Origin of the sequence: Gordonia sp. PDNC005 (genome assembly GCF_016919385.1) — a bacterium.
Classification (GTDB): domain Bacteria; phylum Actinomycetota; class Actinomycetes; order Mycobacteriales; family Mycobacteriaceae; genus Gordonia.
The window spans coordinates 4,179,234-4,260,791 of record NZ_CP070351.1; the positions used below are offsets into that span (position 1 = coordinate 4,179,234).

An 81,558-nucleotide genomic window follows, 5' to 3' on the forward strand; every position below is an offset into this window, starting at 1 on the left:
ACAGCGAGAAGAAGCCGTCCTGGCGCGACCTCAAACGTCCGTCGGGCGGCATCTACCCGGTGGTCTGGATCGGTCTCCTCCTGTCGGTCTTTCAGCAGGCGGTCGGAATCAACGTGGTGTTCTACTACTCGAATGTGCTGTGGGAGGCCGCGGGCTTCGACGAGAGTCAAGCGTTCCTCACGTCCACGATCACCTCCGTCATCAACATCGCGACGACGCTCGTCGCGATCGCCCTCGTCGATCGGGTGGGGCGTCGCCCGCTCCTTCTCGTCGGCTCGGTCGGCATGACGGTGACGCTCGCCGCCGTCGCGGTGTGCTTCGGTCAGCTCACCGACAAAATCGAGAACGGGCAAGTGGTGATGAAGGATGGCGAGGCGGTGCAGACTCTGCCGGGCGCGTGGGGTGTCGTCGCGCTCATCGCCGCGAACGGCTTCGTCGTCTTTTTCGGGATGAGTTGGGGACCGATGGTGTGGGTTCTGCTCGGTGAGATGTTCCCGAACCGGTTCCGCGCCGCGGCGTTGTCGGTCGCCGCTGCAGGCCAATGGGCTGCGAACTGGGTGATCACGATGACGTTCCCGGCGATCAAGGACTTCAGTCTGACCTTCGGCTACTTCATGTACGCGGCGTTCGCATTCTTGTCGTTCCTCTTCGTCGCCAAGTTCGTACCGGAGACGAAAGGCCGGTCTCTGGAGGACATGGACCGTCTCGCCGGAGTGACCGACGACGCATAGTGACAATGGTTGGTGATAGGTTCGGCAACTGTGAGCCGCGCAACGTCAGTCCGCCTGTCCCTGCAAGCACGCGCCCAGCGCCCGGCGATGAAGGCTCTCGGCCTGCTTCCGCGTGGTGTGCTCGCCGCGCTCGCCCGGGCCACACGAACCAATTCCGACGGCGAGAGCCTCGCTCCCGAGATGTCCGTCATCGCGGCAGCCTCACGGCACCTTCCGGGTGCGGCGCTGCTGAACGGTGACGTCGCGCAGTCGCGAACGATTCTCGACCAGACGTCGGCGTCGATGGCGCAGACGTTCCCGCCTTTCGCGATCGAAGAGGATCTGATCATTCCGTCCGCGGACGGTCCGATTCCCGCGACGCGATACCGCGTCAGTGAGTCCGGTGCCCGCGGTCTGATCGTCTTCCTTCATGGCGGAGGGTTCGTCGTGGGCAGCCGGGCCAGTCACGACTCGCTTGTCCGGGCGTTGGCAGTCGCGTCGGGCGCCGACGTCTTGTCCGTCGATTATCGCCTCGCGCCGGAGCATCAATTCCCCGCAGCTGTGGACGACTCGGTCGCGGCCTTCCGCTACGCCGTCGAACAGGCGCCGACGTGGGGGCTCGACCCTCGCCGCATCGTTGTCGCGGGCGACTCGGCAGGCGGCAACCTGAGTGCTGTCGTCGCGCAGCAGGTGCGCGACGACGCGGTGCAGCCCTGCCTCCAACTCCTCATATACCCCGTGACCGACGTGTCGACCAAGCGCGGGTCCATCAAGGAGTTCTCCGAAGGCCTGTTCCTCACCGAGGCAGACATGGAGTTCTTCATCAACACGTACCTTCCGTCGCGAGACGACGTGGAAGATCCGCGGGCCTCGCCGCTGAAGGGCGAGCTGGCAGGACTCCCACCGGCGTACGTTGTGGTCGCGGGCTTCGATCCGCTGCGCGACGAAGGCCTCGATTACGCTGCGGCACTTGAGAGGGCGGGCGTCGACGTGACGGTGAACCGCGCAGGCGGAATGATCCACGGGTTTGCGAACATGGGCCTCATCAGCCCGACCGCCCGCGACGTGGTCGCTGCGATGGCCGCCGCTGCCGCGGCGGCGATGGACGCGGCGGCCTGACCGCCTAGGATCGCCCGTCTCATCGGTCTACGAGGGCGATATGCCCTCGTAGACCGATGAGACAGGCGATCTTTGTAGTGCTCAGATGGTGATCTTCACTTTCGGCATGGCTTGCGCGATCACGGCGCCGAAGGCGACGAGGCCGATCATGATCCACATCGCGATGCGGTAGGCGTCGTCGAAACCGGACGACTCCGACACCGTGCTGTACACGGTGCCGATCACTGCGGCGCCCATCGCCACCGTCAATGCCTGGACGGTGTTGAACACGCCGGAGGCGGCGCCCGCCTGCTCGACGGGGACATCGTTGAGGACGAGCAGCCCTGCCGCACCGACGATCAGTCCGAAGCCGAGACCTGCGACGGTCAGAGCAACCGCGAACCAGATTCCGGGGTGGGCGGAGCCGTTGGCGACGATCATCGAAGTCATGCCGGTGATCAGTACGGCCGCGCCGGCCTGGAGGACGTGTTTGCCGAACTTGGCGGCGAGCACGGTGGCCGAGAGGCCTGCGGCGATCGGGACGGCGAACGAGAACGGGATCCACATGAGGCCGGTGTGCAGCACGGACCAGCCCTGAGACAACTGGACGTGCAGGGACTGCACCAGGAAGTAGCCGCCGGTCGGGATCGACAGCGCTGCGAATGCGGCGAGCCCGGAGCGGAACGAGACCGTGCCGAACACCGACGGCGGGACCATGGGCACGGAGCCCGCACGTTCAGCGGCGACCTGACGAGCGCCGAACAGGGCCAGTCCCACCGCGCCGAGCGCGATCAGGATGAATCCCCATGCGGGCCAGTCGTTCTCAGGTCCGAGGGTGATCGGAGCCATGATCGCGGCGAGCGAGCCTCCGAGCAGTGCGACAGAGCCGAGGGTGATCGGCGCCGGACGGTCGGCGTGAGTCTCCGGGATGAAGATTCGAGCAGCGATCACCGCGATGACGGCGATCGGAACGTTGATCAGGAATGCGGGACGCCATGAGAGGTCGAACCAGTCGCTGTTGGTGATCACTGCGCCCAATACCGGTCCGGTGACTGCGGCGACACCGATGACCGACGTGAACAGCCCCATGGCGCGGCCGCGTTCGGCCGGCGGGTAGAGGACCTGGATGTTGGTCAGGACCTGCGGAACCATCAACGCGGCAGCGGCGCCCTGGATGAGGCGGAACGTGACGAGCTGGGTCGGGTCCGCGGCGAGGCCACAGGCGAGGGACGCCGCGCCGAAAGCGACGAGCCCGAGTATGAACAGGCGACGCCTGCCGTAGCGGTCACCCAGCCGTGCACCGAGAATCAGTCCGATCGCATAGGCGAGCGGATAGCCTGCGACGATCCACTGCAGAGCGGCGGGGGAGGCCCCGAGGTCTTCCTGCAGAGTGTGGAGCGCGACGTTCACGATGGTCGCGTCCATGAGCTCCATGAACGACGCGGCGAGCAGGCAGACGAGGGCGATCGTGCGCGCTCGCCCACCGATGCTCGGGCCGGAATCAAGGGTCGACGCGCTGGGCGCCGGGGTGTCTAGGGTGGTGCTCACGAGGTGCTCCTGCCGGTGAGTGGTCTTTCGGTCACCGACGACGTTACGAAGCAATGTGGACAGGAACTGTCCGGTAAGATCGAGAATAATTCCGGTCATTTTCTGTCCGCTATCGGAGTGAGGATCACTGTATGGCCGACACGACGACGCGAACTCTGAAGCTGCTTGCGCTTCTGCAAGCACATCGGCTGTGGGCGGCAGCGGAACTCGCCGATCGACTCGACACCACCGAGCGGACTGTTCGTCGCGACGTCGAACGCCTCCGTGAACTCGGTTACCCGGTCGAGTCGGTACGCGGCGCAGGTGGTGGCTATCAGCTTGCGCCGGGTGGCTCGCTGCCGCCGTTGGTGGTGGACGAGGGGGAGGCCGTCGCGATCGTTGCGGCGCTGCGTAGTGCGGCATCAGGCCCTGCAGCAGGATTGGCGGAGGCGTCGGTCCGCGCGTTGGCGAAAGTCATGCAGGTGCTGCCACCCAAACTTCGACGGCGTGCCGATGCCGTCCGCGCGATGAGCGTGACATTGCCCGGCGAAGCGGAAGCCCCGGTACTCGATGCGGAGGCTCTGACCACGGTGGCCCTCGCATGCCGTGACTCGACGGAACTCACGTTCGACTACGCGCCTGCGGCTCGCGACGGGCGGGTGCCCGGACGTCGCCGTGTAGAGCCGCTACGTCTGGTCCCGGTGGGACGACGCTGGTACCTGCTCGCGTACGACCTCGACCGTCTCGACTGGCGCACCTTCCGGCTGGACAGACTCGCCGACGCCAAACCGGAGAAGCGTCGTTTCGGTCCGAGGACCGTCCCCGGCGGGGATGCGGCGGCGTACGTGCGGAACAGCTTGCGAGCGGGGCGCGATCAGCACGTCGTCCGACTCCTGGTGCACACAGACGCCGATCTCGTCCGGTCGCGGATCGGCCGTCACGCCGAGGTCGCCGCCCATGCCGACGGTGCGTTGGTCACGATGCAGGTGGACGATGCGAGGTGGATCGCCGTCGCCATGGGCGGCCTCGACGCAGACTATGAGTTCATCGAGATCCCGCCCGCCGTCTTGCACGAGTTGAGGGGCCGCAACGCCCGTGAAGCCAGGGCCCTCTATCTCGCCGAGCGCTGATCTTCCTTGCTCAAGGAGCACGGGAGAGCGGAGTCGTCCCGGCTCATCGAGCGGAGTCGAGATGTGCCAGATACGCCGCGCCACGCGGTGAGAGTTCGTATCCGACGTCGTGGCTGATGGTGAGCCCGAGCGCCTTGAGCTTGCGGATGTCGACTTTCATCGGAAGCAACTCGACCTGACGCAGCGCTGCGAGCTCCTTGGACACCACTCGCGGGTTGTCGCGGATCCATTCGAGGATCTCCCGGGTCCACGGGCCGGTCTCGCGCTTGTCGAGCCGTGCGAGACGGGCGGTGATGTCGTCGAGTTCGACATCGGATGGGATCTGCTCGCGGAGAGCGAGCCGGGGATCCTCGCCGGCCCATTCGAGCGTCACCCGGTAGATCGTGTCGCCGCCTTTTGATCCACGCGGAGACGGTTTGCGGTTGGGCTTCGGGGCAAGCGCCTTCCGCAGGGCGGCGGCGTCCTTCATCCCGGCGGCGCGCGCAGACCGGTCTGAGATGCGCTCGACGTCGCTCACCCGGGCCACTCGGGTGAAGCGGACCAATCCCGCCGACGTGACCTGCGTGGATCCGACCTTCACCCGCGGTTCGTCCCACCTGCGGAACTGGCAGGTGATCCTGCCTTCGCGAATACCGTCGGCGATCGGCTTGGAGATCATCACGTCTCAACTGTGCCGTACGCGCTGTCCCGAAAACGACGTTCGCCATCGATTCGTGGACACGAATCGATGGCGGAGTCGCGGTTCTGTGCCGTACCAGGAGATCTGCTGGGCGTGATTTGTGATCGGTGTCATACATGTAGGAATCGATCTCTCTGCGAACTGAACGAAGGACCTCCATGAGACTGACAACCAGTCGTGCCGTCGCCCTGGTGGGCGGCGCGGCGTTGCTCGCGGGCACGTTGGGCGCGGTGCCCGCGTCTGCGGCCACGAGCACCGCATCGTTTAAGAACTCCTGTATTGCAGGCTCGGTGATCGGCGACCAGAAGCGCATCACGAATACAACGATGACTATCGACGCCCCGGAGTCCGTGACTCCGGGAGAGACGTTCTCGTACACGATTCAGCCGAGCGCTTCGTCGTACCCGGACAAGGATTCTGGTGCAACCACAACGAACCTGTCACGAATCAAGTTCGACTATGAGATTCCGGACAACGCGACTTACGTCAGTTCCGAAGTAGTAGCGGGCACCGGTGTCGGTCTGTCGGGCGTGGCGCCGAACGTCCTGCGCGTGAACACGAGCGGAAACGTCGACGCCGGTGGCACCGTCATCCGCCTGTCCGGCGACAACCAGGTGATCGGCAATGGTCCGTCGGCGAGCACGAACTCTGAGGGCGGCATCCTCGTAGCGAAGACGAAGAAGAACCTCGACGGTTCGACCAACAGCGGCGGCGAGACCTGGTTCCGTCTGCCCGCGATCAAGGTGACGTTGAAGGCGGGCCAGTCCGGGAGCATCCAGCCCAAGATCCGTACTTCCGGCAACGCCGGAAATCAGGGGGATCACGCGAACTACAACACCCAGCTGGCCAAGGCTTCATTCCTGGGAACGCAGTGGGCGCCGACTCGCTGTTCTCCTCGGGACACCGACGGTGGTGCCTTGAACTCGGGTGCGGGTCCGCTCGCGACCATCAACATCGAATCGGCAGCACCGGTCGACGAGGACACGACGACCACGGTGTCGGCTCCGGGAACCGCGACCAAGGGCGACGAGGTGACGCTCTCGGCGACTGTCGCGCCCAACCCCGGCGGCGGAACTGTCCAGTTCAAGGTCGACGGCAATGACGTGGGGGCGCCGGTGTCGGCGTCGAACGGAACGGCCTCGATCCAGCACACCTTCAACACCACCGGCAGCCGCCAGGTCACGGCGGTGTTCTCGGGTGCATCGGGTTTCAACGGCTCGACATCGTCGGCTAAGACGGTGACAGTCTCCGATCCGACACCGATCGACATCGACACGACAACGACCGTGACGGCACCGGGGACGGCGACCGCGGGTGACGCGGTGACGCTCTCGGCGTCGGTGTCTCCGGCTCCGCTCGGCGGCACGGTGCAGTTCAAGGTCGACGGCGATGCCGTCGGCACTCCGAAGACGGTCACTGCGGGTAGCGCGTCGATCCAGCACACGTTCGCATCGGCCGGCGCTCATCAGGTGACCGCGGTGTTCTCGGGGTCGACCGGTTTCGGCGCGTCCACCTCGACGGCCAAGACGGTCACGGTCAGTGATCCGACGCCGATCGACGAGGACACCACCACAACGGTGTCGGCTCCGTCGTCTGCGACCAAGGGGGACGCGGTGACGCTGTCGGCGACGGTCGCTCCGAATCCGGGTGGCGGCACGGTGCAGTTCAAGGTCGACGGGACCGACGTCGGTTCGCCCGCGGCGGTGACCGGCGGCACTGCGTCCATCCAGCACACCTTCACCGCCAACGGCAGCCGCGAGGTGACCGCAGTGTTCTCGGGAGCGGCAGGCTTCAACGGCTCCACATCGGCGGCCAAGGCGGTCACGGTCAACGATCCGGCCCCGACCGATGAGGACACGACGACGACTGTCACCTCACCGGGTGCGGCGATCACCGGCGACGCGGTGACGTTGTCGGCGTCGGTGTCCCCGACTCCGAACGGCGGCACCGTGCAGTTCAAGGTCGACGGCACCGACGTCGGTTCACCCGCAGCGGTGACCGGTGGCAACGCGTCCATCCAGCACACCTTCACCACAGTGGGCAGCCGCCAGGTGACCGCCGTCTACTCCGGTGCAGCCGGGTACAACGGCTCCACATCGGCGGCAAAGACGATCGTCGTCTCCGCACCGGATCCGGGGGACGAGTCGACGACCCTCACGGTGTCGGCGCCGTCGACCGCTCAGAAGGGCGTCGCGGTGGAGCTCAAGGCCGCTCTGACGCCGTCGAGCGTGAACGGCGGAACTGTGCGCTTCCAGGTCGACGGCACTGACGTCGGCGGTCCGGTGACCGTCGTGAACGGTGAGGCGACTCTGCAGCACACGTTCGCCGCCGGCGGGAATCACACCGTCACGGCGACGTACAGCGGCACAGACGGATACTCGGGCTCCATCTCGGGGCCGAAGATCGTGAAGGTCGACGGTGACGGAGGTACCGACGGCGGCAACGGTTCGCTCGACTTCGGCAGCCTCAGCATGGGCGCGGCCGACGTGATCCGCTCGATCTTCTGATCGACCAACGCATGCACCCCCGCTCGACGAGCGGGGGTGCATGCGTTTCCTGCGCTTTGCGCCGCTCTGAAGCGGGGGCCGCGCGGTAGATCGCGATTCGGGCTACGGAGCCCAGGTGCGGGCGCCCTCGGCGGCTTCCTCTGCGGGAGCCGCGGAGCGGTGTGCGCGGTTCACCGCAGACACGACTGCGCGGAGGCTCGCGGTGGTGATAGACGGCGCGATGCCGACGCCCCACACGATCTCGCCGTCGACCTCGGCTTCCACGTAGCAGACGGCGTTGGCGTCGTCGCCCGCCGTCAGCGCGTGCTCGGAGTAGTCGAGCACGCGGACGTCGTACCCGACTGTCGAGATCGCGTGGACGAACGCGGCGAGCGGGCCGTTGCCTGCGCCGACGATCTCCTTCTCCACGCCGTCGACCTTGACGATCGCCGAGATCTGGTCTTCGCCGCCGTCCTCCTCTGCGGCGTCGACGCGCTGCCGGATGCGCTCGAGCGGAGTGACCGGCTCCAGGTACTCCTGCGAGAACACGTCCCACATGGCCTTGGCGTTGACCTCGCCGCCTTCGCCGTCGGTGATCTTCTGGATCTCTCGGCTGAACTCGATCTGCAGGCGACGAGGCATGTCCATACCGTGGTCGGCCTTCATGATGTAGGCGACGCCGCCCTTGCCGGACTGGCTGTTCACACGGATGACCGCTTCGTAATTCCGGCCGACGTCCTTGGGGTCGATCGGCAGGTAGGGGACCTGCCACAGGATGTCGTCGATGTCCTTGTCCTGCGCGTCGGCGTCGATCTTCATCTGATCGAGGCCCTTGTTGATGGCGTCCTGGTGGCTGCCGGAGAACGCCGTGTAGACGAGGTCGCCGCCGTACGGGTGACGCTCGGGGACGTTCAACTGGTTGCAGTACTCGACGGTGCGACGGATCTCGTCGATGTCGGCGAAGTTGATCTGCGGGTCGACACCGCGGCTGAACATGTTCATGCCCAGCGTCACCAGGCACACGTTGCCGGTGCGCTCACCGTTGCCGAACAGGCACCCCTCGATGCGGTCGGCGCCTGCCGCGTATCCCAGCTCGGCGGCGGCGACACCTTCACCGCGGTCGTTGTGGGGATGCAGACTCAGGATGATCGAGTCGCGACGCTCCAGGTTGCGGCTCATCCACTCGATGGAGTCGGCGTACACGTTCGGCGTCGCCATCTCGACGGTCGCAGGCAGGTTGATGATCAGCGGCTTGGTCGGGGTGGGCTTGATGACGGCGGAAACGGCGTCGCACACTTCCTTGGCGTAGCTCAACTCGGTGCCGGTGTAGCTCTCCGGGGAGTACTCGTACCGCCAGTTGGTGTCCGGGTACTTCTTCTCCTCCTCCAGGCAGAGGGTCGCGGCGTCGGTGGCGATCTTGGTGATCGCCTCCTTGTCGGCGCGGAACACCACACGACGCTGCAGCACCGACGTGGAGTTGTAGAAGTGAACGATCACGTTCTGCGCACCGGCGCAGGCCTCGTAGGTGCGGGTGATCAGTTCGCCGCGCGCCTGGGTCAGCACCTGGATGGTGACGTCATCGGGGATCGCGCCGTCTTCGATGATCTCGCGGACGAAGTCGAAGTCCGTCTGGCTGGCCGACGGGAAACCTACCTCGATCTCCTTGTAGCCCATCCGGACCAGGAGATCGAACATGCGGCGCTTTCGTGCCGGGCTCATCGGATCGATCAGCGCCTGGTTGCCATCGCGCAGGTCGACGGCACACCACATCGGGGCGCGGTCGATCACCTTGTCGGGCCAGGTGCGGTCGGGCAGTGAGATCTGCTCCACCTCGTCGGCGAAACTGCGGTAGCGGTGGACGGGCATCGCGGAATTGCGCTGCGGATTCCAGCTCGGCTGGCCGTCTGGGATGGGGCCGGACGGCTCGACGATACGGCTCGGTCCGGAAGTGAAGGCGTCAGCTGGTGCCATTTTCGGTCAATCTCCTACTGAAATAAGGATGGGGTTGACCGGCGCGTGAAGAGGCCCCGCGACGGAGGGCCGGTCGGATCAGACCCCGCCGCGGCAACCGAGAAGGAGTGCACGCTGCATGTCGCCAGGATAGCACTCGGGAATCGGCCGCCCGCGTCGGTCAGTGGACGCCGTGCTGAATGCGGATGGATCCGCGCATGACCACCATGACGACCACTGAGAGTGCGGCGAGCAGTAATCCACCGGCGATTGCGGCAACGTGCAGGCCGTCGACGAACGCGGCTCGCGCCGCATCGGCCGCGGGACCTGTTGTTCCGTGGATGTGAAGCGTCTCGCCGAGGGAGTCGGAGAACCCGTGTCCGTCGTCTTTCGACAGGAATACCGCGGTCGCGAGGGAACCGAGCAGAGCCAGTCCCAGTGCAGTTCCGAGCTCGAAACTGGTCTCGGAGAGCCCGGACGCCGCGCCGGATTTCTCCGGCGGGGCCGAACCGACGACCACATCGGTGACAAGCGAGAACTGGATGCCGAATCCGACGCCGGCGAGAGCCGTGAGGACCAGGAAGATCCACAGGTCGCTCGTCTCGGTGAGTGCGACCAGTCCGATGGTGGCGACGGCTGCGATCAGGACCGACCCGGCGAGTGCGATGCGAACCCCGACCTTTCTGGTCAGCCGGTCCGCGTACACCGAGAAGAACGCCACGGTGATGGCCATCGGGATGCCCGCCAGGGCGGCCTCCAGGACGTCGAAGCCGAGGACGGACTGCAGGTAGAGGTTGGTCAGGTAGGCCAGTCCGCCTTGCGTCATCATGCCGACGAGTGCGATGGCGAGGGACGCGCTGATCGTCGTGTTCTTGAAGAGGCTGAGGGTGAGCAGCGGGGACGGGGCCCGGTTCTCGTGGACGAGGAAGGCGACGAGCATCACGATGCCGAACACTCCCGCCCCGATCGTCGGCGCGGAGACGCCCTCGGCGGCGAGCGCCTTGACCGCGTAGACGGCGGGAAGGATGCCGAGCAGGGACAGCGCGACGCCGATGAAGTCGAACGGTTCGGTGTGATCGGCGCGGAACTCGGGCAGCAGAGATGGCGCCGCCACGAACAGCACTGCCAGCACCGGGACATTGATGAGGAACACCACTCCCCACCAGTAGTGGTGCAGGAGCACACCGCCGATCACGGGGCCGATCGCGGCGCCGCCCGCAAACGCCGCGGTCCACACGCCGATCGCACGTGCGCGTTGCCCAGCGAGCGGGAACATGTTGGCGATCAGGGAGAGGCTGGCCGGCATGAGGGTGGCTCCGCCGATGCCCATGAGGGCGCGGGCCGCGATGAGGAATCCGGCGCTGGGGGCGAACGCGGCCATCACCGAGGCGATGCCGAACACTGCGGCGCCTGCGAGAAGGATGCGTCGTCGGCCGATGCGGTCGCCGATGTTGCCCATCGTGATCAGCAAGCCGGCGATCATGAATCCGTAGATGTCGAGGATCCAGAGTTGTTGTGTCGCAGACGGTCCCACCGAGTCGATGATCGTCGGCATGGCGAGGTAGAGGACTGAGAAGTCCATCGAGACGAGCAGTACGGGTAGCTGCAGAACGATGAGGCCGAACCACGTACGACGGGTGGCGGCCTGACCGGCGGCGGGCGCAGACATGCGAGTTCTCTTCCGGGTCGCGGGAGACGGTTAGGCGGCAAGACTCCGGGTTGCGGAAGAACGCCAGGTCCAAGGGTACGTGCCCGCCTTCCGAAATCCATCTCTCAACTTGCTCACAGAAAAGTCTTTCAATAAAGCCTCTAGTGTTATATGTTTTCTCGCATGATTCAGATCACATCAACCCATCGAATGTGATCCACGAGCGACATGAGGGAGTGGGCGATGAACGACGAGAAGCCGGAGACGAAGGTGGCAGTCCGCCTACGTCAGGTCTGCAAGAAGTTCGGCGACATGACCGCCGTCGACGACCTCGACCTCGACATCCGTGACGGGGAGTTCTTCTCGATGCTCGGACCGTCGGGCTCGGGCAAGACAACAGTGCTGCGACTCATCGGCGGATTCGAACTGCCGACGTCGGGGACCATCGAGCTCCACGGCGAGGACGTGACCGACAAAGCCCCGTTCGAGCGGAACGTCAACACGGTGTTCCAGGACTACGCGCTCTTCCCCCACATGAACGTGCTGGACAACGTCGCCTACGGGCTACGGGTGCGGAAGGTCGGCCGCGCGGAACGACGCGAACGCGCCCGCGCGGCCCTCGACCGCGTGCAGCTGGGCAAGCTCGCCGACCGTAAGCCCGAACAGCTGTCCGGCGGTCAGCGGCAGCGCGTCGCCATCGCACGAGCGCTTGTCGTCGAACCACGAGTGCTCCTCCTCGACGAACCGCTCGGAGCGCTCGACCTCAAACTCCGGCGCGAGATGCAGGTGGAGCTCAAGGAACTGCAGCGCTCCGTCGGAATCACCTTCATCTTCGTGACCCACGACCAGGAAGAGGCGCTCACGATGAGCGACCGCGTCGGCGTGTTCAACAACGGCGCGCTGCAGCAGGTCGACACTCCGCGTGGGCTGTACACGCGCCCGAACAGTCGATTCGTCGCCGACTTCGTCGGGACGTCGAACCTGTTCACCGCGCAAGCCGCGACGAGGCGGTACGGCCGGGACACGGAGTTCACGCTGCGTCCAGAACAGATCGCCTTCGGTGAGCTGCCCGGTGCTGACCGAAGCTCGGGCTCCGGCGAGGTGACGTCGGTGGCGTATCTCGGCGCCACCACCCACGTCACCGTACGACTCGATGACGGCACGGAGATCGTGGCGCTGCATCCGGGCGGCGGAGACGGCATCGAACCAGGTCAGGCCGTGACGGTGTCGTGGTCCGACGCCGATGTCGTCTGGCTGCCCCAGACCGCGGCGTGATCGCGACCGCACCGAATTTCTCCAAATCGAAAGGAACATCATGAAGTTCAGCAAGAAGGCACTCGCGGTGGCGAGCGCTGCCGCTGCGCTGGCCGTGACGGTCGCCGCGTGTGGAGCCGATGGCGGCTCCGGCCGGTCGACCGACAAGATGACGGCGCTCGGTGACGGTGAAGGGAAGGTCTCGATTCTCGCGTGGCCCGGCTACGTCGAGGACGGCAGCAACGATCCGAACGCCAACTGGGTCAAGCCGTTCGAAGAGCAGACCGGCTGCATGGTCGAGTTCAAGCCCTTCGGAACATCCGACGAGGCGCTCACGCTGATGCGGTCGGGACAGTACGACGTGGTCTCGGCCTCCGGTGACGCGTCCCTGCGTCTCATCGAGGGCGGCGACGTGGACCCGATCAACACAGACCTCCTGACGAATTACAAGGACGTGTTCCCGTTCCTCAAGAACAAGCCCTGGAACACCGTCGACGGCGTGAACTACGGTGTTCCGCACGGTTGGGGCGCCAATCTGCTGATGTACCGGACCGACATCGTCCAGCCCGCGCCCACATCGTGGAAGGCGGTGTTCGAGGACGCTCCGAAGCACAAGGGCAAGGTGACCGCGTACGACTCGCCCATCTACATCGCCGATGCCGCGATGTACTTGATGGCGCACAAGCCCGAACTCGGCATCAAGAACCCGTACGCACTCGATCAGACCCAGTTCGACGCGGCCGTCGCGCTCCTCAAAGAGCAGCGCCCCAACGTCGGCGAGTACTGGAGTGACATCACCAAGTCGGTCCAGGCATTCGGCAACGGCTCCAGCGTTGTCGGCACCACCTGGCAGGTCGGTGCGAACATCGCCAAGGGCAACAACACTCCGGTCGAGACTGTGTTGCCGTCCGAAGGTGCCACAGGTTGGTCGGACACCTGGATGGTCAGTTCGAAGTCGGAGCGGAAGAACTGCGCCTACAAGTGGCTCGACTACATCGTGTCTCCGAAGGCCAACGCACAGGTCGCCGAGTACTTCGGCGAATCGCCCGCCAACCCCAAGGCGTGTGAGCTGACGACCGACAAGAAGCACTGCGACACCTACCACTCCGGTGACGCCGACTACGCGTCGAAGATCTGGTACTGGACCACGCCTGTCGCCAAGTGCCTCGACGGACGCACCGATGTGAAGTGCATCGACTACTCCGAGTGGACGAAGGCCTGGCTCGAAATCAAGGGCTGACTCGACCGGTGACCGCGCAGTCCTCGCGCTGCGCGGTCACCGTCTCCACGGCGCTTCATCGCCACCACTGACTTTCAACTGAGGACTTCTCGATGACTACCACCTCACACACGGAGGCACCGGTGCGGTCACGACCGCTGTCGGCGCTGCTGAACCGCATGCCGCGGCTGCGTCTGGCCGGGCTCCTGATCCTGCCGACCGGCTGGCTCGCACTGATCTACGTGCTCGCGCTGATCCTGCTGCTGGTGACGTCGCTGTGGACGGTCGACACGTTCACCGGAGCGATCTCGCAGGAGTGGACGTTCGACAACATCAAAGCGGTCCTCACCGAGTCGATCTATCAGAAGGTCGCGCTGCGCACGGTGTTCGTCGCCCTCGCAGTGACGGTCATCGATGTGATCCTGGCTCTCCCGATCGCGTTCTTCATCGCGAAGGTCGCACCGCAGCGATGGCAGAAACTGCTGGTCGCCGCCGTGCTGATGCCGCTGTGGGCGAGTTATCTCGTGAAGGTGTACGCCTGGCGCAACATCCTCGCCGACGGCGGGCTGTTCTCCTGGCTCGCGAAGCCGCTCGGAATCGACAGCCCCGGCTACAGCCTGACCGCCGTTGTCATCACGCTGTCGTACGTGTGGCTTCCGTACATGATCCTGCCGATCCACGCCGGATTCGAACGCATCCCCGGTTCGCTTCTCGAAGCGTCCGGCGACCTCGGGGCCAAGCCGGGGTCGACGATCCGCTGGGTGATCCTGCCGCTGCTCAAGCCGGCGATCATCGCAGGCACCATCTTCACCTTCTCCCTGTCGCTCGGCGACTACATCACCGTCCAGATCGTCGGCGGCACCACTCAGATGTTGGGCAACGTCGTGTACGCCAACGTCGGCGGCGCCAACAACCTCCCACTCGCGGCCGCAGTGTCGCTCGTGCCGATCGTCATCGTCTTCGCCTATCTGCTGCTGGTCCGTCGCACCGGCGCACTGAAGAACGTCTAGCAGGAGCTGATCGATATGAGACTGTCCACGTCTGCCCGCTGGGTACTCGGTGTCCTCACCTCACTCGTCCTCGCGTTCATCTACGTCCCGCTCGGGCTCGTCCTGATCAACTCGTTCAACGCCGACAAGGCGTTCGGCTGGCCGCCCACCGGCTTCACTCTCGAATGGTGGAAGCGCGCCGCACAGAACCAGGCCGTGCTCGACGCCGTGGTGGTGTCGGTGAAGGTGGCGCTGGTCTCGACGGCGATCGCACTCGTTCTCGGAACCCTGCTCGCCATGGCACTGCAGCGGTACTCGTTCTTCGGCAAGAGCTCGGTGAATCTGCTGGCGATCCTGCCGATCGCTCTTCCCGGCATCGTCACCGGCATCGCGTTGAACAACCTGTTCACCACGGTCCTCGGCGTGCCGCTGTCGATGTGGACGGTCATCGTCGCCCACGCCACGTTCTGCATGGTCACTGTGTTGAACAACGCGCAGGCCCGTCTTCAGCAGATGAGTTCGCGGTTGGAGGAGGCCTCGGCCGACCTCGGTGCGGGCGTCTTTCAGACGTTCTGGAACGTGACCCTGCCGCAATTGCGTTCCGCGCTTCTCGCCGGTGGTCTGCTCTCGTTCGCGCTGAGCTTCGACGAGATCATCGTCACCACGTTCACGCTCGGCTCCGGCGAACAGACGTTGCCCGTGTGGATTCTGCAGAATCTCTTCCGCCCGATCCAGGCGCCGATCGTCAATGTGGTCGCAGTGGTCCTGATCGTCGTCTCGGTGATCCCGATCTGGTTGGCGCAGCGGCTCTCCGGTCAGCAGGCGACCGCCCGCTGAGCTGCCCCAAGAATTCACTCGCGCCCGGTGACCACCCCTCCCGGGCGCGAGTGATCCATTTCTGGGGTGACAGTCAGACGACCACCGCGAGTCCGTGACTCAGCGGCCACGTCGTGCGGTCGGTGTTGACGAAATCACCCGGGAGTTCGGATGGTGACGCGGTGACGATCGCGCGTCCTTCGGCGTTGATCAGTGCGGCGTCCGGACCGAGAGCGGCGAGTTCGCGGTAGAGGATCTTCTCCAGGTCGGCGACGGTCACGTCGATGCCCGCGACGGAAGTGGTCGTCGGCGCTCCGGGCCAGGTGACGGGGCAGGTGTAGGTGAGCGCGAACTCGTCGGTGCACAGCATGTCGATGTACGGACCGGTGACGGTGAGTCGTCCGGTGGTGACCGGGCCCTGGTACCAGTCGGCGTCCAGGTAACGGTTCGCGGCGGTCATCGACAGGTTCGCCAGCGCGTCGACACGATCGACGGACTCGCCCTGCCACCAGGCCATGAAGCTGCCGCCCGACGGAAGAAGCCCCGAGGCGGCCACGAACCCGCCTCCCGCGATGTTCGCCTCCGGATCGGCGAGCATCAATTCCACATCGGGTTTGACGATGCGATCCACGGCGGTGGCCGACAGCGAGCCTTGATGGGAGGCGAGCTTTCGGCCCAACTGCACGGACCATTCCTGGACGCGTTCGGCGAACGTGTCCATGGTCGCGGTGATGGCCTCGACTTCTTTCGGTCGGTCCGCCGATCGGCTCATTCCGACCTCCCCCTTCACATCAGTTCAGCGCGCCTCGTGAGGAGCCACGTGGTGTTGGCGGCGATGAGCCCACGCATCGTCGACGTTGCGGCGGACTCGTCACGTGCCTCGAGATGATCGGTCAGATCGTTTCGCAACCGGGCCACCTCGTGCCGGTAGTCCGAGTCCTCGTTGGGTAGGAGTGTGAGGACGCCGTACTCCGACTGCACGGACATCAGAGCACGGGAGAGGCGTGCGATGCGTGCGATCGTCGCGACTTCGACGATGAACTCCGTCTCGACCTGACGCCACGCGACCGACAAGTCGGAAACATCGGGATCGATGGCCGTGATGGCGCGAAGTGCCACGATGTCGGCGGCGCCCGCGCGGCGAGCTGCGGCTCGCGCGCACCCGACGGCGAGAGCCTCGAAATGGGCGGCCATCTCTGCGATCTCGAGCCGCGTCAGGTCACGGAGTCGGTCCTCTGCGCGGGCCGTCGACGGAGCCAGCGCCGGAGAGATGAAGCTGCCGCCGGTACGTCCTCTAGTGGTCACGACGACCTTCTCCGAACGCAGACGCGACAGCGCTTCGCGGATCGTCAACGCGGAGACTCCGAGTGCCGCCGCGAACTCGGCTTCATTGGGCAGACGCTGACCCGGCTGCAGGAGCCCGGACTCCGCGGCGTCGAGGATTCGGTCGGTGATCTGGTCGACCAGAGAACCGGAACGAAGGGGACGGAACACTGCCGACGCACTGCGGATCGGCGCAGTGCTCATCGGAGTCTCCTCGGTTCGGTGTGTGTCCCGAGTGTACCGATGGTCGGATCAGGCCGGATGCGGTTGTGTGCGTCTCTACCCTTAGTCTCGTTTCACTCGCACGGGTCGGCTTTCCGCTCGACGGGGTGAGGAGATGTCTCGACTCCGCTCGAGGGGATGGCGATCAGATCGCGTACTCGAAGACCGTGAGCATGTAGGCGCCGAACCAGGCGGACGCAAGTGCCGCGCCGATCGCGGACGAGACGAATGCGGTCCGCGATGCGCCGGCCAGTCGGACCGCCACCGGCAGGAGAATCACGAATGCGGGCAGCAACAGCCGGGCGCGGGACTGCATCAGGCCGCTCGACAGCAGAACTGACGACATCACGAGCACCGCGTAGACGAGCACCGGCCACGGCAGACGGTCGGCGAACGACCACGCCAGCAGTACCAACGACACGATGATCAGCAGGCAGGTCGCGATCGAGACGAAGTCGGCCGCACCGGTCAGGTTGTCGTAGAGGAAGGTCCCGGTGGCGCGACCGCCGTCGAACCGGGTGTCCCAGCCGGACGTCTGGATGGTGAACCAGCCGGTGGGGGAGCCGGTCTTGGCCCACACGACGCACAGATAACCGACGTACCCCAGAGGCGCGAGAACACCTGCGATCCAGGCGCGGGTCCCGTCGTGGCGAGCGAGCACAGCTGCGAGCATCACCACGAACACGACGGCGATGCCCGTCGGTCGCACCAGTCCGACCGCGAGAGCGCTGAAGCCTGCGAGCAGCCACCTCTCCTCGAGGACCCCGACGAGCGCCCACGCAGTGAGCGCACAGAACAGTGCCTCGGTGTAGGTCATCGACAGCACGATCCCCATCGGGGCCGCCGCGAACAAGATCACCAACATGAGTCCGGCGCGACGGGCCACGGCTTCCGAGGCCTGCGGCCGCATGCGGCGCGCGCACACGGTCCCGAGACGGCTGATGCCGACTGCGGCCGCCACGCCGATCAGCACGTTGACGACGAGGCCGGCCGCGAACGGCGACACGAAAGGCACCTGCGAAATCAGACCGACCAGGCCCGGATACCCGGGAAAGAAGGCGTAGGCAGTTGTCGCCGTGTGTATTCCGTTGGCGTCAGTGCCCGTCGCCGGAACGCCGTCGTACCCGAACTCCGCGATGTCGAGCATCCACGTGCCGTCCCACTTGGTCAGCAGGCCCCGCAGCGCCATGTCGCGGATCCCGCCGAACCAGGCCAGCACCAGCACTCCGATCACCCGGATCGCCAGGTAGACGGTGACGGCGGTCCACGCCGGGGTCCAGCGGAACGTCGGGAGTCGAGAGTGGAGGGCGGAAGTCATCGCGGTCGATCCTACGGACAGGTAGCGGAGGTCACACAGGCGTGCGTAGCCTGCGCGGGGGTCACACCAGGCCGGTAGGGTGGACCACTGACCGATTGAACAGATCCGAGTTCAGCTCGAGAGAAACCTGAGGAAGGTGCACACGTGGCACTGGTCGTCCAGAAGTACGGTGGCTCGTCCGTGTCGGATGCCGAACGCATTCGTCGCGTCGCGGAGCGGATCGTGGAGACCAAGCGCGCGGGCAACGACGTCGTCGTGGTCGCTTCGGCGATGGGAGACACCACCGACGAACTGCTCGACCTGGCGGAACAGGTCAATCCGAACCCGCCGCAGCGCGAGATGGACATGCTGTTGACGTCCGGTGAGCGAATCTCCAACGCGCTTCTGGCGATGGCGATCGAAGCGCTCGGTGAAGAGGCCCGGTCGTTCACCGGTTCACAGGCCGGTGTCATCACGACGTCCAGCCACGGCAAGGCCAAGATCATCGACGTGACTCCCGGTCGTGTCCGGAGCGCGCTCGACGAGGGCACCATCGTGCTCGTCGCCGGCTTCCAGGGTGTCTCGCAGGACACCAAGGACGTCACGACCCTGGGTCGCGGCGGCTCTGACACCACCGCCGTCGCCTTGGCCGCGGCCCTTGAAGCCGACGTCTGCGAGATCTACACCGACGTCGACGGCATCTACACGTCGGACCCGCGCATCGTGCCGAATGCACGCCGCCTCGACAAGATCTCTTTCGAGGAGATGCTCGAGATGGCGGCCTGCGGTGCGAAGGTTCTGATGCTTCGGTGCGTGGAATACGCGCGCCGCTACAACGTTCCGGTACATGTGCGCTCGTCGTACTCGACCAACACGGGCACCATCGTGTCCGGCTCGATGGAGGACATTCCTGTGGAAGAAGCCATTCTCACCGGTGTTGCGCACGATCGCAGCGAAGCTCAGGTCACCGTGGTCGGCATCGAAGACAAGCCGGGCTACGCGGCCAAGGTGTTCCGCGCCGTCGCGGACGCCGAGATCAACATCGACATGGTCCTGCAGGGAGTGTCGAAGATCGACACCGGCAAGACCGACATCACCTTCACACTCCCGAAGGAACTCGGCGCTCTGGCCGTCGAGGAACTGGGCAAGCTCCGTGACGAGCTCGGCTTCGCCGAGGTGAACCTCGACGACCACATCGGCAAGGTGTCGCTCGTCGGCGCCGGCATGAAGAGCCACCCCGGCGTCACTGCGACGTTCTGCGAATCGTTGAGTGACGCGGGCATCAACATCGAGCTGATCTCCACCTCGGAGATCCGCATCTCGGTCCTCGTCCGCGACGACGACCTCGACAACGCAGTCCGCGTGCTGCACGAAGCATTTGAGCTCGGCACCGACGAGGAAGCCGTCGTCTACGCGGGAACGGGTCGCTGACATGGGCCTGAAAGTAGGAGTCGTCGGCGCGACCGGTCAGGTCGGCGCCGTGATGCGCGAGATCCTCGCGGAGCGCAACTTCCCGATCGACGAGATCCGGTTCTTCGCGTCCGCGCGCTCAGCGGGGACCACGCTGCCGTGGGGCGACGGCGAGATCGTCGTCGAGGACGCCGCGACCGCCGACCCCACCGGGCTCGACGTCGCACTGTTCTCGGCGGGCGCCACCATGTCACGGGTTCAGGCGCCGCGGTTCGCCGCCGCAGGTGTCACCGTCATCGACAACTCGTCGGCATGGCGCAAGGACGAGGACGTGCCGCTGGTCGTCTCCGAGGTCAACGGCGAACTCGCGCAGAATCCGCCCAAGGGCATCATCGCGAACCCCAACTGCACCACCATGGCCGCGATGCCCGTCCTCAAGCCGTTGCACGACGCGAAGGGGCTGCGTCGCCTGGTCATCTCCAGCTACCAGGCGGTGTCCGGGAGTGGCCTCGCCGGCGTCGCCGAACTCGCGGGCCAGGTCCGCAAGGGCATCGACGACGCGGAGAAGCTCGTCCACGACGGCAAGGCAGTCGACCTCGGTGAGCCGGACAAGTACGTCGCGCCGATCGCCTTCAACGTGATCGCGCTCGCCGGGTCGATCGTCGACGACGGCTCGGGCGAGACCGACGAGGACCAGAAGCTCCGCAACGAGTCGCGCAAGATCCTCGGCCTGCCCGACCTGCTCGTCAGCGGCACCTGTGTGCGCGTGCCGGTCTTCACCGGCCACTCGCTGTCGATCAATGCCGAGTTCGACGAGGCGATCACGCCCGATGAGGCCCGCGCCATCTTGGCCGACGCCGCCGGCGTGCAGCTGGCCGACGTGCCCACCCCGCTCGACGCGGCAGGTGGCGACGTGTCGTTGGTCGGTCGCATCCGCCAGGATCCGGGAGCCCCGGACGGCAAGGGTCTCGCCCTCTTCGTCTCGGGCGACAACCTGCGTAAGGGCGCCGCACTCAACACGGTGCAGATCGCCGAACTGCTGGTCTGATCTCACCTTCTTCGATGCCCGCGTCACCGCATGGTGACGCGGGCTTCGTTGTTCCTCGCAACGTGGCGTGGGCCTCCATATCGCATGACTGGTACTCCCCGTTACATGTTTCGGTCAGTTGTGCACTAGATTGCTCCTCATGAGAAATTCTCGGGGAAACGTCTCAGTGAAGACGGGTCGCTTCGGCGGCCGACGGGTTCGTTCATTCACCGCTGCCGCAGCGACTGTCATGGTGGCCGCCGGCCTCCTGTCGGTCGCACCGCAGGCAGCCGACGCGGCACGGAACTTCTACGTTCCGCCGTCCACGTTCGACAAGACGCCGGGCTCGTTGATCCGGACGCAGCCGAGCTCGCTGCTCCTGCAGATCCCCGGAATCAAGAACCAGTGGCCCGGCACCGCGACGCGGATCATGTACACCTCGACCCTGCAGAACGGTAAGCCGACCGCGGTCACCGGCACCGTCGTCGAGCCGACCGCTCGTTGGCAGGGCAAGGGTGTCCGCCCGACAGTCGTCATCGGACCCGGCACCGTCGGCCAAGGCGACCAGTGTGCGGGATCGAAGCTGATGAGCTTCCCGCTCGCGATCGACCCGACCAAGCCGAGTCTCGCGGTCAACTACACCGCGCTCGAGATGAATCTGATGCTGCTCAACGGTGTTCGGGTTGTCATCACCGACTACGTCGGCCTCGGCACGCCTGGCATCCACACGTACGTCAACCGCCTCGAATCCGGACGCGCGATGCTCGACGCCGCACGCGCCGGACTCAAGGTCGCGAACGCTCCGAAGGACGCGCCCGTCGGCTTCACCGGCTACTCACAGGGTGGCGGGGCTGCGGCGTCGGCCGCGGAGCTCGCATCGACCTACGGCTCGGGACTCAACGTCAAGGGCACCTACGCGGGCGCTCCGCCTGCCGATCTGTCGAAGGTGATCACCAAGATCGACGGCACCTTCATCGCCGGCGCCATCGGCTACGCGATTAACGGCCTCGAGGCTCGCTACCCGGCGCTCGCGCCCGTCCTGAAGAAGGAGACCAACGCACAGGGCAAGCGAGTCCTGCACGACGTCGCGACACAGTGCATCCCCGACACCGGCCTCTCCTTCGGGTTCCAGCGCACCAACGGCTGGACCCGCAGCGGCGAGTCGCTGGCGTCGGTCATCAGCCGCTACCCCGAGGTCAAGGCCATGCTCGACGACCAGCGTATCGGCCGCCTCAAGCCGAACGCGCCCGTCCTGATCTCGACAGGCATCAACGACGACGTGATCCCGACCGGCCAAGTGGTGCAGCTGTACCGCGACTGGAAGGCGCAGGGCGCAAATGTGCACCTCGAACGCGACTACACCCCGCCGATCTTCCCGGGGTTGGTCGTCAACCACGCTCTGCCGATGGTGTTCAAGCTCCTCCCCGCGACCAGCTTCCTCCTGTCGTCGTTCAACGACTGAGTACGTCCGAAGATCGGTCTGATCACTGAGGTCCGGCGGCATTGTGCCGTCGGACCTCAGTCGTTGGACCGATCGTCGGCGTAGTGACGACCGTGCCGACTTCTCCTCACGTTGACGAGAAGTCGTGACTCGGGAACTCGGGACATGATCAACTGATCGAATGAAGGGTTTCACGCGTATCGCGGCGCTCGCCTCAGCCGTCGCACTGTGTCTCGGAGCAGTCGGCGCCACTGCCACGGCCGCGCCCGACGGAGGGCGTCCGCCCGGAGTCGCCACCGACTGGACGTCGCTGATGCACGGCGACGCGGCGTCGACCGACAGCACCGCGCTTCGCGGCCCGGGCCGCAACGCACAACTGCTGGCGTCGAGTTCTCCGGGCGGCGTGTGCGCGGCCACCTTCGTCGGAACCGACGGGTACCCGGTGTCCCTCTGCACCGCGTACATCGCGGGCAGCCCGCCGCAGGTGGCGACACCCGTCGTCACCCTCTTCGATCCGAAGACCGCGGCGGTACTCGCGAAACTGCCGCTCACCAAGGGCGGACTGCTCGGCGGTGTGTACGGATACCTCGACGAGAAGAACCGGGTGGTCGTGGCGGACGGCAGCGGAGCCGTTCTGCACGTAGGTCATCATCGGACCTCGCGCGGATGGAAGTTGACCGTCGACAAGCGTGTCGACATCAAACGGCACCTGCGTGGCGACGGCGTGACCGGACTCGCCCCCGACTTCCAGGGTCGGACGTGGTTCGCCACCACGCACGGTGTGGTCGGCACGATCGACGCGAACGGACGCGTCGGTTCGACGCACCTCCCCAAGGGCGAGGACTTGGGCAACGGTCTCAGCATCAGGCGGACTGGAGCGTCAATTCTCACGACGCATGCGCTCTACGAGATGCGAGCAGGCGCCGACGGCGTCCCGAAGACTGTGTGGCGGCGGGCCTACGACAGAGGGCAAGCTCGCAGGCCGGGGCAGCTGACATGGGGTTCGGGCACCACACCCACGTACTTCGGTCCGAACGGCGACGGCTGGGTCGCCATCGTCGACAACGCCGCGATCCCGAAGCTCTGGATTCTCAACAGTGACACCGGTGCACCCGTCTGCTCGGTGCGTGCGTTCACGACCAGCCCGCAGGGGACCGAGAACTCACCGATGGCGTGGGGCAACAGCGTCGTCGTCCCGAGCACGTATGGATTCGCGTATCCGCCGATGGCGGTCACCGGACCCAGTAGGCCGGGAGCCGCGCCGTTCCGCGGCGGCATGACCCGAATCGACGTCGTCGACGGAAGGTGCAAGCGGGTGTGGGAGACCCGCACCGACCGCATGGCGACGCTGCCCCGGCTGTCGCGCGCCGACGGACTCATCTACGGTCTGGCGTACGGCCCCTACCGTGGTGGTCCGCAACAGCTCGGCCCCGTCGACTACGTCGGCATCAGCTTCGCGACCGGCAAGCGGATCGTCACACGCAAGGTGGGCGACGCGCCGCTCGACGAGCCGATGCAGTTGACCGGCATGATCGGCCCGGGCCGAGTGCTCTGGCAGGGCACTGTCACACGGATGCTGAAGATCGGTTCCTGACGTCTGTGGAACGATCGACCCATGACAGTGCCCAACGGCGACCCCGAGCACCCCTCGAAGAGGCCTGACTCGGATCGCATTCCGACGCAGGCCGAACTCGACGCCGAAGACATGGCGGAGATCGCTCGCAAGTCGAAGGACAGTGAGCACCGCGATCGGTACCCGGCCCGGCCGACCGACCCCGGCGTCCCGCCGCTCGCTCTCACGCGTGACGCGCGGGTCGCTTGGCTGATCGCGGGTGCGGCGTGTCTGGTGTGGGTGGTCTACGGGTTCGCGCACGTCTCGGACATCACGGATCTGCTCGCCGACAGGCTGCGTCCGGGACTGGAGAAGGTGCCCGACGTCGATCCTGCGGAGAAGGCGAAGTCGATGGCGGCGTTCTGGCCGCCCGCCTTCCTCATCGGCATACCGGTGCTGATGGCGCTGACGTGGCCGATGCTCGTGGCGATCGCCACCAAGCACAGTCGCAACCTGCGAAACGTGTACATGTCGACGCTCGTCGTCCTGCTGTTGTTCGTGCCCGTGTGTGCGGATCTGCTCTTCAACTACCCGGGGTCGCCGCGGTGGGTCTGGGCGATGGCGTGGGTGCAGTTCGGCTTCCTGATCCTGTCGATTCTGATGACGCTCCGGAGCAGCGTGGGGCAGTGGCTTCCACCGTCGATGCGCGTGCGGCCCATGCGCGTCGCACGTGGCGGGTAGGTTGGATTCCGGTCCCGCGCACATCGGCGTGCGACGACACCGAGAGCTAGGAGAGACAGATGACTGTGACGCCCGTGTACCGAGTTTCGTCGACTTCCCGCGGCGGCGGTCGTGACGGCGAGGTGGTGTCCGACTCCGGTCGCATCGACCTGACTCTCGCACCGCCGGTCGAGATGGGCGGCAACGGTGACGGTAGCAACCCCGAGGAACTGTTCTCGGCGGGATGGGCCGCCTGCTTCATGGGTGCTCTTCGTCTGGTCTCGAAGAACGCGGGCGTCGCGGTGCCGGAGGGCACCGAGGTCCGCGTGACCGTCGGCATCGGCAAAGACGACGCCGACGACGGTTTCGGATTGACCGGCGACATCGACGTCTACCTGCCTGGACTCGACACCGCTCAGGCCAACGAACTCGCCCTCGCCGCGCACGGCTTCTGCCCGTACTCGAAGGCCACCCGCGGCAACATCGTGAGCACCGTCACGTCACGCGTGTGACGTGCGTCCGCGGGTGTGACGCGCGTCGCGCCCGCGGACCGGTAGCGTGATCGAGTGTGAACACGTGGGCATGCGCAACAGGTATCGGACTCTTGGCGACGACGTTCGCCACCATCGCTTTTGTCGTCTACCGGCAGCGAGAGTCGGCGGTCCTCAAGCGCGACGCGGAGCTCGCCCTGACGCTGCGTGACCTCGCGGCAGGTGATCCGGTCCGCCTCGCCGCGGTCGACGAGTTCGAGACTGCCGTTTACAAGCGACTCTTCTACACGGCCGAGGTCGGACCGAAGGTCCGCAGTGCCGCATGGGGGCTGCTCGGCGCGGTGCTGTCCGGTGCCGGGGCCCTCGCTCTCGATTCGCTCGACGGCGTGGTCCCGATGATCATGTGGGGCGTCCTTCTCGCGGTGACAGTCGTGTTCGTGTTCGGCGCCTTGGCTTTCGCCGCTCTGGCGCTTTACGCAGCGGCCACCACGCCGCGAGTCACCTTCGTCGACGCGGACGCGTCGGACGAGGAATGACTTCGCAGCGGGGAGCGCTCAGATCCCGCCCGTTTGTCGCGGGCGGAGTTCTCCTCGCCGTCGCGGCGCTCGTCGCGTCCTCTGTCACGATCGACCCGACGTCGCCCGGCATTCTGTCGTCAGCCGACCTTCCCGCACTGACTGTCATTGACGACGCATCAGTTCCTCCGTCCGTCCTTGTCAGTCGGACATTGGTCGAGTCGTCCTCGACTGCAGTGGTTCTGTCCCCGAACGCCAACGACTCCGAGCGTCGCAAAGCGGTTGACGTGGCGTCGTCGAACAAGATCCCGCTGTTTCAGATCGATGACGCCGGGCCCGCGCCGGTCGCTGCCGAGTTGTCCAGACTCGACGTCGACCAGGTGATCGGAATCGGCTCCGGCCTGCCCGATGTCGGTGTTGCCGTCGCCGACACGGCGTCGGCCACGCAGGCGATTCCCTCCGCCGCGGCGAGCGGCGACCGCCTGGTCCTGGTAGCGGGCGGGGACGATGCACTCGCGACCGCAGAAGCCGCGGGCGTCGCGGCTGTTGGTGTCCCGGTCGCGGATCCACGTTCATCCGGCGCGGCCGTCGCCGCATTGAAGGCCGACCCGGACCGGCCGATCCTGGCGATCGGCGCCTTCGGGAACGAAAAGACCATCCGTGACAGGATCACGGCGGCGCGCACCGTTCCGGAACTGCCCGGTGGAGGGCAGATCGTCTTCCCCGGACGTCGGATGGTGGCGTTGTACGGCTCGCCCGGCGGGGCTGATCTCGGTCCACTGGGTGCTCAAGGGATCGACGCGTCGATCCGGCGGATACGTCGGGTCGCCGAGCCGTACCGGCGGTTGTCGGATGAGACGGTCGTGCCTGCATTCGAGATCATCGTGACCGTCGCGTCGGCCGATCCCGGGTATCAGGGCAAATACACGAACATCATCGATCCAGAGGTGATCCGACCGTGGATCGACGCGGCAGGCAGGGCGGGTGTTTATGTGACGCTCGACCTCCAGCCGGGGCGCATGGACTTTCTGACGCAGGCCAAGATGTACCGCGACCTGTTGAAGGAACCCCACGTGGGACTCGCTCTCGACCCCGAGTGGCGCCTCAAGCCCACGCAGGTCCACCTGACGCAGATCGGGGCCGTCGACCCGGCGGAGGTCAACAAGACTGCGGACTGGCTCGCCGATCTTGTGCGCACGGAGAATCTCCCGCAAAAGGTGTTCGTGCTCCACCAGTTCGACGCCGACATGCTCGGCGATCGAAGCCTGCTCGACACGTCGCGGCCCGAACTCGCGACGGTCATCCACGCGGACGGCCACGGCACCCCGACGGTGAAGCGTGCGACCTACGATCGGATCGTCGACGGTCTGCCGCCGAACGTGTGGCTGGGGTGGAAGAACTTCTACAAGGAGGACAAGCCGATGTTCTCGCCGAGACAGACTCTCCGTGTGCTGCCGGAGCCCTGGTTTATCTCGTACCAGTGAGGCTCTGCGTCTCCGGTGGTCACCCGGGTTCCCTCAGTGGCGTCGAGGACGCTGCTGATCTATTGACTATCGATAGCCTTCGATCGATAATCGATACATGGAACGACTCACGACTCTTGTCTACTGGCCGTCGAAGGCGGCCCTGGCTCTCCTGTTCGTCGGGGTCACCGTGTTGCAGACCCTGTCTTTTCCGGGGAAATTCCGGTACATGCAGAGCATCGGGGAGATGACCGTGGGCGAGCGGTGGACCGCCACCGTGCTCGTCGCCTACGAGTTCCTCTGCCTGCAGGTCGTGCTCGTCGCGATCTGGGTGCTGCTCGGCCGGATCCGCCGCGACCGCATCTTCGACGAGTCGTCGTTCCGCTGGGTGGACGCCATCGTCTGGGCGATCGTCGGAGCGGCGCTGCTCCCCGCGGGTCTGCTCGTCGCGCTGGGGCTGTTCGGTGCGCTGGACGACCCCGGTCTGCCGTTTCTGCTGACGATGGTCACTCTCGGCGGCCTTGTCCTGGCCCTGCTCATGCTCGTGATGCGGTCGCTGCTGCGACAGGCCACAACGCTGCGCTCGGACATGGACGAGGTGATCTGACGTGCCGATCGTCGTCCGCCTCGACGTGGAGCTTGCACGACGGAAGATGAGCGTCGCCGAGTTCGCCGAGGCCGTCGGGCTCACGCCGGCCAACGTCGCCGTGCTCAAGAACGGGCGGGCGAAGGCGGTGCGGTTCTCCACCCTGGAAGCGATCTGTCGGGTACTCGAATGCCAGCCGGGGGACATTCTCCAGTGGGTCGACGACTAGTGGCCTGCCCACTCTCGAAAACTGACCCTGGCCAGGCGATTTAATAGTTCGAGCTTGCTCGTTGTAGGCTGTATCAGGTTGCACACGGGGTGTGGCGCAGCTTGGTAGCGCGCTTCGTTCGGGACGAAGAGGTCGTGGGTTCGAATCCCGCCACCCCGACGCTAGGTTGAGATAGCAGTTTGAGGCCCTGGCCGGAGAAATCCGGTCAGGGCCTCACTCATATCGTCGACAGTGAACGTTGGAGGCGATTCCCGGTCTCTCACCGGAAATCGCCGCCAACGTTGGCATTCAATCAGGACGTGGAGACGGCGTCGTCCACTGGGAGACCCGCGTAGACCGCGACGGGGACGCCCTCGATGCTATGAACCCGCACGGTCGTGCCGAAGATGCCCGACAGAAGTTCGGAGTCCATGATCTCGTCGGGAGTCCCGGAGGCGACGATTGTTCCCTTCTCAAGGACAACGATCCGATCGGCGTACGCGGCGGCGAAGTTGAGGTCGTGGACGACGACGATGATCGTCTTGCCGAGTGCGTCGGCGGTGCGGCGGAGTTGGTCCATCATTCGCACCTGGTGCCGCATGTCGAGATTGTTGAGCGGCTCGTCGAGCAGGATCACGTCGGTGTCCTGGGCGAGGGTCATCGCGACATACGCGCGCTGGCGTTGTCCGCCGGACAGTTCGTCAAGGAAACGATCGGCCAGCTCGTCGAGATTGAGGAAAGAGATGGCGTCGGCGATCTTGGCCTCGTCCTCCGATGTCAAACGGCCTCTGCTGTGCGGAAATCGACCGAAGGCGACCAGGTCACGGACGGAGAGCCGCGCGTTCACCGAGTTCTCCTGCCGGAGGATGGCGAGCCTGCGTGCGAGCTCAGTGGTCTTGTACTTGCTGATCGGCACACCGTCGAGCGTCGCCTCGCCGGACGTCGAGTCGAGGAGTCTGCCGAGGATGGTCAGCAGCGTCGACTTGCCCGCACCGTTGGGCCCGACGAGAGCCGTCACGCCGCCACGGGGGAACTCGCCGGACACGGGCCCGAGGACGGTGCTTTCCGCGTACTTCTTGGTGAGGTCGGAGAACTCGATCACGATGACTTCCTCAGTAGTAGGACGGCGAGGAACACGATGCCGCCGACGAACTCGATCAGGACGGTCAGCTGACCGCTCGCGTAGAAGATGTTGTGCAGCACGAACTGCCCGGCTGCGAGCATCGTGACGCCGATGAGAAACGCCATCGGCAGTGTCGCGCGGTGCCGCCAGTCGCCTGCGAACTCGTAGGCGAGCGTCGCGACGATGAACCCGAAGAACGTCAGAGGTCCGACGAGTGCTGTCGACACCGACACGAGCAGTGCGATCAGGACCAATGCGAGGGTCAGTTCGCGTTTGTGGTCGACGCCGAGGCCCGTCGCCGATTCGCGCCCCAGAAGGACGACGTCGTACACGTGTCTGCGGCGCCAGACGATCACTCCGACCACGAGGCAGATCACGGCGGCGATGGGCAAGAGTTCGACGTTGACCGATCCGAGACGCCCGAAGAGTTTGATCGATAACGCGTCGAAGTCGGTCGGTGACAGCAGTCGCTGCAGGAACTCGGACACGGCGCGGAACGCGAGGCCGATCACGACTCCGGCGAGGAGCAGCAGGAACAGGCTGGAGAAGCGTCCCGAGAACAACCAGCGGTAGAGCACGGCGGCGAACAGCACCATCGTCAGCGTCTGGAACAGGAACTGCGGCACCGAGTCGGAGTTGTCGACGAACTTGGCGCCGACGACAGCGACGCCGACCGTCTGGATCAACACGTACAACGAGTCGAGCCCGATGATCGACGGAGTGAGGATCCGATTGTGGGTCACCGTGTGGAACAGCACGGTGGCGATCGCCTGGCAGTACGCGGCCAGCAGGATCGCCGCGACGGTCCGGAGACGCCGCTGGAACGAACTGTTCCCGAACCGGAAGTCCCAGCGCAGGACGTCGTCGGCGCCAGTGCGCAGCATCAAGTAGAGGCAGACGGCGGCGACGGCGAGGACACCGGCGACGGCGAGACGTGACTTCCAACCGAATCGACTCGCCGCGGTCGTCACAGCGGGTGCGGCGGTGGCGTCAGAGAGCGACACTGGTCCTCCTCGAGAAGATCAGGGCGAGGAAGACGACCGCGCCGACGACGCCCATCACGACGGAGGTCGGTATCTCCATCGGCCGGACGACAACACGCCCGATGAGGTCGCAGCCGATGATGAGAACCGTGGAGAGCAGCGCGATCGCAGGCAGGTTCGACCGCAGGTCGTCTCCGCGGACCGCACTGACCATGTTCGGGACGATCAGTCCGAGGAAAGGAATGAACCCGACGACCACACTGGTGACACCCGAGGCGAGTGCCACCATGCCGACGCCGAGGCCGACGGTCGCGCCGTAGTTCAATCCGAGGCTCGTGGCGACGTCTTTGCCGAGCCCGGCGATCGTGAAGTAGTTCGCCAGTGCGTATGACGCGACGGCGATCACCAGGACCGCCCACAGCGGCTCGTAGAAGCCGCGGACGATGTGGGAGAAGCCGCCGGACCGCCACGAGACGACAGCCTGAAGCAGGTTGTTCTGGATCGCCAGAAGGGTGGACGCCGAGGCGACGACGGCGCCGAGCATGAGGCCGACGAGCGGGACGATGGCCGATCGTCGTGCCCGGATGCGGTTGATGATGCCGAGGAAGATCAGGGTGCCGACGAGTGCCGTCGCGGAGGCTACGAGCATGCGGACCAGCGGCGGGGCGCCCGGAATCCAGAGGAGGCAGGCCAGGACGCCGAGGCCCGCCCATTCGGCGGTCCCGGCAGTGGTCGGTTCCACAAACCTGTTCTGTGTGAGGCGCTGCATGATGACGCCGGAGAAGCTCATGGCGATGCCTGCGAGGATCAGTGCGAGGGTTCGGGGGACACGCGAGATGAAGAACATCCGCCACATCTCACTGTCTCCGGTGAGCAGCCCGCCGAGAGTGATGTGGTACTCGCCGATCATCAGCGAGCCCACAACGAGGGCCGCGGTCGTCGTGATCAGCGCGGGCATGGCGAAACGCCTCACCGGCGACACCCGAATCGATGTCGCCGGTGAGGCGGTGTCAGACGTGGTGACCACGGGTCTACTTCTGGCCGCCCATGGTCTTGGCGATCGTGTTGTAGTTCTCGCCGTAGCACTGGATGCCTTCACGCAGGTAGAAGCCCGGGTCGAGGTAGACGATCTGGTTCTTCGTCGTGAACTCGGTGTTCTTGAACGCGTCCTGCGCGGCGAACACCGCGGAAGCGGGCTGCGGCTTGGAGCCGTCCTCCGGCTCGACGGCGGCGTCGCGGTCCATCACGATGACCCACTGAGGGTTGGCCTGAGCGATCGCCTCGGGAGTGAGACCCGAGTTCTGGTGGTGGTCGCCACCCTGGCCGGCGAAGACGTCCTTGACGTCGAGTGGCTCGGTGAGCGGGCTCATGCGCTTCGCACCGTTGTCGATCTTGCCGCCGTTGACGATCGACAGGAACACGGTCTGACCGTTGGTGGCCTTCTTCGCCGCGTCGAGCTTGGTGTTGAAGTCGGCGATGATCTGCTGGGCCTGATCCTCCTTGCCGAAGATCTTGCCGAGCGTCTCGGTCTGGGCGATCATCGCGGCGACGCGGCCGTTCGGTGCGTCATCGCTTGCGGCGATGTCGATGAAGGCGCCGTTGGACTCGTCGGCGATCTTCTTGAGCTCGGCGTCGTGCTTCGAGAAGCGGTAGCCGCCGATGATCAGATCTGGCTGGACGTCGGCGATGACGTCGAACTTCGGCTCCGAGTGGACGCCGACGTCCTTGATGTCGCTGTTGTCGATCCACTCGCTGAGGTGCTGCTTCGAATACAACTGCTTGGGGATCGCGACGGGCGTGACGCCGAACGCCTTCAGCGTTTCGGCACTCGTGTTGTCGAGTGCAACAACGCGGGTCGGGTTGACGGGGACGTCGACGTCGCCCTTGTTTGTGCTGACGGTGATGGTTTCGCCGGACGAGGACGATTCGTCGGCGGTGGTCGAGCACGCGCTGAGTGCGAGGCTGCCTGCGAGTACAACTGCTGCGGCGGTCGCAGCAGTGCGCATTCTCGTGAACTTCATGGATTGCCCTCCGGGAGTTAAAGGTAACGCAAACCTAACATAGCGTAGGTTTACCAATGCGCCCGGTCGGGAATCAGCTGGTCACGACCTCCAGGCTCGGCAGCGTGAGGTCGATGTCGACGTCGCCCCCTCCGTTCGGAACTGCGGTGAGGGTGAGGAGAGTGGCCTCCGGGCGGCAGCTGAACCGAGCCGGAGCGTACGGCGACGTGCCGAGGCCTGCGCTGACATGCAGCGCCATCGACGCGCCCCAGCGCGACAGGCCCTTCACCCGTGAGCGGTCGATGTGGCAGTTGGTCACCAGTGCGCCGTAGCCGGGCACACACAGCTGGCCGCCGTGCGTGTGGCCTGCGAGCACGAGGTCGTAGCCGTCGTCGGCGAACGCGTCGAGCACTCGCGGCTCGGGGGAGTGGGTGAGTCCAAGACGCAACTGGGCGAGCGGGTTCGGGCGACCCGCGATCGTCTCGTACCGGTCGCGCTCGATGTGCGGATCGTCCACGCCCGCGGACGCGACGCGCACGCCGGCCACTTCCAGTTCGCGGACCGCATGGGTCGCGTCCAGCCATCCGCGTTCGGTGAACGCCGCACGCAGGTCCTGCCACGGCAGCGGCTCACCGTGCGTGCGCTTGTGATCCTTCTTGAAGTACTTGAACGGGTTCTTCGGCTTGGGGCCGAAGTAATCATTCGACCCGAACACGAACAGGCCAGGTCGCGACAGGAGTCCGCCGAGCGACTGCACAACCGCGGGCACGGCATTCGGATGCGCGAGATTGTCGCCGGTGTTGACGACGAGATCGGGCTCGAGCGAGTCCAACTCGGAGATCCACGCCTGCTTGAGATGCTGATTCGGCATCATGTGGATGTCACTGATGTGCAGCACCCGCAACGGGGACGACCCCGGTTCGAGAATCGGCGCGGTCACATGACGCAGAGCGAACGCGTTGCGCTCGATCACCGTCGAATAGACGAGGCCCGCGGCGGCAGCGCCTGCCGCGCCCGCGGCTAGACGGACCACGCGGGACGAGGGATCGGAACCGGAGGGCATGCCGTCCACGATACGCGCGCCCTCTGCCCAGGCGTGCCTCCTAAGCCCTAGCTCACTCGTCGGGGACCTCAATCACGACCGGCCCGACGCCGGGGACCTCGACGGTCTTCTCGATCATCTTCTCGCCGTTGCGTCCGCTCGGGCCGGTCGACGTCCCGCGACCGTTGCTCACGTAGACGGCGACCGTGCTGCCGGGCATCGCGCTGTCGGACGGCGCGGTGAACACCACGGTGCCCTTCGGGCGCCCGCTGTCGACTTCGAGTTCGTTCACCTTGAACCCGGCTTCCTGGAGGCGTGCGGTCGCCTGGCTCACCGGCAGTCCGCTCACCTGTGGAATCCGGCCGCGGTCGGAGCCCGCCACGAACTGCGGGTCGACCGGTGGCATGGCGACCGGACCGAACTTCTGGGCGACCGGAAGAATCGCGTTCATCCACGTGCGGGCCGGTTCGTAACCGCCGTACACGTCGCCGTCGTAGCACTGGCGCAGCGGCGCGGTGCAGATGCCGGCGGGGGTCGGGCCGTCGTTGTAGACGTACGACGCCGCGGCCATCTGGTTGGTGAAACCGAGGAACGCCGCCGAACGGTGCGCCTCAGTCGTCCCCGTCTTGCCCGACAGCGGAAGGTTCCATCCGGTCGAACGTGCGGCCTGTGCGGACGTGCCGATGCCGCGGTCGTCCTCGCCCATCGCGTTGGCCAAGGTGTTCGCCAGCCCGGCTTCCACCACCTGTTCGCACTTGGGAGCGGTGAACGGGACCGCAGTCAGCGCGGGTTTGCCCTTCTCGTCCATCACCCGGTTGCCGTACTGGTCGCGCTTGGCCTGCTGGATGGAGACGATCGGATTCGGCGGGCACCATGTGCCGCCGGACGCCAGCGTCGCCGCCACATTCGACAGTTCGAGCGCGTTCACTGCGAACGGGCCGAGGGTGAACGAACCGAAGTTCCCCTTCTTGATGTAGTCGGCCAGTGACTGGTCGCCGTTGCCCGAAGTTCCGGGAGAGTTGTACGACCGCATGCCGAGTCGCACGGCCATGTCGACCGCGGGCTTCACGCCGACCTGCTGAAGGAGCTGGACGAACGTGGTGTTCGGTGATGTCGCGAGCGCCTGCGTCACCGACGCCTGGGGGGCGTACGCGCCCGCGTTCTTGACGCAGTAGGCGTTCGCGGGGCAACCGTTGGCGCCGTTGCTGTTGCCCATTCCGAAGACGGCGACGCTGGACGGGACGGGAAGGACGGCGCTGGTGCCCAGGCCCTTCTCCATCGCGGCCGCGGTGGTGAACAGTTTGAAGACCGAACCCGCGCCGTCGCCGACCATGGAGAACGGCTGCGGCTGCACTGTCTGATCCTTCTTCGCGTCCAGTCCGTAGTTTCGGCTCGACACCATCGACACGACGTCGTGCGACTGCTTGCCGGGACGGACGATGCTCATCACGTTTGCGATGCCCTCGGTGTGCGGGTCGGCCTGTGCCTGTGCCGCGCGCAGGGCCGACGCCTGGACTGTGGGATCGAGCGTGGTGCGGATCAGGTACCCGCCGCGCATCACCTGCTGGCGCGAGATGCCGTTGTCCGCGAGGTACTGCAGGACGTAGTCGCAGAAGAACCCCGCGTTGTCGGCGGCGATGCATCCCTGGGTGGGAGTGCGCGGTTCGGGGAGGACGCCCAGCGGCTTCTCTTTGGCCGCCGTCAGCTCTGCCTTGCGCTCAGGGAAGTTGTCGATCATGGTGTCCAGCACCAGATTCCGTCGGGCGGTTGTCGCCTTCGGGTCGGAGTAGGGATTAAGCCCCGAGCTCGACTGGACCATGCCCGCGAGCATCGCCGCCTGTTCGACGGTCAGTTCCTTTGCGGAGTGGCCGAAGTAGGTCTGGGCGGCCGCCTCGATGCCATAGGCGTTGTTGCCGAACGGAACGACGTTGAGGTAGCGAGTGATGATCTGCTTCTTGGCGTCCTGCTTGGCGGCGGCATCGTCCAGCCCGCGGTCGCGTTTGGCCTGATCGATGAGCGTCTGCTCGAGTGTCAATGCCATGCGGACTTCGCGGAGCTTGCGGGCAGGGGTGGTCTCGATCGCTGCTTGCCGTTCGGCCTCGGTGCGGGCGAGGACGAGTAGCTGATAGTTCTTGATGTACTGCTGGTCGAGAGTGGACGCGCCCTGCTGCACGTCGCCCGACGCCGAGTTCTTCAGCGCTGCGCGGATGGTGCCGCGCCAGTCGACGCCGTCGTGTTCGAGGAAGCGTCGATCCTCGATGGAGATGATCGCTCGGATCATGTCCTGCGAGATGTCGTTGTATCCGACCTGGTAGCGGTACTGGTCGAAGAGCTGCGCGATCGGCTTGCCGGTGGAGTCGGTCACGGTGGTGACTTCCGGCAGTGTGCCGTTCAGCAGTTCCGAGGAACTGTTCTCCATCGTCGCCGCGGCTCGGTTGGTCAGGACGCCGATTCCGCCGACGACTGGAAACAGGAGGCCCGCCAGCAGGACGCCCGCCATGACGCAGGCGACCGCGAGGCCGGCCAGGTTCGTTGTCTTCCGCACGGTCGCCAGGATACGTGTGCTGTCGAGTACACCCGGGTAGCGACCTGCGGGATCCGCTCCTTACCCCGGGCATTGCCCTCTCGACTTGATTTGCGATGGGCGTCTCAATAGGGTGATGGACGTGAGCTACCCCACAATGCGCACAAATGCAGGGTGACGCTCAGCTTTAGATCTTATGCGCGGATCGAGCGTCGGTCCGTGTCGATGGGTTTGTGAAAGGTGGGATCGCGCAATGACTTTGGCGCCGTTGTCCTCCGGAGATTCGGAAACACGCCTTACCTGGGTATCGCAGGCGCGCTGTCGCGGCGGTAATCCGGACGACCTCTTCGTTCGAGGGGCCGCCCAGCGTAAAGCCGCAACCATCTGTCGGCACTGCCCGGTCCAGATGGAATGCGGTGCGGACGCCCTCGACAACCGCGTCGAGTTCGGCGTCTGGGGGGGAATGACCGAGCGGCAGCGTCGCGCTCTCCTCCGCCAGCATCCCGAGGTCACCTCGTGGGCGGAGTTCTTCGACGCTCAGCGCCGCCGCCAGCGGATCGGCGCGGTCCCCGACAAGATGTGATGTGACGAGCCCGGCGATCAGATCGCCGGGCTCGCGTGCATCTGTCGCCTGTTCGTTGTCAGTGACGCGCGAACAGTTCGATCAGCTGAACCTGGATCTCGCCGACCAGTCCGCCGAGTATCGCTCCGATCGCGATCATGAGCGGCTCGTCGTCCTTGAAGACTGGGCGCATGATCGACTCGTACTCGACCTCGGTGAGTTCACTCATCTTCTCGACGATGGTGTTCTCCAGATCGATCGTCGTGAGTGTGTAGTCGTTGGCGTGGGCGAGAGTGTCGGGTACGTGTGCGAGCACGTCCGCGACCACCTTGTCTTTGAGGTCCCGATACTTCTGTGTGCCGACCGTGAGGCTCACTAGAGGTTTCGCCACTGAGACCTGCGAGTCGATCGCGGATTCCAACTCGCGCGCGACGAGTGCGAACAGCTTGTCTGAGCCCGGGCCCTCGAGGATTCCCTGAATGAGGTTCTCCGGTGAGAACAGGTCCTCGGCGAGGATCTTCGCGTAGTCGCGTGTGATCTTGTCGCGGTGTGCGTGGAGCAGGCCCTGGAAGCGGATGAAGCCGAGGTACTTCTTCGGGAGCTGTGGCCGGAACAGCATGTTCAACGCGATGTAGTCGCTGATGAAGCCGACGCTGAAACCGAAGATCGGCATGATCCACGGGTTCTGGAACAGGGCCCACGCGACCATCTGCACCAGGCCGATGCCGAAGCCGAAGTAGATCCCGGACCGTCGGACGAAGCTCATCGCGTCCGACGTGACCGTCTTGAGGAGCGTGTTGAGCTTCTCCTTGTTACGGACGAGAGTCGTGACCGCGAGGTACTGAAGATCCAGGTACCGCGGGATGTCGGCTCGCATCTCGTCGAGCAGCTTCTCGACGACGACAGGTGCCTGCTGCTGGATCCTCGAGTGGACGGCGCGCCGAGCGGCGGACGGCAGGCTGTCCCACAGGCCCGGTCGGACCTGTTCGGCGATGTCGCGGGTGATCTCGTCAATGGCCGACGTCAGCGGTTCCCTGATCGCCTCGACCGCTTCCTGAGCGTCGAAACGTTCCAGCAGTTCCTCGGGCCGCAACAGATTCGACGTCAGCAGTTCGATGGTGGTCGCGCCGACTTTGCCCGCCCGACGCGGCACGATGCCCTGCCAGCCGATGGGGCCGATGCCGCGGAATTCGATCGGTTTGAAGATCATCTCGAGTGCCACGAGTTTGGTGCTCCAGCCGACGAAGGCCGCGATGATCGGCATCGACAGGTAGATCAGCCAGTTCAAGCCGAAGTCGTGGGTGATCTCGCTCCACGTCTGAATGGCCACGACGTGTGTTGTCATCTCAGTCGCCGGCTGCCATCGCGGTGGCCCACAAGTCCATGCCGAGCGACGACAACCGCAGGGTCCGCCGTTCGATGCGCGGTCCGACCGGGCCCACGGACGACGACTTGATCGCCTTGAGCACCATGGTCTCGGCCGCCAGGACCTCGTAGTCGACCTTCAGATCCGGATCCTCCGGCCCCACTTCGAGTAGTCCGAGGTTGAGCAGGTTCGTGACGTACGCGGGGACCATCTCGGGTAGTGCGAGGTTCGCAGTACGGCCGATCAGCGCGGCATTCTCCAGCACCGGCGACCGTGAGGACGTCCGGCTGATCACGTTGATCAGCGGCGACACCGCGCCGTCGGACAGCGCGCCGACGATCCGCGCCTCGTCGGCGACGAGTTGATCGAGGATGCGGGTGAACAGCTCGAGTCTGCTGGCCGCCGTGCCCTGATTGAGGGCCTGGTCGAGCAGGCCGTTCATCCGCTCGTTGAGTCGCTGCGCAGGGGCCGGTTCGAGGGCGGCGCGCTGCGCTTCAGCCTTGACGGCCCGCTCTGCGGGGCCGTCGTCGGCGGCGGGCGAATCGGGGTCGATCGCGTCGAGCCCGGCTCTGGCGAGCGCCAGGAACTGCTCCTCGGTCCACTCGGCACAACTGAGCGCGGTCCGGGTGATGGACACAGCGGAGCCGAGCAGGGCTCGTGGGTCGAACAGGCTGCTCATGGATCCCCTTTCGTACCGGTGACAGCTGTGCGCGGTCGCATCAGCGTACTAGTACGGGAGCGGGATACTGGTCAGTTCTCAGCGTCGAAGAGAGTTATATAACAATATTCATTGGTACGGATTAGCCTCGACTGACGATCTGCTCGGCAACGGCCCGCAGTGCGTCGGAGTCGGCGACTTCGAACGGAAGAGCAGGCACGCCGACGATCGGCACGCTGGGATGCGACGACGTGAAGCGTTGCAGCAGATGCAGTTCGCGTTTTGCGGTCGCCGCACGGTCGACATGCACCTGGAGCACTCCCCGGGTCAGCTCGTCGTCGACCGTCTCGAGTGCGGCAGCCGTCGCCGGGGTCGACAACGACGTCAGGTTCGGGTGCGTGCGGTTGGCGATGAGACCGGCTAGCGGCATCGTGTCCTTCGAGAGGCGGTCTACGAAGAACGACGCCTCACGCAGCGCGTCCGGCTCGGGCGCGGCGACCACCACGAACTGGGTGCCCGGCCGCTTCAACAGCTCGTACGTGCGGGCGGCGCGTTCGGAGAATCCGCCGAACATCGAATCGAGGGACTGCACGAACATCGCGACGTCGCGCAGGATGTCGCCGCCGACGATCGTCGAGATGCCGCGCATCGCCATGCTCATCGCACCGGTCACGACACGTCCGACGCCGCGCCCGCCGCCGACGAGCATCTTCATCAGGCGCCCGGAGAGGAACGAGCTCAACCGCTGCGGCGCGTCGAGGAAGTCCAGAGCGTTCCGCGACGGGGGAGTGTCGACGACGATGAGGTCCCATCGGTTCTCGTCCAGCAGTCGACCGAGCTTCTCCATCGCCATGTACTCCTGCGTCCCGGAGAACGACGACGCCACCGTCTGGTAGAACGCGTTGTTCATGATCGCTTCGGCACGGTCTGGGGTCGAGTGCTCTACCACCATGTCGTCGAAGGTGCGGCGCATGTCGAGCATCATCGCGTCCAACGTGCCCTTCGAGTCCGGCGACACCGGCACCGGCTGTGGTTCGTTGGTCAGTTCGCTCACGCCCAACGACTGCGCGAGTCGCCGCGCTGGGTCGATCGTGAGGACCGCGACTGTGCGGCCCTGCTCGGCGGCGTGCAGCGCCATCGCCGCAGCCGTCGTCGTCTTGCCGACGCCGCCCGATCCACAGCAGATCACAACACGGGTGGCCGGGTCGGCGAGGACCGCGCCCATCTTCAGGTCGGGCATCAGACTCCCGCTTTCTTCAGGACGTCGGCCAGTTCGTAGAGGCCGCCGAGGTCGATGCCTTCTTCCACGGTCGGCAGTTCGATCTGGGGGACGTCGACGTCGTCGAGCTCGGACCGCGCGATGTGCTGTGCCTGCAGACGCGACGCGTACTGAATGGTCTCGGTGAGGAGCCCGGCGAGGTCTGCGTCGGCGAGGGTCACGCCCGCGCCGGTGATCGACTCACGGATGCGGTCGGCGTCGACGGTGCCCTCGGCGATCTCGTCGAGCATCTCTTCGGGCAGATGTGCCGGCTCCACGCGGTTCACCAGGACCGACCCGACCGGGAGGCCCTTGCCGCGGAGTTCATCGATCGCCTCGACAGTCTCCTGGATCGGCATGGCTTCGAGGAGTGTGCAGAGGTGGACGGCGGTGTCGGCCGAGTGAAGCAGTCGCACGACGCCGTCGCTCTGATTGCGAATCGGACCGGTCTTCGCGAGATCGGCCATCGCCGACGTCACGTCGAGGAAGTTGCCGATACGGCCGGTCGGAGGGGAGTCGACCACGATCGAGTCGTAGAGGCGATGGCCCTTCTTGTCGACGGCGATCACCCGTTCCTTGATCTTTCCGGTGATCACGACGTCCCGCAGGCCGGGCGCCACGGTGGTCACGAAGTCGATTGCTCCGACCCGCTTGATCGCACGCCCCGCGAAGCCGAGGTTGTAGAACATGTCGAGGTACTCCAGCAGCGCGTACTCGATCTCCAGCGCGAGCCCCCACACCGAGCCGCCGCCCTCCAGCGACGCGACTTGGGTGTCGACGGGGGGCAGGGGAGCACTGTCGAAGAGTTGGGCGATGCCCTGACGTTCCTCGCACTCCACGAGCAGCACGCGCTGCCCCTTGGCGGCCAATGCCAACGCCAATGCCGCGGCGACAGTCGTCTTGCCGGTTCCACCCTTGCCGGACACGAAATGCAGCCTGGCGTCGCGTGCCGCGGGCGGCCACGCCGTTCCGGCGTCCGTCATCTGATTCTCGACCACGAGGTTCACCTTATCGACCGCGGCAACAGAGGCGTTCGCTAACCGATAAGGTGAGCGTCATGAGCGCACCTACCGCCTGGGAATACGTCACCGTTCCGCTGCTGACACACGCGACGAAGCAGATCCTCGATCAGTGGGGAGCAGACGGATGGGAACTGGTCAGCGTCCTGCCCGGCCCCACCGGTGAACAGCACGTCGCCTACTTGAAGCGTCCGAAGGGCTGAGTGTCATGGGACAGTGGTCGGATCGTCTCGCCGAACTCGGCATCACCCTGCCCGCCGTGGTCGCGCCGGTCGGCAGCTACACCCCGGCACTGCGTGTCGGCGACTTCGTCTACACGTCGGGTCAGCTGCCCGTCGTCGACGGCAAGCTCGACGTCGTCGGCAAGGTGTCCGAAGGCGCCGAGGGAGTGGTTCGTCCGAACCAGGCCAACGCCGCAGCGCGTCAGTGCGCCCTCAACGCTCTGGCCGCCGTCGATTCGGTGGCAGGTCTCGACAACATCGTCCGCGTGGTGAAACTGGTCGGCTTCGTCGCCTCGGCGAACGGCTTCACCGGTCAGCCCGGCGTGATCAACGGCGCATCCGACCTGATCGGTGAGATCTTCGGCGATGCAGGTGTCCACGCCCGCTCGGCCGTCGGCGTCGCGGAACTTCCGCTCGGCGCTCCGGTCGAGGTGGAACTGATCGTCCAGGTGCGCTGATCTCCATGACCGACGTGAACACTCCGGTGCACCCCGCCTACGAGACGGTCCGTGAAGTGACGCCGTTCGCGTCGGTCGTGCTGTGCCACAACCCCGGGCTGATGGAGCTCGACGGCACGAACACCTGGGTTCTGCGTGCACCCGGATCGTCGACGGCAGTCGTCGTCGATCCGGGCCCGAAGAAGCACCGCAAGCACCTCGAGACGGTGCTCGGCGTCGCCGGTGAGGTGGAGCTGACGCTGTTCACGCATCGTCATCATGATCATGTGGGTGCGTTGAAGCGTTTCCGCACCATGTCCGGAGCGCCGAGCCGGGCGTACTCGGACGAGTTCTCGAAGGGCGCCTCGCGTCTCAAAGACCGCGAGGTGATCGAGGCCGCGGGTCTTCGGATCACTGTGATCCACACTCCCGGGCACACCGCGGATTCGACGAGCTTCCTGATCGAGCACAACGGCCAGAAGGCGATCGTCACTGGCGACACCGTCCTCGGCAGTGGCACCACGGTCCTCGACCCGCGGGACGGCACCCTCGCGGACTACTTCAACTCGCTCAATCGCCTGATCGTCGAGGCGTCCGATGCCGTGATGCTGCCCGGCCACGGCCCCGACCACGCCGAACTGGGGCCGGTCGCCAGGTTCTACAAACAGCACCGTGAAGAACGTCTCGACCAGATCCGCGGTGCCCTCGACGCTCTCGATGTCTCCGCGCACGACGCGAAGCCGATGAAGATCGTCAAGAAGGTTTACGCCGACGTCGACAAGAAACTGTGGCCCGCCGCTCGCATGTCGGTGAAGACCCAGCTGGAGTACCTCCGCACGCTCTGACTTTCGGAGCGAGTCGAAAGGTCTATCGAACACTACGAAGCCCGGCACCCCGCACGGATGACGTGGGGGAGCCGGGCTTCAGGCCTTTCGACTCGCTCCGCTCGCTCAAGGAGCAGTAGGGGAGCGGCCGGGCGTCGTTCGACTAGCGTGCGCGGCGTGCGAGGCGCTCGGAGTCGGCGATGAGCACGCTCTTGCCTTCGAGGCGGAGCCAACCGCGCTGCGCGAAGTCGGCGAGAGCCTTGTTCACAGTCTCGCGAGATGCGCCGACGAGCTGAGCGATCTCCTCCTGCGTCAGGTCGTGCGTCACGCGAAGGGCGCCGCCCTCCTGGGTGCCGAAACGCTGAGCGAGCTGCAGGAGCTGCTTCGCGACACGACCGGGGACGTCGGTGAAGATGAGGTCCGCGAGGTTGTTGTTGGTACGACGCAGGCGGCGTGCCAGGACGCGGAGCAGCTGCTCCGCGATCTCCGGGCGGTCCTTGATCCACTTGCGGAGCGCGTCGCGGTCCATGGAGACGGCGCGGACCTCGGTGACGGTGGTCGCCGACGACGTGCGGGGACCGGGGTCGAAGATCGACAGCTCGCCGAACATGTCCGACGGCCCCATGATCGTCAGCAGGTTCTCGCGGCCGTCAGGCGATCGACGTCCGAGCTTCACCTTTCCGCTGAGGATGATGTACAGCCGATCTCCCGGTTCCCCCTCGTGGAAGATCACATGGCCGCGAGGGAACTCGACCGGCTGCAACTCCTTGGAGAGTGCAGCAACGGCTGTGGGCTCGACCCCCTGGAAAATACCTGCCCTGGCGAGTATCTCTTCCACCTAAGAACCTCTCTTGTTCCGAACGTGCGCTCGAATTTCAACACTACGGTGAAAATCATAGTTGTTGAATTGATCACGCGTGTACGAGGCATTCACACGAGGGTGAAATGTCCGAAAACCGCGCGCTTTTGTGGTCAGCTGGCGCGCGTTCGTGCGTCAGATTCGGCCGGGAGTACCGGTTCTCCGCCCAGATCGTTGCTGCGACGCTGCCGCAGTTCGTCGAGTGCGGCGGGCAGTCCGTCCTTCGCAAGGTTGCCGACGTCGGTCTCGTCCGCGGTCTCCAGAAACTCCTCGACGTGGGCGCGTCCGACGGAAAGTCGGTCGAGTCCGGTCTGAACTCGCTCCATCGCCAGTGCGAAGAACATCAGCACCGGAGGGAACAGGAGAGCTGCCAAACCTTGCATGCAGGCCAGTCAACACGAACCTGCGGCGCGCTGGGAAACCAGAACGGCGGTCGTCACCGAGTTGTTACCGCATCGTCGCATCAGCGGTGCGGCCGCTAACCTGGGTTGTTGTGAGCAGACGTAAGCCGGAGACCCCGCTGGGCCTGGTCCGACGAGCACGTCGGATGAACAGGACTCTGCAGGAGGCGTTTCCGCACGTGTACTGCGAACTCGACTTCACCACTCCGCTGGAGCTGTCCGTGGCGACGATCCTGTCGGCGCAGTGCACAGACGTCCGCGTCAATCAGGTGACGCCCGCACTCTTCCGTCGATATCCGGATGCGTTCTCGTATGCGAGCGCCGACCGGACGGAGTTGGAGGAGATGATCCGCTCGACAGGCTTCTACCGGAACAAGGCCAACTCGATCATCGGCCTCGGTCAGGCGCTCGTCGACAGGTTCGACGGTGAGGTGCCGGGCACTCTGAAAGAACTCGTCACACTCCCCGGATTCGGACGGAAGACGGCGAACGTGGTGCTCGGCAACGCGTTCGGCGTACCCGGCATCACCGTCGACACTCACTTCGGTCGTCTCGTCCGGCGGTGGGACTGGACTCAGGAGACCGATCCGGTGAAGGTCGAGAAGGTCGTCGGAGAGCTGATCCCGCGCAAGGAGTGGACTGACCTGTCGCACCGCATCATCTTCCACGGTCGGCGCGTCTGCCACGCCAGGACTCCGGCGTGCGGCGTCTGTCTGCTCGCGAAGGACTGCCCGTCGTACGGTGAGGGACAGGTCGATCCGGTCAAGGCCGCGGCCCTCGTGAAGGGCCCGGAGACCGACCATCTCCTTGCATTGGCGGGAATCACCGAATGAGCACGATGGACACCCTGAAGAAGACGTTCGCGCTGCCCGGAATGCGGGCGATGATCGCGTTCGTCATCGTGACGATCGCACTGGTCGTCGCCCTGTGGCCGCGGGGTGCCGACGAACCGGCGACGCCCGCCGCGCCGAGCAGCCCGCCGTCCGGCATCACCGACCAGACGGTGGCGCAGAGCGAGATCGACACCGCTCGCCGGGACGCGGCGCTGAACCCGTGCCCGGCAGGCAGCGGCGCCGCCTCGACCGGCCCACTGGCAGGCGTGACTGCGCCGTGCATGGGAGACGGCTCGACGATTGATGTCGGCGCCGCGACGGCCGGAAAGCCGTTGGTCATCAACATGTGGGCGGTGTGGTGCCTGCCCTGCCGACGAGAGCTTCCCCTGTTCGACCGACTGTCGGCGACCTCGGATGACAAGCTGAACGTGCTCGCAGTGCACGCACGCGAGGGCGGAGACAAGCCGTACTTCGTTCTCAAGTTCCTTCAAGAGGTCGGAGTCCACTTGCCGGTCGTCACTGATCCTCAAGGTTCGATCGCGCAGGCTGTGAAGGCGCCACGCGTTTTCCCGTCGACGGTGTTCATTCGTGCGGACGGATCTGTGGCGGCGGTGTTGCCGCGTGTGTTCGAGACTTACGAGGACCTGACCGGGGCCGTCCGCGAGCAGTTGGGCGTCGACCTGGGGGCTGCTTCGTGAGCCGCCGAGGACCCGATTACACACCCGGCCCTCTGGTCGACCGCGCCGCGGTTCCCGAGTGGATGCGCGCAGTCACCGACGATGTGAGTGCCGTCAATGAGTCGGTCCTCAACCGTGGCGGCGACCGCTCGAAGTGGGTGGCCGCGCTCCGCAGTTCGCGCGCGGCATCGGTGCTCGTGCTGTTCGGGGGTGCGTTCGAGGCCGCCGCAGACCATCCCGGCGGTGTGCCCGCCGACGCCGACGTCCTGCTGACCGAACGGGCGGCGACGCTGCGCACCCACAGCGGTCAGATCGCGTTCCCCGGCGGCAGCCGTGACCCCGGGGACGATTTCCCGGTCGGCACGGCACTGCGCGAAGCCTACGAGGAGACCGGACTGATCCCTCAGGGGGTCGACGTTCTCGCGTCGTTGCCGACGTTTCCCGTGCCGTCCGGGTTCGAAGTGACGCCGGTGCTCGCGCACTGGTCGTCGCCGACGGCGGTCCGCGTGGTGGACGAGGGTGAGACGGCGCGCGTCACGCGGGTCAACCTCCGTGAACTGCTCAAGCCGGAGAACCGTTTCCAGGTGAGTCGGTCGTTCATGGGCGGCAACGTGTACCGCGGCCCCGCCTTTCTGCTCGACGGCATGCTCGTGTGGGGCTTCACCGGTGGGATCATCGCAGCGATCGCCGAAGCCGCGGGCTGGGAAGTGCCCTGGGACAAGAACGATGTGCGGCCGCTCGAGAAGATGATCGCCGCGACGGGCAACCGCCAGGAGTCGGGATTCGCCACCGCCGACGTCCCGGAGTCGCCGCAGTGACCGGGTCCGTCTGGGTGGACCTCATCATCGTCGCGATTGCGCTCCTGGCAGCGTTCAGCGGATACCGCCAGGGAGCGGCGGCGTCGGCCCTCGCGTTCGCAGGCGTCCTGATCGGCGCGGTCGCCGGTGTGCTCCTCGCGCCGCTGGTGATCAAACAGTTCGACGACGGTCGGCTGCGTCTCGCGGTCGGGGTCCTGTTGATCATCGGGCTCATCGTGGTGGGCGAGCTGTCGGGGATGGTGCTCGGCCGGGCCGCCCGCAGCAGCATCCACTCACCGACACTCCGGCGCGTAGACAGCGGCGTCGGGTCGGTGCTGCAGGTTGTCGCGATCCTGGTGGCCGCGTGGCTGCTGTCGTTCCCGTTGCGGGGCGCCGATCAGCCGCGTATCTCGCAGGCGGTCGACGACTCACGCATCGTGCAAGCCGTCGACGACGTCGCGCCGCAGTGGATGCGGAACGTTCCAGACGAACTGACCGAGCTGATCGACTCCTCCGGCATCAAGGAGGTCATCGGTCCCTTCGGCGCGACGAAGGTCTCCAACGTCGACGAGCCGGACCGGCAACTCGCCGAACTCCCGATCGTCCGGCAGGTGCGGCCGAGCGTCATCAAGATCACCGGCGTCGCGCGGAGCTGCGGACAGTCGTTGGAGGGCAGTGGGTTCGTCGTCGGACCGAACCGGATCATGACCAATGCGCACGTCGTCGCCGGCACCGACGAAGTATCCGTCGAGACGGCCCGCGGTCGGCATCTCGACGCGACCGTCGTCTGGTTCAACTACCGGACCGACGTCGCGATCCTGGACGTCCCGAACCTGCGTGCCCCGTCGCTCGATTTCGCGGCGGATCAGGCGTCGACGTCCGACGACGCGATCGTGCTCGGCTTCCCCGAGAACGGTCCGTACACGATCACCCCGGTCCGCATCCGGAACGTGGTGAACCTCAACGGCCCGGACATCTATCAGAGCCCCAAGCCGGTACAGCGTGAGGTGTACACGATGCGTGGCCTCATCCGCTCCGGAAACTCGGGCGGCCCGATGATCACCGAGGACGGCAAGGTGCTCGGCCTCGTGTTCGGCGCCTCGCAGGACCCCGCGGACGACACGGGATTCGCCCTCACCGCATCTCAGGTGCAGCAAGATCTCGCGGCTGCGAGCGGCCGGACCTCCGCCGTCAGCACTCAGAAGTGCGTGACCGCGAAGTAGCTTTCTGCGAGTGGCTTCAGCGGTCGAGGTGCTCCAGGATCGCGACGTTCACCGCGCTCGGTGCTTCTTGGTGAAGGAAGTGCCCGGCACCACTGACGACGCGGTAGTCGAAGTCGCGTGACCATTCGCGGCTCTGCGCCATGAGGGAGTCGAGGATGTAATCGTCCTCGCGGCCGCGGAGGGCCAGGAACGGGTGATCGAGGCGCTTGTTCATCAGTTCCATGAACCGCCAGCCGTCGGGCCGGAACTGCGAGCGGAACGCCCAGCGGCGGTACTCCAGACTGCAATGGGCGACGCCCGGGATCTGGATCGCGAGCCGGTTGCGTGTGATCGCTTCGGCGAAGTCGGGCGTCTCTCGCCATGCTCGCCCGGACCGCTCGGTGAAGTACTCCTCCACAAACGCGCCGTCGCCTCGCGTGAGGCGACGTTCACCGATGCGCGGGAGCTGGTTGTGCAGGAACGGTGCGAGGAACGCTGTGCGCTCCTCCGAGTTGAACAGGGCGCCCTGCCGGAGTGCACGGGGATGCGGTGAGGACAGGACCACTACGCGGTCGACCGCCCGCGGATGGAGCGTGGCCGTCGCCCAGCAGACGAGTCCGCCGTCGGCGTGCCCGACGAGAGACGCCGACGAGTGCCCGAGCGCTCGGATGAGAGCGTGCGTGTCGCCTGCCAGTGTCCACCCGTCGTAGCCGCGCGGCGGCTTGTCGGTGTCGCCGTAGCCACGCAGGTCGACTGCGACCGCGCGGTACCCGGCGGCGGTGAGTGCGGGGAGTTGATGTCGCCACGTCCACCAGAACTCGCCGAAGCCGTGCAGCAGCAGGACGAGAGGGCGATCGGCGACTGACTGCTCACTCTCCACGGCGTGGAAGCGCAGACCGCCTGCACGCACGTCGAAATGCTGCCACGGCCCGTCGAAGCGGACCTCCGTCGGATCCGGGGGAGGTGACGTCACGCTGATGTGTTGGTCGGTGGTCAGCGAGCCATCGGGTCGCGAGCCGGCGGGATCTGCGGGTGCGCGACACCACCGGTCGACGCCGGGCGACCCGGGATCACCTCGGTGATCGAGTTCAGCGACTCGATCGTCTTCTCCGGAGCCTTCAGTTTCTTGAACAGGATGTATCCCACGCCGATCGCGGCGATCGACACGACCAGGAGCAGCAGGAACACGATGCCGAACGCCGCCCATGTCGGGAGCCACACGTCGAGCAGGAAGCCGAGGAAGACGAAGAAGAACAGGCTCGCGTACAGCAGCAGGACTGCGGCGCCGATGATCAGGCCGCTGCCTGCTCCGGCCTTCTTGGCCTCGGTGACGAGTTCCGACTTCGCGAGCGCGAGCTCGGCGCGGAACAGCGTCGACGCGCTGGCCGTCGCATCCTTGACGAGGTTGCCGATGGTCGGTTCACCGTCCGGACCCAGATTGGCGTCCGACAACGGGATCGACGGCACACGCGGGGCGTCTGCGGGCTGCGGAGGCCAGGTGTCCTGATTGCCGCTCACGAATTCTCCCTCAAGCTGTACGTTGGTCGGACTTCATGTTGCCATGCCTGCCGGTCGATGCCGACTACTGACCGCCGCAGCGTTTCCCTCAGACGTCCCGGTGAATGAGAACGGCGACCGATTCGAGGGTCCGCTCGCGCATACGGTGCGTCGGGTGAGCACCATTGACGTCTACATAGTCGACCGAGTCGAGATCGCCGCCGGTCGCGCTCGCGAGTTCGTCGACGAGTACCAGAGCACGTACATGCCAGGCGCCCGCGATCGTGGGATGAGGCTCGACCGGATGACTTTGTCGCCTCCACTGTTCCTCGCCGACGATTCGAACGTTCTCACTGTGACGTGGGTCGTCGACGGAGCAGGCGGATGGTGGTCGAGCGCGCTAGCTGCCCGCCACGACGACGCTCCCGCCCGGTGGTGGGACTCGGTGGCCGACCTCGTCGTCCACCGGACACGGACGATGGAGGCCTCAGTCTGCGACGTGGCGGAGCTGTGCGATGTCTGAGATGGTCCGCCTGATCCACCTCCATCGGTCCGAGGACGTGGCAGCCGTCGTCCGGCGACTGCGCGGTGTTGTCGGCTCAGATCCCGCTGCAGTGGTTCAGCCGACACACCGATCGTCGTTGCGGGCGGGTGACGTGCTTCTTCGATGCACTGCCGACTCGGCGGTCCGCACCGCGATCGACACGGTGCTCGCCGACGACGGCGCCGTGCTGCGCGTCGACGGAGCAGACTTCGACGGTGGAGTCCAGGGTTCGCGGGTGACCGATCCGACTGCGGGCGTCTACCGTGCGCTGCTTCTTCGGGTGGAGCCCGGCACCGCACCGGACGTCGTCGCGCGTTTCGAGCGGGAGACCCTCGACATGCCGACACATATCTCGTCGATACTCGCGTGGCGCCTGAGCCGGGTCGAGGACGGTTCGAGCTGGACTCACGTGTGGGAGCAGTGGTTCACCGACACCGGCGCCGTTGTCGGTCAGTACATGCTGCACCCCGTCCACTGGGCGCGCATCGACCGCTGGTTCGATCCGGAATGCCCCGACGTGATCGTGCGAGCCCCAGTCATTCACGCCGTCGCAGGCTGAGCCGGCCACACGAGGCACTCAACGACAAACGAGGCACGCATGCGTGCCTCGTTTGTCGTCGAATGCCTCGTTGAGAGACTGTCAGGCGCGCTTGGCGCGAATCGCCTCGAACACCGACGGGTCGACGAGCGTCGAGGTGTCGCCGAGCTCGCGGCCTTCCGCGACGTCTTTGAGAAGCCGCCGCATGATCTTGCCGGAACGGGTCTTCGGAAGCTCGGGGACGATGTTGATCTCGCGAGGCTTGGCGATCGGCGAGATGTCCACGGCCACCTGCTGCCGCATCTCGGCGATCAGTGCGTCGCCGGTGTTCTCGATGCCGCCCATCAGGATGACAAACGCGACGATGCCCTGACCGGTCGTCTCATCGGCTGCGCCGATCACGGCGGCCTCCGCGACGGCGGGATGCGCGACGAGTGCGGATTCGACCTCGGACGTCGAGATCCGGTGCCCCGACACGTTCATGACGTCGTCGACGCGGCCAAGCACCCAGAGTGCTCCGTCCTCGTCGTACCGCGCGCCGTCGCCCGCGAAGTACCAGCCCTGGTCTTCGAACCGCGACCAGTAGGTCTCCTTGAAACGCTCCGGGTCGCCCCAGATGCCGCGCAGCATGCCCGGCCACGGACGATCGAGGACCAGATAGCCCTGCTCGCCCGCGCCGACGGGGTTGGCGTTGTCGTCGACGATGTTCGCGCTGATGCCCGGCAGCGGCCGCATCGCCGAACCCGGCTTGGTGGCGGTGACGCCGGGCAGCGGGGAGATCATGATGCCGCCGGTCTCGGTCTGCCACCAGGTGTCGACGATCGGGCAGCGTCCGCCGCCGATCACGTCGTTGTACCAGCGCCATGCCTCCGGGTTGATCGGCTCGCCGACGCTGCCGAGCAGGCGGAGCGACGAGAGGTCATGGGCGTCGGGGATCTCGCGGCCCCACTTCATGAACGTGCGGATCAGAGTCGGCGCGATGTAGTAGGTGGTGACGCCGTACTTCTCGATGATCTGGAAGTGGCGGTGCTCGTTCGGCGAGTTCGGGGTGCCCTCGTAGATCACTTCGGTGGCGCCGTTGGAGAGCGGGCCGTACACGAGGTAGCTGTGGCCGGTCACCCAGCCGATGTCCGCGCCGCACCAGAAGACGTCGCGGCCCTCCTTGTGGTCGAACACGTTGTGGAAGGTGTACGACGCCTGCGTCAGGTAGCCGCCCGACGAGTGGACGATGCCCTTCGGCTTACCCGTGGTGCCCGACGTGTAGAGCAGGAACAAGGGATGCTCGGCGTCGAACGACTCCGGCTCGTGGTTCGGCGACGCCTCGCCGACGGTGTCTTCCCACCAGACGTCGCGACCCTCCACCCAGTTGAGATCCGGATCGTGGTTGGTGCGACGGACGACGATGACCTTCTCGATGGACGGCGCGGCGTCGGCTCCGGTGCCGAGGGCCTCGTCGACGGCCTCCTTCAGCGGTGCGGGCTGACCACGACGGAACTGTCCGTCGGTGGTGATGACGACCTTCGCCTCGGCATCGTCGACGCGGGAGCGGAGTGCCGCCGCCGAGAAGCCTGCGAACACCACTGAGTGGGTGAGGCCGAGGCGCGCACACGCGAGCATCGAGATGATCGCCTCCGGGACCATCGGCATGTAAATCGCGACGCGGTCGCCCGCCTGCAAGCCGATCGACGACAGGTAGTTCGCTGCGCGCGAGACCTCGTCCTTGAGCTGGCTGTAGGTGATGTCGCGGGTGTCGTCGATCGGTTCGCCGATCCAGTGGATGGCGACTCGGTCGCCCTTGCCTGCCGCCACGTGGCGGTCGACGCAGTTCACCGAGACGTTCAGCTCGCCTCCGACGAACCACTTCGCGAAAGGCGCGTTCGACCAGTCCAGGACCTGCTCGAACGGCTTCGCCCAGTCGAGGCGACGCGCCTGCTCCGCCCAGAACTCGTCGGGGTCCGCATCCGCCCTGGTGTACATCTCGGCGGTCGCGTTGGCGTTCGCGGCGAAGTCGTCTGAGGGCGGGTACACCTTGCTGGCTTCAGTCATCGTCGTTGCCTTTCCAATCTCGAATGTCGGCGATTCGCACACGCCGGATCAGCTCACACTGTGAGGGTAGTCACCTGACGTTGCATGCGAGTAGCGGTACGTCTCACGGCCCGGTCCACGCGATGAACGGTCGCTGTGACGCGACAGGTGGACCCGCGACTATCGTGGCCGGGGTGAGTGCTGATCCCCTGGCCCCGCTCCTCGAGCTGCCCGACGTCCGCGACGCCGCGGAGTCGGCGCGTGACGCGCTGAGCGCCGTTCACCGTCACCGATACAACCTGCGTGGCTGGGACAAGACCTCGCGCGAGGCGTCGTGGCGGGCAGGCCGGTCGTCGGCGGCCATCGAGGGCGGAAGCGTGGAACTCCAGCGTGATGCGCAGTTCGACGACCCGATCACCGACGGCGCGATACGCGTTGCGCAGGCGTTGGACGCCGACGGCATCGACCAACTAGGTGCGGTGTTCCGTCGGGCGCCGGCTCAGGCGTTGGCGCGCCTCCACACTCTTGCCGCCGCCGGTCTGGTCGACGACGCTGCACTCCTCGGGCGGCCGCGGACAGAGCCGCACATCGCGCAGCGTCTGGACTTCCTCGGTCAGCTGATCACCGGACAGTCCACTGTGCCGGCGCCCGTTCTGGCTGCTGTCGTGCACGGTGAACTGCTGTCATTGGCGCCGTTCACCGAGGGCAACGGTGTTGTCGCGCGCGGCGCGTCACGTCTCGTATCGGCGGCGACCGGCCTGGATCCGCACCTGCTCGGTGTTCCCGAGGTGACGTGGCTGCGCCGGATCGGCGACTACCGGGAGCTGTCGGCGCTCTTCGGGACCGGTGATGCAGGCGCCATCGGCGCCTGGATCGTCCTGTGCTGTGAAGCGATGGAGGCCGGTGCAGCCGAAGCCAAGTCGATCGCCGACGCCGCCGCGGGCTGAGCGGACTTTCTGTCGCCGGTTGAGCGCAGTCGAAACCACATAAATGCGGGCGACATCCCTCCCGGTGAAGATCCGGATGAAGGGGTGTCGCCCGCAAGCACGGACGCAAGTTACCAAGCGTGCTGGGTGGGTTGTGGGGTCGCCTCGGCGGGTGGCCGCTGGAATCTCGACGTGGTTCCCAGGCTGAGTACTTCTCTGGCGGGATGGTCACGAATGATGCCGGCGGTGTCGCAGGCGCACAACGCTTGTGCCAATGCGGCGTGCTCCGCGTGGGTGCTAGCCGTCCGTGCTGGGAGCCGCTTCCGGGGGATCAGGCCTTCTCTGCTGGCCTGAGCTTTGCCGTCTGCGATTCCGTACCCCTTTTCTACGCTGTGATGCGGATCACTGCAAGCGATTCGTGAAAGAACTTTCAGGCGGCTCGATCAGCCGAATGACGGGAGTGATGCCGCTGGTAGAGCACCGCGGCAGCGGCGATTGCGCCGATTCCCGTGGCGCACAGGGCGGTTCGTCCGACGGTCGACGGACTCGGCCGGTGTGCGGCCGCGGAGGGGGTGTCGAAGTCGAGAATCTCCCAGGCATTGGCCTCGGCGTGTTGCCGCAACGGTCTGTCGGGATTGACTACCGCGGGGTGTCCGACGGCCTCGAGCATGGGGAGATCGGTGATCGAGTCGGAGTAGGAGTACGACTTCGTGAGGTCGTATCCCTTCTCTGTTGCGAGGTCCGCTACGGCGACGGCCTTCTCGTCGCCGTAGCAGTAGAAGTCGAGGTCGCCGGAGTAGTGACCGTCGACGATCCGCATGCGGCTGGCGCGAACGATGTCGACACCCAGCAGCTCGCCGATCGGCTCCACCATCTCGATGCCCGACGCGGAGATCAGCACGACGTCGTGCCCGGCGGCTTTGTGCTGCGCGATCAGTTCGAGGGCCTCAGGGAAGACGACGGGGCGCACCACGTCGTCGAGTGTCTCGGCGACGATGGCCTTGACCTGCGCGGCATTCCAGCCGGTGCACATGTCGGTCACGTGCTTGCGCAGCTTGTCGACCTGGCTCTCGTCGGCGTTCGCCAGGAGGAACTGGAGCTGGGCGACCGCGGATCGGAGCATCGCCCGTCTGGTCAGCAGCCCACCGTCGTAGAACGGGCGGGTGAAGGCGAGTGCGCTCGACCGTGCGATCACTGTTTTGTCGAGGTCGAAGAACGCGGCTATCCGGTTCGGCTGTGCCGTGGTCACGGTCGCATCGTACGGGGGCGAGGTGAATGTCGCGGTGTGATCCACGGAACAGAAATGAAAGATAGTTGGTGTTGCAATCTTCGCGCGGGCGCGTGTAAATTCAAATGTGTCCGGCATTGCCGGAGGCTTTCAGCCCGACCCCCCGGGGCTGAAACGCTGATGACCCCGACCTCCTCCCCCCTGGTCGGGGTCGTCTTCTATCTACGGCCTTTTTCGCCGTCCGTTCATCCCCTTCCCCTTGCTGTGGGACCCGTGTACCTTCGCTCTAACCAAGCAATCGCTAGGTCGTCTACGTGCGGCCTTGGGGGAAGGTCTCGAGATGAGATTCGCAGGACGTCTAGCGGTCGCCGTGTGCGCCGCACTGTTGTGTGTGACCGCGCTGGTCGCGCCCGGTGCCGCCGAGGCGAAGAAAATGCCGGAGAACTTCAACTTCTTCGGCGGCATCCCGCAAGAACTGCAGCACCCAGGATCGTCGCTGCCGGGATCGAACGACTTCTCCTGCAAACCGACCGCAGCACACCCGCGGCCTGTCGTCCTGGTGCACGGCACCGGCGGCGCCAAGACCACCAACTGGGGCGCGTACGTCCCGATGCTGAAGAACCGCGGCTACTGCGTCTTCGCACTCACCTACGGTGCGCTCAAAGGCTGGCCGTGGCCGTTCACGGCGGTCGGAGGAATGGACTTCCAGCAGGTCAGCGCCGCGCAGCTGGCGAAGTTCGTCAACCGCGTGTTGAAGGCGACCGGCGCGAAGACCGTCGACCTCATCGGGCACTCGCAGGGCACGTACATGCCGACGTACTACCTGAAGTACTACGGCGGGGCGTCGAAGGTCACGAAGTACGTTTCGCTGGCGCCACTGTGGCGCGGCACCGGGTCGCTGAACCCGGTGATGACCAAACTGGGGGAGGCGATCGGCGCGGTCCCGATGCCGATGTGCATCGGCTGCGGAGCGATGCTGCCCGGGTCGCCGTTCAACAAGAAGATCTGGAAGGGCGGCAGCCCGTACGTCAAGGGTGTGTCGTACACCAACATCATGACCAGGTTCGACGAGCTGGTGGTTCCGTTCACTGCGGGCTACGTGCGGCCGCGTGCAGGCGAGAGCGTGAAGAACATCGTCGTCCAGGACACCTGCTCGAAGGATTTCAGTGATCACCTTGCGATCGCAGGGTCCCGGCGAGCCGCCTACTTCGCGTTGAACGCACTCGATCCGGAGCATCCGGTGAAGGTGCCTTGTGTGTTCGTGCCGCCGTTCACCGGGCAGTCCTGACGTGGCGGGCATGCGTCCCGACCTGTCGGGCGTCGACGAGCTGACGGTCAATCTGACTCACCGCGTATGCATCGGTGACCTCCCCACACGCGCCGCGCGCCAGTTCGGTGATCGCCCAGCGGTCGTCGACGGGGACGTGACGGTGAGCTTCCGAGAGCTGGAGGCCCGGTCGAACGCGCTGGCGCGTGGACTCCTCGCGCGCGGACTGGTGCGGGGCGATGCTGTGGCACTTCAGCTGCAGAACCGCTGGCAGTTCCCCGTGGCGCTGTTCGCGCTCGCCAAGATCGGTGTCACCGCGATGCCGTTGAACTTGGCCATCTCGCCATCCGACGTGGCGTATCAACTCGCCGACAGCGGCGTCCGGGGCGTCATCAGCGAGGCGGCGTTCGTACCGGTCCTGACCGGTGCCTTCGCCGACGGTCCGGCCGAGGTGACCGAGGTGATCATGGTCGGCGACGCGCCGTCGGACATCGCGGGTGTCCCGACCGTCGCGTGGGACGCAGTGGTCTCCGCCGACGCCTCCGTCGTCGAGACCCTTGTGGACGACCGCGACATCGTCCACTGCCTGTACACGTCGGGCACCACATCTCGCCCGAAAGGCGTGCTGACCAGCCACGTCGCGGTGCACATCGGGGCGTTGTCGTCGGCGCTCGGTCTGGGGCTGCGGCCCGATGTGGCGCATCCTGTTCAGCCGATCGTGCTGCCGTTGTTCCACGTGACAGCGCTCGACGCGCTGATGCTCCCGACGCTGCTCGTCGGCGGCACCGCGGTACTGCTGCGCGGATTCGATCCGGCCGCGCTTGCGCAGACCTTCGTCGACCATCGGGTGACCCATGTGACTCTCCTTCCGATGATGTGGGCGGCGCTTGTCGCGCAGCCCGCGCTGACGGACGAGAACACGTCGTCGCTGATCACCGGCCTGTACGCGATGGCGCCGATGGCGCAGCAGGTGCTGGCCGGTGTACGTGCTCGGTTCCCGGGCGCCGCGATCATCCTCGGCTCGGGCCAGACAGAGACCACCCCGGCGTCGGAGCTCCAGTGGAACGGACATCAGGGCGTCAAAGACGAGTCCTGGGGCCCGGCGACAGTGTCGACCGACGTCGCGATCATGGGCGCGGACGGCGGACTGCTGGCTGCCGGCGAGACCGGCGAGATCGTGTACCGCAGCCCTCAGTTGATGGAGGGGTACTGGAACAACACCGACGCGAACACCGAAGCGTTCGCGCATGGTTGGTTCCACGGCGGCGACATCGGGCACCTCGACGACGAGGCCGTCGTCTGGTTCACCGACCGCTCGAAGGACATCATCAAATCCGGTGGTGAGAACGTCAGTTCCGTCGAGGTGGAGCGAGTGCTGCTGGGGCATCCCGCGGTTGCCGAGGCGGCCGTCGTCGGACGTCCGCACGAGCGATGGGGCGAAGCCGTGACGGCGGTGATCGTCACCGTCCCCGACGCCGTCGTCGACGCGGGCGAGCTCATCGAATGGGCCAAGGAACGTCTTGCGGGATTCAAGACGCCCAAGGCCATCGAGATCGTCGACGCCCTGCCGAAGACCGCGACCGGCAAGGTCCAGAAGCACGTCGTGCGCACAGCTGCTCATTGAGCTCTCGCCGAGGCGGGGTGTCGAAATGGCGCAAGCCTGTGGATAACGCACTTCCACTTTTCTGACATCGGGTCGACGATGTCGGCCATGAGTGATGTGCTGCTGGTTCTGACCGATCCCGATCTGCACCCGGACGTCGCCCGGTGCGCAGCCGCGACCGGGTACGCGGTGGTGATCGGCGAACCGTCATCGTGCCGACACGACTGGCTCAGGGCGACGGCCGTCGCCGCGGACGCCGATGCGCTGGAGGTGCTGACCACGCTGCGTCCACCTCGCCGACCCGGGCTGGTCGTGGTCGGCGCCGGAGACGATCAGCGTGGCTGGCAGTCGGGGATGGCATTGGGTGCGCAGGGTGGATTTGTGCTGCCGGCCGAGGAGTCGGCCCTGGTGAGCGCGCTGTCGGAGTTTCGCCGCCCAGTTCGTAGACCGGCCGGTGCCGTCGCGGTGATCGGAGGGCACGGCGGAGCCGGAGCGTCCACGTTGGCCGCCGCGGTCGCCTTGACGGCAGGCGCGACAGACGATGTGCTGCTCATCGATGCCGATCAGGCGGGTGCAGGTGTCGATCTCCTTCTCGGCGTGGAGGAGAAGTCGGGGCTCCGGTGGGCGGACGTGACCGGTGAGACCGGCGTGATCAGCGGTCCGGCGCTGCGGGCAGCCCTTCCGCGAGTGGGCCGAGTGAGCGTGATCGGGCCCGCCCGCGACGACGTGTCGCCCCTGCGGCCGGACACCGTTCTCGCCGTCGTCGACGCGGGCCGAACCGCAGGTGACGTGGTTGTCGCCGACGTCGGACGTGCACCGGGCCCAGCGGCGTCGGGGCTGATCGACACGGCCGACTTCGTCGTCGTCGTGACGACGGCGTCGGTGCACGCGGTGGCGGCGACACGTCGGACGGCTGCCCGGATGGTCGGCGATCGTGACGCGGTGCTTGTGGTCCGAGGGCCGTCGCCGGGAGGGCTGCGTGCACGTGACGTCGCCGATGCGGTGGGGATTCCGCTTCTCGGCGGCTACCGGCCGGAACGGTCGCTCGCAGCGCGGTGTGAAGCGTCGGGGCTGCGGTTGCGTCGGCGAGGACCGCTGACGACAGCGGCTCGCGACGTGTGCGCCCGCCTGACGGTCGGTGCCCGGCGATGACGGCCGCACGTGCCGCTCTGCTTGATCGGGTGAGGGAACGGCTCGCCGGGCAGACGTCGGACCTCGATCCGTCGGTGATCGCCGACGCCATCCGCGCCGAGTCGGGTGGCCTGCTCGGCGACACCGATCTGCTCGACGTGCTGCGGTACCTGCAGACCGAGATGGTCGGCGCCGGTCGCCTCGAGGGACTGCTCGCCGAGCCTGCCGTGACCGACGTCCTGGTCGTCGGACCGTCTGCAGTGTGGGCGGATCGTGGTGACGGGCTTGAGCTCACCGGCGTTCGCTTCGACGACGAGGCCTCGGTCCGTCGCCTCGCAGGCCGACTCGCGCTCGGTGCGGGCCGTCGGCTCGACGACGCACAGCCGTGGGTGGACGGTCAGTTGTCCGGTGTCGGTCGGCGAGGGATCGCTGTTCGCCTGCACGCGGTGATCCCACCCCTCGCGATCGATGGGACGTGCATCTCGCTGCGGGTTCTGCGCAGCGCGACTCAGACATTTGACGCACTTGCCGCGGCCGCTGCGATCGCCCCGCAGATCGTTGACCTGCTCAGGCGGATCGTGGTCGGACGCCTCGCATTTCTGATCGTCGGTGGCACGGGGACCGGCAAGACGACACTGCTCAACGCGCTGCTCGGCGAGTGCGGTCCAGACGAACGGATCATCACTGTGGAAGACGCATCGGAGCTCGAACCGCAGCATCCACACGTCGTTCGGCTGGTGGCGCGAACGGCGAATGTGGAAGGGGTGGGCGATGTTCCGGTGCGAACACTCGTCCGTCAAGCGCTCCGGATGCGGCCCGATCGGATCGTCGTCGGTGAGGTCCGCGGGGCCGAGGTGATCGACTTGCTCGTCGCGTTGAACACGGGCCACGACGGCTGCGGAGGCACGCTGCACGCGAACTCGACGTCGGAGGTGCCCGCTCGGATGGAAGCTCTCGCGGCTCTCGGCGGAATGGGTCGGGTCGCGCTGCACAGCCAATTGGCCGCGGCGATCCAGGTGGTGCTGGGACTGGGTCGTGACGCGAGCGGGCGACGTGGGATCGCGGAGATCGGCGTGCTCGATCGGGGAGACGACGGCTTCGCATCGATCGTCACCGTGTGGTCGCGGGACTCCGGTTTCACCGATGCCCGCGGCAGGTTGGACGCGATGCTCGATCGGCGGCGTGTCCGATGATCGTCGGGCCGCTGCTCGCGGCGACGGGGACGGCGGTGCTGTTGTGGCCGCGACCTGCCGTTTTCCGGCGGTTGCCGAGGCGGCAGAGTCTCGCAGGGAGACTAAGCGGGGTCGATCCGATCTGGGCGGTGGCGGGCTCTCCTCTCCTCGTCGGTGCGGTTGCCGGTGCGGCGCCTGCGGTCGCCTCCGTGTTGGTCGCCGCCACCGTGATCGGCGTGCGTCGTCGGTCGGTCCGCTCAGCCGCACAGGAGCTCCGCGATGCGCAGGTGCGGCGTGCGCTGTCGGTGATGATCGCCGAGATGTCCGTCGGGGCGCCGATCGTGCACGCTTGTCGATCGGCGTCGGACGAGCTCTCGAGAGACGGGCCGTCCGACGTCGCGAGCGAGCTGGCGAGGATGGCCGCCCGAGCCGAACTCGGCGGTGACCCGGTCGACGGTGCCGCAGGATTGGAACGTCTCGCGGCAGCGTGGGCGGCGTCTGCCGGCAGGGGTCTGCCGATGATCGACCTGATGCAGTCGCTGCGCGCCGATCTCGCAGCTCGCGCCGAACACGCGTCACGCACGCGTGCGGGGCTGGCCGGGCCGCGGGCGACAGCGGCCGTGTTGGCGATGCTTCCGCTGCTCGGTGTCGCGCTGGGGCAGGCGATGGGCGCTGAGCCGTTGGCAGTTCTCCTGCGGCCGGGTGTCGGTGGAATCCTGCTGGTCATCGGTACTGCGCTGGCCGTTGCAGGCGTCTGGTGGACGGCCGCGATCACCGAGAAGGTGATGCGATGATTCTGCCGATCGCACTGTGCACCTGCGTCGCCCTGTGGATCTGGCCGGGAGCGGACTGGGCCCTGGCGAGAGTCGTCGAGCGACCACGACCGGTCCGCGAACCTCGATGGCTGGGACGAGGACGGTTGCGGCCCGATCCGTTCGACACGGCGGCCGCCTACGACATGTTCGCGGTCTGCCTTCGGAGTGGACTGCCGGTGTCGTCCGCAGCCGAGATCGCGGCCGACGGTGCTCCCGCAGCCGTCGCGGCGCCGATGCTGCGGGCCGCGGAACTCCTAGCGCTGGGAGCGGATCCGGAGTCGGCGTGGGCATTCGAGCGTGGAACGGACGACCCGTCGTTCGCCGACCTCGCCTCGTTGGCGCGGCGTGCATCGCGAGCGGGAGCGTCCTTGGCCGATGGAGTCGCCGACCTTGCCGATCAGATGCGGCGCGTGGAAGCCGACCGGGCGTTGGAGGCGGCGGAGAAGGCCGGCGTGAAGGTCAGCGGCCCACTCGGATTGTGCTTCCTGCCCGCGTTCGTGTGCCTCGGCATCGTGCCGGTGGTGATCGGTCTGGCGTCGGGGATGCTGGGCTCGGTCTGAGCACAACATGGCGGGAAAGTAACGCCGGGGTGCGTTTCATACGCCACCCCTCTGTGACTTTTGTGGAACAACGCCCACGAACGTCGGCAGACGTCGCCGTCGCCACCGGGAATCAATCATCTAGTGGTTGAGCGGTCGCCGTGCCTCGATGAGATGGCGGGTCGAATGTGCGATGAACGGACCGTCACGCGCGATCAGCTCGTGAATGTCGTGTAGACGGTCGCGGTACTTCTCGACGGTGAACCCCGGTACCCACCAGACCACCTTGCGCAGCAGATACACCACGGCCGCGACGTCGTTGATCGCGATGCGCAGGCTGGCGGTGCGCAGATCGACAACCTCCAGTCCGGCTGATCTCGCCGCGTCCGCTTCGTCGTCGGGGTGACGTCCGCGTCGCGCTTGAGGTTGGGGGCCGAGAAAGAACTCGATGAGGTCGAACGCGCTCGCCGGCCCCACATGCTGGGCGAAGTACGTGCCGCCTGGTTGAAGTACCCGGGCGATCTCGTCCCACCACACGGTGGCGGGGTGTCGGCTGGTGACGAGGTCGAATGCTTCGCTTGCAAAAGGCAGTGGTGGCTCGTCCGCGTCGGCGACGACGGCCACCCCGCGAGGATGCAGCAGTCGGGTGGCTTTTTCGATGTTCGGCGGCCACGACTCGGTCGCCACCGCCGTGGGAGGGAAGGTCGAGGCTTCGGCGAGAACCTCACCGCCGCCGGTCTGGATGTCCAACGAGGCCGATGCCCTGCTGAGCCGATCGGCGAGTTGGACGGCGTACCGCCATTCGGGGCGTTCCTCGGTGGCGCGGCCCGCGAGCCAGGAGAAGTCCCAACCCGAGAGGTCAGGTTCGTTCCCGATTTCGATCAGGGTGTCGAATGAGTCAGCCACGCACCTGATGGTCTCACGGCTGCTCACTGTGGAAATCGATGGAACCGGATCCAGGCTTCGTGCGTCTTCACCTATGAAGGGCTCGACCAGCGGGTCTGACGATCGCAGGGGGAGACATGGGAACACGTCGAGGTACGAGATGGATGACAGAGGCGAAGGTGCTCGGGGTCCGGTTGATCGCCGACGAAGAGGGGATGTCGACTGCCGAATACGCCATCGGCACCATCGCGGCGGCGGCATTCGGGGCGATCCTGTACACGGTGGTGACGGGCGACAACGTGGTCACCGCGCTGACGGGGATCATCTCGAAAGCGCTCAGTACGTCGGTCGGTTGACATGCTGAGTCGCCTGTTCGTCGACGAGCGCGGAATGGTGACTGTCGAGGCCGCCTTCGCGTTGGCGGCGATAGCCGCGTTCCTTCTCGTGGGGATTGGTGCCGTCGCGGGGGTGGCGACGCAGATCCGGTGCACGGATGCCGCGCGTGAAGTCGCCAGACTCACCGCGGCAGGCGACGCGACGGCTGAATCAGTCGGGCGTCGAGTCGCTCCCGGAGGTGCGTCGATCGGGGTGGTGACGTCGGGGGAGACCGTCACCGTCACCGTGTCAGCAGATGTCCCACTGGTGCCGATGCTGACGGTGTCGGCGCGGGCTGTCGCAGCGGTCGAGCCTGCGGGTGCTGCCGATGCGCCGGCGGAATGACGAGGGGTTCTCCACCATCACCGGTGCTGCGGTGATCGCGGCTCTCGCGAGCGTGCTTGTCGGGGTGCTCTACGTGGGAGCTGCGGTGGTCGCCCGTCACCGGGCGCAGAGCGCGGCCGATCTCGGAGCACTCGCTGCCGCGTCTGCGCACGTTCTCGGCGACGACGGGTGCGTCGCCGCGACAGAGTTGCTCGCCTCGGCGGACGGCCGCCCGCGGATCACCTCGTGCACGGTGGACGGTCAGGATGTCGTCGTTCGAGTTGTGGTCGAGGTTCGGCTCGGCGGCCTCGGGATTCGAGACGCGGTCGCTGCGGCCCGAGCGGGGCCGGTGGAGGAGTGAGAGCTGCTGTCACTCCGACGACGCGGCAGTTCGGTCAGTTCCCCGGGATGGTCGTGCCTGACGACTTCGATGCTCCGCTGTCCGACGGTGAACTGAAGGCGTGGGAGGGCGGCGCGTGACATCGGTCCTGCTCGACACGAATGCGTTGCTGTGGCTGTTGAGCGAGCCGGGCAGGCTGAACAGCGCGGCGCTGTCGGTGATCAGCGACCCGGCGACGGAGGTCTGCGTGTAGTCGGGGTCTGCCTGGGAAGTGGCGACGAAGCCCCGGCTGGGAAGGCCGGACGCCGGCCCCCTGCTCGCGACATGGCCGGAGACGCTCGCTTCGATGTCAGCTGTCGATAGGCCGGTCGACGCCGTGCATACCCGCACATTGGATACGCGCAGCTGACCGTCAACTCCCGTACAACCGCCCGACAAGGCGGAGGAGTTTGATGGCGTGTTCTTTGTCGAGCGGCTCGTTGCCGTTGCCGCACTTCGGCGATTGCACACACGACGGGCACCCGAAGTCGCATGTGCAGGAGGAGACTGCGACGTCGGTGGCGGCAATCCAGTCCGCGAACGCGTGGTAGCCGCGCTCGGCGAACCCTGCGCCGCCCGGGAACCCGTCGTAGACGAACACCGTCGGGAGCGCGGTCTGCGGATGCACATCGGTCGACAGTCCGCCGATGTCCCAGCGGTCGCAGGTCGCGACCAGCCCGAGCATGCCGATGGCGGCGTGTTCGGCGGCGTGAAGCGCGCCGGGGAACTTGTCGGGCGCGATTCCGGCGTCCACCATGGTGTCCGGTTCCATGGTGTACATGACGGCTCTCGTGGGAAGGCTCTCCTCCGGTAGATCGAGTGCCACCTGGTCGAGGATCTCGCCCGGCAGGGCCTTCCGCAGGAAGCCGACAACCTGGCTCGTCACAGTCACCTCGACGAAGGCGACCGTCAACGGTCCGAATGAACGCTGCTCGACGATCCGGTCGATCACCACGTCACTCACCTCGCGCGGAGACGTGGTCCAGTCCGGCTCCTCGGGGTGAGCGAGGGCGAGGCCGTCGTCGAGGTCGAGCTCGTCGACCACGAAGCTCTCGCCTTGATGCAGATACACGGCACCGGGGAAGACGGACGTCTTCGCACGTGAGGAGTCCACGGTCCCCAGCAGACGGGAAGTCGTCGCGTCGACGATCAGCACCTGGCCGCCGATGCCGCCGCGGATGTCGACGTCGCTGTGCGGATCCAGGCCGGGCGCCGGATACCACCCGGCCTTTCGTCGTTTGAGCTGACCGCCGGCGACGAGTTCGTCGATCACCTCGACTGCGTGCCATGCCTCCGCCTCGTCGGCGGTGATAGGGAACTCGGTGGCGGCGCACAGCAGGTGCGGGCCGAGGACGTACGGGTTGGTCGGGTCGGTGACCGTCGCCTCCACGGGCCGCTCCAGCAGCGCTTCGGGATGGTGGACGAGGTACGTGTCGAGCGGGTCGTCGCGCGCGATCATCACCACGAGCGAACCTTCGCCGCGTCGACCGGCGCGCCCGGCTTGCTGCCAGAACGATGCGACGGTTCCCGGATATCCGGCGACGACGACTGCGTCGAGCCCGCTGATGTCGACACCGAGTTCAAGAGCATTGGTGGTGGCGACGCCGAGCAGTTCGCCGTCGGAGAGGGCGCGTTCGAGCTTGCGACGATCGTCGGCGAGGTAGCCGGCGCGATAGGCGGCTACACGATCGACGAGTTCGGGCGCCGACTCCGCGAGCAACTGCTTGGCCTTGACCGCCGTGACCTCGACACCGCGGCGAGACCGCACGAAGCACAGGGTGCGGGCGCCTTCGATGACGAAGTCGGCGAGCAGACGTGCCGCCTCAGCGCCCGCGGCGCGCCGGACTGGTGCGCCGTTCTCGCCGGTCGTCGGATCCGCTCCGCCGGAACCTTCGAGGAATCCGGGCTCCCACATGGCGACGGTGCGCTCGCCGTGCGGCGAGGTGTCGTCCGTGACGGCGACGACGTCCTCGCCGATGAGCCGCGACAATGCCTGCGCGGGATTGGACACTGTCGCCGACGCTCCGATGACCACGGGGTGCGCGCCGTAGCGCCGGGCGATGCGAAGCGTGCGTTGCAGCACGAGCGCGGTGTGGGAGCCGAACACACCGCGATAGTGATGGCACTCGTCGACGACGATGTACTTGAGCTTGCTGAAGAACTGCCGCCACTTGGGGTGCGAGGAGCAGATGCCGACGTGGAGCATGTCGGGGTTTGTGAAGATCCACCGCGAATGCTGCCGCGCCCACTGGCGCAGTTCGGAGTCGGTGTCGCCGTCGTACGCGCACGGCTGCAGGTGCGCGAAGGCCGACCGTCCGGTGATCAACTGGGCCGTGGCCCGCAGCTGATCGCTGCCGAGCGCCTTCGTGGGGGAGAGGTAGAGCGCGGTGGCGTTGGGATCTTCGGCGAACGTGGTGAGGATCGGCAACTGGTAGGCGAGTGACTTGCCCGACGCAGTGCCGGTGCAGACGCACACGTGGCGACCCTCGCGCGCATGATTCGCCGCGGCGATCTGATGACGCCACGGCGTCCGGACGCCGCGCTCTACGAAGGCCTCCCGGACCTGGGGATGCACCCACTCCGGCCACTCGTCGAATTGTGCTGTCCGCGTGGGGATCACGGCCATGTGCGTGAGTGGCGATTCCTCGTCGGACGGTGTTCCGGCGAGGGTGCGACCGAGCAGTTCGCTGCCGTACGTCGCGTGTTGCATCGTCCTCGCCCCAGGTTCTTCTCGATCGTCGTGCGCTAAAAGTATCGCGCCGCCCCGAAACATGATTAGCTAGTCCTGGTCGCACACTTCGCTTCGATGGCGAAGGGAGTTGCGAGCGTGGTACTTGCAGTCGGTTCCATCGCCATTGGCGGGGCTCGTTGAGGTATGGCGGTCGGAACAGGCCCCCGTCGGGACGTTCCGTGGCGGGAAGCAAAAGTTAGGAATGCAGTAGATGGCACAGGGCACTGTGAAGTGGTTCAACGCGGAGAAGGGCTTCGGCTTCATCGCGCCTGATGAGGGCAATGACGACGTGTTCGTTCATTACTCGGAGATCCAGGGCAACGGCTTCAAAACCCTCGAAGAGAACCAGCGCGTGGAGTTCGAGGTCGGCCAGGGCACCAAGGGCCCGCAGGCCACCGGCGTTCGCGCAGTCTGATTTGACTCGTCCCTAGGGACGACACCAGACACTTAGACGCAACTCCCGGTCCCGCTTCGGCGGGGCCGGGAGTTGTGCGTTCTGCACTATAAGATCAACTGTGTGAGCCAGATGTCGTTGTTCTCCGCAGACACGGAAGATCCCGTGATTGATGACCTCGCGGGTCTCCTTGCGGCACAAGGGCAGTCAGTCCACACGTCGCTCGGCGCGCGCGTATCCGTCGTCGTCGGTGAGCAGTGGCGGGCAGACGAGATCGCCGCCGACATCATGGCGACCGGGCTCGACGCCGAGACCCTCACATCGGAGGAAGGGTCGCCGATCGCCCGCACCGAGGCGAATCCTCGGATCACCGCACTGCACCGCCGCTGGTCCTCCGGCGCGGTGAAGGCGGTTCCGGAAGGATGGACGCCGAGCCCTCGCGCATTGCGCCTCTGGGTGCTCGCGGCAGGACGCTTCGACGGCGTCCACTACGTCCTCGGGCTCGATCCCAGCGCGCCCGACACACATGCCCCGCTCGCGACGTCGCTCATGCGAGTCGGCATCGCACCGACTCTCGTCGGCGTCCGCGGAAGCAACCCTGCACTACGGGTATCGGGGCACAAGCGTCTCGCTCGCCTCGCTGAGACCGTCGGCGGGGTGCCCTTCGATGCTCCCGAGGGTACGTGGCCGCGGGGCTGACCGGCTCTGGGGAACAACACGCCGGACCCAGCCGTTAGGCGGGGTGGAGTGCAGAACACCCCTTATATAAGGTACAACGGCATTCGAACAAACTTTTCCAAGCGAAGGGCACGGTGTGGCCACCACAGGCAGTGCGTCCCCCGCCACTCGGCGACTCGTGATCGTGGAGTCCCCGACCAAGGCGCGCAAGATCCAGGGATACCTCGGGTCGAACTACGTCGTCGAGTCGTCACGTGGACACATCCGCGACCTCCCTCGTGGCGCGGCCGACGTGCCGGCCAAGTACAAGGGGCAGCCGTGGGCCCGCCTCGGCGTCAACGTCGACGACCGCTTCGAGCCGCTGTACGTCGTCTCCGCAGACAAGAAGTCGACCGTGTCGGAGCTGCGTGCGCTGATGCGCGACGTCGACGAGCTCTACCTCGCAACGGACGGTGACCGCGAGGGGGAGGCCATCGCGTGGCACCTGCTCGAGACCCTGAAGCCGAAGATCCCCGTCAAGCGGATGGTGTTCCACGAGATCACCGAATCGGCGATCCTCGCCGCCGCAGAGAACCCGCGCGAACTCGACATGCCCATGGTCGACGCACAGGAGACCCGCCGCATCCTCGATCGCCTGTACGGCTACGAGGTGTCGCCGGTCCTGTGGAAGAAGGTCATGCCGAAGCTGTCGGCGGGCCGCGTGCAGTCGGTCGCGACACGCATTATCGTCGAGCGCGAACGTGAGCGCATGGCGTTCGTGTCGGCCGACTACTGGGACATCGCCGCCACGATGGACGCAGGCGAGAACGCCGCGCCTCGCACCTTCAGCTCGCGGCTGGTCAACATCAACGACGACCGTGTGGCCACCGGCCGCGACTTCGGATCCGACGGCAAACTGAAGAAGTCCTCGGGCGTCACCGTGCTCGACGGCGCCCGCGCCAACGCGCTGTCCGCCGCCCTCGACGGCGCCGCGCTCGCGGTCACGTCGGTGGAGGAGAAGCCGTACACCCGTCGGCCGTACGCGCCGTTCATGACGTCGACCCTCCAGCAGGAGGCCGGTCGCAAACTCCGCTTCACGTCCGACCGCACCATGCGCATCGCGCAGCGGCTGTACGAGAACGGCTACATCACGTACATGCGTACCGACTCGACCACGTTGTCGGAGTCGGCGATCAACGCTGCCCGTTCACAGGCGCGAGACCTGTACGGCGACAAGTTCGTTCACGCCACCCCTCGCCAGTACACCCGTAAGGTGAAGAACGCGCAGGAGGCGCACGAGGCGATCCGCCCGGCAGGCGAGACCTTCCGCACGCCCGGTCAGGTGGCGTCCGCGCTCGACACCGACGAGTTCCGCCTCTACGAACTGATCTGGCAGCGGACCGTCGCATCGCAGATGGCGGACGCCAAGGGCACCACCATGAGCCTGAAGATCGGTGGACGCGCTTCGACCGGTGAGCAGGTCACGTTCGCGTCGTCCGGCCGCACCATCACGTTCCCCGGCTTCCTGTCGGCGTACGTCGAGACTGTCGACGACCTTGCGGGCGGCCAGGCCGACGACGCCGAGAGTCGACTCCCGAATCTCGTCGAAGGACAGTCGCTCACGGCGGCATCGCTGGTCGCGGACGGTCATTCGACCAACCCGCCCGCCCGCTACACCGAGGCGTCGCTGATCAAGGTCCTCGAAGAACTCGGCATCGGTCGGCCGTCGACCTACACGTCGATCATCGGCACCATCCAGGACCGCGGCTACGTGCTGAAGAAGGGCAACGCCCTCGTTCCGTCGTGGGTGGCGTTCGCGGTCATCGGACTGCTCGAGAGCTACTTCAACAGCCTCGTCGACTACGAGTTCACCGCCTCGCTCGAAGACGACCTCGACCAGATCGCATCAGGTCAGGAAGACCGGACCCGGTGGCTCACCGAGTTCTACTTCGGTGACGAAGAGGGCGCGTCGAAGGACGAGGACGCCGCAGGCGCCATCGCCCGTCTCGGCGGTCTCAAGAAGCTCGTCGGTGTGAACCTCGAGGGCATCGACGCCCGCGAAGTGAACTCGATCAAGCTGTTCGACGACTCCGAAGGCCGTCCGGTGTTCGTGCGCGTCGGCCGATACGGGCCGTACTTGGAGCGAAACGTCGCAGGTCCGGATGCTGCTCCGGAGCTGCAGCGCGCGAACCTCCCGTCGGAGATGACACCGGACGAGTTGACGCTAGCGGTGGCGGAGAAGCTTTTCGAGACACCGCAGGAGGGCCGGGAACTCGGCGTCGATCCCGTCTCGGGCAATCGCATCGTCGCCAAGGAAGGCCGCTTCGGTCCGTACGTCACGGAGATCCTCCCCGACGACGAAGAGCCCGACGACGGCGCTCCGGTTCCGACCATCCCAGCCGGTCCCACCCCGCGCGACGGAGGTGACCTCCCGACCGGCGACGCCGTCGTCGCTCTCGACGAAGTTCCGTCCGGCAGCGTCGCGACCGTGACGTCGACGGCGAAGAAGGTGGCCAAGAAGACAGCGAAGAAGGCCGCCAAGAAGGCTGCTCCCAAGCCGCGCACCGGTTCGCTGTTCAAGACGATGGACATCGCGACAGTCACGCTCGACGACGCACTGAAGTTGTTGTCGCTCCCGCGTGTGGTCGGCGTCGATCCGGCGACGAACGAGGAGATCACCGCGCAGAACGGCCGCTACGGCCCGTACCTGAAGAAGGGCACGGACTCACGGTCGCTGACCAGCGAGGACCAACTCTTCGACGTGACGCTCGACGAGGCGATCAAGATTTACTCCGAGCCCAAGCGTCGCGGCCGGGCGGCTGCAGCGCCTCCTCTTCGTGAACTCGGCAAGAACGATGACGTCAGCGGCGCCCCCATGGTCATCAAGGACGGCCGCTTCGGCCCGTACGTGACCGACGGCGAGACGAACGCCAGCCTTCGCAAGGGCGACGAAGTCGCCACCATCACCCCGGAACGGGCGATGGAGTTGCTCGCCGACCGCCGCGCTAGGGGCCCGGCGAAGAAGGCTGCCAAGAAGACCGCGAAGAAGACGACGGCGAAGAAGACTGTCGCAAAGAAGACCACCGCAGCCAAGAAGACCACCGCGGCCAAGAAGACGACTGCCGCCAAGAAATCAACCGCGGCTGCCAAGAAGACTTCGGCAGCCAAGAAGGCTCCCGCAAAGAAGGCGGCTCCGGAGGCTTAGGCATCCTGCCGCAGCTTTTGGCCAAAGACGCTGGGGACGACACAGCGGGTGGCCCCACCCGCTCCCTTCGTCGAGATCCGCTCCTCTCGGCTACATCCGCTCCCTTCCCGGAGGGAGCGGATGTCGTTGGAGAGAGCGGATTGCTTCTTATGGGAGCAGATGTCGCTGGAAGCAGCGTTTGGAGCGCTCAGCGTCTTTGATGTGAACCGGACCCCCGGTAGGCGGCTCAGACGTCGGGAACGGTCGGCGTCGTGACGTCGATGTCGGGGCGAGCGAGGAGGGTCTCGATGCCTCGACCGCGGAGTTCGACGCCTTCGCCGATGGCCCAGTGAGCAGCCTCGTCGTCGCCCGCGAGGAAGACTGCGCGCGCCGATCCGAGGACGCGCGTCTGCTCGTCCTTGGCGAGTTCGGTGAGGCGGGCGGCTTCGTTCACCGGGTCGCCGATCACCGTGTACTCGAGGCGTTGCTCGGCACCGATGTGGCCTGCCACGGCCTTGCCCGCGGAGACGCCGATGCCCATGTCTACATCGCCGAGACGCTGGTCGAGCTGGACCCGCAGGTCACGGGCGGCGGCCAGAGCCGCTCCGGCGAAGTCGTCCTGATCGAGGGGCGCGCCGAAGATCGCGAGAGCGGCGTCGCCCTGGAACTTGTTGACGAACCCGCCATGTCGTCCGACCACCTCGACGACGATCTGGAAGAACTCGTTGAGGAGCATCACCACCTCGCGCGGCGGGCGGTTCACGGCCAGGCGCGTCGAACCGACGATGTCCACGAACAGCACACCGACGTAGCGCTCCTCGCCGCCTAGCTCCGTGCCCGTCTCGATGGCACGGCGGGCGACGTCCTCGCCGACATAGCGGCCGAACAGGTTCCGCAGTTGCTGACGCTCCCGAAGGTCGGACACCATCTCGTTGAAGCCCGACTGCAGAGCGCCGAGATCGTTGCCGTCGTACACCTTCACGGCGACGTTCAAGTTGCCCGCACGGACCTGCGCCAACGCCACCCGGAGCTGCTTGATGGGATCGGTGATCGACCCGACGAGGCGGGAGATCGCGAGCAGCCCGAACACGATCGACGCTCCGGCGAGCCACAGGATCGGCCGCAGCAGACCGCTCGGATCAGTGTCGATGAAGTGGTAGTGCTGCAGAACGATGAGAGCGCCGATCACCAGCATCGGGACGCCGACGGTCACCGCCCAGAACACCGAGATGCGGGCTGTGATGCCAGGTGCGTTGGTGGAGTCCGGGTCGTTCGCCATCGCGGTCACCGTGATGGGACGCAGAACGCGCTCGGACTGCATGAACGACAGCACACCGGTCACCAGTGCGCCGACAAGGCTCGCCAACGCGACCAGAATCGCATCCTTGGCCGAGGTGGTGCGCCAGTTGATGATTGAGAGGAAGATGCCGCCGACCGCCCACAGGCCGAGTGTGGTCAGGGTCAGCAGGCTCGGTAGTTGGAGCGCCCGTTTGCGCGCGGCGGCGTCGTCGAGTCGTGACCTGCGACGATGCCAGATCAGAACCGGCATGCTGAGCGCCACCGTGGCGTACATGCCGACCAGGACGGCGATCACCAGGTAGATGGCGAATGCGATCTGGTTGTAGGCGTCCGCATCGCCGATGGAGAACGCGTCCGCTGGTGGCATGCCGAACCGGAGGAAAGCGAATGTGAAGAGCGCGCCGACAAGATTGGCGCGAAGCAGGTCGAGGGCAAGCACAGGCCAGGGCGTGTGTGCCAGCCAGCGCAGGGTCTGCGCCGGCTTGGCGAGGCCGAACCGTCTTGCTACCACGAGTCCACGGTACCGGGGTGCTTGCAATTGTTAAACGGGTTGCGGGTCATCGGTCGTCTGAGCTGGGGATTAGGCTTGCAGATGTGACAAATGTCTTTGATCGATTGATCGGGCAGGACACCCTCGCCGCCGAACTCCGAGCCGCGGCAACGTCTGCGCGCCTGGTCGCGGCACGTCTGGACGAGGCCGCAGACGGCGCAGTCTCGATGTTCGAGGGCGACCCGGTCGACGATCTGCCGGTGGGCGTCCGCGAGTCGATGACCCACTCCTGGCTGTTCACCGGACCTGCCGGCAGTGGCCGGTCGATCGCGGCGACCGCGTTCGCCGCCGCCCTGCAGTGCCAGTCGGACGTGGTGGGCTGCGGGGAGTGTCGGGCGTGCACGACGGTCATGTCTGGATCGCACGGCGACGTCCGCCACATCGTTCCCGACGGTCTGACGATCTCGGTCAAGCAGATCCGTGAGATCGTCTCGATGGCTGCTAGGCGTCCGACTACCGGTCGATGGCAGATCGTGGTTGTCGAGGACGCTGATCGTCTCACCGAGCAGGGGGCCAACGCGCTGCTCAAGGCGGTGGAAGAGCCGCCAGACCGCACGATCTTCCTGTTGTGCGCGCCGTCTGTATCTCCGGACGACATCGCGATCACCCTTCGATCCAGATGTAGGCACGTTGCACTGACCGCACCGACGAGCAGCGAGATCGCACGCGTCCTGATGGAGCGGGACGACATCGACGCCGAACCCGCGCAGTGGGCGGCGTCGGTGTCGGGCGGACACGTCGGACGGGCGAAGCGACTCGCGACGGATCCGATCGCACGTGCGCAACGAGATCAGGCATTGAGCCTCGCCCGCGCGGCGACCCGGGATTCGACGGCGTACTCCGCGGCCGACAAGCTGGTGAAGACAGCGGCCGAAGCGGCAGCGGCGATCAGCGACGAGATCGACGCGGCCGAAACCGAAGAACTCATGACGGCACTCGGAGCGGGCGGAACCGGTAAGGGCACGGCCCGACCGCCGCGAGGAACCGCAGGAGCGGTCAAGGAACTGGAGAAACAGCAGAAGTCGCGACGGACCCGCATGATGCGTGACGTCCTGGACCGGGCGCTCGTCGACCTGGCGGCTCTGTTCCGAGATGCGCTCGCCGTCTCCCTTGGGGCACGCGTCACGCTGATGCATCCGGACAAGGAGCACGACGTGGTAGCGCCCATGGCCGACTACGCGACACCCGACAAGCTTCTACGCTGCATCGAAGCAGTGCTGGAATGCCGCGAAGTGCTCGAGATGAACGTGAAGCCGAAGTTCGCGGTCGGCGCGATGGTCGTCAAACTCGGCGACCAACTCGCCACGCGACGCTAGCTCTCTGCAGGCTTGTCGTCGTGTTCGGCCAAGATGTCGTCGCCGCCAGCGCCCTCGAGGACGGTGAGTTCGTTGTCGACCGCTGCCGAGATCTCTTCCACCTTGTGCTTGATCTTGTCGATGAACTCAGACATGGCGGGCTCCTCGGTCCGGTGTGGTCGATGTCTTGTCAACTATAGGTCGGATCGCCCGTAGGCTGGCTGAGTGACCGAGCAGCGCAGCCGACCGGGTGCAGCCGACATCATGTCGGTGTTCGCGGGAGGCGTGCTCGGAACAGCTGCGCGGTGGGCCGCCGAGGAACAGTGGCCCGCGCACCCGGGACAGTGGCCGGTGGGGACGTTTCTGGTCAACATCGTCGGCGCGTTTGTGCTCGGTGCGCTCCTGGAAGGGCTCGTGCGGCGTGGTCGAGACGTCGGACGCCGCCGCCGGATCAGGCTGATCTTCGGCACCGGATTCTGCGGAGCGTTCACCACGTACAGCGCGTTCTCGCTGGAGATCAGCCTGTTGGGCAGGGACGGGCATCCAGCGACCGCAGTGGCCTACGCCCTCGTCAGCGTGATCGTCGGAGTTCTGTCCGCCGCGGCCGGTGTGTGGGCGGCCCGCCGCAGTGTTGGGCCGGCCGGTGATCACGCATGATCCCTATCCTGACGTTTCTCGCCGGTGCAGTCGGTGCCGTTCTGAGGTTCCTCGTCGACGACGCCTGCCGCCGCCGGTGGCCGGGAGCCTTCCCCGGCCCCACCTTCGCGATCAACGTGACGGGCTCGCTGGTCATGGGTCTCGTCGCGGGCGCGGTGATGTTCCACGGCGCTGATCACAACTGGCAGATGGTGATCGGCACGGGACTGCTCGGCGGGTACACCACGTTCTCGACGTCGGTCCTGGAGACCGTCCGTACCGGTGGCCGACGCGGGCTGGTGTACGCAGTGCTGACACTCGTCGGTTCGGTCGGAGCGTGTGCGGTGGGGCTTGCCGCGGCGTGGGCCGTCTGACGGACGACTCTCAGTCGTTCAGCGGCGTGGGGGAGCGGAGCGCCGGCGTCACGAAGCGCTCGATCATCGTCCTCTCGTCGTCGGCCGAGGAGGGGACGATGAGGAGCGAGACGATCACGCGAACGATCCAGCCCGCAGCCGTCGCGTCACGAGTGAACGCTGTTGTGATCGCTCCGACGGAGTCGGACGACAATGCGAGTTCGCTGGTCAGACCGGCGCCGGCCGAGGTGAACCAGGCGGTCAGCGCAGGATCGGCACGGACCTCGGCGAGGGCGATCAGCACTCCCTCGGTGACTCGTTCAGGGCCGTCGTCGATTCCTGCCAGACGGGCCTCGATCGTTGAGGAGATCTCTCCCGCGACCTGTGCGATGTACGCCAGTTGCAGCGCAGTCCGGCTGTCGAAATGCCGGTACAGCGTCGCGCGTGAACATCCAGCCGCTGCTGCGAGGTCCGACATCGACACGTCGCCCCCGTGCTCGGCGAACTGCTCGGCAGCCACCTGCAGGATGCGGTCACGCGCGGCGGAGCGTCGTGCGCCGGTCCACTCGGAGGTCATGCGGTGAAGGGTACTGACAACGGGCGACGCACGTAGTTGCCCGGCGCCCAGACGATTCCGTCCACATCCACCTCGAAGTCTGGGCATCGGCTAACGAGTTCAGTGAGGGCGACGGTGGCCTGCATGCGAGCGGCGGCCGCGCCGAGGCAATGATGCGAGCCGTGACTGAAGGTGAGCAGGCCGGGCGGATCTCGCCGGACGTCGAGTTGGTCGGCGTCCGGACCGTGGAGACGCTCGTCGCGATTGGCGGAGGCGTAACAGAGCAGGACCTTTCGGCCGGCGGGGATCGTCGCCGTGGGGTAGTCGATGTCGCGGGTCGTGGTCCGCGCGAGGCCCTGAACTGGGGAGGTCAGTCGCAGCAACTCGGTGACTGCAGTCCCGATGAGTTCCGGTTCGTCGATCAGGATCTGACGTTGGTCGCGATGCTCGGTGAGCAGGGCTGCCGAACCGCCGAGCATGCCGGTCGTCGTGTCGTTGCCGCCTGCGACCATCGTGAATGCGAACGCGAGCACCGACAGCAGCCCTGCCGAGTCGGTGGCGATTCCCGCGTCTACGAGGTGGGACACGGTGTCGTCGCCGGGGTGCTTGCGGCGGTGTTCGATGAGTTCGGCGAAGTATGCGGTGAGTTCGAGGACGGCGTCGGCGGCTGACGTCATCGCTGCACCGAGGTCCGCTCCGGGGTTGGCGGCGACGATCGCGTCCGTCCACGCATCGAACCGCGCGCGGTCTTCCTCCGGCACGCCGAGGTAGTGGGCGACAACCATGCTCGGCAGAGGCTTGAACAGTTCCGCGGCGATGTCTCCGGAGCCTTCGGCGCGGAGGCGTTCGATGCGCTCGACCACGAAGTCGCGCACGAGCGGTTCGAGCGTCACAACTTGGCGCGGAGTGAACCCGCGCGAGACGAGCTTGCGGAAGTCCGTGTGCACCGGCGGGTCCTGCATCACCATCGGAGGGTTGTCGGCGAGCCCGATCTTGTGCAGTTCGCCGTACGTCACGGTCAGTCCCTGCGCGGACGAGAACGTCTGCCAGTCTTTCGCCGCCGCCATCACGTCGGCGTGACGGGTCAGCACCCAGAAGTCGTCGGACGGCCGATCGGCGGGAACCACATTGTGGACGGGGTCGTCTGCCCGCAGGCGGGAGTACATCGTGAACGGGTCTCGCCACGTGTCGTCGGAGCGGAGTGAATAGCCGTGCGACGAATCAATGATCATGCGTCGATAATGAGACAGGTTGGGAAAAGTGTCAACCTTTGAGTCTTGGGGCTACTCGCACGCGACTCCGTCACCGTCGCGGTCGAGCTTGCTGCGATATCCGGGTTGACCTTGGAGAAGTGGCGCCGCGCCCGCTGCTCGAGCTTCACTGCAGTTGGCGTACGAAGCGTCCGGCTCGGTTGTCGGGGCCGGTCGTGTTGTTCGGGTTCGACGAGGGACTGCCGCGCGTACGCGGGGTGCCTCCTCCGTTGTCGTCCGTGGTTTCCGTGGCTGTCGTTTGGTCGTCCGCTTCACTTGCTGTTCAGACGTTGTCGGGGACGCCGTGACAGTTGTCGTCTCCGTGAGAACCTCGGTTTGTGTGATCGTCGTAGGAGGACTCGCCATCGGGGCGGGGCTGCTCACCGCTGCGCCGATGCCGCACGACCCGAGGAGTGCGATCAGGCCGCCGACGCCGATCACTGCTGATTGTTTCGGATTTCGGAGGACCGTCTCGCGCACACTCATGCCTTCGACGGTCCGCTACTCGTCCTGGTTGTGGTCCGTACTCGCCAGAAATCGTCCGACCGGCCGACTGTCGTCGAGTGAGGCCCCGGTGTCAGCAGCTGTCGTTCGACCACTGTCCGTCGACGAATGCCCAGGTCTTCGGGGCCTTCGAGCCCTTGCCGTCGGATGCCTGCGTCACGACTGACGCGGAGTCGCCGTCCACGGTGATGACATACGTGGGCTCGCCCGAGAAGTCGCGGCCGGACTCGGGACCGTACTCGGTCTTCAGTGCTGCTTCGACGTCGGTGCGGTTGTGCTTCGTCTGACAGCGGGGAGACAGGTAGTCGTATCCCTTGGCCCATTGCCCGCCCTGGATGACGATGCGATAGACGTCGTCGAGCCGCGCTCGCAATGCGGTCTCGGTGTCGGAGACGCCTGCTTGCGACGTGGTGGGCGAGGCCGGCGCGGCCTCCTGCTCGGTGCCGCAAGCGGAGAGTGCAACCACGAGGGCTGCACCGACGGCGGTGATCGCGTGAAGTGGCCTCATGGCTCCGCTTTCTCGGGCGATGTCGTCGCGGGCCAGGATCGCTTGTCAGGCAGTCGGCTGTTCGCGCGCGGACATCGGTGGGTGTGATCGGCGGTGACTATACCTCCCGATCTGCCGCGCCATTCGTCGAATGCCGCGAACGCTTGATCTGCCCGACTTGTGGTGTCCGTGATCAGCACACCGCGCATAAGGAGATCACTCGGAACGGGTCAGAGTGATCTCCTTTTGTCTTGGGTGCTCAGCTACAGGTTCTGGGTGCCTCCGGTATCCCCGCCCCAGAGTGACGGATCGGCGATGTTGCTGCGGTCCTCGCTGATGCCTGCATCGAGGTAGTCGGCGAACGTCTCGTGACGCTCCACGAAGCCTGATGTGATCACGAAGATCGGGCCGGAAGGGCGCGTGGGTTCATCATTTGGCGTACAGAGCATGTAGATGTCGCCGCCAAGCCCGTCGGTGCCGCCGACGGGCATCACTTCTTCCCAATCGGTGATCTCCGGTGGATACGTAAGGCCGATCATTCCGATGCCCCACGAGTGTTCGCGCAACGCTATGGCCTCCGCCCACGGCATGCGGAACATAGGTTGCGTCGGATCGGGTGCCTCGATAAGGATCTCGTCGCCGAGCTCGGCAGCCGAGTACAGATTCCAGACGTTCTGTTGTTGACGCCACCCACTGGCGACCGCCAGAAACTCCCGGTAACCAGCATCGATTCGAAAACCGATGCGATCCTCTGCTGCACGAATTGCGTCCTCACTCGCAAGGCCGCCTACAACGGCCGCGTGCGTATACAGACCAAGTTTCATCAACTGATTCTGCAGAGCAACCTGTGTATCGATTCTCTCTTGCCAAGAGTCCATATGATCTAACCTCCGTTCGGGGTGGAGGATGGCATGAAGCCTAGGTTCGTCCAGCTGCCGGGCACGAACACCCTGTTCCGGTAGCCAGGAGGGTACGTGAGCGCTTGAGCTCCGATAGACCTGTTGACTGAGACAGGAAGTGGCCCGAATTCGTACACCGCAGCATCCGCCCAGACTGTGTCTGGAGAGTGTGAGGCGTCAATGCTTCGATCAGGGTTCGGAGGGGGGCGCTTTTCCTGTGTTGCGCAACGCCCGACGATGCGCCGGAATTGGTCAAACCGCAACTGTGCCCGGCGCCCTCCAGATAGGGCTCCGGGCATAGTCTCGATGGTGTCGGTCAGCTCACCGGAACAGTCGAGATTTCCGTCGTCGACGGCGCAACCGTCACCGTCGCAGTCTCAGTCACCGTGCCCGTCGACGTGGGTGGCCGTTGCGTCACTTGTTGGGCGATCAGGCGAACGTCGATCGCGGACGCGGACGTGAGCCATCGATCGGTACTCAGTGCAATGTCGACGACCTAGGACTACTACTTGACCGCAATTGTCAACACTTCGCCCGAGCATGGATTCTTGTCCAGAAGGATTCTCGACCAGCCATCTACGCTCTCCCTGCTGCCAGGGGATGAGGGATCGGCGAGGATCGCCTTCTCGCTATCCGAAAGCAGTGCTCGCGGGTAGGTTGAGAAGAAGATCTGATCAGAACTGGTTGTCCTGGGAAATCCATCGAATGCACGTTTGGCATCCAAAGTCTGGCATGCGCCAGTAACAATCAGTTCCCCATCAGGGTAGGGCGCAGGGTCCACATTGCCGATTGCGGGATTGCCGACAAGCTTCGGAAGATGAGGATAAATGTTCCGCCTATCATCATATCCAAGCATTCGAATAGCTTCCGGAACACTACGGCCAACAAGGTCACCGTAAGTCAGAACAGCTGACGGAACGAACCCCTTGGCGGTGTTCGGAATAGATTCCGCCACGGTAGCGGAACCAGTATCAGACTCATCTGTCGCACCAAATATGGGGCGCAAAACAAGTGCAATAGCGGCGAGTGTGGCAATTGAAACGAGCGCGATAAGAAAGGCCTTCTTACGCGACTTCCTATTTGAAGTGGCAATCATGCAAGTTCCCATCTTACGCTCTGTGGCCAGAGGGTCGTCCTATTGTTAGGAATAGTCTCGACGACTGTTCCTGACATGGTGTGAACTTTATCGAGATCAAACTCGTATATTTCATACACTTGGCGAGCAACCATTTCCCGGCCGACGACACCGGCGGCCCCACCAGCAGCGCCGCCGATACTTCCGGCGACGGTGACCCAATCGGTCGTGAATCTCCTCCTTGCTCTGAATGTGGAGATTCGAGCGTAGGAGACGCCGGTCGACGGGCGGGCGGGGATGCTCGCCCGTCGGCTGAACGGCCGACGGTGGCGGTCTCGAAGTGAGAACCGCCAGTCTCCCCGCGGCACCTGACCAGTTCCTCACCGTCGACGACGTCGCGCACCTCCTGCAGACCACGCCCGCAGCAATCCACCGCATGCGGCACCGCGGCTACCTCCCGCCGGCATTCAAGGTCGGCCGGATCCTCCGCTGGGATCCCGCCGACATCACTGCCTGGCTCATGCTCGGCAACGTCCATCACGCTGTCGAGGTACCAGGGCAACTCGTCATCGGCGAAGGCGCAGCCCGCGTCATCCTCACGACGTCAGGCGACGGCGGCGACGTCGTCCTGCATGTCCGGTCAGCGACCGGAGACCCCGTACGCATCGAACCCGAAGGAGCCTGACCATGGACCCGATCACGATCACGATCACCCTCGACGAAGACAAGTCGGCACGAGCCGCAGAGATCGCGTGCACGTTCCTCGGCCACTACCCGGCGACGTGCCCGACCCTGGCCGACCATGTCCGCGACTATGCCGCGATCCAGGTCGCGAAGCACGTCGAGGCGACGGAGCGTCAGCTCGCGGCCGACGCCGCGCGTGCCGAGGTGCCGCCGTTCGGTGACCGGCCGCCGGTCGAATGGCCTGGCGCACCGCAGTGACTTACGCCCCCGACCTCGCTTCGAGGTCGGGGACGCTTCATCGTTGAGGTCACAGCCATCAACTAGGATTTGTCAGACAGTACGAACGCTACTCTACGGAGACATCGGTGGCAGGCGGCTGTCCATTGCAAATAGAGGACTTCATTTCCTTGGCCTTCCAGGATTCAAAGCTTGGCGACGTGATCTTATCGTTCGTCTTTGTGCCGTCCACTGCATAAACGAATGCCTGATCTGGCTCGCAGAATAATACCGCCGCCACAATATAGGAGCTCCTGACAGGTTCATCGCCTATCTCGGAGGATTTCCCGAGAACGATGTCTGTTACAGAATTTGTGGAGAACGATTTCACTTTCACGTTCCGGTTGTCTCCCCAGAGGTCGCGTTCTAGATCGCCAACCTGCTTGCCTTCTAGTGATGAGGCATTGAAGGTTTTCTGCGTCGATGGAGTCGGTGTGTCCGTGGATGCTCGCTCTGTGTCAGAACATCCGCTGACTAGCGTAGCGCTGATAGCTAGTGCTGCGGATAGCGATAGAATCTTTCTCACTTGGAAACTCCGTTTGATTGGCACAGAACCTGACCGGTAGGCTCTTTTGATACGACAGTCGTTACTCCATCCCATTCTCCAGGCTGTCTCTTGTCTTTGGCGTCCCATACCAGCCAGGTCCGCTTACGCACCATCGGGTATACGTCGTGCTGAGTTCCGGGGGGCGCTCCGGGCTGAAAAGTACACGAGCTAGTGACCATTCGGGACTCCTGGATCGTGTAGGAGAGAGATGCTTGGACGATCTTAGTGAATCCGACACCGCCTGTCCATGATGTAGTCACAGTTTCACTAAATCCTGCCGTACATCCTTGGCTGGGGGAGGTGACTTGGCAGCCGCCTTTTAGGCCGTCCCTGTCGGGGACAACTTGATCGCTAATATCCAGTACGCAGTACCCCTTGCGGTTAAATGAGAATGCGCTCTCGTATTCGCCCATGACTAGCCTTGCGCCGCCTGAAGAGTCGTTGCAGTTCTGTTCGTAGGCACCTGATGCGTAGTGCTCGTTGTTAGAAACTGCGTCTTTGAGCGGATCGCTCTTCTCGGCTCGTGAGCTTGAAGTGCCAGGTTCCGCCGTAGTGCTGGATAGGTCAGTATCAGAGGGGCTTCCAATTGGCTTCTGCCCCGAATTTGGGTGTTCGAGTTCGCGTCGTTCGGTTGGGGCGTTCATGTTTGGGCCATCGGAGCCTGATTCAGGAGCCGACGTCGTGGGTTTGACGGTTTGCTCAGGTGTCTCGTCGGGGGCGTCCGGTGAGAGCGTGGGTGGTGGTCCGTCGTTGTTGCCGCCGCATTTGTAGGGCACCGGCGGCTTAGGCGCGTCACTCGGTTTCTTGCCTGGGTGTGATGCGGCCCAGGAGTTCTTCCAGGCGTTGTTGTAGGCGGTGGTTTCGCGTTTGCAGCGCTCGGCCGGGGTTTCGGCGGAGGCCGGTGCGAGTGAGATCGCGAGCAGGACTGCTGCGGCTAGTGCAGTGAGCGCGATCAGTCCCGCCAGGAGCGTTCCCCGGTCGTGCCGCTCGCGGCCGCGGGAATGGTTCGTTGTCATGGTGTCGTGCTGGGTCAGATGCGGCTGGTGGGGCCGTGGTCGTAGTAGACGTAGACGCCGGTGTCGGTGGTGACGCTGATCTTGGCGTAGGGGCGGACGCTGATGGGTCCGAGGGCGTTGGTGATGTTGAGTTCGATGCCGGACAGGACGATGTCGGCAGTCGGCTGAGTTAGGGCGATCTCGGCGAGGGTGACGGTGGTGATCTTGCCCGCGCCGACCTCGAACTCGAGATCCGCGGACGGGATGACGGTCGCTTCAGCACCGAGCTCGGCGCCGATCTCGCCGATCTTGCCGCCACCACCGGAACCCGAGATGGTGACCTCGGGTGCGATCTTGGCGTTCACTCCGCCGGTCAGCTTCAACTCGGGAGTATGCGCGGTGACCTTCACGCCGTTGGGCGCGACGGAGACGGGGTAGCCGATCTGGTAACCGACCTCCACTGTCGCCCGCACAGTCTTGCCGTCGATGTTGCGAACGGCGGCGTGCACGTCCGAGGACAGCAGTGCTTCGCCGGAGAACGGTGAGGAGTCCAGTGCGGGGATCTTCTTCGCACGGAGCTTGGATGCGGTGAGGGTGATGTCGACGCCTTCACGTGTGTGATGGGTCCGGGCATCGGCAGGTCCGGCGAGCAAACTTGAGGCCAACGCGAACGCGGCGATGACGGCAAGGACGAGTGGTGTCGCGATACGGCGCAACATAGGTGACCCCCAAAGTCAGAAAAGGCCAATCGGCCTGTGTAACAACCGCTCCCAGATCGGCGATACTCATTGCGGATCTGGTGTGCGGTGGAAGCGTTGTGCTTCCGCATGTGATTCCACCCCTGGGGCAACGGGTCGGCAAACTCTGGCCGGAAATGCTCGGCAAACGGCCAGTTCAGGCTGTGTTTCCATTTGTCCGGTCCGGACACGGACCGGGGTCCGGTTCGCTCGTGACGGTCTATTTCCGACATTCAGACGGTGAGTGTGAAGTCGCAGTACTTCTCGCCACCATGATCGATGTCGAGCTCCACGGCGGACGCCAGCACAACGTCGCGCTCGACGCCGTCCTCACGGCGCCGACGGTGATCCGCCGTGACGATGACGAGATGCCCGATGTGCTGATGGCGCCGTAACGGAGGCCCGCCCATCACGCCGCAGAGTCGCGGCTGCCCCTGTTCAAGTACGACAAAGAGTAGGCCCCCTCCCTTCGATGAAAGGTCGGGGCTTATTTGGGTCTGGGGAGGCTAGTTCTCGCAGTCGTGCTTCCTGCCGGCGAAGCCGAACGACATGCGGCGGTGGCGTACGTTCGAGACGCCCAAATAGAAACGACGCAGGCCAGAAACGGTGTCTGGCCTGCGTCGCAGAGAGCCGCCTAGGAGAATCGAACTCCTG

The 81,558-nt window shown here is 65.7% G+C and carries 83 protein-coding genes and 1 tRNA gene (1 of these 84 cut by a window edge); 49 read left to right on the forward strand and 35 right to left on the reverse strand.

The features are described from left to right. Positions 1-731, forward strand: partial view of a sugar porter family MFS transporter gene (locus tag JVX90_RS20095; RefSeq protein ID WP_205330403.1) — the final stretch only. It extends 772 nt beyond the left edge of the window; 731 of the gene's 1,503 nt are visible here — the last part of the coding sequence; its start codon lies beyond the left edge, outside the window; it ends in the stop codon at positions 729-731. 30 nt (positions 732-761) lie between these two features. After that, positions 762-1,829 (forward strand): alpha/beta hydrolase, encoded by a 1,068-nt coding sequence (locus JVX90_RS20100; RefSeq protein ID WP_205330404.1) that lies wholly within the window; start codon positions 762-764, stop codon positions 1,827-1,829. Positions 1,830-1,910: 81 nt separating this feature from the next. On the opposite strand, the gene JVX90_RS20105 is transcribed toward JVX90_RS20100, so the two are convergent. Next, entirely contained in the window at positions 1,911-3,455 is a 1,545-nt protein-coding gene (locus JVX90_RS20105) for an MFS transporter (protein ID WP_240193975.1), read from the reverse strand. A gap of 32 nt (positions 3,456-3,487) precedes the next feature. Here JVX90_RS20105 and JVX90_RS20110 point away from each other — a divergent pair, with 32 nt between their 5' ends. Continuing rightward, positions 3,488-4,465, forward strand: coding sequence for a YafY family protein (locus JVX90_RS20110; protein WP_205330406.1), 978 nt, complete (start codon positions 3,488-3,490; stop codon positions 4,463-4,465). A gap of 43 nt (positions 4,466-4,508) precedes the next feature. Here JVX90_RS20110 and JVX90_RS20115 read toward each other — a convergent pair whose 3' ends face one another. Continuing rightward, positions 4,509-5,123 (reverse strand): ASCH domain-containing protein, encoded by a 615-nt coding sequence (locus JVX90_RS20115; RefSeq protein ID WP_205332520.1) that lies wholly within the window; start codon positions 5,121-5,123, stop codon positions 4,509-4,511. 179 nt (positions 5,124-5,302) lie between these two features. Here JVX90_RS20115 and JVX90_RS20655 point away from each other — a divergent pair, with 179 nt between their 5' ends. After that, positions 5,303-7,651, forward strand: coding sequence for an Ig-like domain-containing protein (locus tag JVX90_RS20655; RefSeq protein WP_240193976.1), 2,349 nt, complete (start codon positions 5,303-5,305; stop codon positions 7,649-7,651). Positions 7,652-7,753: 102 nt separating this feature from the next. On the opposite strand, the gene leuA is transcribed toward JVX90_RS20655, so the two are convergent. Both leuA and JVX90_RS20130 read right to left on the reverse strand, forming a co-directional pair. Then, a complete protein-coding gene (gene leuA, locus JVX90_RS20125; RefSeq protein ID WP_205330407.1) occupies positions 7,754-9,601 on the reverse strand; it encodes a 2-isopropylmalate synthase in 1,848 nt (615 codons plus the stop codon). A gap of 160 nt (positions 9,602-9,761) precedes the next feature. Then, positions 9,762-11,249: an MFS transporter gene (locus JVX90_RS20130; protein WP_205330408.1), complete on the reverse strand. Its 1,488-nt coding sequence runs from the start codon at positions 11,247-11,249 to the stop codon at positions 9,762-9,764. 222 nt (positions 11,250-11,471) lie between these two features. Between JVX90_RS20130 and JVX90_RS20135 the strand changes: the two genes are divergently transcribed. The 4 genes from JVX90_RS20135 to JVX90_RS20150 all read left to right on the forward strand — a co-directional run bounded on the left by JVX90_RS20135 (position 11,472) and on the right by JVX90_RS20150 (position 15,527). Next, positions 11,472-12,503 carry an ABC transporter ATP-binding protein gene (locus JVX90_RS20135; protein WP_205330409.1) on the forward strand — a complete coding sequence of 344 codons (1,032 nt, stop codon included), beginning with the start codon at positions 11,472-11,474 and terminating at the stop codon, positions 12,501-12,503. A 40-nt stretch (positions 12,504-12,543) separates the two neighbouring features. Then, positions 12,544-13,722 carry an ABC transporter substrate-binding protein gene (locus tag JVX90_RS20140; protein WP_205330410.1) on the forward strand — a complete coding sequence of 393 codons (1,179 nt, stop codon included), beginning with the start codon at positions 12,544-12,546 and terminating at the stop codon, positions 13,720-13,722. Between the two features lie 92 nt (positions 13,723-13,814). Beyond that, complete coding sequence (locus JVX90_RS20145; RefSeq protein ID WP_205330411.1) at positions 13,815-14,711, forward strand: ABC transporter permease; 897 nt, start codon at positions 13,815-13,817, stop codon at positions 14,709-14,711. Positions 14,712-14,726: 15 nt separating this feature from the next. Beyond that, positions 14,727-15,527 carry an ABC transporter permease gene (locus JVX90_RS20150; protein ID WP_205330412.1) on the forward strand — a complete coding sequence of 267 codons (801 nt, stop codon included), beginning with the start codon at positions 14,727-14,729 and terminating at the stop codon, positions 15,525-15,527. Positions 15,528-15,600: 73 nt separating this feature from the next. Here the strand turns inward: JVX90_RS20150 and JVX90_RS20155 are convergent, their stop codons facing one another. The 3 genes from JVX90_RS20155 to JVX90_RS20165 form a co-directional block, all read right to left on the reverse strand. Then, entirely contained in the window at positions 15,601-16,278 is a 678-nt protein-coding gene (locus JVX90_RS20155; protein ID WP_205330413.1) for a cache domain-containing protein, read from the reverse strand. Positions 16,279-16,292: 14 nt separating this feature from the next. Then, positions 16,293-17,033: a GntR family transcriptional regulator gene (locus JVX90_RS20160; RefSeq protein WP_205330414.1), complete on the reverse strand. Its 741-nt coding sequence runs from the start codon at positions 17,031-17,033 to the stop codon at positions 16,293-16,295. 163 nt (positions 17,034-17,196) lie between these two features. Then, complete coding sequence (locus tag JVX90_RS20165) at positions 17,197-18,369, reverse strand: hypothetical protein (protein WP_205330415.1); 1,173 nt, start codon at positions 18,367-18,369, stop codon at positions 17,197-17,199. A gap of 144 nt (positions 18,370-18,513) precedes the next feature. Between JVX90_RS20165 and JVX90_RS20170 the strand changes: the two genes are divergently transcribed. The 11 genes from JVX90_RS20170 to JVX90_RS20220 all read left to right on the forward strand — a co-directional run bounded on the left by JVX90_RS20170 (position 18,514) and on the right by JVX90_RS20220 (position 27,941). Further along, a complete protein-coding gene (locus JVX90_RS20170; RefSeq protein ID WP_008377274.1) occupies positions 18,514-19,779 on the forward strand; it encodes an aspartate kinase in 1,266 nt (421 codons plus the stop codon). Between the two features lies 1 nt (position 19,780). Then, on the forward strand, positions 19,781-20,806 hold the full coding sequence (locus JVX90_RS20175) for an aspartate-semialdehyde dehydrogenase (RefSeq protein ID WP_008377275.1): 1,026 nt from the start codon (positions 19,781-19,783) through the stop codon (positions 20,804-20,806). A 229-nt stretch (positions 20,807-21,035) separates the two neighbouring features. Beyond that, the gene (locus JVX90_RS20180) at positions 21,036-22,247 is read left to right on the forward strand and encodes a lipase family protein (protein WP_240194192.1); all 1,212 of its coding nucleotides are present in this window, start codon (positions 21,036-21,038) and stop codon (positions 22,245-22,247) included. 160 nt (positions 22,248-22,407) lie between these two features. Next, the gene (locus JVX90_RS20185) at positions 22,408-23,820 is read left to right on the forward strand and encodes a hypothetical protein (RefSeq protein ID WP_205330417.1); all 1,413 of its coding nucleotides are present in this window, start codon (positions 22,408-22,410) and stop codon (positions 23,818-23,820) included. Between the two features lie 21 nt (positions 23,821-23,841). After that, positions 23,842-24,519 carry a hypothetical protein gene (locus JVX90_RS20190; RefSeq protein ID WP_205330418.1) on the forward strand — a complete coding sequence of 226 codons (678 nt, stop codon included), beginning with the start codon at positions 23,842-23,844 and terminating at the stop codon, positions 24,517-24,519. Positions 24,520-24,578: 59 nt separating this feature from the next. After that, positions 24,579-25,010, forward strand: a complete 432-nt coding sequence (locus tag JVX90_RS20195; protein ID WP_008377282.1) for an organic hydroperoxide resistance protein — start codon at positions 24,579-24,581, stop codon at positions 25,008-25,010. 56 nt (positions 25,011-25,066) lie between these two features. After that, positions 25,067-25,525 carry a hypothetical protein gene (locus tag JVX90_RS20200; RefSeq protein ID WP_240193977.1) on the forward strand — a complete coding sequence of 153 codons (459 nt, stop codon included), beginning with the start codon at positions 25,067-25,069 and terminating at the stop codon, positions 25,523-25,525. Next, the gene (locus tag JVX90_RS20205; RefSeq protein WP_205330419.1) at positions 25,522-26,988 is read left to right on the forward strand and encodes a hypothetical protein; all 1,467 of its coding nucleotides are present in this window, start codon (positions 25,522-25,524) and stop codon (positions 26,986-26,988) included. Before JVX90_RS20200 ends, JVX90_RS20205 begins: the two co-directional genes overlap by 4 nt. 97 nt (positions 26,989-27,085) lie before the next feature. Further along, positions 27,086-27,574, forward strand: coding sequence for a DUF2975 domain-containing protein (locus tag JVX90_RS20210; protein ID WP_205330420.1), 489 nt, complete (start codon positions 27,086-27,088; stop codon positions 27,572-27,574). 1 nt (position 27,575) lies between these two features. Beyond that, positions 27,576-27,782, forward strand: coding sequence for a helix-turn-helix transcriptional regulator (locus tag JVX90_RS20215; RefSeq protein WP_205330421.1), 207 nt, complete (start codon positions 27,576-27,578; stop codon positions 27,780-27,782). A gap of 85 nt (positions 27,783-27,867) precedes the next feature. Then, positions 27,868-27,941 (forward strand) — tRNA-Pro (locus tag JVX90_RS20220). Between the two features lie 133 nt (positions 27,942-28,074). Here JVX90_RS20220 and JVX90_RS20225 read toward each other — a convergent pair. The 6 genes from JVX90_RS20225 to JVX90_RS20250 form a co-directional block, all read right to left on the reverse strand. Continuing rightward, complete coding sequence (locus JVX90_RS20225) at positions 28,075-28,863, reverse strand: ATP-binding cassette domain-containing protein (protein ID WP_205330422.1); 789 nt, start codon at positions 28,861-28,863, stop codon at positions 28,075-28,077. Next, positions 28,860-29,888: an iron chelate uptake ABC transporter family permease subunit gene (locus JVX90_RS20230; protein WP_205330423.1), complete on the reverse strand. Its 1,029-nt coding sequence runs from the start codon at positions 29,886-29,888 to the stop codon at positions 28,860-28,862. The genes JVX90_RS20225 and JVX90_RS20230 overlap by 4 nt, the downstream gene beginning before the upstream one ends. Next, positions 29,875-30,825 (reverse strand): iron chelate uptake ABC transporter family permease subunit, encoded by a 951-nt coding sequence (locus tag JVX90_RS20235; protein ID WP_205332522.1) that lies wholly within the window; start codon positions 30,823-30,825, stop codon positions 29,875-29,877. Before JVX90_RS20235 ends, JVX90_RS20230 begins: the two co-directional genes overlap by 14 nt. Before the next feature lie 73 nt (positions 30,826-30,898). Next, complete coding sequence (locus JVX90_RS20240; protein WP_205330424.1) at positions 30,899-31,888, reverse strand: ABC transporter substrate-binding protein; 990 nt, start codon at positions 31,886-31,888, stop codon at positions 30,899-30,901. A gap of 73 nt (positions 31,889-31,961) precedes the next feature. Then, on the reverse strand, positions 31,962-32,930 hold the full coding sequence (locus tag JVX90_RS20245) for a metallophosphoesterase (RefSeq protein WP_205330425.1): 969 nt from the start codon (positions 32,928-32,930) through the stop codon (positions 31,962-31,964). A 52-nt stretch (positions 32,931-32,982) separates the two neighbouring features. Next, positions 32,983-35,409, reverse strand: a complete 2,427-nt coding sequence (locus JVX90_RS20250; protein WP_240194193.1) for a penicillin-binding protein — start codon at positions 35,407-35,409, stop codon at positions 32,983-32,985. Positions 35,410-35,686: 277 nt separating this feature from the next. On the opposite strand from JVX90_RS20250, the gene JVX90_RS20255 reads away from it, so the two are divergent. Beyond that, entirely contained in the window at positions 35,687-36,016 is a 330-nt protein-coding gene (locus JVX90_RS20255; RefSeq protein WP_008377303.1) for a WhiB family transcriptional regulator, read from the forward strand. Positions 36,017-36,074: 58 nt separating this feature from the next. Here JVX90_RS20255 and JVX90_RS20260 read toward each other — a convergent pair whose 3' ends face one another. The 4 genes from JVX90_RS20260 to JVX90_RS20275 all read right to left on the reverse strand — a co-directional run bounded on the left by JVX90_RS20260 (position 36,075) and on the right by JVX90_RS20275 (position 40,260). Continuing rightward, complete coding sequence (locus tag JVX90_RS20260) at positions 36,075-37,340, reverse strand: DUF445 domain-containing protein (protein ID WP_205330427.1); 1,266 nt, start codon at positions 37,338-37,340, stop codon at positions 36,075-36,077. Between the two features lies 1 nt (position 37,341). Continuing rightward, positions 37,342-38,040 carry an Abi-alpha family protein gene (locus JVX90_RS20265; protein ID WP_205330428.1) on the reverse strand — a complete coding sequence of 233 codons (699 nt, stop codon included), beginning with the start codon at positions 38,038-38,040 and terminating at the stop codon, positions 37,342-37,344. A gap of 121 nt (positions 38,041-38,161) precedes the next feature. Next, positions 38,162-39,259, reverse strand: coding sequence for an ArsA family ATPase (locus tag JVX90_RS20270; RefSeq protein WP_205330429.1), 1,098 nt, complete (start codon positions 39,257-39,259; stop codon positions 38,162-38,164). Then, positions 39,259-40,260, reverse strand: a complete 1,002-nt coding sequence (locus JVX90_RS20275; RefSeq protein ID WP_205332523.1) for an ArsA-related P-loop ATPase — start codon at positions 40,258-40,260, stop codon at positions 39,259-39,261. The genes JVX90_RS20270 and JVX90_RS20275 overlap by 1 nt, the downstream gene beginning before the upstream one ends. 74 nt (positions 40,261-40,334) lie before the next feature. Between JVX90_RS20275 and JVX90_RS20280 the strand changes: the two genes are divergently transcribed. The 3 genes from JVX90_RS20280 to JVX90_RS20290 are packed head-to-tail and all read left to right on the forward strand — an operon-like array spanning position 40,335 to position 41,799. Continuing rightward, positions 40,335-40,499, forward strand: a complete 165-nt coding sequence (locus JVX90_RS20280) for a DUF4177 domain-containing protein (RefSeq protein ID WP_008377309.1) — start codon at positions 40,335-40,337, stop codon at positions 40,497-40,499. A gap of 5 nt (positions 40,500-40,504) precedes the next feature. Beyond that, entirely contained in the window at positions 40,505-40,975 is a 471-nt protein-coding gene (locus tag JVX90_RS20285) for a RidA family protein (RefSeq protein WP_008377310.1), read from the forward strand. A 5-nt stretch (positions 40,976-40,980) separates the two neighbouring features. Beyond that, positions 40,981-41,799 carry an MBL fold metallo-hydrolase gene (locus JVX90_RS20290; RefSeq protein WP_205330430.1) on the forward strand — a complete coding sequence of 273 codons (819 nt, stop codon included), beginning with the start codon at positions 40,981-40,983 and terminating at the stop codon, positions 41,797-41,799. Between the two features lie 142 nt (positions 41,800-41,941). Here the strand turns inward: JVX90_RS20290 and JVX90_RS20295 are convergent, their stop codons facing one another. Both JVX90_RS20295 and JVX90_RS20300 read right to left on the reverse strand, forming a co-directional pair. Then, positions 41,942-42,616 carry a Crp/Fnr family transcriptional regulator gene (locus JVX90_RS20295; protein ID WP_008380206.1) on the reverse strand — a complete coding sequence of 225 codons (675 nt, stop codon included), beginning with the start codon at positions 42,614-42,616 and terminating at the stop codon, positions 41,942-41,944. A 134-nt stretch (positions 42,617-42,750) separates the two neighbouring features. Beyond that, on the reverse strand, positions 42,751-43,020 hold the full coding sequence (locus tag JVX90_RS20300) for a hypothetical protein (RefSeq protein ID WP_205330431.1): 270 nt from the start codon (positions 43,018-43,020) through the stop codon (positions 42,751-42,753). A 164-nt stretch (positions 43,021-43,184) separates the two neighbouring features. Between JVX90_RS20300 and nth the strand changes: the two genes are divergently transcribed. The 4 genes from nth to JVX90_RS20320 all read left to right on the forward strand — a co-directional run bounded on the left by nth (position 43,185) and on the right by JVX90_RS20320 (position 46,568). Further along, on the forward strand, positions 43,185-43,871 hold the full coding sequence (gene nth / locus JVX90_RS20305) for an endonuclease III (protein WP_205332524.1): 687 nt from the start codon (positions 43,185-43,187) through the stop codon (positions 43,869-43,871). Continuing rightward, a complete protein-coding gene (locus tag JVX90_RS20310; protein ID WP_240193978.1) occupies positions 43,868-44,569 on the forward strand; it encodes a TlpA disulfide reductase family protein in 702 nt (233 codons plus the stop codon). Before nth ends, JVX90_RS20310 begins: the two co-directional genes overlap by 4 nt. 62 nt (positions 44,570-44,631) lie before the next feature. Continuing rightward, complete coding sequence (locus tag JVX90_RS20315; protein WP_205332526.1) at positions 44,632-45,366, forward strand: CoA pyrophosphatase; 735 nt, start codon at positions 44,632-44,634, stop codon at positions 45,364-45,366. Continuing rightward, positions 45,363-46,568: a MarP family serine protease gene (locus JVX90_RS20320; protein WP_205330432.1), complete on the forward strand. Its 1,206-nt coding sequence runs from the start codon at positions 45,363-45,365 to the stop codon at positions 46,566-46,568. The genes JVX90_RS20315 and JVX90_RS20320 overlap by 4 nt, the downstream gene beginning before the upstream one ends. A gap of 16 nt (positions 46,569-46,584) precedes the next feature. On the opposite strand, the gene JVX90_RS20325 is transcribed toward JVX90_RS20320, so the two are convergent. Together JVX90_RS20325 and JVX90_RS20330 are read right to left on the reverse strand one after the other, a co-directional pair. Next, complete coding sequence (locus JVX90_RS20325; protein ID WP_205330433.1) at positions 46,585-47,520, reverse strand: alpha/beta hydrolase; 936 nt, start codon at positions 47,518-47,520, stop codon at positions 46,585-46,587. 20 nt (positions 47,521-47,540) lie between these two features. Then, positions 47,541-48,065, reverse strand: a complete 525-nt coding sequence (locus JVX90_RS20330; protein WP_205330434.1) for a phage holin family protein — start codon at positions 48,063-48,065, stop codon at positions 47,541-47,543. A gap of 154 nt (positions 48,066-48,219) precedes the next feature. Between JVX90_RS20330 and JVX90_RS20335 the strand changes: the two genes are divergently transcribed. Next, positions 48,220-48,567 carry a hypothetical protein gene (locus JVX90_RS20335; protein WP_240193979.1) on the forward strand — a complete coding sequence of 116 codons (348 nt, stop codon included), beginning with the start codon at positions 48,220-48,222 and terminating at the stop codon, positions 48,565-48,567. Next, on the forward strand, positions 48,560-49,147 hold the full coding sequence (locus tag JVX90_RS20340; protein ID WP_205330436.1) for a Dabb family protein: 588 nt from the start codon (positions 48,560-48,562) through the stop codon (positions 49,145-49,147). Before JVX90_RS20335 ends, JVX90_RS20340 begins: the two co-directional genes overlap by 8 nt. Before the next feature lie 81 nt (positions 49,148-49,228). Here JVX90_RS20340 and acs read toward each other — a convergent pair whose 3' ends face one another. Beyond that, a complete protein-coding gene (gene acs / locus JVX90_RS20345; protein ID WP_205330437.1) occupies positions 49,229-51,172 on the reverse strand; it encodes an acetate--CoA ligase in 1,944 nt (647 codons plus the stop codon). A gap of 173 nt (positions 51,173-51,345) precedes the next feature. On the opposite strand from acs, the gene JVX90_RS20350 reads away from it, so the two are divergent. Continuing rightward, the gene (locus JVX90_RS20350; RefSeq protein WP_205330438.1) at positions 51,346-52,098 is read left to right on the forward strand and encodes an oxidoreductase; all 753 of its coding nucleotides are present in this window, start codon (positions 51,346-51,348) and stop codon (positions 52,096-52,098) included. 409 nt (positions 52,099-52,507) lie between these two features. Here the strand turns inward: JVX90_RS20350 and JVX90_RS20355 are convergent, their stop codons facing one another. Next, a complete protein-coding gene (locus JVX90_RS20355; protein WP_205330439.1) occupies positions 52,508-53,326 on the reverse strand; it encodes an HAD-IB family hydrolase in 819 nt (272 codons plus the stop codon). A 319-nt stretch (positions 53,327-53,645) separates the two neighbouring features. Between JVX90_RS20355 and JVX90_RS20360 the strand changes: the two genes are divergently transcribed. The 6 genes from JVX90_RS20360 (at position 53,646) to JVX90_RS20385 (ending at position 59,853) form a co-directional block, all read left to right on the forward strand. Then, the gene (locus JVX90_RS20360) at positions 53,646-54,593 is read left to right on the forward strand and encodes an alpha/beta fold hydrolase (RefSeq protein ID WP_205330440.1); all 948 of its coding nucleotides are present in this window, start codon (positions 53,646-53,648) and stop codon (positions 54,591-54,593) included. Between the two features lie 10 nt (positions 54,594-54,603). Continuing rightward, positions 54,604-56,196: an AMP-binding protein gene (locus JVX90_RS20365; RefSeq protein WP_240193980.1), complete on the forward strand. Its 1,593-nt coding sequence runs from the start codon at positions 54,604-54,606 to the stop codon at positions 56,194-56,196. Between the two features lie 87 nt (positions 56,197-56,283). Continuing rightward, the gene (ssd, locus tag JVX90_RS20370) at positions 56,284-57,327 is read left to right on the forward strand and encodes a septum site-determining protein Ssd (RefSeq protein ID WP_205330442.1); all 1,044 of its coding nucleotides are present in this window, start codon (positions 56,284-56,286) and stop codon (positions 57,325-57,327) included. Then, on the forward strand, positions 57,324-58,499 hold the full coding sequence (locus JVX90_RS20375) for a TadA family conjugal transfer-associated ATPase (protein ID WP_205330443.1): 1,176 nt from the start codon (positions 57,324-57,326) through the stop codon (positions 58,497-58,499). The genes ssd and JVX90_RS20375 overlap by 4 nt, the downstream gene beginning before the upstream one ends. A 128-nt stretch (positions 58,500-58,627) precedes the next feature. After that, positions 58,628-59,272, forward strand: a complete 645-nt coding sequence (locus JVX90_RS20380) for a type II secretion system F family protein (protein WP_240193981.1) — start codon at positions 58,628-58,630, stop codon at positions 59,270-59,272. Further along, positions 59,269-59,853, forward strand: coding sequence for a type II secretion system F family protein (locus JVX90_RS20385; protein ID WP_205330444.1), 585 nt, complete (start codon positions 59,269-59,271; stop codon positions 59,851-59,853). Before JVX90_RS20380 ends, JVX90_RS20385 begins: the two co-directional genes overlap by 4 nt. A 120-nt stretch (positions 59,854-59,973) precedes the next feature. On the opposite strand, the gene JVX90_RS20390 is transcribed toward JVX90_RS20385, so the two are convergent. Next, entirely contained in the window at positions 59,974-60,738 is a 765-nt protein-coding gene (locus JVX90_RS20390; protein ID WP_205332529.1) for a class I SAM-dependent methyltransferase, read from the reverse strand. 143 nt (positions 60,739-60,881) lie between these two features. On the opposite strand from JVX90_RS20390, the gene JVX90_RS20395 reads away from it, so the two are divergent. The 4 genes from JVX90_RS20395 to JVX90_RS20705 are packed head-to-tail and all read left to right on the forward strand — an operon-like array spanning position 60,882 to position 61,896. Further along, a complete protein-coding gene (locus JVX90_RS20395) occupies positions 60,882-61,073 on the forward strand; it encodes a DUF4244 domain-containing protein (RefSeq protein WP_205330445.1) in 192 nt (63 codons plus the stop codon). Between the two features lies 1 nt (position 61,074). Further along, on the forward strand, positions 61,075-61,437 hold the full coding sequence (locus JVX90_RS20400) for a TadE family type IV pilus minor pilin (RefSeq protein WP_205330446.1): 363 nt from the start codon (positions 61,075-61,077) through the stop codon (positions 61,435-61,437). Next, positions 61,421-61,777, forward strand: coding sequence for an Rv3654c family TadE-like protein (locus JVX90_RS20405; RefSeq protein WP_205330447.1), 357 nt, complete (start codon positions 61,421-61,423; stop codon positions 61,775-61,777). The genes JVX90_RS20400 and JVX90_RS20405 overlap by 17 nt, the downstream gene beginning before the upstream one ends. After that, positions 61,774-61,896: a hypothetical protein gene (locus tag JVX90_RS20705; protein ID WP_275889933.1), complete on the forward strand. Its 123-nt coding sequence runs from the start codon at positions 61,774-61,776 to the stop codon at positions 61,894-61,896. The genes JVX90_RS20405 and JVX90_RS20705 overlap by 4 nt, the downstream gene beginning before the upstream one ends. A gap of 272 nt (positions 61,897-62,168) precedes the next feature. Here JVX90_RS20705 and JVX90_RS20410 read toward each other — a convergent pair whose 3' ends face one another. After that, on the reverse strand, positions 62,169-64,505 hold the full coding sequence (locus tag JVX90_RS20410; protein WP_205330448.1) for a DEAD/DEAH box helicase: 2,337 nt from the start codon (positions 64,503-64,505) through the stop codon (positions 62,169-62,171). A 232-nt stretch (positions 64,506-64,737) separates the two neighbouring features. On the opposite strand from JVX90_RS20410, the gene JVX90_RS20415 reads away from it, so the two are divergent. From JVX90_RS20415 to topA, 3 genes are all read left to right on the forward strand, one after another. Beyond that, positions 64,738-64,941 carry a cold-shock protein gene (locus JVX90_RS20415; RefSeq protein ID WP_008380101.1) on the forward strand — a complete coding sequence of 68 codons (204 nt, stop codon included), beginning with the start codon at positions 64,738-64,740 and terminating at the stop codon, positions 64,939-64,941. A gap of 102 nt (positions 64,942-65,043) precedes the next feature. Continuing rightward, positions 65,044-65,619 carry a hypothetical protein gene (locus tag JVX90_RS20420; protein ID WP_205330449.1) on the forward strand — a complete coding sequence of 192 codons (576 nt, stop codon included), beginning with the start codon at positions 65,044-65,046 and terminating at the stop codon, positions 65,617-65,619. Between the two features lie 115 nt (positions 65,620-65,734). Further along, complete coding sequence (gene topA, locus JVX90_RS20425; protein ID WP_205330450.1) at positions 65,735-68,782, forward strand: type I DNA topoisomerase; 3,048 nt, start codon at positions 65,735-65,737, stop codon at positions 68,780-68,782. 226 nt (positions 68,783-69,008) lie between these two features. Here the strand turns inward: topA and JVX90_RS20430 are convergent, their stop codons facing one another. Then, a complete protein-coding gene (locus JVX90_RS20430; RefSeq protein ID WP_205330451.1) occupies positions 69,009-70,571 on the reverse strand; it encodes an adenylate/guanylate cyclase domain-containing protein in 1,563 nt (520 codons plus the stop codon). 83 nt (positions 70,572-70,654) lie between these two features. Here JVX90_RS20430 and JVX90_RS20435 point away from each other — a divergent pair, with 83 nt between their 5' ends. Continuing rightward, complete coding sequence (locus JVX90_RS20435) at positions 70,655-71,926, forward strand: DNA polymerase III subunit delta' (RefSeq protein ID WP_205330452.1); 1,272 nt, start codon at positions 70,655-70,657, stop codon at positions 71,924-71,926. Here the strand turns inward: JVX90_RS20435 and JVX90_RS20440 are convergent. Further along, on the reverse strand, positions 71,923-72,060 hold the full coding sequence (locus JVX90_RS20440; protein WP_205330453.1) for a hypothetical protein: 138 nt from the start codon (positions 72,058-72,060) through the stop codon (positions 71,923-71,925). The genes JVX90_RS20435 and JVX90_RS20440 overlap by 4 nt on opposite strands. Positions 72,061-72,130: 70 nt before the next feature. Between JVX90_RS20440 and crcB the strand changes: the two genes are divergently transcribed. Together crcB and JVX90_RS20450 are read left to right on the forward strand one after the other, a co-directional pair. Further along, positions 72,131-72,562: a fluoride efflux transporter CrcB gene (crcB, locus tag JVX90_RS20445; protein WP_240193982.1), complete on the forward strand. Its 432-nt coding sequence runs from the start codon at positions 72,131-72,133 to the stop codon at positions 72,560-72,562. Then, on the forward strand, positions 72,559-72,915 hold the full coding sequence (locus JVX90_RS20450) for a CrcB family protein (RefSeq protein WP_205330454.1): 357 nt from the start codon (positions 72,559-72,561) through the stop codon (positions 72,913-72,915). Before crcB ends, JVX90_RS20450 begins: the two co-directional genes overlap by 4 nt. Before the next feature lie 10 nt (positions 72,916-72,925). Here the strand turns inward: JVX90_RS20450 and JVX90_RS20455 are convergent, their stop codons facing one another. The 6 genes from JVX90_RS20455 to JVX90_RS20480 form a co-directional block, all read right to left on the reverse strand. Beyond that, positions 72,926-73,471 carry a TetR/AcrR family transcriptional regulator gene (locus tag JVX90_RS20455; protein ID WP_205330455.1) on the reverse strand — a complete coding sequence of 182 codons (546 nt, stop codon included), beginning with the start codon at positions 73,469-73,471 and terminating at the stop codon, positions 72,926-72,928. Then, complete coding sequence (locus tag JVX90_RS20460) at positions 73,468-74,682, reverse strand: cytochrome P450 (protein ID WP_205330456.1); 1,215 nt, start codon at positions 74,680-74,682, stop codon at positions 73,468-73,470. The genes JVX90_RS20455 and JVX90_RS20460 overlap by 4 nt, the downstream gene beginning before the upstream one ends. A gap of 51 nt (positions 74,683-74,733) precedes the next feature. Further along, on the reverse strand, positions 74,734-75,186 hold the full coding sequence (locus tag JVX90_RS20465) for an excalibur calcium-binding domain-containing protein (RefSeq protein WP_205330457.1): 453 nt from the start codon (positions 75,184-75,186) through the stop codon (positions 74,734-74,736). Positions 75,187-75,277: 91 nt separating this feature from the next. Then, positions 75,278-75,712, reverse strand: coding sequence for a hypothetical protein (locus JVX90_RS20470; RefSeq protein ID WP_205330458.1), 435 nt, complete (start codon positions 75,710-75,712; stop codon positions 75,278-75,280). A gap of 242 nt (positions 75,713-75,954) precedes the next feature. Continuing rightward, entirely contained in the window at positions 75,955-76,569 is a 615-nt protein-coding gene (locus JVX90_RS20475; protein ID WP_205330459.1) for an SMI1/KNR4 family protein, read from the reverse strand. Positions 76,570-77,095: 526 nt separating this feature from the next. Beyond that, positions 77,096-77,686 carry a hypothetical protein gene (locus JVX90_RS20480; RefSeq protein WP_205330460.1) on the reverse strand — a complete coding sequence of 197 codons (591 nt, stop codon included), beginning with the start codon at positions 77,684-77,686 and terminating at the stop codon, positions 77,096-77,098. Positions 77,687-78,005: 319 nt separating this feature from the next. Here JVX90_RS20480 and JVX90_RS20485 point away from each other — a divergent pair, with 319 nt between their 5' ends. Next, a complete protein-coding gene (locus tag JVX90_RS20485; protein WP_205330461.1) occupies positions 78,006-78,350 on the forward strand; it encodes a helix-turn-helix domain-containing protein in 345 nt (114 codons plus the stop codon). A gap of 2 nt (positions 78,351-78,352) precedes the next feature. Continuing rightward, positions 78,353-78,607: a hypothetical protein gene (locus tag JVX90_RS20490; RefSeq protein ID WP_205330462.1), complete on the forward strand. Its 255-nt coding sequence runs from the start codon at positions 78,353-78,355 to the stop codon at positions 78,605-78,607. Positions 78,608-78,695: 88 nt separating this feature from the next. Here the strand turns inward: JVX90_RS20490 and JVX90_RS20495 are convergent, their stop codons facing one another. Both JVX90_RS20495 and JVX90_RS20500 read right to left on the reverse strand, forming a co-directional pair. Then, entirely contained in the window at positions 78,696-79,151 is a 456-nt protein-coding gene (locus JVX90_RS20495; RefSeq protein WP_205330463.1) for a hypothetical protein, read from the reverse strand. A 1,051-nt stretch (positions 79,152-80,202) separates the two neighbouring features. Continuing rightward, positions 80,203-80,886 carry an MspA family porin gene (locus JVX90_RS20500; protein ID WP_240193905.1) on the reverse strand — a complete coding sequence of 228 codons (684 nt, stop codon included), beginning with the start codon at positions 80,884-80,886 and terminating at the stop codon, positions 80,203-80,205. Between the two features lie 290 nt (positions 80,887-81,176). Between JVX90_RS20500 and JVX90_RS20710 the strand changes: the two genes are divergently transcribed. Further along, positions 81,177-81,299 (forward strand): hypothetical protein, encoded by a 123-nt coding sequence (locus JVX90_RS20710; protein ID WP_275889934.1) that lies wholly within the window; start codon positions 81,177-81,179, stop codon positions 81,297-81,299. Positions 81,300-81,558 lie beyond the last annotated feature (259 nt).

Coding starts and splice junctions, on each gene's coding strand:
- JVX90_RS20105 (WP_240193975.1), bottom strand. CDS start 3,455: ATGACCGGAATTATTCTCGATCTTACCGGACAGTTCCTGTCCACATTG.
- JVX90_RS20110 (WP_205330406.1), top strand. CDS start 3,488: ATGGCCGACACGACGACGCGAACTCTGAAGCTGCTTGCGCTTCTGCAA.
- JVX90_RS20115 (WP_205332520.1), bottom strand. CDS start 5,123: ATGATCTCCAAGCCGATCGCCGACGGTATTCGCGAAGGCAGGATCACC.
- JVX90_RS20655 (WP_240193976.1), top strand. CDS start 5,303: ATGAGACTGACAACCAGTCGTGCCGTCGCCCTGGTGGGCGGCGCGGCG.
- leuA (WP_205330407.1), bottom strand. CDS start 9,601: ATGGCACCAGCTGACGCCTTCACTTCCGGACCGAGCCGTATCGTCGAG.
- JVX90_RS20130 (WP_205330408.1), bottom strand. CDS start 11,249: ATGTCTGCGCCCGCCGCCGGTCAGGCCGCCACCCGTCGTACGTGGTTC.
- JVX90_RS20135 (WP_205330409.1), top strand. CDS start 11,472: ATGAACGACGAGAAGCCGGAGACGAAGGTGGCAGTCCGCCTACGTCAG.
- JVX90_RS20140 (WP_205330410.1), top strand. CDS start 12,544: ATGAAGTTCAGCAAGAAGGCACTCGCGGTGGCGAGCGCTGCCGCTGCG.
- JVX90_RS20145 (WP_205330411.1), top strand. CDS start 13,815: ATGACTACCACCTCACACACGGAGGCACCGGTGCGGTCACGACCGCTG.
- JVX90_RS20150 (WP_205330412.1), top strand. CDS start 14,727: ATGAGACTGTCCACGTCTGCCCGCTGGGTACTCGGTGTCCTCACCTCA.
- JVX90_RS20155 (WP_205330413.1), bottom strand. CDS start 16,278: ATGAGCCGATCGGCGGACCGACCGAAAGAAGTCGAGGCCATCACCGCG.
- JVX90_RS20160 (WP_205330414.1), bottom strand. CDS start 17,033: ATGAGCACTGCGCCGATCCGCAGTGCGTCGGCAGTGTTCCGTCCCCTT.
- JVX90_RS20165 (WP_205330415.1), bottom strand. CDS start 18,369: ATGACTTCCGCCCTCCACTCTCGACTCCCGACGTTCCGCTGGACCCCG.
- JVX90_RS20175 (WP_008377275.1), top strand. CDS start 19,781: ATGGGCCTGAAAGTAGGAGTCGTCGGCGCGACCGGTCAGGTCGGCGCC.
- JVX90_RS20180 (WP_240194192.1), top strand. CDS start 21,036: ATGGTGGCCGCCGGCCTCCTGTCGGTCGCACCGCAGGCAGCCGACGCG.
- JVX90_RS20185 (WP_205330417.1), top strand. CDS start 22,408: ATGAAGGGTTTCACGCGTATCGCGGCGCTCGCCTCAGCCGTCGCACTG.
- JVX90_RS20190 (WP_205330418.1), top strand. CDS start 23,842: ATGACAGTGCCCAACGGCGACCCCGAGCACCCCTCGAAGAGGCCTGAC.
- JVX90_RS20195 (WP_008377282.1), top strand. CDS start 24,579: ATGACTGTGACGCCCGTGTACCGAGTTTCGTCGACTTCCCGCGGCGGC.
- JVX90_RS20205 (WP_205330419.1), top strand. CDS start 25,522: ATGACTTCGCAGCGGGGAGCGCTCAGATCCCGCCCGTTTGTCGCGGGC.
- JVX90_RS20210 (WP_205330420.1), top strand. CDS start 27,086: ATGGAACGACTCACGACTCTTGTCTACTGGCCGTCGAAGGCGGCCCTG.
- JVX90_RS20235 (WP_205332522.1), bottom strand. CDS start 30,825: ATGCCCGCGCTGATCACGACGACCGCGGCCCTCGTTGTGGGCTCGCTG.
- JVX90_RS20240 (WP_205330424.1), bottom strand. CDS start 31,888: ATGAAGTTCACGAGAATGCGCACTGCTGCGACCGCCGCAGCAGTTGTA.
- JVX90_RS20245 (WP_205330425.1), bottom strand. CDS start 32,930: ATGCCCTCCGGTTCCGATCCCTCGTCCCGCGTGGTCCGTCTAGCCGCG.
- JVX90_RS20250 (WP_240194193.1), bottom strand. CDS start 35,409: ATGGCGGGCGTCCTGCTGGCGGGCCTCCTGTTTCCAGTCGTCGGCGGA.
- JVX90_RS20255 (WP_008377303.1), top strand. CDS start 35,687: ATGACTTTGGCGCCGTTGTCCTCCGGAGATTCGGAAACACGCCTTACC.
- JVX90_RS20260 (WP_205330427.1), bottom strand. CDS start 37,340: ATGACAACACACGTCGTGGCCATTCAGACGTGGAGCGAGATCACCCAC.
- JVX90_RS20265 (WP_205330428.1), bottom strand. CDS start 38,040: ATGAGCAGCCTGTTCGACCCACGAGCCCTGCTCGGCTCCGCTGTGTCC.
- JVX90_RS20270 (WP_205330429.1), bottom strand. CDS start 39,259: ATGCCCGACCTGAAGATGGGCGCGGTCCTCGCCGACCCGGCCACCCGT.
- JVX90_RS20275 (WP_205332523.1), bottom strand. CDS start 40,260: ATGACGGACGCCGGAACGGCGTGGCCGCCCGCGGCACGCGACGCCAGG.
- JVX90_RS20280 (WP_008377309.1), top strand. CDS start 40,335: ATGAGCGCACCTACCGCCTGGGAATACGTCACCGTTCCGCTGCTGACA.
- JVX90_RS20285 (WP_008377310.1), top strand. CDS start 40,505: ATGGGACAGTGGTCGGATCGTCTCGCCGAACTCGGCATCACCCTGCCC.
- JVX90_RS20290 (WP_205330430.1), top strand. CDS start 40,981: ATGACCGACGTGAACACTCCGGTGCACCCCGCCTACGAGACGGTCCGT.
- JVX90_RS20300 (WP_205330431.1), bottom strand. CDS start 43,020: ATGCAAGGTTTGGCAGCTCTCCTGTTCCCTCCGGTGCTGATGTTCTTC.
- nth (WP_205332524.1), top strand. CDS start 43,185: ATGAACAGGACTCTGCAGGAGGCGTTTCCGCACGTGTACTGCGAACTC.
- JVX90_RS20310 (WP_240193978.1), top strand. CDS start 43,868: ATGAGCACGATGGACACCCTGAAGAAGACGTTCGCGCTGCCCGGAATG.
- JVX90_RS20315 (WP_205332526.1), top strand. CDS start 44,632: ATGCGCGCAGTCACCGACGATGTGAGTGCCGTCAATGAGTCGGTCCTC.
- JVX90_RS20340 (WP_205330436.1), top strand. CDS start 48,560: ATGTCTGAGATGGTCCGCCTGATCCACCTCCATCGGTCCGAGGACGTG.
- acs (WP_205330437.1), bottom strand. CDS start 51,172: ATGACTGAAGCCAGCAAGGTGTACCCGCCCTCAGACGACTTCGCCGCG.
- JVX90_RS20360 (WP_205330440.1), top strand. CDS start 53,646: ATGAGATTCGCAGGACGTCTAGCGGTCGCCGTGTGCGCCGCACTGTTG.
- JVX90_RS20365 (WP_240193980.1), top strand. CDS start 54,604: ATGCGTCCCGACCTGTCGGGCGTCGACGAGCTGACGGTCAATCTGACT.
- ssd (WP_205330442.1), top strand. CDS start 56,284: ATGAGTGATGTGCTGCTGGTTCTGACCGATCCCGATCTGCACCCGGAC.
- JVX90_RS20375 (WP_205330443.1), top strand. CDS start 57,324: ATGACGGCCGCACGTGCCGCTCTGCTTGATCGGGTGAGGGAACGGCTC.
- JVX90_RS20385 (WP_205330444.1), top strand. CDS start 59,269: ATGATTCTGCCGATCGCACTGTGCACCTGCGTCGCCCTGTGGATCTGG.
- JVX90_RS20395 (WP_205330445.1), top strand. CDS start 60,882: ATGACAGAGGCGAAGGTGCTCGGGGTCCGGTTGATCGCCGACGAAGAG.
- JVX90_RS20400 (WP_205330446.1), top strand. CDS start 61,075: ATGCTGAGTCGCCTGTTCGTCGACGAGCGCGGAATGGTGACTGTCGAG.
- JVX90_RS20405 (WP_205330447.1), top strand. CDS start 61,421: ATGCGCCGGCGGAATGACGAGGGGTTCTCCACCATCACCGGTGCTGCG.
- JVX90_RS20410 (WP_205330448.1), bottom strand. CDS start 64,505: ATGCAACACGCGACGTACGGCAGCGAACTGCTCGGTCGCACCCTCGCC.
- JVX90_RS20415 (WP_008380101.1), top strand. CDS start 64,738: ATGGCACAGGGCACTGTGAAGTGGTTCAACGCGGAGAAGGGCTTCGGC.
- JVX90_RS20440 (WP_205330453.1), bottom strand. CDS start 72,060: ATGTCTGAGTTCATCGACAAGATCAAGCACAAGGTGGAAGAGATCTCG.
- JVX90_RS20450 (WP_205330454.1), top strand. CDS start 72,559: ATGATCCCTATCCTGACGTTTCTCGCCGGTGCAGTCGGTGCCGTTCTG.
- JVX90_RS20455 (WP_205330455.1), bottom strand. CDS start 73,471: ATGACCTCCGAGTGGACCGGCGCACGACGCTCCGCCGCGCGTGACCGC.
- JVX90_RS20460 (WP_205330456.1), bottom strand. CDS start 74,682: ATGATCATTGATTCGTCGCACGGCTATTCACTCCGCTCCGACGACACG.
- JVX90_RS20465 (WP_205330457.1), bottom strand. CDS start 75,186: ATGAGTGTGCGCGAGACGGTCCTCCGAAATCCGAAACAATCAGCAGTG.
- JVX90_RS20470 (WP_205330458.1), bottom strand. CDS start 75,712: ATGAGGCCACTTCACGCGATCACCGCCGTCGGTGCAGCCCTCGTGGTT.
- JVX90_RS20475 (WP_205330459.1), bottom strand. CDS start 76,569: ATGGACTCTTGGCAAGAGAGAATCGATACACAGGTTGCTCTGCAGAAT.
- JVX90_RS20480 (WP_205330460.1), bottom strand. CDS start 77,686: ATGATTGCCACTTCAAATAGGAAGTCGCGTAAGAAGGCCTTTCTTATC.
- JVX90_RS20490 (WP_205330462.1), top strand. CDS start 78,353: ATGGACCCGATCACGATCACGATCACCCTCGACGAAGACAAGTCGGCA.
- JVX90_RS20500 (WP_240193905.1), bottom strand. CDS start 80,886: ATGTTGCGCCGTATCGCGACACCACTCGTCCTTGCCGTCATCGCCGCG.
- JVX90_RS20710 (WP_275889934.1), top strand. CDS start 81,177: ATGATCGATGTCGAGCTCCACGGCGGACGCCAGCACAACGTCGCGCTC.